The 112,391-nt window shown below is 60.3% G+C and carries 111 protein-coding genes and 2 tRNA genes (2 of these 113 running past the window's edge); 70 read left to right on the forward strand and 43 right to left on the reverse strand.

Annotated elements, in window-relative coordinates; genetic code table 11:
- A protein-coding gene (locus I554_RS0104330; RefSeq protein ID WP_024575116.1) for a universal stress protein crosses the window boundary here: on the forward strand, positions 1–740 show its 3' portion. It extends 139 nt beyond the left edge of the window; only the last 740 of its 879 coding nucleotides appear in the window; its start codon lies beyond the left edge, outside the window; it ends in the stop codon at positions 738–740.
- Between the two features lie 86 nt (positions 741–826).
- On the opposite strand, the gene rpmG is transcribed toward I554_RS0104330, so the two are convergent.
- The 8 genes from rpmG to topA form a co-directional block, all read right to left on the reverse strand.
- A complete protein-coding gene (gene rpmG, locus I554_RS0104335; RefSeq protein ID WP_002712167.1) occupies positions 827–994 on the reverse strand; it encodes a 50S ribosomal protein L33 in 168 nt (55 codons plus the stop codon).
- A gap of 173 nt (positions 995–1,167) precedes the next feature.
- A complete protein-coding gene (locus tag I554_RS0104340; RefSeq protein ID WP_024575117.1) occupies positions 1,168–2,517 on the reverse strand; it encodes an LLM class flavin-dependent oxidoreductase in 1,350 nt (449 codons plus the stop codon).
- A 159-nt stretch (positions 2,518–2,676) separates the two neighbouring features.
- Positions 2,677–3,513, reverse strand: coding sequence for a hypothetical protein (locus tag I554_RS0104345; protein ID WP_024575118.1), 837 nt, complete (start codon positions 3,511–3,513; stop codon positions 2,677–2,679).
- Between the two features lie 110 nt (positions 3,514–3,623).
- Positions 3,624–3,761: a hypothetical protein gene (locus tag I554_RS26225; protein WP_192818027.1), complete on the reverse strand. Its 138-nt coding sequence runs from the start codon at positions 3,759–3,761 to the stop codon at positions 3,624–3,626.
- 64 nt (positions 3,762–3,825) lie between these two features.
- Entirely contained in the window at positions 3,826–4,560 is a 735-nt protein-coding gene (locus I554_RS0104355) for an NUDIX domain-containing protein (RefSeq protein WP_029659811.1), read from the reverse strand.
- A complete protein-coding gene (locus tag I554_RS0104360) occupies positions 4,557–5,024 on the reverse strand; it encodes a DUF983 domain-containing protein (protein WP_024575120.1) in 468 nt (155 codons plus the stop codon). Before I554_RS0104360 ends, I554_RS0104355 begins: the two co-directional genes overlap by 4 nt.
- Before the next feature lie 20 nt (positions 5,025–5,044).
- Positions 5,045–7,375, reverse strand: a complete 2,331-nt coding sequence (gene rnr, locus I554_RS0104365) for a ribonuclease R (protein ID WP_024575121.1) — start codon at positions 7,373–7,375, stop codon at positions 5,045–5,047.
- Positions 7,375–10,146 carry a type I DNA topoisomerase gene (gene topA, locus I554_RS0104370; RefSeq protein WP_024575122.1) on the reverse strand — a complete coding sequence of 924 codons (2,772 nt, stop codon included), beginning with the start codon at positions 10,144–10,146 and terminating at the stop codon, positions 7,375–7,377. Before topA ends, rnr begins: the two co-directional genes overlap by 1 nt.
- Before the next feature lie 247 nt (positions 10,147–10,393).
- Here topA and I554_RS0104375 point away from each other — a divergent pair, with 247 nt between their 5' ends.
- A complete protein-coding gene (locus I554_RS0104375) occupies positions 10,394–10,612 on the forward strand; it encodes a hypothetical protein (protein ID WP_024575123.1) in 219 nt (72 codons plus the stop codon).
- Here the strand turns inward: I554_RS0104375 and I554_RS0104380 are convergent.
- On the reverse strand, positions 10,609–11,058 hold the full coding sequence (locus tag I554_RS0104380; RefSeq protein WP_024575124.1) for a helix-turn-helix domain-containing protein: 450 nt from the start codon (positions 11,056–11,058) through the stop codon (positions 10,609–10,611). The two genes, I554_RS0104375 and I554_RS0104380, sit on opposite strands and share 4 nt — an antisense overlap.
- Before the next feature lie 114 nt (positions 11,059–11,172).
- On the opposite strand from I554_RS0104380, the gene I554_RS0104385 reads away from it, so the two are divergent.
- On the forward strand, positions 11,173–11,946 hold the full coding sequence (locus I554_RS0104385) for an SDR family oxidoreductase (RefSeq protein WP_024575125.1): 774 nt from the start codon (positions 11,173–11,175) through the stop codon (positions 11,944–11,946).
- Between the two features lie 2 nt (positions 11,947–11,948).
- Here the strand turns inward: I554_RS0104385 and dprA are convergent, their stop codons facing one another.
- Positions 11,949–13,073, reverse strand: a complete 1,125-nt coding sequence (gene dprA / locus I554_RS0104390) for a DNA-processing protein DprA (RefSeq protein ID WP_024575126.1) — start codon at positions 13,071–13,073, stop codon at positions 11,949–11,951.
- Positions 13,074–13,285: 212 nt separating this feature from the next.
- On the opposite strand from dprA, the gene I554_RS0104395 reads away from it, so the two are divergent.
- A complete protein-coding gene (locus I554_RS0104395; RefSeq protein ID WP_024575127.1) occupies positions 13,286–14,857 on the forward strand; it encodes a DUF6798 domain-containing protein in 1,572 nt (523 codons plus the stop codon).
- A 23-nt stretch (positions 14,858–14,880) separates the two neighbouring features.
- On the opposite strand, the gene plsY is transcribed toward I554_RS0104395, so the two are convergent.
- From plsY to I554_RS0104410, 3 genes are all read right to left on the reverse strand, one after another.
- Positions 14,881–15,489, reverse strand: a complete 609-nt coding sequence (gene plsY / locus I554_RS0104400; protein WP_024575128.1) for a glycerol-3-phosphate 1-O-acyltransferase PlsY — start codon at positions 15,487–15,489, stop codon at positions 14,881–14,883.
- Positions 15,490–15,597: 108 nt separating this feature from the next.
- On the reverse strand, positions 15,598–16,899 hold the full coding sequence (locus I554_RS0104405; RefSeq protein WP_024575129.1) for a dihydroorotase: 1,302 nt from the start codon (positions 16,897–16,899) through the stop codon (positions 15,598–15,600).
- Between the two features lie 5 nt (positions 16,900–16,904).
- Entirely contained in the window at positions 16,905–17,858 is a 954-nt protein-coding gene (locus I554_RS0104410) for an aspartate carbamoyltransferase catalytic subunit (RefSeq protein ID WP_006020914.1), read from the reverse strand.
- Positions 17,859–18,043: 185 nt separating this feature from the next.
- On the opposite strand from I554_RS0104410, the gene I554_RS0104415 reads away from it, so the two are divergent.
- The 4 genes from I554_RS0104415 (at position 18,044) to I554_RS0104430 (ending at position 21,760) form a co-directional block, all read left to right on the forward strand.
- Positions 18,044–18,787 carry a M15 family metallopeptidase gene (locus tag I554_RS0104415; RefSeq protein WP_024575130.1) on the forward strand — a complete coding sequence of 248 codons (744 nt, stop codon included), beginning with the start codon at positions 18,044–18,046 and terminating at the stop codon, positions 18,785–18,787.
- Positions 18,788–18,868: 81 nt separating this feature from the next.
- Positions 18,869–19,138 carry a hypothetical protein gene (locus tag I554_RS25410; RefSeq protein ID WP_029660806.1) on the forward strand — a complete coding sequence of 90 codons (270 nt, stop codon included), beginning with the start codon at positions 18,869–18,871 and terminating at the stop codon, positions 19,136–19,138.
- Positions 19,139–19,202: 64 nt separating this feature from the next.
- The gene (locus tag I554_RS0104425) at positions 19,203–20,852 is read left to right on the forward strand and encodes an acyl-CoA dehydrogenase family protein (protein ID WP_024575132.1); all 1,650 of its coding nucleotides are present in this window, start codon (positions 19,203–19,205) and stop codon (positions 20,850–20,852) included.
- 125 nt (positions 20,853–20,977) lie between these two features.
- Complete coding sequence (locus I554_RS0104430; RefSeq protein ID WP_024575133.1) at positions 20,978–21,760, forward strand: type II CAAX endopeptidase family protein; 783 nt, start codon at positions 20,978–20,980, stop codon at positions 21,758–21,760.
- Between the two features lie 4 nt (positions 21,761–21,764).
- On the opposite strand, the gene I554_RS0104435 is transcribed toward I554_RS0104430, so the two are convergent.
- The 3 genes from I554_RS0104435 to I554_RS0104445 all read right to left on the reverse strand — a co-directional run bounded on the left by I554_RS0104435 (position 21,765) and on the right by I554_RS0104445 (position 24,146).
- A complete protein-coding gene (locus I554_RS0104435; protein ID WP_024575134.1) occupies positions 21,765–22,691 on the reverse strand; it encodes an AEC family transporter in 927 nt (308 codons plus the stop codon).
- 3 nt (positions 22,692–22,694) lie between these two features.
- Positions 22,695–23,186 carry a Holliday junction resolvase RuvX gene (gene ruvX, locus I554_RS0104440; protein ID WP_024575135.1) on the reverse strand — a complete coding sequence of 164 codons (492 nt, stop codon included), beginning with the start codon at positions 23,184–23,186 and terminating at the stop codon, positions 22,695–22,697.
- A 69-nt stretch (positions 23,187–23,255) separates the two neighbouring features.
- Positions 23,256–24,146 (reverse strand): LysR family transcriptional regulator, encoded by an 891-nt coding sequence (locus I554_RS0104445; protein WP_024575136.1) that lies wholly within the window; start codon positions 24,144–24,146, stop codon positions 23,256–23,258.
- A gap of 129 nt (positions 24,147–24,275) precedes the next feature.
- Here I554_RS0104445 and I554_RS0104450 point away from each other — a divergent pair, with 129 nt between their 5' ends.
- The 10 genes from I554_RS0104450 (at position 24,276) to I554_RS0104505 (ending at position 33,902) form a co-directional block, all read left to right on the forward strand.
- Positions 24,276–25,502 carry a YbfB/YjiJ family MFS transporter gene (locus tag I554_RS0104450; RefSeq protein WP_244432710.1) on the forward strand — a complete coding sequence of 409 codons (1,227 nt, stop codon included), beginning with the start codon at positions 24,276–24,278 and terminating at the stop codon, positions 25,500–25,502.
- Positions 25,503–25,584: 82 nt separating this feature from the next.
- A complete protein-coding gene (locus tag I554_RS0104455) occupies positions 25,585–26,661 on the forward strand; it encodes a nitronate monooxygenase family protein (RefSeq protein ID WP_024575138.1) in 1,077 nt (358 codons plus the stop codon).
- A 149-nt stretch (positions 26,662–26,810) separates the two neighbouring features.
- Positions 26,811–27,098 carry an Asp-tRNA(Asn)/Glu-tRNA(Gln) amidotransferase subunit GatC gene (gatC, locus tag I554_RS0104460; protein WP_024575139.1) on the forward strand — a complete coding sequence of 96 codons (288 nt, stop codon included), beginning with the start codon at positions 26,811–26,813 and terminating at the stop codon, positions 27,096–27,098.
- Positions 27,099–27,115: 17 nt separating this feature from the next.
- The gene (locus I554_RS0104465) at positions 27,116–27,304 is read left to right on the forward strand and encodes a hypothetical protein (RefSeq protein ID WP_002712143.1); all 189 of its coding nucleotides are present in this window, start codon (positions 27,116–27,118) and stop codon (positions 27,302–27,304) included.
- Positions 27,305–28,783, forward strand: a complete 1,479-nt coding sequence (gene gatA, locus I554_RS0104470; RefSeq protein WP_024575140.1) for an Asp-tRNA(Asn)/Glu-tRNA(Gln) amidotransferase subunit GatA — start codon at positions 27,305–27,307, stop codon at positions 28,781–28,783.
- Positions 28,783–29,097 (forward strand): chorismate mutase, encoded by a 315-nt coding sequence (locus I554_RS0104475; RefSeq protein WP_024575141.1) that lies wholly within the window; start codon positions 28,783–28,785, stop codon positions 29,095–29,097. The genes gatA and I554_RS0104475 overlap by 1 nt, the downstream gene beginning before the upstream one ends.
- A gap of 130 nt (positions 29,098–29,227) precedes the next feature.
- Entirely contained in the window at positions 29,228–30,613 is a 1,386-nt protein-coding gene (locus I554_RS0104480) for a patatin-like phospholipase family protein (RefSeq protein ID WP_024575142.1), read from the forward strand.
- 48 nt (positions 30,614–30,661) lie between these two features.
- On the forward strand, positions 30,662–32,146 hold the full coding sequence (gene gatB, locus I554_RS0104485) for an Asp-tRNA(Asn)/Glu-tRNA(Gln) amidotransferase subunit GatB (protein ID WP_024575143.1): 1,485 nt from the start codon (positions 30,662–30,664) through the stop codon (positions 32,144–32,146).
- 193 nt (positions 32,147–32,339) lie between these two features.
- Positions 32,340–32,513, forward strand: a complete 174-nt coding sequence (locus I554_RS27180; protein WP_155848254.1) for a hypothetical protein — start codon at positions 32,340–32,342, stop codon at positions 32,511–32,513.
- Positions 32,514–33,635: 1,122 nt separating this feature from the next.
- The gene (locus I554_RS0104505; protein ID WP_024575144.1) at positions 33,636–33,902 is read left to right on the forward strand and encodes a sel1 repeat family protein; all 267 of its coding nucleotides are present in this window, start codon (positions 33,636–33,638) and stop codon (positions 33,900–33,902) included.
- A gap of 206 nt (positions 33,903–34,108) precedes the next feature.
- Here I554_RS0104505 and I554_RS0104510 read toward each other — a convergent pair.
- A tRNA-Ser gene (locus I554_RS0104510) sits at positions 34,109–34,200 on the reverse strand.
- A gap of 689 nt (positions 34,201–34,889) precedes the next feature.
- On the opposite strand from I554_RS0104510, the gene I554_RS0104520 reads away from it, so the two are divergent.
- Entirely contained in the window at positions 34,890–36,404 is a 1,515-nt protein-coding gene (locus I554_RS0104520) for a porin (RefSeq protein WP_024575145.1), read from the forward strand.
- A gap of 328 nt (positions 36,405–36,732) precedes the next feature.
- Here I554_RS0104520 and I554_RS0104525 read toward each other — a convergent pair whose 3' ends face one another.
- Both I554_RS0104525 and I554_RS0104530 read right to left on the reverse strand, forming a co-directional pair.
- Positions 36,733–37,617 carry an alpha/beta hydrolase gene (locus tag I554_RS0104525; protein WP_024575146.1) on the reverse strand — a complete coding sequence of 295 codons (885 nt, stop codon included), beginning with the start codon at positions 37,615–37,617 and terminating at the stop codon, positions 36,733–36,735.
- 142 nt (positions 37,618–37,759) lie between these two features.
- The gene (locus I554_RS0104530) at positions 37,760–39,958 is read right to left on the reverse strand and encodes a lytic transglycosylase domain-containing protein (RefSeq protein ID WP_024575147.1); all 2,199 of its coding nucleotides are present in this window, start codon (positions 39,956–39,958) and stop codon (positions 37,760–37,762) included.
- Between the two features lie 241 nt (positions 39,959–40,199).
- Here I554_RS0104530 and dapA point away from each other — a divergent pair, with 241 nt between their 5' ends.
- The 4 genes from dapA to I554_RS0104550 all read left to right on the forward strand — a co-directional run bounded on the left by dapA (position 40,200) and on the right by I554_RS0104550 (position 42,757).
- A complete protein-coding gene (gene dapA / locus I554_RS0104535; RefSeq protein WP_024575148.1) occupies positions 40,200–41,090 on the forward strand; it encodes a 4-hydroxy-tetrahydrodipicolinate synthase in 891 nt (296 codons plus the stop codon).
- 24 nt (positions 41,091–41,114) lie between these two features.
- The gene (mscL, locus tag I554_RS0104540; RefSeq protein WP_024575149.1) at positions 41,115–41,528 is read left to right on the forward strand and encodes a large conductance mechanosensitive channel protein MscL; all 414 of its coding nucleotides are present in this window, start codon (positions 41,115–41,117) and stop codon (positions 41,526–41,528) included.
- Positions 41,529–41,649: 121 nt separating this feature from the next.
- Positions 41,650–42,123 (forward strand): SsrA-binding protein SmpB, encoded by a 474-nt coding sequence (gene smpB / locus I554_RS0104545; protein WP_024575150.1) that lies wholly within the window; start codon positions 41,650–41,652, stop codon positions 42,121–42,123.
- Between the two features lie 58 nt (positions 42,124–42,181).
- The gene (locus tag I554_RS0104550) at positions 42,182–42,757 is read left to right on the forward strand and encodes a peroxiredoxin (protein ID WP_024575151.1); all 576 of its coding nucleotides are present in this window, start codon (positions 42,182–42,184) and stop codon (positions 42,755–42,757) included.
- Here I554_RS0104550 and I554_RS0104555 read toward each other — a convergent pair.
- Positions 42,754–43,461, reverse strand: a complete 708-nt coding sequence (locus I554_RS0104555) for a uracil-DNA glycosylase (protein WP_024575152.1) — start codon at positions 43,459–43,461, stop codon at positions 42,754–42,756. The genes I554_RS0104550 and I554_RS0104555 overlap by 4 nt on opposite strands.
- Positions 43,442–44,083 (reverse strand): NYN domain-containing protein, encoded by a 642-nt coding sequence (locus I554_RS0104560; protein WP_006020887.1) that lies wholly within the window; start codon positions 44,081–44,083, stop codon positions 43,442–43,444. Before I554_RS0104560 ends, I554_RS0104555 begins: the two co-directional genes overlap by 20 nt.
- A 347-nt stretch (positions 44,084–44,430) precedes the next feature.
- On the opposite strand from I554_RS0104560, the gene rpoZ reads away from it, so the two are divergent.
- The 9 genes from rpoZ to recO all read left to right on the forward strand — a co-directional run bounded on the left by rpoZ (position 44,431) and on the right by recO (position 52,387).
- Positions 44,431–44,823, forward strand: coding sequence for a DNA-directed RNA polymerase subunit omega (gene rpoZ / locus I554_RS0104565; RefSeq protein WP_006020886.1), 393 nt, complete (start codon positions 44,431–44,433; stop codon positions 44,821–44,823).
- Positions 44,824–45,001: 178 nt separating this feature from the next.
- On the forward strand, positions 45,002–47,281 hold the full coding sequence (locus I554_RS0104570) for a bifunctional (p)ppGpp synthetase/guanosine-3',5'-bis(diphosphate) 3'-pyrophosphohydrolase (RefSeq protein ID WP_024575154.1): 2,280 nt from the start codon (positions 45,002–45,004) through the stop codon (positions 47,279–47,281).
- 20 nt (positions 47,282–47,301) lie between these two features.
- Positions 47,302–48,075, forward strand: a complete 774-nt coding sequence (locus I554_RS0104575) for a pyridoxine 5'-phosphate synthase (protein ID WP_024575155.1) — start codon at positions 47,302–47,304, stop codon at positions 48,073–48,075.
- Positions 48,072–48,491 (forward strand): holo-ACP synthase, encoded by a 420-nt coding sequence (gene acpS, locus I554_RS0104580; protein ID WP_024575156.1) that lies wholly within the window; start codon positions 48,072–48,074, stop codon positions 48,489–48,491. The genes I554_RS0104575 and acpS overlap by 4 nt, the downstream gene beginning before the upstream one ends.
- 207 nt (positions 48,492–48,698) lie before the next feature.
- Positions 48,699–49,457, forward strand: a complete 759-nt coding sequence (gene lepB / locus I554_RS0104585) for a signal peptidase I (RefSeq protein ID WP_024575157.1) — start codon at positions 48,699–48,701, stop codon at positions 49,455–49,457.
- Positions 49,458–49,480: 23 nt separating this feature from the next.
- The gene (gene rnc, locus I554_RS0104590) at positions 49,481–50,260 is read left to right on the forward strand and encodes a ribonuclease III (RefSeq protein ID WP_244432711.1); all 780 of its coding nucleotides are present in this window, start codon (positions 49,481–49,483) and stop codon (positions 50,258–50,260) included.
- Positions 50,253–51,179: a GTPase Era gene (gene era / locus I554_RS0104595; RefSeq protein WP_024575159.1), complete on the forward strand. Its 927-nt coding sequence runs from the start codon at positions 50,253–50,255 to the stop codon at positions 51,177–51,179. The genes rnc and era overlap by 8 nt, the downstream gene beginning before the upstream one ends.
- Positions 51,176–51,577 carry a hypothetical protein gene (locus I554_RS0104600; RefSeq protein ID WP_024575160.1) on the forward strand — a complete coding sequence of 134 codons (402 nt, stop codon included), beginning with the start codon at positions 51,176–51,178 and terminating at the stop codon, positions 51,575–51,577. Before era ends, I554_RS0104600 begins: the two co-directional genes overlap by 4 nt.
- 60 nt (positions 51,578–51,637) lie before the next feature.
- The gene (gene recO / locus I554_RS0104605) at positions 51,638–52,387 is read left to right on the forward strand and encodes a DNA repair protein RecO (protein ID WP_024575161.1); all 750 of its coding nucleotides are present in this window, start codon (positions 51,638–51,640) and stop codon (positions 52,385–52,387) included.
- Between the two features lie 54 nt (positions 52,388–52,441).
- Here the strand turns inward: recO and I554_RS0104610 are convergent, their stop codons facing one another.
- Entirely contained in the window at positions 52,442–52,726 is a 285-nt protein-coding gene (locus I554_RS0104610) for a hypothetical protein (protein WP_024575162.1), read from the reverse strand.
- 193 nt (positions 52,727–52,919) lie between these two features.
- Between I554_RS0104610 and parC the strand changes: the two genes are divergently transcribed.
- The 3 genes from parC to I554_RS0104625 all read left to right on the forward strand — a co-directional run bounded on the left by parC (position 52,920) and on the right by I554_RS0104625 (position 56,535).
- Positions 52,920–55,172 carry a DNA topoisomerase IV subunit A gene (gene parC, locus I554_RS0104615; protein ID WP_024575163.1) on the forward strand — a complete coding sequence of 751 codons (2,253 nt, stop codon included), beginning with the start codon at positions 52,920–52,922 and terminating at the stop codon, positions 55,170–55,172.
- Between the two features lie 103 nt (positions 55,173–55,275).
- Entirely contained in the window at positions 55,276–55,770 is a 495-nt protein-coding gene (gene tsaA / locus I554_RS0104620) for a tRNA (N6-threonylcarbamoyladenosine(37)-N6)-methyltransferase TrmO (RefSeq protein WP_024575164.1), read from the forward strand.
- 237 nt (positions 55,771–56,007) lie between these two features.
- The gene (locus I554_RS0104625) at positions 56,008–56,535 is read left to right on the forward strand and encodes a hypothetical protein (RefSeq protein ID WP_024578219.1); all 528 of its coding nucleotides are present in this window, start codon (positions 56,008–56,010) and stop codon (positions 56,533–56,535) included.
- Between the two features lie 56 nt (positions 56,536–56,591).
- Here I554_RS0104625 and I554_RS0104630 read toward each other — a convergent pair whose 3' ends face one another.
- The gene (locus tag I554_RS0104630; protein ID WP_024575166.1) at positions 56,592–56,993 is read right to left on the reverse strand and encodes a RidA family protein; all 402 of its coding nucleotides are present in this window, start codon (positions 56,991–56,993) and stop codon (positions 56,592–56,594) included.
- A 154-nt stretch (positions 56,994–57,147) separates the two neighbouring features.
- Between I554_RS0104630 and I554_RS0104635 the strand changes: the two genes are divergently transcribed.
- Complete coding sequence (locus I554_RS0104635) at positions 57,148–58,497, forward strand: Nramp family divalent metal transporter (protein ID WP_024575167.1); 1,350 nt, start codon at positions 57,148–57,150, stop codon at positions 58,495–58,497.
- 5 nt (positions 58,498–58,502) lie between these two features.
- Here the strand turns inward: I554_RS0104635 and I554_RS0104640 are convergent, their stop codons facing one another.
- Entirely contained in the window at positions 58,503–58,901 is a 399-nt protein-coding gene (locus I554_RS0104640) for a helix-turn-helix domain-containing protein (protein WP_024575168.1), read from the reverse strand.
- A 101-nt stretch (positions 58,902–59,002) separates the two neighbouring features.
- Between I554_RS0104640 and I554_RS0104645 the strand changes: the two genes are divergently transcribed.
- The gene (locus tag I554_RS0104645; protein ID WP_024575169.1) at positions 59,003–59,632 is read left to right on the forward strand and encodes an NAD(P)H-dependent oxidoreductase; all 630 of its coding nucleotides are present in this window, start codon (positions 59,003–59,005) and stop codon (positions 59,630–59,632) included.
- A 44-nt stretch (positions 59,633–59,676) separates the two neighbouring features.
- Here I554_RS0104645 and I554_RS0104650 read toward each other — a convergent pair whose 3' ends face one another.
- From I554_RS0104650 to hemB, 3 genes are all read right to left on the reverse strand, one after another.
- The gene (locus I554_RS0104650; RefSeq protein ID WP_024575170.1) at positions 59,677–60,453 is read right to left on the reverse strand and encodes an arginyltransferase; all 777 of its coding nucleotides are present in this window, start codon (positions 60,451–60,453) and stop codon (positions 59,677–59,679) included.
- Positions 60,454–60,625: 172 nt separating this feature from the next.
- Complete coding sequence (locus tag I554_RS0104655) at positions 60,626–61,186, reverse strand: RDD family protein (protein ID WP_024575171.1); 561 nt, start codon at positions 61,184–61,186, stop codon at positions 60,626–60,628.
- Between the two features lie 122 nt (positions 61,187–61,308).
- A complete protein-coding gene (gene hemB, locus I554_RS0104660) occupies positions 61,309–62,367 on the reverse strand; it encodes a porphobilinogen synthase (protein ID WP_024575172.1) in 1,059 nt (352 codons plus the stop codon).
- A gap of 121 nt (positions 62,368–62,488) precedes the next feature.
- Here hemB and I554_RS0104665 point away from each other — a divergent pair, with 121 nt between their 5' ends.
- The 13 genes from I554_RS0104665 to I554_RS27185 all read left to right on the forward strand — a co-directional run bounded on the left by I554_RS0104665 (position 62,489) and on the right by I554_RS27185 (position 75,689).
- On the forward strand, positions 62,489–62,986 hold the full coding sequence (locus I554_RS0104665) for a DUF6163 family protein (RefSeq protein ID WP_024575173.1): 498 nt from the start codon (positions 62,489–62,491) through the stop codon (positions 62,984–62,986).
- A 300-nt stretch (positions 62,987–63,286) separates the two neighbouring features.
- Positions 63,287–63,799, forward strand: a complete 513-nt coding sequence (locus I554_RS0104670; protein ID WP_024575174.1) for a MarR family winged helix-turn-helix transcriptional regulator — start codon at positions 63,287–63,289, stop codon at positions 63,797–63,799.
- Positions 63,800–64,611: 812 nt separating this feature from the next.
- Entirely contained in the window at positions 64,612–65,913 is a 1,302-nt protein-coding gene (gene glyA / locus I554_RS0104680; protein WP_024575175.1) for a serine hydroxymethyltransferase, read from the forward strand.
- 12 nt (positions 65,914–65,925) lie between these two features.
- Entirely contained in the window at positions 65,926–66,411 is a 486-nt protein-coding gene (nrdR, locus tag I554_RS0104685; protein ID WP_024575176.1) for a transcriptional regulator NrdR, read from the forward strand.
- A gap of 65 nt (positions 66,412–66,476) precedes the next feature.
- Entirely contained in the window at positions 66,477–67,580 is a 1,104-nt protein-coding gene (gene ribD, locus I554_RS0104690; protein WP_024575177.1) for a bifunctional diaminohydroxyphosphoribosylaminopyrimidine deaminase/5-amino-6-(5-phosphoribosylamino)uracil reductase RibD, read from the forward strand.
- A gap of 59 nt (positions 67,581–67,639) precedes the next feature.
- A complete protein-coding gene (locus I554_RS0104695) occupies positions 67,640–68,248 on the forward strand; it encodes a riboflavin synthase (protein WP_024575178.1) in 609 nt (202 codons plus the stop codon).
- Positions 68,249–68,273: 25 nt separating this feature from the next.
- Positions 68,274–68,945 carry a TetR/AcrR family transcriptional regulator gene (locus I554_RS0104700; protein ID WP_024575179.1) on the forward strand — a complete coding sequence of 224 codons (672 nt, stop codon included), beginning with the start codon at positions 68,274–68,276 and terminating at the stop codon, positions 68,943–68,945.
- 81 nt (positions 68,946–69,026) lie between these two features.
- The gene (locus I554_RS0104705) at positions 69,027–70,889 is read left to right on the forward strand and encodes an acyl-CoA synthetase (protein WP_024575180.1); all 1,863 of its coding nucleotides are present in this window, start codon (positions 69,027–69,029) and stop codon (positions 70,887–70,889) included.
- Positions 70,890–71,000: 111 nt separating this feature from the next.
- Entirely contained in the window at positions 71,001–71,495 is a 495-nt protein-coding gene (ribH, locus tag I554_RS0104710; protein WP_024575181.1) for a 6,7-dimethyl-8-ribityllumazine synthase, read from the forward strand.
- Positions 71,492–71,998 (forward strand): transcription antitermination factor NusB, encoded by a 507-nt coding sequence (gene nusB / locus I554_RS0104715; protein ID WP_024575182.1) that lies wholly within the window; start codon positions 71,492–71,494, stop codon positions 71,996–71,998. Before ribH ends, nusB begins: the two co-directional genes overlap by 4 nt.
- 2 nt (positions 71,999–72,000) lie before the next feature.
- Positions 72,001–72,993: a thiamine-phosphate kinase gene (thiL, locus tag I554_RS0104720; protein WP_024575183.1), complete on the forward strand. Its 993-nt coding sequence runs from the start codon at positions 72,001–72,003 to the stop codon at positions 72,991–72,993.
- 232 nt (positions 72,994–73,225) lie between these two features.
- Entirely contained in the window at positions 73,226–75,346 is a 2,121-nt protein-coding gene (locus I554_RS0104725; protein ID WP_024575184.1) for a sodium-translocating pyrophosphatase, read from the forward strand.
- Between the two features lie 190 nt (positions 75,347–75,536).
- Complete coding sequence (locus I554_RS27185; RefSeq protein WP_192817764.1) at positions 75,537–75,689, forward strand: hypothetical protein; 153 nt, start codon at positions 75,537–75,539, stop codon at positions 75,687–75,689.
- A gap of 68 nt (positions 75,690–75,757) precedes the next feature.
- Here I554_RS27185 and I554_RS0104735 read toward each other — a convergent pair whose 3' ends face one another.
- Positions 75,758–76,759, reverse strand: coding sequence for a tripartite tricarboxylate transporter substrate binding protein (locus I554_RS0104735; protein ID WP_024575185.1), 1,002 nt, complete (start codon positions 76,757–76,759; stop codon positions 75,758–75,760).
- A gap of 151 nt (positions 76,760–76,910) precedes the next feature.
- A complete protein-coding gene (locus I554_RS0104745) occupies positions 76,911–77,387 on the reverse strand; it encodes an outer membrane protein assembly factor BamE (RefSeq protein ID WP_024575186.1) in 477 nt (158 codons plus the stop codon).
- A gap of 134 nt (positions 77,388–77,521) precedes the next feature.
- Here I554_RS0104745 and I554_RS0104750 point away from each other — a divergent pair, with 134 nt between their 5' ends.
- The 8 genes from I554_RS0104750 (at position 77,522) to I554_RS0104785 (ending at position 83,647) form a co-directional block, all read left to right on the forward strand.
- On the forward strand, positions 77,522–78,076 hold the full coding sequence (locus I554_RS0104750) for a ubiquinol-cytochrome C chaperone family protein (protein WP_024575187.1): 555 nt from the start codon (positions 77,522–77,524) through the stop codon (positions 78,074–78,076).
- On the forward strand, positions 78,073–78,654 hold the full coding sequence (locus I554_RS0104755) for a DUF177 domain-containing protein (RefSeq protein WP_024575188.1): 582 nt from the start codon (positions 78,073–78,075) through the stop codon (positions 78,652–78,654). The genes I554_RS0104750 and I554_RS0104755 overlap by 4 nt, the downstream gene beginning before the upstream one ends.
- A 198-nt stretch (positions 78,655–78,852) precedes the next feature.
- Positions 78,853–79,914 carry a phosphate acyltransferase PlsX gene (gene plsX, locus I554_RS0104760; protein WP_024575189.1) on the forward strand — a complete coding sequence of 354 codons (1,062 nt, stop codon included), beginning with the start codon at positions 78,853–78,855 and terminating at the stop codon, positions 79,912–79,914.
- Positions 79,911–80,888 carry a beta-ketoacyl-ACP synthase III gene (locus I554_RS0104765; RefSeq protein ID WP_024575190.1) on the forward strand — a complete coding sequence of 326 codons (978 nt, stop codon included), beginning with the start codon at positions 79,911–79,913 and terminating at the stop codon, positions 80,886–80,888. The genes plsX and I554_RS0104765 overlap by 4 nt, the downstream gene beginning before the upstream one ends.
- 129 nt (positions 80,889–81,017) lie before the next feature.
- The gene (locus tag I554_RS0104770; protein ID WP_024575191.1) at positions 81,018–81,353 is read left to right on the forward strand and encodes an integration host factor subunit alpha; all 336 of its coding nucleotides are present in this window, start codon (positions 81,018–81,020) and stop codon (positions 81,351–81,353) included.
- Between the two features lie 56 nt (positions 81,354–81,409).
- The gene (locus I554_RS0104775; protein ID WP_024575192.1) at positions 81,410–82,072 is read left to right on the forward strand and encodes a MerR family transcriptional regulator; all 663 of its coding nucleotides are present in this window, start codon (positions 81,410–81,412) and stop codon (positions 82,070–82,072) included.
- A gap of 153 nt (positions 82,073–82,225) precedes the next feature.
- Positions 82,226–82,303: transfer RNA gene (locus I554_RS0104780), tRNA-Pro, on the forward strand.
- 174 nt (positions 82,304–82,477) lie between these two features.
- The gene (locus tag I554_RS0104785) at positions 82,478–83,647 is read left to right on the forward strand and encodes an acyltransferase family protein (RefSeq protein WP_024575193.1); all 1,170 of its coding nucleotides are present in this window, start codon (positions 82,478–82,480) and stop codon (positions 83,645–83,647) included.
- 42 nt (positions 83,648–83,689) lie between these two features.
- Here I554_RS0104785 and I554_RS0104790 read toward each other — a convergent pair whose 3' ends face one another.
- Both I554_RS0104790 and I554_RS0104795 read right to left on the reverse strand, forming a co-directional pair.
- Positions 83,690–84,853, reverse strand: coding sequence for a glycosyltransferase family 4 protein (locus tag I554_RS0104790; RefSeq protein ID WP_051358597.1), 1,164 nt, complete (start codon positions 84,851–84,853; stop codon positions 83,690–83,692).
- Between the two features lie 44 nt (positions 84,854–84,897).
- A complete protein-coding gene (locus I554_RS0104795; protein WP_152527636.1) occupies positions 84,898–85,629 on the reverse strand; it encodes a hypothetical protein in 732 nt (243 codons plus the stop codon).
- Positions 85,630–85,829: 200 nt separating this feature from the next.
- Between I554_RS0104795 and I554_RS0104800 the strand changes: the two genes are divergently transcribed.
- On the forward strand, positions 85,830–86,549 hold the full coding sequence (locus tag I554_RS0104800) for a Stf0 family sulfotransferase (protein ID WP_024575196.1): 720 nt from the start codon (positions 85,830–85,832) through the stop codon (positions 86,547–86,549).
- Between the two features lie 111 nt (positions 86,550–86,660).
- Positions 86,661–86,945, forward strand: a complete 285-nt coding sequence (locus I554_RS0104805) for a hypothetical protein (protein WP_024575197.1) — start codon at positions 86,661–86,663, stop codon at positions 86,943–86,945.
- A 7-nt stretch (positions 86,946–86,952) separates the two neighbouring features.
- Here the strand turns inward: I554_RS0104805 and I554_RS0104810 are convergent, their stop codons facing one another.
- The gene (locus I554_RS0104810) at positions 86,953–88,116 is read right to left on the reverse strand and encodes a glycosyltransferase family 61 protein (RefSeq protein WP_081710736.1); all 1,164 of its coding nucleotides are present in this window, start codon (positions 88,114–88,116) and stop codon (positions 86,953–86,955) included.
- The gene (locus I554_RS25930) at positions 88,113–90,065 is read right to left on the reverse strand and encodes a glycoside hydrolase family 99-like domain-containing protein (protein WP_024575199.1); all 1,953 of its coding nucleotides are present in this window, start codon (positions 90,063–90,065) and stop codon (positions 88,113–88,115) included. Before I554_RS25930 ends, I554_RS0104810 begins: the two co-directional genes overlap by 4 nt.
- A gap of 416 nt (positions 90,066–90,481) precedes the next feature.
- On the opposite strand from I554_RS25930, the gene I554_RS0104820 reads away from it, so the two are divergent.
- The 5 genes from I554_RS0104820 to rfbC are packed head-to-tail and all read left to right on the forward strand — an operon-like array spanning position 90,482 to position 94,828.
- The gene (locus I554_RS0104820) at positions 90,482–91,408 is read left to right on the forward strand and encodes a glycosyltransferase family 2 protein (RefSeq protein WP_029659673.1); all 927 of its coding nucleotides are present in this window, start codon (positions 90,482–90,484) and stop codon (positions 91,406–91,408) included.
- Positions 91,409–92,509, forward strand: coding sequence for a dTDP-glucose 4,6-dehydratase (rfbB, locus tag I554_RS0104825; RefSeq protein ID WP_051358598.1), 1,101 nt, complete (start codon positions 91,409–91,411; stop codon positions 92,507–92,509).
- Positions 92,506–93,402, forward strand: coding sequence for a dTDP-4-dehydrorhamnose reductase (rfbD, locus tag I554_RS0104830; protein WP_024575202.1), 897 nt, complete (start codon positions 92,506–92,508; stop codon positions 93,400–93,402). The genes rfbB and rfbD overlap by 4 nt, the downstream gene beginning before the upstream one ends.
- Positions 93,399–94,289 (forward strand): glucose-1-phosphate thymidylyltransferase RfbA, encoded by an 891-nt coding sequence (gene rfbA / locus I554_RS0104835; RefSeq protein WP_024575203.1) that lies wholly within the window; start codon positions 93,399–93,401, stop codon positions 94,287–94,289. The genes rfbD and rfbA overlap by 4 nt, the downstream gene beginning before the upstream one ends.
- Positions 94,286–94,828: a dTDP-4-dehydrorhamnose 3,5-epimerase gene (gene rfbC / locus I554_RS0104840; protein WP_024575204.1), complete on the forward strand. Its 543-nt coding sequence runs from the start codon at positions 94,286–94,288 to the stop codon at positions 94,826–94,828. Before rfbA ends, rfbC begins: the two co-directional genes overlap by 4 nt.
- Here rfbC and I554_RS0104845 read toward each other — a convergent pair.
- The 3 genes from I554_RS0104845 to I554_RS0104855 form a co-directional block, all read right to left on the reverse strand.
- Positions 94,825–95,742 carry a glycosyltransferase gene (locus I554_RS0104845; protein WP_152527637.1) on the reverse strand — a complete coding sequence of 306 codons (918 nt, stop codon included), beginning with the start codon at positions 95,740–95,742 and terminating at the stop codon, positions 94,825–94,827. The two genes, rfbC and I554_RS0104845, sit on opposite strands and share 4 nt — an antisense overlap.
- 283 nt (positions 95,743–96,025) lie before the next feature.
- Positions 96,026–97,279, reverse strand: coding sequence for a nucleotide sugar dehydrogenase (locus tag I554_RS0104850; protein WP_024575206.1), 1,254 nt, complete (start codon positions 97,277–97,279; stop codon positions 96,026–96,028).
- A gap of 522 nt (positions 97,280–97,801) precedes the next feature.
- Complete coding sequence (locus tag I554_RS0104855) at positions 97,802–98,881, reverse strand: D-TA family PLP-dependent enzyme (protein ID WP_024575207.1); 1,080 nt, start codon at positions 98,879–98,881, stop codon at positions 97,802–97,804.
- A gap of 247 nt (positions 98,882–99,128) precedes the next feature.
- Between I554_RS0104855 and I554_RS0104860 the strand changes: the two genes are divergently transcribed.
- Entirely contained in the window at positions 99,129–99,626 is a 498-nt protein-coding gene (locus I554_RS0104860) for a hypothetical protein (protein ID WP_024575208.1), read from the forward strand.
- A gap of 30 nt (positions 99,627–99,656) precedes the next feature.
- Here the strand turns inward: I554_RS0104860 and I554_RS0104865 are convergent, their stop codons facing one another.
- Both I554_RS0104865 and I554_RS0104870 read right to left on the reverse strand, forming a co-directional pair.
- Positions 99,657–100,262: a class I SAM-dependent methyltransferase gene (locus I554_RS0104865; RefSeq protein ID WP_024575209.1), complete on the reverse strand. Its 606-nt coding sequence runs from the start codon at positions 100,260–100,262 to the stop codon at positions 99,657–99,659.
- A gap of 60 nt (positions 100,263–100,322) precedes the next feature.
- Positions 100,323–101,333: an O-antigen ligase family protein gene (locus I554_RS0104870; RefSeq protein ID WP_244432712.1), complete on the reverse strand. Its 1,011-nt coding sequence runs from the start codon at positions 101,331–101,333 to the stop codon at positions 100,323–100,325.
- Positions 101,334–101,728: 395 nt separating this feature from the next.
- On the opposite strand from I554_RS0104870, the gene lptF reads away from it, so the two are divergent.
- Both lptF and galE read left to right on the forward strand, forming a co-directional pair.
- Complete coding sequence (gene lptF / locus I554_RS0104875) at positions 101,729–102,883, forward strand: LPS export ABC transporter permease LptF (RefSeq protein WP_024575211.1); 1,155 nt, start codon at positions 101,729–101,731, stop codon at positions 102,881–102,883.
- Between the two features lie 38 nt (positions 102,884–102,921).
- The gene (gene galE / locus I554_RS0104880) at positions 102,922–103,902 is read left to right on the forward strand and encodes a UDP-glucose 4-epimerase GalE (protein ID WP_024575212.1); all 981 of its coding nucleotides are present in this window, start codon (positions 102,922–102,924) and stop codon (positions 103,900–103,902) included.
- A gap of 29 nt (positions 103,903–103,931) precedes the next feature.
- Here the strand turns inward: galE and I554_RS26230 are convergent, their stop codons facing one another.
- The 5 genes from I554_RS26230 to I554_RS0104900 form a co-directional block, all read right to left on the reverse strand.
- On the reverse strand, positions 103,932–104,297 hold the full coding sequence (locus I554_RS26230; RefSeq protein WP_192817763.1) for a DUF2304 domain-containing protein: 366 nt from the start codon (positions 104,295–104,297) through the stop codon (positions 103,932–103,934).
- Positions 104,294–104,860, reverse strand: a complete 567-nt coding sequence (locus I554_RS25420; protein WP_204366234.1) for a glycosyltransferase family 2 protein — start codon at positions 104,858–104,860, stop codon at positions 104,294–104,296. Before I554_RS25420 ends, I554_RS26230 begins: the two co-directional genes overlap by 4 nt.
- The gene (locus I554_RS27770) at positions 104,794–104,973 is read right to left on the reverse strand and encodes a glycosyltransferase (RefSeq protein WP_204367059.1); all 180 of its coding nucleotides are present in this window, start codon (positions 104,971–104,973) and stop codon (positions 104,794–104,796) included. Before I554_RS27770 ends, I554_RS25420 begins: the two co-directional genes overlap by 67 nt.
- A 127-nt stretch (positions 104,974–105,100) precedes the next feature.
- Positions 105,101–107,485, reverse strand: coding sequence for a glycosyltransferase (locus I554_RS25935; protein ID WP_024575214.1), 2,385 nt, complete (start codon positions 107,483–107,485; stop codon positions 105,101–105,103).
- 123 nt (positions 107,486–107,608) lie between these two features.
- On the reverse strand, positions 107,609–110,146 hold the full coding sequence (locus tag I554_RS0104900) for a glycosyltransferase (protein ID WP_024575215.1): 2,538 nt from the start codon (positions 110,144–110,146) through the stop codon (positions 107,609–107,611).
- Between the two features lie 420 nt (positions 110,147–110,566).
- On the opposite strand from I554_RS0104900, the gene gmd reads away from it, so the two are divergent.
- Positions 110,567–111,655 (forward strand): GDP-mannose 4,6-dehydratase, encoded by a 1,089-nt coding sequence (gmd, locus tag I554_RS0104905; protein ID WP_029659681.1) that lies wholly within the window; start codon positions 110,567–110,569, stop codon positions 111,653–111,655.
- A gap of 101 nt (positions 111,656–111,756) precedes the next feature.
- Positions 111,757–112,391, forward strand: partial view of a GDP-mannose 4,6-dehydratase gene (locus tag I554_RS0104910; RefSeq protein WP_244432713.1) — the 5' portion only. 436 nt of this gene lie beyond the right edge of the window; only the first 635 of its 1,071 coding nucleotides appear in the window; the start codon lies at positions 111,757–111,759; its stop codon lies beyond the right edge, outside the window.

Here is a 112,391-nt window from a genome sequence, read left to right on the forward strand (position 1 = left end):
AACGCGTCTCGGCGGTGGTGTACGAGATCGAAATCGAGACGGGCCTTTACTTCGAAGGCGCCCATATGGGGGAGTTTCTCGAACGGGAGGCACGAAAGAGCGCAGCGAATGCACAGCAGCTCGTCCATAGTTTCGAGGAGGTCGCTGCGCATCACAATGTGATGCACCGCTGTCGCCTCGAGCGCCGGGTGCCCTATGACATGACACGGAATCTGGTGGAGTCGGCGCGGCTGCACCACGTGACTGTTCTGCCCCTCAGGAAGGACACCGAAGACCAGTTTGATCTCGCCGAGCAGCTCATCTTCGAATCAGGCCGTCCGGTTCTGATCTTTCCGGAAGAGCCGCTAAGGCCGCTGGCGACGGCTATCCAGACTGTTGCCGTGGCGTGGGACGGCAGCCGTCAGGCGGCACGAGCCGTCGACGATGCGTTGCCGTTTCTCCGGCGCGCGCGGACGGTGAGGGCGTTCACGGCGACAGACGACAAACCGTTGTCGTCCGCCCAGGCGCAGCAATTCGTCGAGTATCTGGCGGGCTTTGGAATTGAAGCGATCCATGAAGATGTCAGAAAAACCGATCAGCATTCGATCGGCAGTTTCATGGAGGCCTACATTGCGTCCCGTGGAATCGATCTTCTGGTGATGGGGGCTTACGGCCACTCCAGACTGCGCGAATTCATTCTGGGCGGGGCGACGCGGTCGATTCTGGCCAATCCGCCGTGCTGGGTCCTGCTGTCGCACTGACCGCTGGCCGGGCAGGCGCGAAGCTCGCCATCAAATGAAAAACGGGGCCGAAAGGCCCCGTTTCCGCATGTAAGCAATTGAAATGCTTACTTGATCTTGGCTTCGCGGAATTCGACGTGCTTCTTCGCGACCGGATCGTACTTCTTCTTCACGAGCTTGTCGGTCATCGTGCGCGAGTTCTTCTTGGCAACGTAATAGAAGCCGGTATCCGCACTGGAAACGAGCTTGACCTTGATGGTGACCGCTTTGGCCATGTTCAGAACCTCGGATGTCAGGAATCGGTAGCAGTCCCGACAGGCCGGGCCGCGTTTGGGCCGCAACCTAGCTTCGAACGCCCTAAAGTCAAGTTTTTAGGGCGCTTTATTCCAAAATCCGGGATATCCCGGATTTTGCCCGCCAAGGGTCCCGGTTGGATGGGTCTGAGGGGCTATTCCGCCGCGTCCGCAGCCCCGGCAGGCTCGAAAAACCGGTTTTTGGGCCGTGGCAGGCCAAGATTTTCGCGCAGCGTGCGGCCCTCGTAGTCCTTCCGGAAGATGCCCCGCCGCTGCAGTTCCGGAACCACCTTGTCGACGAAGTCGTCCAGCCCCTGTGGCAGGAACGGGAACATGATGTTGAAGCCGTCGGACGCGTTCGTCACCAGCCATTCCTCCATCTGATCGGCGATGGTGGCAGGTGTGCCGACGAACGAGAGGCCGCCGTAGCCGCCGACGCGCTGGGCAAGCTGCCGAACGGTCACATTGTTCTTGGCTGCGTATTCGACCAGTCGGTCGCGGCCGCTCTTGCTGGCATTGGTGTCCGGTATCGGCGGAAGGGGACCATCCGGATCGAATTTCGATGCATCGGTGCCGAGGATGACGGAAAGCCCTGCAATCGCGCTGTCATAGTGGACGAGGCTGTCGAGCAGATCGCGTTTCTTTCGCGCTTCCTCGATCGTGTCGCCGACCACCACGAATGCGCCCGGCAGAATCTTCAGGTGATCGCGATCGCGCCCCAGCTTGTCCATGCGGCTTTTGATGTCTTCATAGAGAGCTTGCGCCTGGGAGAGGGTACCGCCGCCGGTAAACACTGCTTCGGCGGTCTCCGCTGCGAGCTGTTTGCCGGGTTCGGACGCGCCAGCCTGCACGATCACCGGCCAGCCCTGCACGGGTCGCGCAATGTTGAGCGGTCCTTTCACCGAAAGAAATTCGCCCCTGTGATCCAGTGTGTGCATTTTCGCGGGATCGAAATAGAGCCCGCTTTCCACGTCACGGGCGAAAGCATCGTCGGCGAATGAATCCCACAGGCCGGTGACGACTTCGAAGAATTCACGCGCACGCCGGTAGCGTTCGCCGTGCTCCATGTGATCGTCCTTGCCGAAATTCAGCGCCGTTTCCGGATTGCCGGTGGTGACGACATTCCAGCCCGCGCGCCCGCCGCTGATATGGTCGAGCGACGCAAAGCGCCGCGCGACATGATAGGGCTCATCGTAGGTTGTCGAGCTTGTTGCGATCAGGCCGATGCGCTCCGTCGCGCCGGCCAGTGCGGCCAGCAGGGTGAACGGCTCGAACGATGTGACCGTATGACTGCGCTTGAGCGCGCTGATCGGCATGTTCATCACCGCGAGGTGATCCGCCATGAAGAAGGCGTCGAATTTGCCGTGTTCAAGTTTTTGAATGAAACGCTTCAGATGCGAGAGATTGAAATTGGCGTCGGGAAAACTGCCGGGATAGCGCCATGCGGCGGTATGAATGCTGACCGGGCGCATGAACGCGCCGAGGCGCAACTGGCGTGGGCTCATCGGACTCTTCCCCTGACGATTTTGAGGCGGCACTTGAAGTGGCGCTTGGCGATGCAAAAGGATCAGGGATTGTATGGGGTGGCGCGATGCATCTCGCCACGGAAGATTATTGTTTTTTAAGTTGACGCCGGGGGTGTTTCTTCTCGGCCGATCAGATCATCAGCCCCTGAAATCCTTCGGCGCAAAACTGAGGTCGAGCATGCGCCACTGGTCGTAGCGATCGGCCGGCAGCATGGCGTAGGGTTGGCACTTCTCCAGCGCATCCATCGCACTGCGCATCAGGGCCGGACCTTTTGCCGACGCGCTGGCTTCGATCAGAAGCGGTTCCGCCGCGAGCTTGCCGTCACGCTGAAATGCCACGCGCAACACGATCCGGACATTGTCGGAAGGCGACACCGACTTCGGCAGGATCGAACAGGTCTTGAGATGGGTGCGCAGCGCGGCAGCGTCTTCGTTTGAAATATTCGCTTTCGCGGTCGCCTTGGCGTCGAAGTCACCGGCCGCTCCTGCATCGGGGAGGGTGAACATCATGCCGAACTTGCTGGTGATGTCGGGAGCCGCGGTGGGGACTTCCTGCTGGGGCTGCGCCGAAGGTGTCGCCTGAGGCTGTGCCTGCTGCGGCGGCTGCTCGGCGGGTTTAGGCGGCTCCGGCTGCTGCTTGAGCGCGGCCTGCCGCGTCTCCTGCTTTGGCTTCGTCGGCGGAGCAGGGGCAGGTTTCGGAGGCTTCAGCGCGGCCTGTTGTGATTCTTCCTGGGCCGCCTGCTTTTCCGCGGAAGCCTGCTGCCGGGACATGTCGGAATCCTGGGATTTGTCCGAAAGCGTCGGGAAATCGTAGTCAGGCTCCTTGGGAAGCGGCGGAGCTTCTTCCGGCGTGACGATATCGATGGTGATGGCTTCCGCGGTTGTCGGCTCGAACGGATGCACGCCTGCCAGCAAGAGCCAGGCTGTCAGGGCCGCAACATGTGCGGCAACCGATATGGCGGCGCCGGTACGCATGAAACTGTCGTTCGCTCATCCCCCGGGGCGGACGTCTCGCCGCCGTCGGGGCAGCATATCAGTCCGCGCGGGAGCAAGAAACCACAACCCTTGAAACGACAGCTTTTGGGTCAGCTTTCGCTTAGCACCGAGGCGATCATTGCGCCGACCGCCATGTCGTCCTGCTGACCGAAGCCGTGATGGTACACCGTGCCGTTGCGGCGGATCAGGATCATGGTCGGGGTTCCGCGCATGCCGTAGCTAGCCATGGTGACGGGGATCGGCGTGTCTTGACCCGCGATATCCACTCCGATCGGGAAGGTGAGCTTGTTCTTAAATGACGTCCCGCTGCATCGCGCCGCCGTAGAAGTGGAAAAACGGCACCTCGGCGGCATGCGATAGCGGTCCCAGCGCAAGGCGTTTGTCCAGCTCGCGCAGCACCATCTTTGTCATCTGGTGAAGATCCGCGAGCGACAGCGAACCGAGTTCGACCCACACCAGTTCGACAAGCTCGGCATCCGCATGGACGACGCCCTCAACCCGGTGGGCGATGGCCGATGCATCGGCGGTGAAAAATCGCGTATCGAATCGCCGGACGCGGCCGGGCGGGGTGATGGCGCGGGCGATCAGGAACAGTCCGGATGGATCGGGCAGCAAGCCGGCGTCGGCGAACGGTTTCCATTCGCCGGTCAGCTTCGCCGCTGCGCCATTCATGCGCGCGACTTTCCGTCCGAGACAAAGGCCGGTTTCCTCGCAGGCTTCGCGAATGGCCGCAACCGCCAGTGCGCGGGCGCGGGCAGGCGCGATCTTCGGGCTGCCGCCGACGAGTTTCTTCTCAAGCCCCTTGGGGATTTCCGCGGCTACCGGAATCTTGTTGTCGGTGGCATCGACCCGACCGCCGGGAAACACGAACTTCCCCGGCATGAAGATGACCTTGTCATGCCGCTTGCCGACGAGGACTTTGGGCACGCTTCCGCTGCGATCCACAAGGATCAGTGTCGCGGCATCTTTCGGGCGGCGGTAAGGATGACTGTCGTCTTCCTTCTCTTCTTTCTCGGGCTCGCTCATTTCACCACGGTTAGCTTGGCAATCGTACCTTCTTCGACGTCCGCGGGGCGGCTTTCATCGAAGCCGTGCATGCGGAACGCCCACTGCAATCCAACCACTGCGCCCTTGACCGGCTGAAGTAGCAGCAGCGACGAGGCCAGCGTGAAGGGGAGGTAGAACGCCAACTGCAGCAGCATCGATGGCGCATAGTTGGTTTCGATCCAGAGCGCGATCGGCACGATGATGTGGCCGACGATAACGATCACGAGATAGGCCGGCAGATCGTCGGCGCGGTGATGGCTCAGATTTTCTCCGCAGACCGAGCAGTTGTCCGCGACCTTCAGAAACGCGCGGAAGATCTTGCCTTCGCCGCAGTTCGGGCAGCGGCAGCGCAACCCGCGCGCCATGGCCTGCCAGACATCGCGTTTCGGCAAGGCCTGGGTCGCTGGCGTCCATGTCGCGGCAGGCATAGTGCGGCTTTCCATGATGGCTCCTCTGAAAGGCGCTAGCCTTTCTTTTTCGATTTGCGCGCCTTGCGGGAAGGCTTGCGCGGTTTCTTCCTGTCCTTGCTATCGCGTCCCGGCCGTGCCTTGCCGCCTGCATTCGGCGGTCTGGCGCGGCTGTCGCGCATACGGCCGCCACGGGGAGCGGTTCGCCCTTCGGACAACAGTTCGAACCGCAGCGCCCCGGCCACAGGTGCAGCTTCTACCAGACGAACCTGCACCACGTCACCCAATCGATGCATGGCACCGCTGCGCGATCCGATCAGGGCGTGGCGGGTTTCATCGTAGTTGTAATACTCGCTTCCCAGGGTGCGCACGGGAATCAGGCCGTCCGCGCCCGTGTCGGCCAATTTTACGAACAATCCCGCGCGGGTGACGCCCGAGATTCGCCCCTCGAATGTCGCGCCGATGCGGTCGGCGAGGAAATGCGCGATCAGCCGGTCGGCTGTTTCGCGTTCGGCCTTCATCGCGCGGCGTTCGGTGAGCGAAATTGCCGCAGCGACTTCGTTCAGTGTTTCAAACGTCTCGGTTTCGGGGAGGGCGCCTTCGCCGAGCCCAAGCGCGCGGATCAGCGCGCGATGCACGATAAGATCGGCGTATCGGCGGATTGGCGACGTGAAATGAGCGTAACGCCGGAGATTCAGGCCGAAGTGGCCGTAATTGTCCGCCGAGTACTCTGCCTGCGCCTGCGAGCGCAGGACGACTTCGTTCACCAGCGATTCCGCGTCGCGTCCCTTCACCTGGGCAAGAATGCGGTTGAACACGGCAGGACGCAGCGCGCCCGTGGCGGAGAACGGCATTTCCAGCGTCTTGAGAAATTCGCGGAGGTTGTGGACCTTCTCCACCGTCGGCTCGTCGTGCACGCGATAGATCAGCGGCAGGGTTTTCTTCTCAAGCGTTTCCGCCGCCGCGACGTTGGCGAGGATCATGAACTCCTCGATCAGCCGGTGCGCGTCGAGCCGTTCCGGCGTTGTCACGCGGTCGACCGTGCCGTCGGCTTTCAGAAGAATCTTGCGCTCGGGGAGATCGAGATCGAGCGGATCGCGCTCGTCACGGCCGCGTTTCACCAGCGCATAGGCATCCCAAAGCGGCTTCAGGATCGGATCGAGCAGGGGGCCGGTGGTGTCGTCAGGACGTCCGTCGATGGCAGCCTGGGCCCGCGCATAGTTCAGTTTCGCCGCCGAACGCATCAGCACGCGATGAAACGTATGCGAGCGTTTGCGGCCGTCCTTGTCGATCACCATGCGCACGGCGAGCGCACCGCGCGGCTCGCTTGGCTTCAGCGAGCACAGATCGTTGGAGATGCGCTCGGGAAGCATCGGGACCACGCGGTCCGGGAAATAGACCGAGTTGCCGCGCTTGAGCGCCTCGCGATCGAGCGGCGACTGTGGCCGCACATAGAATGCGACATCGGCGATGGCGACGTTGACGATGTAGCCGCCCTTGTTGTTCGGATCGCTGTCCGGTTCGGCATGGACAGCGTCGTCGTGGTCCTTGGCATCCGGCGGATCGATGGTCACGAGCGGGACGTCGCGCCAGTCCTCGCGGCCTGCAAGCGTCGCGGGCTTGGCGGCTTCGGATTCGCGGATCACGTCGGCAGGGAATTCCTGCGGGATCTCGTGCGCGTGGATCGCGATCAGGCTCACGGCCTTTTCGGTCTTGAGCGAACCGAGGCGTTCCTTCACCCGGCCGGACGGCAGTCCGTAGCCGCGCGAGCGCATCAGTTCCACGCTGACCAGATCGCCATCCTGCGCGCCGCCGGAATCCTTCGCGGCGATGGCGAGGTCGCGTCCCGCCTGTTTCTTGTCGACAGGGATCATCCGGCCGTCGCCGTTTGGCATCACGCGATAGATTCCGAGGGCGCGGTGCTGTGTCTTGTCGAGCACCTTGATGACGCGGCCGCGATAAGCCTTCTCGTGTTTGCTGTCGGGCTTTTCGACACGCAGCAGTGCGCGGTCGCCGACGCCAGCGGCGGTGCCGGGAGCGGCCTTGCGCGGGACATGAATGCGGATGACCGGGGCAGGGCCGTCGGTTTCCTCCAGCCATTCGGCGGGTGAGGCGAGGAGCTCGCCGTCGCTGTCACGGCCGGTGATGTCCGCAACGATGGTTGGCGGCAGCGATTTCGGTTCGGCGACTTTCTTGCCGCGCCTGGCGATCAAGCCTTCGTCGGTGAGCTCGCGCAGGATGCGCCGGAGCGCCGCGCGGGATTCGTTCTTCAATCCGAAATGCCGCGCCAGTTCGCGTGTGCCGGCTTCACCGGGATGCGCCTTGACGAACGCGACGATGCTCTCTCGGTCGGGAAAGGCTGTCGTCGCGTCGCTTTTCTTTTTCATTATCCGCGTGCTTTACCGGCGCTCTTCTTTTCAGCGACCTTCGTGACCTTGGCTGCGGCGACCTTCGATGCCTTCGCTTTGGCTGCCTCCGTCAGCGACACAGGTTCTGCTGCTTCCTTTTTCGGTGCGGCCTTTTTCGCCACAGCTTTCTTCTTTGCCGCCGGTTTCTTCGCGGTTTTTTCCGATGCGGCAGCGTCGTCGGCCTTTGCCGCTGGCGCAGCCTTCTTCGTCGCCTTCTTGGCGGCGCGCTTCGGCTTGCCGCCGGTCTTGGCCGCGCGCTCCTCGATCAGGGCAATGGCTTCCTCGATCGTCAGCTTTTCCGGCTCGATGCTGTCGGGAATGGTCGCGTTGATGCCGTCGATAGTGACGTAAGCTCCGTAGCGGCCTTTCTTGAGCATGATCTTGCCGCCGCGCGCGGGGTAGTCGCCGACCTCCTTGCCGGGATCAGCGCCGAACCGGCGGCTCGGACCTTTCGCGACCTTCTCGGCGATCAGCGTGATCGCGCGGTTGAGGCCGACATGGTAGACATCGTCACCCGCTTCGAGGCTCGCGTAAGTCTTGCCGTGGCGCACGAACGGACCGAAACGGCCGATGCCGGCGGTAATGACTTCGCCGTCCTCCGGATGGGGGCCGATATCGCGCGGCAGCGACAGGAGCTTCAGCGCGAGTTCGAGTTCAACGTCGGCGGGCGACATGTTCTTCGGAATGCCCGCGCGCTTCGGCTTCTCGTCCTCGCCGTAGTCCTTGGGCTCGCCGAGCTGGATATAGGGACCGAAACGACCCGCCTTGACCGCGACTTCGAGGCCCGACACCGGGTCCTTGCCGAGTGGACGATCGCTCGATCCGCTCGATGCGGCCAGCGGCCGGGTGTAGCGGCACTCGGGATAGTTCGAACAGCCGACAAAGGCGCCGAACTTGCCGGCCTTCAGATTGAGCTTGCCGGTGCCGCAGCTCGGGCACTGGCGCGGGTCGCCGCCATCGGCGCGCGGCTCGTAGATGTGCTCGCCGAGCATCGCGTCGAGCACGTCGAGCACTTCGGTAACGCGAACGTCCTTGATTTCGTTGACTGCGCCGATGAAGTCCTTCCAGAAATCCGTCAGCACCTGTTTCCAGGAAATCTCGTTGTTCGAGATCAGGTCGAGTTTTTCTTCGAGGTCGGCGGTGAAATCGAACTCGACGTAACGCGCGAAATAATTCTCAAGGAACGCCACCACGACGCGGCCCTTGTCCTCGCCGTGCAGACGCTTTTTCTCGAGCTTCACATAGCCACGGTCTTTCAGCACCTGAATGATCGAGGCATAGGTCGATGGGCGGCCGATGCCGAGTTCTTCCATGCGCTTGACCAGCGAGGCTTCCGAAAAGCGCGGTGGCGGTTCGGTGAAGTGCTGGGTGACGCTGAGGCTTTCGCGCTTGAGTGCTTCGCCCTCGCTCATGGCGGGGAGGCGGCGGCTGTCTTCATCCTCGGGATCGTCGTCGCGGCCTTCCTGATACACCGCGAGGAAGCCGTCGAACTTGATGACCTGACCAGTGGCGCGCAATTCGAGCACGCGCGCACCCACCTTGCCGGTGATGTCCACCGTGGTGCGTTCCATTTCGGCTGATTCCATCTGGCTGGCGACCGTACGCATCCAGATCAGCTCATAGAGCCGGGCCTGATCGTTATCGAGCCTGGACCTCAGTGAAGCCGGGCGGCGCGACAGGTCGGTCGGCCGGATCGCTTCGTGGGCTTCCTGCGCGTTCTTGGCTTTCGAACTGTACTGGCGCGGCGAGTCCGGCACATAGGCCTTACCGTAGTCCTCGCCGATCACCTTGCGCGCCTGTGTGATGGCGGACGGATCGATCTGCACACCGTCGGTACGCATATAAGTAATGAGGCCGGTGGTCTCGCCGCCGATATCGATGCCTTCATAGAGGCGTTGCGCAATGCGCATGGTGTGCGCAGGCGCGAAACCGAGCTTGCGGCTGGCTTCCTGCTGCAAGGTCGATGTTGTGAACGGGGCCTGCGGATTGCGCCGCGCCGGTTTGGCTTCGACCGTGGTGACGGCGAAGTTGGCGGCTGCAAGAGCCTTCTTGAAATCCTCGGCTTCCGCGCCACTGCCGATGTCGAGGCGTTGGATTTTCTTGCCGTCGGCGCCGACGAGGCGCGCCTCGAAGGATTCACCGCGCGGCGTCGCCAATGTGGCGAGCAGCGACCAGTATTCGCGCGGGACGAACTTCTCGATTTCGAGTTCGCGGTCGCAGACCAGCCGCAGGGCAACCGATTGCACGCGGCCGGCCGAGCGGGCGCCAGGCAGCTTGCGCCAGAGCACGGGGGAGAGGGTAAAGCCGACGAGGTAGTCCAGCGCGCGGCGCGCCAGATAGGCATCGACCAGTGCGCCATCGATCTGGCGCGGATTCTTCATGGCGTCGGTGACGGCCTGTTTGGTGATCGCGTTGAAGACGACGCGCTCGATCTTCTGATCCTTCAGTGCGCGCTTCTGCTTCATGATCTCCAGGACATGCCAGGAGATCGCTTCGCCCTCGCGATCAGGGTCGGTTGCCAGGATCAGCTTGTCGGCACCCTTGAGCGCCTTGGCGATGTCGTTGAGACGGCCGGCTGCCTTGGGGTCGGTTTCCCAGATCATCTGGAAATCGGCCTCCGGATCGACCGATCCATTCTTGGCCGGAAGGTCTCGGACGTGACCGTACGAGGCCAAAACCTCGTAGGAGGAGCCCAAATACTTGTTGATCGTCTTGGCCTTGGCAGGCGACTCGACAATGACGAGATTCATTTGATTCCAATAACTTACTGGGGATACGCGGGCCGGAATCGCAAGATTCCATCAGGCTGGCTTGGCCGATACATGGGTAAAAGGGGGTCCGCTGTCAAATGGGGATAAGGTGATGAGGCCGGACGTTGGGCCAAAATTCGCGCAAAAGTTGTGATTTATGGGTACTTATGATTGTGCATCTTATGCGTGTATTGTAAAAATATACCCTTAAATTGATCGATTCTCACGTTGGAAGGGGTGGTACGCGATGACCGCTCGCGATAGCCGCAGCGACTTCGTACCAGCCGATTCCGTCGCCAGAGATGGTGGCCCGGCGGAGGCCGCGAGTTTCATTTCAGGGGCGGTCGCGGAGCTGGCGCAGCTCTCTCGACGTCATCGCCTCGACATGCTGGCGCATCTGCTCGACATGGCACAGCTCGAAGCCGACGACATCGTCCGGCGGCAACTGACCGGTAGCAAATTCTAGGTAGCTGCGGGCGCAATCACCTTGGTGTCCGTCTGATCGAGCAGGCGGCCGTCATGAGCCAGGATCTGCAACTTGCTGAGCGGCAATCCGTCCTGCTTGTCGACCAGTGAGCTGCAACTTTCGCCCGGTTTAAAGGCATATTCCTCACCCCACTGACGCATCGCGACCAGCACAGGAAACAGCGCACGCGCCTTCGCGGTCGGCACATAGTCCTGATAGGCGCTGCCGTCAGACGCAGGCTTCACCTCAAGAATGCCCTGCGTCACCAGCGAGCGTAGCCGCACGGTCAGAATGTTCTTCGCCACCCCGAGATTTTTCTGGAACTGGCTGAAGCGCCGTGCGCCGACGAGCGCGTCGCGGATGATTAACAGCGACCACCAGTCGCCGATGGCGTCCAGCGTCCGCGCGACGGGGCACACATCGCCCTCAAGACTCTTGCGTTTCACGGCTTGACCTCCGGTCACGAAATTGTGGTTGCATCATAGAACTAAACCCGCTACTCAGCAAGAGTAGTTTTATTATGAAACCAGAAACCAAACTGATCAAAACAGGAGCGTTCCATGAGGCTAAAGGGAAAAACGGCGTTCATCACGGGTGGCAACAGCGGAATCGGGCTGGCCACCGCGAAGCTGTTCGTGACGGAAGGCGCACGCGTCGTGATTACCGGCCGCGATCAGGCCAAACTCGATGCTGCGGTGAAGGAACTGGGGCCGAACGGGTTCGGCGTGAAAGCCGACGCCACCGATGTGGGAGCGCTGGAGAAAGCATTTGCGCAGGCCGAGGCGAAGTTCGGCAAGCTCGATATAGTTTTCGCGAACGCGGGCATCCCAGGCAACACGCCGCTGGGCGGCACCACGCTTGAAGCGTTTGAGACTGTCATCAAGACCAATCTCACCGGCGTGTTCTTCACCGTGCAGGCTGCCGTGCCGCATCTCAACGACAACGCATCCGTCATTCTCAACGGCTCGGTGATCTCGGTACTCGGCAATCCAGGTTATTCGGCTTATGCCGCGACCAAGGCCGGCGTGCGTGCAATGGCGCGCGTGATGGCGTCCGAACTCTCGCCGCGCGGTATCCGCGTCAATCTGGTTTCGCCGGGCGCTACGCGCACGCCGATCTGGGGCGATCGTTTCGCGTCGCCGGAGGCTTTCAAGCAACTCGAGCAACGCATGTCGCTCTCCACGCCGCTTGGACGGATGGGCGAGGTCGATCATATCTCGAAGACAGTGCTCTTCCTTGCGTCGGACGACGCCGCGCATGTGCAGGGCCAGGAGATCTTCATCGACGGCGGTTCGACGGCGTCTCCCGCCGGCGCGCCGATCTATCGCGGCTAACGCTACAGCAACGACACCATCCCGCCGCCGTGGCGTTCCAGCCGTCCTGCCAGTTCAAGTTCGAGCAGGACGGTTCGCACCACGGCGGGGGACACATTGGTCAAGCGGATGAGGTCGTCGATCCCGATCGGCGAGGGGCCGAGCAGGTTGATAATGCGCGGGCGGTCACTGGCGGCGGGTTCATCGTCCATTGGCTGGCCGTCGTCGGGCTCGCTCATCGGCAGTTCGGCCGGGCGCCCCATGATCGGCTGAACCGCGTTGATCACGTCGGCAGCCTCCGTCACCAGCGTCGCGCCCTGTTTGATTAGATCGTTTGTTCCTGCCGCGCGCGGATCAAGCGGCGAGCCCGGCACGGCGAACACCTCGCGGCCCTGTTCATTGGCGAAGCGCGCGGTGATCAGCGAGCCCGAGCGATGCGCAGCCTCCACAATAATGACTCCAAGCGAGACGCCGGAGATCAGCCGGTTGCGGCGGGGGAAGTCCCGCGCGCGCGGGCCGTGGCCGAGCGGCATTTCGGAAATCGCGCTGCTGCCTGAGGCGATAATCGCTGCCAGCAGGTCTTCATGCTCCGCCGGATAGATCTTGTCATGTCCGCCGGCCAGCACCGCGACGGTGCCGGTATCGAGCGTGACGCGATGCGCGGCCTGATCGATGCCGCGTGCCAGACCGGAGGCGATCGCAAAGCCCGCGCTGCCGAGATCGCGCGCAATGGTCTGCGCGAATTTCAGTCCCGCGCCGGATGCGTTGCGGGAGCCGACGATGCCGATCATCGGCTGCGTCTGGACATTCAGGACGCCGCGCACTCCGAGCAGCGGCGGAGAGTCGTCGATCAGGGCGAGGCGCGGCGGGTACCCATATTCCCCCGGAGCAAGCAGGGCGACGCCGATCCGTTTGCTGTTTTCGATCTCGCGTTCGGCTTCGGCCTGCGTGCAGATGCGGCCAACCTTGGAAGCTCCGCCGCGCTGGGCGAGATCGGGCAGGCGGTCGAGTGCGGCGCGTGCACTGCCGAAATGATTGACGAGGGAGCGAAAGGTGCGCGGTCCGACATTGTCGGAACGGATCAGCCGCAGCCAGTCGATGCGCTGCGCGTCGGTCAGTCTGGTCGTGGCTGAAGTCCTGATGTCCACGCGGCCCCCGTGGACGGGAGTGTTGCGCAACTTGGCTGGCCGGACAATCCCGACTTGTGCGCGTTCGAGCGAATCAACCGCGACAAACGGGCAGCCTTTTGAGGATTGCGGCCAGATCGCATAAGCCTTACCGATGCTTTGTGAACGGTTGTCCTGGCTGCCTTTTATTTCGGTGAATCCGAATTATTCGGTTGGAATGCTGAGAATTGCTTATGAGCGTATCCAATACTGCGCCCGAGTATTTTCCTGATCCCAATCACCCAACTCGCAATCTATCAGGCATCGGCCAGATTTCTGCCGGTCTCGTCAAGGTATGGATCTGCGTGATCGGCAGTGTTCTGTTCTGTCTGGCGACAGCGACGTATCTTCTTTATGAATCAAACCAGAACACAAAGTTTCTGCATGGCATGGCCAGGGCCTTTCCAGAACGGCTTGGCGCAGACTGGACCGCGGGGACTGTCGACGGGCTTCCCGTCTTTTCAGGTCTTGTTTTCTTAGTCGCTCGTTTTGGTCACCCGATCCTGTTCTATGTCGTTGAGCTTGGATTGCTGACCTGCCTCTTTTGGTCATGCTTTTCTCTTGCGCTCCGCCTCGCGGGACAAGCTGGTCAGTCCGCTTCCTTCCAGCTGTTGCTCACTGGAGCACTTGTTCTCCTCGCGCACGCCGGCGCGCCAGTTCTTTTTGGATATGGCGTCGCTGATCAGTATCTCATCGGAGGATATCTTCAGCCCTCGGAATTCGGCGTGCTTTTTCTTGCGTCATTCGCCCTTGCGCTTGCCGGATTTAGAAACTTTGCGCTTGTTGCAGCCGCTGTCCCTGCCGCGATCCACGGAGGGTATGCGATGCTTTCGCTCATCGTCGCCGGAAGCATGATGCTGTGGGATGGTGCGTCGCGACTCAACCTGAGTACGAAACTCGTGGCCATCGCGTTAATCATCGTCCCGCAGATTGATCTGGCATTACGGTTTGCGCCCACCGATTACGCGACCTTCCGGGAGGCTGCGGGCATTCTCGCGTTCGAGCGTATACCCCAGCATTCCGATCCTGCCCGCTGGTTGAGAGGCGAGGCTTACGCGAAGCTTGGTCTGGTGATCGTCGGCATATGGCTGGCACCGCGCGGTTTGCTCCGAAACGCCCTTGCTGCACTTCTTGTCTGGGCAGTAGCTGGAACTCTCGTTGTCATCTCAACCGGCGCGGCTGGTCTCGCGCTTGTCGCGCCTTGGCGCGCGTCGATCATTCTTGTCCCTGTCTCGACGCTTGTCATATTGGCGCGGCTTGGAGAGCTGTCATTTGGATCGTCACCATTTCGGCGAGGCATGGCAGTGGCAGGTGCCGTGGTTATCCTGCTCGCGCTATTTGTTGCAGGAAAGGAAGCGGTGGCGAAGTTTAAAAGCTACCGCGATCAAGGAGTGCCTGAATACGTTGAGTTCCTGCAGGACAACCATAGGCCGGGTGATGTCTATCTGACCGATCCTTTCAATCAAGAATTTCGGCTCGATGCGCTGAGCGCGCAATTCGTGTCGTGGAAAACCCACCCGTATCTTGATCGCGAGGTGCTGGAGTGGCGTCGGCGCGTCCTGCTGGCGCGCGAAGTCTTCGGTGATCAGGGCGGAAAAGAGCCGTTGAATTGTGCTGCGCTTGGAAGATTGGTGCGGTTGTATCCCGTCACGCACGTGCTGGTGGAAAACAGAGACATTCCGGCCGGTGAAATATGCCCGCCGCTTGAAATGGTGTTCTCCGCCGGGCGGGCCAAAATCTTCAGGCTTGATCGGACGTCGCTGTAGTGTGGCGGGGTTGAAAGGCTCCGTTATTTGCTGCCGATCTTACCCTCGGTGCCGTTCATCAGCCGCTGGATATTGGCGCGGTGCATGATCCAGAGTGCCGCGGTCATGAGCGCAAACACGGCAGCGAGCGCCGTGTGTTGTGACCAGAACAGCATCACCGGCACGATGAGGCTTGCGACCAGCGCAGCCAGCGATGAGTAGCGGAAGATCAGTGCGACCGCGATCCAGATCGCGCAGAACGCCAGGGCGGCAGGCCAGAACAGTCCGAGCAGCACGCCGATATAGGTCGCGACGCCTTTGCCGCCCTTGAATTTAAGCCACACCGGGAAAAGATGGCCCACGAAAGCGCCGACGCCTGCGGCGATTGCGGCGTTAGGCCCGCCGAAATGTCCGGCCACGATAACCGCAATCGTACCCTTGAGCATGTCGCCAATTAATGTCGCGGCGGCGAGGCCCTTGTTGCCGGTGCGCAGCACATTCGTTGCGCCAATATTGCCTGAGCCGATCGAACGGAGATCCTGCGTGCCGGCGATCCTGGTCAAGATCAACCCGAACGGGATCGAGCCGCACAGATAGCCGAACAGAAAGGCCAGCACGAAACTGAGCACGAAGGCCGTCAGAAAGCTGGTCATGTTACCTCACTGGCGCATGGCCCGCTGAAGCGACTCGGCGAGGGGAGCATGCGTCTTCGATAATAAATCAACACGCTATGGGCGCAAAGCAGAGTCGGTTATTGCCATTCACACGTGCTCATAGACGGTGCGTCCGTCAACGATGGTGCGCGCGACACGGCCGGTGAAGCGAGCTTCGTCGAACGGAGTATTCTTGCACTGCGATTTCAGGTCTGCCGGATCGAGCACCCAGGGCGTGTCGAGATCGATCACGATCACGTCGGCGGGCGCGCCGGGCCGCAGCGAGCCGCCGGGCAGGCCAAGCAGTTCGGCGGGGCGGGTGGACATGGCGCGGATGAGCGTCTTGAGCTCGATGTCGCCGGAGTGAACGAGGCGCAGTCCAGCAGACAGCATGGTTTCGAGACCGATCGCGCCGGCGGCAGCTTCGGCGAACGGCAGACGCTTGACCTCGACGTCCTGCGGATTGTGGTCCGACATGATGACGTCAATCAGCCCGGATGCGAGGGCCGCCACCAGTGCCATGCGATCCTGTTCGGTGCGCAGCGGCGGCGACAGCTTCAGGAAGGTGCGGTAGGGACCGATGTCGTTCTCGTTTAGCGTCAGGTGATTGATCGAGGCCGATGCGCTGACGTTCAGGCCAGCATCCTTGGCGCGTTTGAGGATATCCAGGGAGTCGGTGCAGGTCAGCGAAGCGGCGTGATAGCGCCCGCCGGTCAGCGCGACGAGGCGCATGTCGCGCTCCAGCACGACGGCCTCGGACGCATTCGGGATTCCGAACAGGCCGAGCCGTGACGCGAGTTCGCCTTCGTTCATGACGCCTTCGCCGACGAGGTCCGGGTCTTCGGTGTGCTGCACGATCAGCGCATCGAAATCGCGGGCGTAGGTCAGCGCGCGGCGCATCACCAGCGCATTCATCACGCTCTTGTCGCCATCGGTGAAAGCGACCGCGCCTGCCGCCTTGAGCAGGCCTATCTCGGTCATCTCATGGCCCTTCATGCCCTTGGTCAGTGCGGCCATGGGATGAATGTTGACAATGGCGGTGTCGCGAGCGCGGCGGAGAATGAAATCCACGGTCGCGGAGTTGTCGATCACCGGATTGGTGTCGGGCTGGCAGACAATGGTGGTAATGCCGCCTGCGGCAGCCGCGAGGCTCGCCGAGGCAAAGGTCTCGCGATGGCCGGCGCCGGGTTCCCCGACGAAGGCGCGCATGTCGACCAGGCCGGGGGCGACCACCTTGCCGGCGCAATTAATAATGTCTGTGCCTTCGGGAACGCCCGCTGCGCCTATGCCGCGGCGCGCGTCGCGGATCATGCCGTCGGCAATCAGCACGTCACCGGGACCGTCGAGATCGCGGGAAGGATCGATCATGCGGGCGTTGGCGAGCAGGATGGGGCGTCGATCTGTGCGCATGTGCTTCACGCGTTAGGCAGGTTGCGAGCCAGTGCTTCGAGCACTGCCATGCGCACCGCCACACCCATTTCGACCTGTTCGCGGATCAGCGACTGCGCACCGTCCGCCACAATGGAGTCGATCTCGACTCCGCGGTTCATCGGCCCCGGATGCATCACCAGCGCGTCCGGCTTGGCATAGGCGAGCTTCTTCTGGTCGAGGCCGTAATAATGGAAGTATTCCTGACTCGAGGGAATGAACGAGCCGTTCATGCGCTCGCGTTGCAGCCGCAGCATCATCACGATGTCCGCGCCTTCGAGGCCTTCGCGCATATCGCGCGCGACCTCGACACCCATGCGCTCGATGCCGGGCGGCAGCAGCGTGGAGGGCGCAACCACGCGGACGCGCGCGCCCATGGCGTTGAGCAGGATGATGTTGGAGCGGGCAACCCGCGAATGCAGGACGTCGCCGCAGATGGCGACCAGCAGACCTTCGAGCCGGCCCTTGTTGCGGCGGATGGTCAGCGCGTCGAGCAGCGCCTGAGTGGGGTGTTCGTGCGCGCCGTCGCCGGCATTGATGACCGAGCCGTCGACTTTCTGGGCGAGCAGTTCCACTGCGCCTGACGCATGATGGCGCACCACCAGAATGTCCGGATGCATGGCGTTGAGTGTCACCGCCGTGTCCATCAGCGTCTCGCCCTTGCGGATCGAGGACGACGAGACCGACATGTTCATGACGTCCGCGCCGAGCCGTTTGCCCGCGATTTCGAACGAGGACTGGGTGCGGGTGGAGGCTTCGAAGAACAGGTTGACCTGGGTGCGGCCGCGCAGATTGGTGCGCTTTTTATCGACCTGCCGGTTCAGTTCGACGAATTCTTCGGAAAGGTCCAGAAGGCCGCTGATGTCGGCCGCGGAAAGGCCCTCGATGCCCAGCAAATGCCGGTGTCCGAGGACGAAAGTCGATTTTGATGCAGTTGTCATTAAAGCAAGAGCTATAGGCAGAGTTGCCCGGCGGAGCAAGGCGGATTCGGCCTCTGAGAAGTTTTCCCCCGCTGATGTCCGGGCAGGGTAAACGGCTCGAAAGCATGCTGCGGAGCATTGCTTCTATCGTATTTTCGCCGTCGTGGCCGGGCTCGACCCGGCGGCATAATAACGGACGCCGGGTCATGAGACTTACAACTGCAATCCTGCTGGGCGGCCTTGGGGTGTCTGCGGCGGCGGCTCAGCCGTTGCCTGCGGATTTTGTCTATCTGCGCGATGTCGATCCGACCATTGTTCAGGACATGCGCTATGCGACGGCCAACAATTTTGTCGGGCGCGTGCTGAACGGCTACGAGGCGGGCGAGTGCATTGTCACCCGCAGCGTCGGCGCCGCGCTGAAGCGTGTGCAGCAGGATCTGAAGCCGCTCGGGCTGTCGCTCAAGGTGTACGACTGCTATCGCCCGCAGCGCGCGGTGGACGACATGTATGCGTGGGCGCAGGACGGCCAGGAGACACCGGCGCAGCGCCGTTACAATCCGAAAATGCGCAAGGCCGATCTGTTCGAGCTTGGCTACATCGCCAGACATTCAGGACATTCGACCGGCAAGGCGGTGGATCTCACGCTGGTGCAATTGCCTGCGACAAGGGTCGCGCCGTTCGATCCGAAGGGCGATTATGCCGATTGCACCGGACCGCAAAATCTTCGCGCGCCTGACAGCAGCGTCGACATGGGCACCGGGTACGATTGTTCTGACGAGAAGGCGCATACCGGCTCGAAGGCGATCACGGCGCAGCAGCGCAGGTGGCGTGAAACGCTGGTCAGCGCGATGGCGAAGCAGGGATTTGCGAATTTCCGGCTGGAGTGGTGGCACTTTTCGCTGCCGGGTCCGGGAAATACCGCGTTCGATTTTCCAGTGGCGAAACGATAGTCGCCTTGAATTTCAGTCCGCCGAGCATAGCTTCGTCACATGAGCGCACGACCCGGCGCGCCAATGCAGAAAGGCCTCGTCATGAGCAGGGGCGCTATTGCAGTCACGACCGTTCTTCTGGCCATTCTCGCAGCCACGATATGGTGGGCGTGGCAGGGCTGGGTTGCACATTCCGATGTGCAGATGTCGATCCATGGCTACATCGCCATGGGACTGGGGATTTTCTTCTCGCTTCTGATCGGTTTTGGCCTGATGGCTTTGACGTTCTATTCAAGCCGTCGCGGTTATGACGATCTTCCGCAGGCGAAAGAGCCCTCCAGCAAAGAACCGGCCCCGCACAATATTCCGTAACAGGATGGCGTGAAACGCGCCGCGTTCCGGTGTAACCTGTTGTTCTCAACTGCGAGAACGACACATGACGCAATCGATCCTGTCCGCCACAACCGAAGTCTTCAACCAGTCGCCGCCGTTCGAGGACGTCGATCTGTATTCGCTTGATCGCCCGCTTGCGGAAGCGGTTGCGGCGAACGGCGGTGAGGGTGTCGCGGCGGAGCTTGCCGATTTCGGCAAGCACTGGGGCTCGGCGGCGATGGCGCAGCGTGGCCGCATCGCCAACGAAAACACACCGAAGCTCAAAACCTTCGATGCGCGCGGCTTCCGCCGAGACGAGGTCGAGTTTCATCCGGCCTATCATGAACTGATGGCGCACAGCGCCCACGCCGGCATTCACAACTCGACCTGGAACGCGAATGGCGAGACCGCGGGCGGAGCGTCCGAGGTCGTACGCGGCGCAAAGTTCTTCATCGCCTCGCAGGTCGAGACCGGGCATTTATGCCCGATCACCATGACCCGCGCGGCAGTCGGCGCGCTGGCGGTCGATCCGGCGCTACGCGCAAAGGTGATGCCGGTGCTCGGCACCCGCAGCTACGATCCCTCATTCGCCCCGTGGTGGACCAAGCGCGGCATGACCATGGGTATGGGCATGACCGAAAAGCAGGGCGGCACAGATGTGCGCGCGAACATCACGCGGGCGGTGCGTGACGGCGACGCCTATCGCATCACCGGGCACAAGTGGTTCATGTCGGCGCCGATGTGTGATGCATTCCTCGTGCTGGCGCAGACGAAAGGCGGGCTGACCTGTTTCTTCATGCCGCGCTTCGCGCCGGACGGTTCGGTCAACGGCATTCACTTCCAGCGCCTGAAGGACAAACTCGGCAACCGCTCCAATGCCTCGTCAGAGGTGGTGTTCGAGAACGCCTACGCGTTGCGCCTTGGTGAAGAGGGGCGCGGCGTGCCGACGATCATCCAGATGGTGTCGCTGACGAGGCAGGATTGTTCGCTGGCCTCCGCAGGCCTGATGCGCTCGGGCTTGGCGCATGCGCTTCACCACGCCCGCCATCGCAGCGTGTTCCAGAAGCATCTTGCGGATCAGCCACTGATGCGCAGCGTGCTCGCCGACATGGCGTTGCATGTGGAAGCGTCGACCGCGCTGGTGATGCGGCTGTGCCGGTCGTTCGACCGCGCGCCGTCGGACAAGGCGGAAGCGGCTTACATGCGTCTGCTGACGCCGGTGGTGAAATACTGGACCTGCAAGAGCGCGCCGGGCTTTCTCTACGAGGCGATGGAATGCCTTGGCGGCAACGGCTACGTCGAGGAGGGCATTCTGGCGCGGCACTACCGCGAGTCGCCGGTCAACGCGATCTGGGAAGGCTCCGGCAATGTGATGTGCCTCGATGTGCTGCGTGCACTGTCGCGCGAGGCTGACGCCGCGGCGGACGTGCTGCGCGGTCTCGTCGACCAGACCAAGGGACTGCCGGGTGTGGTCGGAGCGGTCGGCTTCATCGCGAAGTCGTTTCGTCAGCCCGACGCAGAGCGTGTTGCGCGGCTCGCCGTGGAAACGCTTGCCCTCGTCGCCGCAACCGCCGCGCTCAACGAGATATCGCCGAAGCATGCCGAACTGTTCGCGAGAACGCGGCTCGATGCAAATCACGGCAATCTCTATGGTGCGGTCGATCTTGCCGCGGATGATATTCGCGGGCTGCTGGATCGCGCATTGCCGGCGTGACGATGGGCGATCAAAATTCCGCTCACCGGATTCCAGGCTGATTGCCCTCGTTTCGCGCGCAATGGCGGAATGGATCATTAATGACTGGCCGTCAAAATCCGCCCAAATAGGCTGGAGACCGGACCATGACTGCTGCTGAAAGCCCTGCTGACGCTGCCCCTGTGTCGCCGCCGGGCAAAAGCCGCGAGCCGCGAGTCTGGAAGTTCATCGGCACCAGCCTTTGGGGCGTCGCCCTGTTTGGCGCGATGTTCGCCGGGCAGGTTGCTGTGGTCGCCTATTTCCTCGTTATGAGCGGCGAGCTCATGGACACCGGCGCCATGACGGCCCTGCTCACGAACGGGCGGATCATTTCGCTCTCGGTGATTATGGGGTTGCCGGCCATCCTTGCGATGCTGTGGCTCGCGACGCGACTGTCGCGGACACCGTTCGCCGACTATCTGGCGCTGCGCTGGCCATCGTGGCGCATGCTCGCGGCAGGCGTCGCGAGCATGGTGCTGCTGATGGTCGCGTGGGAAGTCATCAGCCGCGTGGCGGGACGCGAATCTTCACCGGGCTTCATGATCGATGTCCTGAAAACAGCACGGGCCGATGGTGCGCTGTGGCTGCTGGTTTTCGCGTTCTGCGTGGCGGCGCCGATTGTCGAGGAGTTCTTCGCGCGCGGATTTCTCTATCGCGGCTGGTCGGAATCGGTTCTGCGTCCCGCAGGTGCGATCCTGCTGTCATCGGCGGTTTGGACGATGATGCACCTGCAATACAACTGGTTCTTTCTGGCGCAGGTGTTCTCTATCGGGTTGCTGCTCGGATATCTGCGCTATCGCAGCAACTCGACGTGGCTCACCGTGATCCTACACGGTCTCAACAATCTTGCCGCGACCATCCAGACCATCTGGCTGGCGAACAATCCCTGAAGCTTTAAGTCACCAGCGCGATGGCAATTGGCATGGTGACGATGGCTAGGGTTGTCTGCAGTGTCAGGATTTCCGCAACCAGCGCGGCATCGCCACCCATCTGTCGTGCGAGCACGTAGGCACTCGACGCTGTCGGAACCGACGAGCAGCAGGCGACAATCGCAAGGCTTGTACCAGACAGCCCGAAAGCCAGACCGAGCGATATTGCGAAGATCGGCATCAGGACAAGTTTCAACACGCACGACAGCAGCGCCGGCGGACCGGGCCGCAGGACGCCCCTGAGTTGAAGTCCCGCGCCGACAACGAGCAGCCCGAGGGCGAGGGAAGAGCGGCCGAGTGCATCGATGAATTCATCAATCCATGTTGGAAGCTTGAGGCCGATCGGGTTGGCGGCCAGACCAAGCGCGCAGGCCCAGATGAAGGGGTTTTGCGCGATTGTCAGCAGGATACGCGGCCATGACAGCCGCGTCGGCGCAGCGTAATGCGCCAGCACCCAGACCGACAGGACGTTCAGGATGGGAATCATCGCCACCATCGCCACGGAGGCGAGGGTGAGTCCGATATCGCCATACAGATTTCCGGCGACCGCCAGCGCGACGTAGGTCTGCCACCGGCAGGAACACTGAAAGATCGAGGTGAATGAAGGGCCGCTGACGCTCAGCCGCTTCATGAGGATCGGCCGCAAGGCGAGGCACAACGTTGCCATCAGCAAAACAGCGATCAGCAGCGCGCCGCCGACACCGAACAGCGGCACTTCTGACAGTTTTGCACGCGCAAGTGTCCGAAAGAGGAGGGCGGGGAACAGCACATAATAGACAAGCTGCTCGGTTCCGACCCAATGGGATTCCTCTTTCAGAAGGAGACGGCGCAGCGCAAAGCCCATCACGATCAGCAGAAAGATCGGCACGATGGCCGCAACGATCGTCAGCATTGGTCAGTGGTCTCCGGACGCCTTGCGCAATGTCGCGAGCCGGTCCAGCGCGCCTTGCAGAATGAAAATCGCCGCGTGTTCGTCGATCACCTTCGCGCGTTTCGCGCGGCTCATGTCCATGTCGATCAGTTCGCGCTCGACCGCGACGGTGGACAGCCGCTCGTCCCACAGGCCGATGGCAAGCTCGGTGAGTTTCGCGAAATTGCGGGCGAAGGCACGTGTCGATTGCGCGCGCGGGCCTTCGCTGCCGTCCATGTTGATCGGCAGGCCCAGAACAAAACCAGCAACGTTGCGCTCGGCGGACAGCTTGAGCAGCCGCGCGGCGTCGGCCGTGAAAGTCTTGCGCTGAATGGTTTCGATGCCGGTCGCGAGTTTACGATCCGGGTCGGACACGGCGACGCCGATGGTCTTGGTGCCGAGATCGAGCCCGATCAGGGCTCCTCGTGCGGGCCAGAGCGCGGCGGCTTCGATCAGCGGCAGGATGGGTGCGGGCATTGCTTCGCTTATCACGCGAGGAGCTTGCGTTGCAAAGCCTCAGGCAGGAAGTGTCCGGGATCAGCCGGCTCAGGCGTTCTGCTTCACGCGCCGCTTCGGCGCCGTGCCGACCGAGGCCATGAGCGTACGCAGCGCCAGCACCGGAGGAGAAATTTCACCCTTCCGCCAGATCAGCGGCGTGACGATCTCGCTTTGGGAGCGGGGGATAGGGTTGCGGCGCACGTGCGTCAGCGGCATGGCATCCAGCACGGCCTCCGGCATCAGGGCAATCCCTGTGCCAGCCGCGACGCAGGCAACGATCGCATGGTACGAACTCAGATCCAGCACCCGCGAAGTGGTCAGGCTGTCGCGCCTGAGCCAGCGCTGAAGGACGCGGCGATAGGCGCAGCCGTCCGGGAAGGCGATCAGGCTCTGTCCCTCGGCATCGCGCGCGTTTCTGATCGGCTCGTGGTCGAGACTTGAGATCACCATCAATCGCTCGCGAAACACGGGCAGATGGGCAAGCGTCCGCGAAGACGGAGGTTCTGCGATAAACGCGGCATCAAGCCGCCGTTCGGTCACCGCATTGACCAGGGCATCGTTGGTGCCGGTGATCAGTTCGAGGCGCACATCGGGATAGCGGCGGTGAAACTCCGCGAGCACGGCGGGCAAGCGGCTGGCGGTGGTGCTCTCCAGTGAGCCCAGTTTCAGCAAGCCTTGCGGCGCGGTGCCGGAGACAACATGGCGCGCCTCTTCGGAAAGATCGATCAGCCGCGCGGCATAACCCAGCAACAATTCACCGCTCGGCGACAGGTGCAGGCGCTGCCGGCTGCGATGAAAAAGCGGAGTGCCTACTGCGGTCTCAAGCTGTTTGATGCGCGTGGTGATGTTGGAAGGAACGCGGTGCAGTTTCCGAGCCGCCTTGACGATCCCGCCTTCCTCGACAACCGTCTTGAAGATCTGCAGATCGGCGAAGTTCATCGTTCTGTTCTCCGGTGCGACTGACAATATTTCCAAATCGAGAACAAAGCGTTCTCAATTATTCATTATTCAGGAATTTAAAACCAGCGTACTCTTCTGGGAAACGGATTCAAGCTGCGGCGTGCGGGAATGTTTCTCTCTTGCCGCCTGCTGCAGACAGCTTCGATCAAGTCCGCCATGTCGTCCACCACTGCGCCCGCTGTTTTTTCTGCGCCGCCCACAGCCGTCACCGCTGTATGGACCGGGCTGATCGGTCTGGCCGTGGCGATGGGAATTGGCCGCTTCGCGTTCACGCCGCTGTTGCCGCTGATGCAGCAGGATGCGGGTCTGACTCTCGTGCAGGGAGGCTGGCTCGCGACTGCGAATTACGTCGGCTATCTGGTCGGAGCGGTGATCTGCATTTCCGCATCGCCCGCGCCGGCGCGGGCAATCCAGTGGGGCCTGACGTCAATTGCCGTGTTCACCCTCGGCATGGCGGCGACGGACCAATTCTGGCTGTGGCTGGCGTTGCGGTTTCTTGCCGGTGCGGCGAGCGCGTTGGTTTTGGTCGGCGTATCCGCCTGGGCCATGCCCATCCTCGCACATCTTGGCAAGACGTCATGGTCGGGGCGGGTGTTCTCCGGCGTCGGTGTGGGAATTTGCTTTGCTGGTTTGATAAGCCTCGTCGCGGGCGTGACCGGATTGGGATCGCGTGCGACGTGGATCGTTCTTGGTGCGACCGCCGCGGCTTTTGCATTTACGTTGTGGCGCCGTCTCGCGAATGATGCCGCGCAGGCTCCCCCGGCGGTCGGAAGGGGGCACGCACCACTGTCCGCTCACGCATGGCTCGCGGCGCTCTGTTATGGCGCTTTCGGTTTCGGCTACATCATTCCCGCGACTTTTCTGCCCGCGCTGGCACGCGATGTGATCACGAATCCTGCGGTGTTCAGTTGGGTCTGGCCGGTGTTCGGGGCTGCGGCTGCGATATCGACCGCGCTTGCCGCGCGCTTCTTGCCGGGACATTCGCCCCGGCGGCTTTGGGCTTACGGGCAATGGGTCTTGGCCATCGGCGTGATCGCGCCGGTGCTGGCGGTCAATCTTTACGTCCTGCTGTTTTCGGCGTTGTGCGTCGGCGGTACGTTCATGGTCATCACCATGGCCGGCGTTCAGGAGGCGCGGCGTCTGGGCGGCACGCAGGCACCGCGGCTGATCGCCGTCTACACCGCCGCGTTCGCCCTCGGGCAAATCATTGGACCTCTCACCGTGAATCTGTTCCACGGTGGTTTGACGTGGCCCAGCGCGATCGCAGCGTTTGCGCTGGCGGCAAGCAGTTTTACACTTGGCCTGAGCGCACGCGCGTCCGGCGACACCGGTTGATGCGCAAAGGCGAGCCGAACAATGTGATAGTTAGAATTCCAGCCGAAAGAGCCTCGACCACCCCAACATAGATGAGAAACCGATGTGGCCCGACCGTAGAATTATCGAACTGTTCAAGATTCATGTTCCAATCGTTCAGGCACCAATGGCTGGTGTCCAGGACGTCGATGTCATGATTGGCGCTGCGGAGGGCGGGGGACTTGGATCGCTGCCGTGCGCGATGCTGTCGGTTGAGAAGGCGCGTGAGCAGGTTCAGATCTTCCGTCAGCGCGTCAGTGCGCCGCTCAACATGAATTTCTTCTGTCACACACCGGTTGAAGCTGATGCAGACCGCGAATCCGGGTGGCGCAAGCGGCTCACGCCTTACTTTCAGGAGCTTGGGCTCGATCCCGGTATGAGCGTGAACGCCGCCAATCGGGCACCGTTCGACGCGCAGATGTGCGAACTGGTTGAAGAATTGAAGCCTGAAGTTGTGAGCTTCCATTTCGGCTTCCCGGACAACGCGCTGCTGAAGCGCGTGAAGGCGGCGGGAGCCATCGTCATCGGCTCCGCGACCATCGTAAAGGAAGCTGTGTGGCTCGAGCAGAACGGTGCTGATGCGATTATCGCGCAAGGCGCGGAAGCTGGCGGACATCGCGGAATGTTTTTGACGCAGAACATCGCGTCGCAGCCGGGGACGATGTCGCTGGTGCCGCAAGTCGTGGACGCGGTGCGGGTGCCGGTGATCGCCGCGGGTGGCATTGCCGATGGGCGAGGGATTGCGGCAGCCTTTGCGCTTGGGGCTGCGGGCGTCCAGATCGGAACAGCCTATTTGCATACGCCAGATTCAAAAATCAGCGTACTTGGGCGAGCGGCGCTGACCGGGGCGACTGACGAGTCGACCGTCATCACCAATGTGATGACTGGCCGTCCTGCGCGTGGCGTCGCCAATCGGCTGATGCGGGAGGTCGGGCCGGTGTCGTCGGAGGCACCTGCGTTTCCGCACGCTGCGACGGCACTCGGGCCGCTTAAAGTTGCGGCGGAGAAGTTGGGACGGGTGGATTTTACGAATCTGTGGGCGGGCCAGTCTGTGGCTCTGGGACATCAGATGGGTGCTGCTGACCTGACTCGCGCATTGGCGGCCGAAGCGCTCGATCGGATGCGCAGTCTGGCGGGATAGTGTCATACGCAATGTTTGACACAAGCATTTGAGATCGTTCTACTAATTCCGGTTGCGACGGTATATGCGCGACTTATTTGGCGTTGGCGATCCACGCTGAATGCTCTATGAGGGCGGCTAAATACAGCCGTCCCTGGAGTCTCCGGAATATGTCAGTCGATGCCGCCACCGTCCGCCGGATCGCGCATCTTGCGCGCATCGCCGTGAAGGATGAGGAAGTTTCCCATTTGCAAGGGGAACTCAACGCGATGCTGGCCTTCGTCGAACAGTTGTCCGAGGTGAACATCGATGGCGTCGAGCCGATGACCTCGGTCATGCCGATGGAGATGAAGAAGCGCGCGGACGTCGTCAGCGACGGCGAGATACCGGACAAGGTCCTCGCCAATGCGCCCGCCACCGAAGATCACTTCTTTCTGGTGCCCAAAGTCGTCGAATAGAACCCGAGGCAAACGCCATGTGCCTGTTGTGCAGCGACGAGAAGGCTTATGCGGCCTACATGACCTATCTCGACGAGATGGAGCGGCAGGGAAAGAATGTCGATCCGGACAAGGCTATCGACGCGGTGATCGACATGCTCGAAGCCGAGGCGGCGCAAGCCAAGAAAAACAAGTCTCCCTTTATTTGCGATCCGATTGAAGAATAAATGACCGACCTGACTTCACTGACGCTCGCCGACGCCCGCGAGGGGCTGACGCAGAAATCCTTCACGGCACTGGAACTGACCGACGCGCATCTCGCCGCGATGGAAAAGGCGCGTGTGCTCAACGCCTATGTGCTGGAGACACCGGAGCAGGCGCGTGAACAGGCGCGCGCGGCGGATGCGACGATCGCGAAAGGCGAGGCGGGCCCGCTCGCGGGCATTCCACTCGGGATCAAGGATCTGTTTGCCACCACCGGGGTGCGGGCCACGGCGTGCTCGAAGATTCTCGGCAATTTCATTCCCCAGTACGAATCCACTGTCACCTCTCAGCTCTGGCGTGACGGTGCGGTGATGCTGGGCAAGCTGAACTGCGACGAGTTCGCGATGGGATCGTCCAACGAGACCTCGGCGTTCGGGCCGGTGGTCAATCCGTGGCGGCGCGAAGGTTCGGATGCCAGCCTCGTTCCCGGCGGTTCATCGGGCGGCTCCGCGTCGGCGGTGGCTGCAAACCTCTGCCTCGGTGCAACGGGCACCGACACCGGCGGTTCGATCCGCCAGCCGGCGGCGTTCACCGGCATCGTCGGCATCAAGCCGACCTACGGCCGTTGCTCGCGTTGGGGTATCGTGGCGTTCGCTTCGTCGCTCGATCAGGCCGGCCCGTTCGCGCGCACCGTGCGTGACACCGCGATCCTGATGCGCTCGATGGCCGGTCACGATCCGAAGGACACGACGTCGGTCGATCGTCCCGTGCCGGACTATGAGGCCGCCATCGGCAAGTCGGTGAAGGGCATGAGAATCGGGATCCCAAAGGAATACCGGCTCGACGGGATGTCCGGCGAAATCGACAGGCTGTGGGCGCAGGGCGCCGAGTGGCTGAAGGCTGCGGGCGCTGAGCTGGTCGAGGTCTCGCTACCTCACACCAAGTACGCATTGCCGGCTTATTACGTTGTCGCGCCCGCGGAAGCTTCAAGCAACTTGGCGCGGTACGATGGTGTTCGCTATGGCGCGCGCGTCAATGGCAAGAACATCGTTGAAATGTACGAGAACACCCGCGCCGAAGGGTTCGGCGCCGAAGTCCGCCGCCGTGTCATGATCGGGACTTACGTGCTCTCGGCCGGGTATTACGACGCGTACTATCTGCGCGCGCAGAAGGTCCGCACGCTGATCAAGAAGGACTTCGAGGACGTGTTCGCAAAGGGCGTTCACGCCATCCTGACTCCGGCGACGCCATCCGCTGCATTCGGCATCGGTGAAAAGGGCAAGGCCGATCCAATCGAGATGTATCTCAATGACATCTTCACGGTGACTGTGAACATGGCCGGACTACCCGGCATCGCAGTACCTGCGGGTACCGACGGGCAGGGGCTGCCGCTCGGCCTGCAACTGATCGGCCGGCCGTTCGATGAAGAGACGCTGTTCTCGCTCGGCGAGGTGATCGAGCAGGCGGCGGGACACTTCACCGCGAACAAGTGGTGGGCCTGATGCAGGCGGGGCAGGAAGGCCTTGCTGATCTGCGCGCTGTCATCGACCGGATCGACCGCGATATCGTGGCCCTGCTTGCCGAACGAGTTAAAGTTCTGGATCAGGTGATCGCCGTCAAGGCACGTGACAATCTTCCTGCCGCCATTCCCGACCGGATCGAAGGTGTTGTCGCCAATGTGCGCGGGGAAGCAAAGGCTGCCGGCATGCCTCCCGATCTCGCCGAGGAGATTTGGCGCAGGCTGATCGACTGGTCGATCGCCTATGAGGACCGGTATCTGGGTGGCGCAGAGAATCCGTTGTCGGTGAAATCCTGACGCGAAGGACCTGCGGCGCAGGTCATGCCCACCCGCCTTGTATTCACCACTTTGTCCGCCGAATGCCTGATAGAGGCGGTATGTGTTCATTAACTGCCAGCGGCGATAACGGCCGGTGGGATCGGTGATTATGCGTTGGGTGCGTCCTCTCGCCAGTGTTGCGTTCGTGTCCGGCATTCTGCTGGGCTGCGCCTCGATTCAGAACGCACCGGTTAATCTGCCTGGCGCAGACAATCTTGCTGACAGAGGCAATATCGGCTTCGGCGAGACGACGAGTTACGACGACACGGTCGTCGGGCTGTCCTTCTCAGGCGGCGGGACCCGCGCCGCTGCGTTTTCCTTCGGCGTGTTGCAGGAGATGGAACGCATTCCGGTTCGCGGCGCGCAAGGCGCGATGATCGATCGGGTCGAATTCATCTCCGGTGTGTCGGGCGGTTCGGTCACGGCGGCCTATTTCGGTTTGCGAAAGCGGGCCGCTCTTGCCGATTTTCGCGAAAGGTTTCTTCTGCGCAACGCGGAGGAGGGGCTGCAGACAAACCTTACTCTGGCAACTCTCTCACGCGCGGTCGCGGGTGGTATCAACGACTCGACGGGGTTTCCGCGCTGGCTCGACGCCAATCTGTTTCAGGGCGCAACGTTTCGCGATCTGGGCCTGACCAGCCGGCCGCAGGTCTGGATCAATGCCTCCGACATTTATAACAGGACGCCGTTCGTGTTCGGCGCGGTGGCATTCGGCGCCATGTGCAGCAACCTGTCCGAATACCCGCTGGCAAATGCGGTTGCGGCTTCGGCAGCGGTCCCCGTGGCGTTCGCGCCGGTTGTGATCCAGACGTTCCCCGGAAAGTGCAATGACCGGCTGCCGCCCTGGATCGTGCGTGCGCGGGACAATGCCAATTCGCCTCCGATGCTGAACTCGTTCGCCAAGGCGATCAGCCGGTACCACGATGGCTCGATGCCTTACATCAAGCTGCTCGATGGTGGCCTCGTCGATAATTATGGCCTGGCCGGCATGACCATCGCGCGGCTGTCGTCGGATACGCCGTATGGACCGCTTAACCCAAGGCAGGCGGTGAAACTGCGGCGTGCTCTGATCCTGGTCGTCGATGCGAAGACCGGCTTGTCCGGCAGCTGGATCAATACCGTGGAGGGGCCGACCGGGGCGGAACTCGTCAAGGCTGCGGCAGACACCGCCATCGATGCCAGTGTCGCAGGCAGCTTCACTGCATTCAACGCGACCATGACAGACTGGCAGGGTTCGCTCGTCAGATGGCGCTGCGGATTATCCGCGGCGGACAGGGCGCGCTATGGCGCGGGCCCAAACTGGAATTGCCGCGATCTGAAATTCTATGTCGGCCGGATCGGTTTCGATCAGCTCGATCAGGCCCGCGCGGCGGACCTCGAACGGGTGCCGACGCGCTTCCACCTGCCACCCGAGCAGGTCGACAGCGTTATCGAGGCCGGGCGCGATGCGCTGCGGGCGAGCCCGGTTTTCCGCAGTTTCGCAGCGAACCTGTGATCTGATTCGGGGTTTTCTCACCCGCGCCATCAAGGTAAAAGGCGCCCCATGAACGCACCCGTCAAATCGTCAAAACTCATCAAGGGCGCCACCGGTGACTGGGAAATGGTCATCGGTCTGGAAGTCCATGCCCAGGTGACTTCCAACTCGAAGTTGTTCTCCGGCGCTTCAACCGAATTCGGCGGCGCGCCGAACGATCACGTCTCGCTGGTGGACGCGGCGATGCCCGGCATGCTGCCCGTTATCAACGAGGAGTGCGTGGCGCAGGCGGTGCGCACCGGGCTTGGCCTCAAGGCACAGATCAACCTGAAATCGACCTTCGACCGGAAGAACTATTTCTACCCGGACCTGCCGCAGGGCTACCAGATCAGCCAGTACAAATCGCCGATCGTTGGCGAGGGCGCCGTGGTCGTCGATCTTCCTGGCGGCGAGAGCGTGACGGTCGGTATCGAGCGGCTGCATCTGGAGCAGGACGCCGGCAAATTGCTGCACGATCAGCATCCCACCATGTCCTTTGTCGATCTCAACCGTTCGGGCGTTGCCCTGATGGAGATCGTCTCGAAGCCGGATATCCGCTCCGCCGAGGAAGCGCAGGGCTACGTCGCCAAGCTTCGCTCGATCCTGCGCTATCTCGGCACCTGCGACGGCGACATGGAGAAGGGCAACCTGCGCGCGGACGTCAACGTCTCGGTGCGGCGGCCCGGCGAAGCGCTCGGGACCCGCTGCGAGATCAAGAACATGAACTCGATCCGCTTTATCGGGCAGGCGATCCATTACGAAGCCCGCCGCCAGATCGGAATTCTGGAGGACGGCGGCACCATCGATCAGGAAACCCGGCTGTACGATCCGAACAAGGGCGAGACCCGCTCGATGCGTTCGAAGGAAGAGGCGCACGACTATCGCTACTTCCCGGACCCCGATCTGCTGCCGCTGGAGTTCACCGCCGACTACGTAGAGGATTTGAAATCGAAGCTGCCGGAGCTGCCGGACGAAAAGCGTGAGCGCTTCATCGCCGAAGTCGGCCTGACGCCGTACGACGCTGGTGTTCTGGTCGCCGAACGTGAAAGCGCGGGCTTCTTCGAGGCGGTGCTGGGCAAGCTCGCGGACAAGGCGCGTGACGGCAAGCTCGCAGCGAACTGGGTCATCAACGAACTGTTCGGCCGCCTCAACAAGGAAGGGCAGGATATTGCCTGGTCGCCGGTATCGGCGGAGCAAATGGCCGCGATCATCGACCTGATCGGAGAAGGAACCATCTCCGGCAAGATCGCGAAGGACCTGTTTGAGATCGTCTGGACCAAAGGCGGCGATCCAAAAGCGCTGGTCGACAGCCTCGGCATGAAGCAGGTGACGGATCTTGGCGCCATCGAGAAGGTGGTGGACGACATCATCGCCGCCAATCCCGACAAGGCTGAGCAGGCGCGCGCCAAACCTCAGCTCATGGGCTGGTTCGTCGGTCAGGTGATGAAGTCATCGGGCGGCAAGGTGAACCCGCAGGCGGTGAACGACCTGCTGAAGGCCAAGCTCGGCATCTGAACATCGTTAACGAGAGGATGCAGAGGGCGTGCGGCGTCGCTTCCGCGCGTCCTCCGGCCGTCTCGTTTTTTGTTTTCGATGCGATGATGAGCGTGCGACGCCATCGCGCGGACAACGAAAACGTCTCGTGAGGTGGAATCGATTTGCGAATCAGATTCGCAAAAAGGGCGGGAAAAGTTCGCGGGCGCGAGCGATGATCGCGCCAAAACCAAATTTTCCAGAAAATATTTTTGTTGCCAAAAAAAGCGACTCAGAGTCCGCGAAACGCGTTTTTCGACGGGTGCAGAGTTATGTGCGGTTTTACAGGCGTTACGATGCGCGTTGTGTTGCGATGAAAGAAATCGCTGCGGCACAGCCGTTTCTTTGATGCGCGATGTTGCTTCTCTCTCGGGTTTTCTGCGCGCGATGGAGTGTCGTGTCGATGCGTTGCGGCGCTTCCGTTTTGTGTTTGCAGCGTGCGGCGCGCCTTGTGCGTAAACACTTCCTTAAGCGGGACACTGTTTTTTTGAACGCGTTGGTGTAATCCAGATGAAGTGCATTTCGATTCCCGAGTGCACACAGCGATTAAGCCATCTCACTAACTTAGGAGGGCAACATGGCCAAGAAAGCGAAGAAGGCGAAGAAGGCGAAGTCGGCAGTGAAGAAGACTGCCAAGAAGACCCGCAAGGTCGCCAAGAAGAAGAAGTAAGGCTACGCCTTATGGAATTGCCGGCACGTGATGCCGGCACCGTCACAAGAGCCGTCAGACTATTCTGTTCGCAAGCGCAGATTTGAACCGGCGGCTCCGGTCGACGAAAGAGGGTGTCGGCGAGACATCAGGCGAGACGGCCCGGCCAACCGGTCAGGCAGAAGAGTTCAAGAGCTCTTCGTTCGTTGCGGGGGATGACCTCGCAGTTTCCCGGCAGGGTTACGCCGGTGAAATCTCAGTCCTGACGTGTTCACCGACGCCCTCGTTTTTTTGACTCGCGCGATCTCGCCGTTCCGGCGCATGCAGCGGCAGTCATCCGAAATCCAGACCCATCTCCTGACGTTGAGGCCGCGGCCGACGTATGATGTCTGCTGCCCGATACTCCCGCCGCGACCGGCCGCGTGGGATCGTTGAGGCATGGTCGAATATTGCCGCTTGCGTGAAGCCGCCTCATGCCGTGGTTATTGCTTTGCCAAATACGATGGTGAATCGATTTTCACGACCATCGGGAAAGCCCTGCAAACAGCGGGTTTCTCAAGATTCGACGCGCGCCGGGCCGATGTGGTCTTCACGTTCGATTCATAGCGATGCTTAAACAGCGATTCAAATTTTAGGGGTCATGATGATCCCAACAAGCCGGCAAAACGGCGAACGCGTATTCCGCAGGATTGGCAAGCCGGTTTTGCGGAATACGCGCCAACAAAAGCAACGGTCGCGTCAAACAGAACAACGACAGGAGCCGCGCTCGCCGCGGCAGGGGATTGCCAGCCGCCACCGCGCGGCGAGAATCGGAGAGCCAGGATGTTTCAGGGAACGATTGATACCGGCAGCGCAATGCCGATCGAGGCCGCGGCGAACGGCGATGTGCTGTTTGACCTCGGAATGATCTATTCGACTGGCCGCGGCGGCCTGATCGATCTGGTCGCTGCGCACAAGTGGTTCAACCTTGCCGCGCTCAAGGGCCGGGGCGACGCCATTCCGCTGCGCCGGGAAATCGCGGGCCTGATGTCGGACGTCGAGATCGCAACCGCCCAGCGTGAAGCCCGTGCATGGATGGCGACGCACTAAGGCGACTCGCGCGGAAGTAGGCCATTCATCGATACTTTCGATGCGGTCGGGCGGTCGCGCTGCGCTTCGGTTTTCTGTCGTTCGCAAAATGGCCCTTGTTTCCGGCGGCCGAATATTTGCGCTCTGAACCGTCGTGCTGCGTGATCTCGCGGCGATGCGACGTCCGCCGGCGTTTCGTCCAGTTACATCGATGACTTGAATGCGGGTGGCGGAGACGGAGGGATTCGAACCCTCGATACCCTTTTCAAGGTATGCTCATTTAGCAAACGAGTGCCTTCAGCCGCTCGGCCACGTCTCCACAGGCTCGATATGCCTTACGCGGTCACGCGCCGCAAGTCGCTGCAGACTTTTCCTGAACTTAGCCTTTGATATGAGGTCCGGGCGGCAGTTCTTTGTCTCACGTTATAATGTCTTCGGCAGCCGCAACGCCGCTCAGAGGCCGGTTCGGGGTTCCAAGACCGTCGTGACAGCCTCTAATACGAGGGAATACGGGCATCACAACGGCCTGTTGTCCCCGAATCCCGTGAGCTTAAGGGCAGGCAACGCAGGCTTTTTCCGTGTCTGCGATTCGACAATTCACAGGTGAGGGGAGTGTTGCGGCCGTGTGCGTTGCCACATAGGCGTTTCAGCGGAACATTTTGGGGCAACTAGAATACAGTAATATTATCAGTCACTTGAACAGGTTCCGCTCGGATTTTTGCGTGCTATTTGTGCAACACCTCCCCAAAAACGGCCGGAACAGCACCGTTTCAAGGCGGTCCTTTGTTGCTTGATCACGACTGTTGGGCAATGGTCATCGAAGCGACGGAGGGGGGCATCCCGAGGTCGTCCCGTTTGGGAGTTTCGCTTAAGTCGCTCGCGTTCAGCGGGAGTGTCCGAAAGCGCGAGGCGACCGGGCGGTTAGCGGGGATCAAGGGAACCTACCACGTGGTGTGACTTACACCACCGGCCTGGAACCTTCCCTAGAGAGCAAAACTTGGAGGTTTTATGAGCACCATTAAGAGCCTTATCCTGGGTTCGGCTGCGGTTATCGCAGCGTCCGCCGGGGCACAGGCAGCCGATCTTCCCGTCAAGGCGAAAGCCGTTCAGTACGTGAAGATCTGCTCCCTTTACGGCGCGGGTTTCTACTACATCCCGGGCACCGACACCTGCATCAAGCTGGGCGGCTACGTCCAGGCTGACGCGAACATCAACGCCGGCAACTACGGCAAGCCAGCCTGGGATGAAGGCGGGTTCCGCGCCAACGGTACCGGCAGCCGCGACAGCGACTACTTCACCACCCGCGCTCGCGTTCAGCTGAACATCGACACCCGTACCGCCACCGAATACGGCGTTGTTCGTACCTACTGGTCGAGCAACTTCGAGCATTCGACCGGCTTCGGCCCGTCGTCGGGCAACCTGACGATGGACTACGGTTTCGTTCAGTTCGCCGGCTTCACCTTCGGTAAGGCGGTCTCGGGCTTCCAGACCCCCTGGGGTGCTTACGGCGCCAACAACAACACCTCGTTCCTGCTCGGCGGCTACGACAACGCAACCGGCATCACCCAGGCTGCTTACACCTGGCAGTTCGGCAACGGCGTGTCGGCTCAGATCGGTGTTGAAGACAACCGCGTCATCAACCGCGCTCAGCTCCTGAACGCAAACCTGACCCAGCCTGCTACGGCAGCTCTGACCGGTGTGTACACCAACTCGTACGGCGGCAACGTTTCGCCTGACATCGTTGGTAACGTGCGTATCGACCAGGCCGCCTTCACCGCTCAGGTGTCGGGCGCTCTGCACAACGTGCACGCCAACTACTACGCTGCAACCACGGCGCTTAACGGCGGCGCAGCTGCAACGATCGTTGAGCCGAATGGCCATCCTTCGGATGAATGGGGCGGCGCAGTGTCCGTCGGCATTCAGCTGAAGAACCTGCCGACCGGCCCTGGCGACAAGCTGTCGTTGGATGGTACCTGGGCGACTGGCTCGACCAAGTATCTGATCAGCGGCGTGACCGGCAACAACTTCGACAAGTTCGGCAGCGCAGACTTCGCTGGCAGCTACCAGAGCCTCGCGGTTCTTCCGCTGTTCGACGGTGTGTACACCACCGGTGGCAGCATCCAGAAGACCAACGGCTGGGGCTTCCGCGGCGCTTACGTCCACAACTGGACCCCGAATTGGGAAACCAGCGTGTTCGGCAGCTACACCCAGATCGACTACAACGGCACTGCTTCTGCAGCGATCTGCGGCGTTCAGGCTCTCAACACCGGCGCGAAGCTCAACGGTTACTCCTGTAACCCTGACTTCAAGATCTGGCAGGTTGGTTCGCGTACCGCCTGGACCCCGGTTCGTAACCTGACGTTCTCGGGCGAAGTCATGTACTCCTACCTCGACCAGTCGAACACTGGCTCGGCCACCCTCGCTGCCGCCAACGTTGCTGGTACGTTCAAGCCGGCTGGCGTGTACGACTACAAGGATCAGGGCATCTGGTCCGGCAACCTCCGCGTTCGCCGCACCTGGTAATCGCAATCGCCTGACGGCGATTACGACCTGAACTAAAAGAACCTCCGGCAGGAAACTGCCGGGGGTTTTTCTTTATGCGGTCTTCTTTCCCGAATGAGAGAGGATGACGGAGTTCTTGCCAAGCATACGTGTGTCGTCCCCGCCAAAGCGGGGATCCCATAACCACCGAACGTCGTGATGGCAGCAAGAAGATCGCCCCGGTATTCCTCACAACCGGAAACTCAGGGCTATGGATCCCGACCGTAGCCTGTCATCGGACCGGCGAAGCCGGACCCGTTGGCCGGGGCGACGTGAGGGGAATGGCTTCTGGTGTTCCCGGCGCGGGCCGTTATGCCCCGTCACACCGCGCGCAGAACGCGACGATACGATCCATCGTTGGCTTATCTGCCAGCAGGGGCGCGTGGCCCTGATCGGCCACCTTGACCAGATCGATGTCCGGCCGCCGGGCGATCATGTCCTGCACGCCCTGAGGCGAGAGCAGGTCTGACAATTCGCCATGGATCAGCATCAACGGAATGCCGGCGAGTTTGTCGAACAGCTCCCAAACCTGCGGCAACGGACTTGCCGGGTCGAGACCATCCAGCGTGCGCGCGATGTTGAGATCGTAGGTGCGCTCCAGTCCGCCGCCGGCTTTCTCCCGGAACGCGCGGCGCGCCCACGCCATCCAGTCGGCGTCGGTGAGCGAGGGAAACACGCCGCCGAACAGGTCTCTCATGCCGCGCGCGCCTTCATCCCAGGTCGTTACGGGAGGTGGAGAGGCGAGGTAGCCCTTGATCTTCATCAGACCGCGGATATCGAGCTCCGGGCCGATATCGTTCAGAATCACGCCGGCCAGCAATTGGGGCTGTGCCGCCGCCAGCGCCATCGAGATGAGGCCGCCACGCGATGTGCCGAGCAGAATGGCGCGCGTGATCCCAAGCGACGCGGCGATTGTCATCACATCGCCAAGCTCGACCGGGACCGCGTATTTGGCGGGATCAGGATCGTAGTCCGACAGCCCGCGCCCGCGATAATCTATGGCGACGACTTTGCGCGGCTTGGCGGGATCGGTCGCGATCGCACGGGCGATCTCGTTGAAATCTTCAGTCGTCCGCGTCAGGCCCGGCAGGCACAGCACCGGCAGCAAAGCGCTGTTGTCGGGGCCGATGACCTTGGCATGGAGTTTCAGCCCGTCGGCTGACTGGCAGAAGACGTCGCGGAATTGTGCGGACATTAACTTTCCTTGCGAACGGGCGTGATGCAGCCGGGACACCGGAGGCTGGCGATCTGTTGAGGCTAAAAGTTTTCTTGAGATGGGTCGCCGGGTCAAGCCCGGTGATGACGGCATGTAAATCTGCGTGGCGGCGAAGTCTGAATCACTCGGCACCCGCGCCCCGGCGCAAATCGGCTTCGATCAGCAGCTTGCTGCCGCCGCCAAACCGAGAGCGGTAGACCTGCAGGTTCTCCATGATGCGCTGGACGTAGTTGCGGGTCTCGGAGAACGGAATCTGCTCGACCCAATCCACTGCGTCCACCTTGGGATCGCGGGGATCGCCGTAGCGCTCGATCCATTTGCGCACGCTGCCACGCCCGGCATTGTAGCCGGCGAAGGTCATGATGTAGGAGCCGCGATAATCTTCGATCAGGCCGCCGAGTTCAGCCGCGCCAAAGGCTGCATTGTAGGCCGGGTCGGACTTCAGCCGGTTCAGGTCGAACGTTGCGCCGTGCCGCTTGGCGACGTATTTGCCGGCGGCGGGCGTCACCTGCATCAGGCCATATGCCTGTGCGGGTGACACCACGGAGGGATTGAAGGCGCTTTCCTGCCGGGCGATGGCGAACACGATTGCCTTCTCGACCTCAGGCCCGAAATCCTTGTACGGCGGAATGCCGATCACAGGGTAGGCATAGTGATCGAACGGCATGCCGCGGTTCAGCGCGGCCTTGCCAACCAGCAGCATGCCCCGCGCATCGTTGTGACGCTGCGTCAGCTCGCAAAGCGCGAGCAAGCCATCCATGTCGGCGCGCTCACCCATGTCAGCGAGAATGGGAATGGCGATCTCGCGCTCGTCCAGTGCGTAAAGAAGCTCGACGGCGCGGACAATCTCCAGCCGCTCGCCACCGCGCGAGCGTCCGGGCACGCCATTCAGCGCGATCTGTGGCAGCCCAAGCTTCGCCCGTGCGAGTTGTCCGTAATAGCTGGTCGACTGCGCCGCAGCCGATTCATACGCTGCGCGGGCCTCCTGCGAGCGCCCGGCAGCCTCGGCGGCGCGGCCCTGCCAGTAACCGGCGCGGGCGAGCGCCGTCGGATTGACGCTGCCGACACCGATGCGCGCAAAGTGCTGGGCCGCAAGATTCGGATCGTTCAGGAACCGCAGCGCAATCCAGCCCGCGGTGAATTCCGACTCTGTCTTGTAGATGTCGCGGGCCGGCAGCGATGCATCGCGTGCGATGGCATAAGCGAGCCGAGGCTCGTTGGTGTCGAGCAGTTTGCGCGCCAGCAGACGCCGCTCGATCCACCACTCGTCTGCATTGACCAGCCGTGCCGGATCACGGGGCGCCGCCTGCATGGCGCGCGCAGCTTCCTGGAATTTGTCCTCGCGCCGGAGCCATTGCGCCTTGCTGAAAAGATACAGCGGGTCGTTGTGCAGGTCGCTTGGTATCGCATCGAGCAGGGCCTTCGCATTCGAGGCCTTTTTGTTGAGGGCGATACGCGCCTTTGCCAGCGCGATATGGCCGCTGCCGAGCCGCCTGGCGGAGCGCAACGCGGCTTCTGCGTTGTCGCCGCTATACAGAAGCATATCCATCCGGATCTTGATGTCGCCGGGCGTCAGCAGCGTGCCGAACCGCTCAAACGCGGTGTCTTCAGTGTCAGACGAGAATGGATCGCCGCGCCACGCTTCACGCACTAGCCGCTCTGCGCTTGCCCGGTCGCCGCGGGCCAGCAGCGCGCGAGCAAGCATGAAGCGGCCCTTGGCGGAGATCGGCTGCTCGCCGTTGAAGAATGCGAGGACGGTGGAATCGTCGCGTTTGTCGTCCCACAGAGCGGCTTCGCCGCGCCGCCGCAGGAACGTGACGCTTGGCCAGGTCGGATTTTCGGCAATGAAATCACGGTAACGTTCGACAGGTGCGCCGTTATCGTCGCTGCGCAGGATCATCCATTCGGAAAGCTTGCGCGCAACGGGATCGGAGAGCGACGCCTGAAGCTGCGTGGCGTCGGCCGGCTTCCGCTTGCGAACCAGTTCGATGATCTGTTCGAGCGTGTCCATGTCGGCCTTCGACGTGGACGATGTCGTGGATAGCGCCAACGCCACGGACGGCTTTCGGGGCGGAGCAGGGCGCGCGGCGAGAGCCTTCGGTGCAGGCGCGGCCGGCGTGGCTTTTGCGGAAGCCGGGGCCTTTTGCTGATCCGGTTTTGCCGGTGCGGTTTGCGGCGCCTGGCGGGAGATCGGCCGGGGCTTGGGCAGCGGAACGGCGGACGCGGCATATGAAACCAGCGCAATCGCGCCAGCGCCGAAGAGTGCAGCACTCCAGCGTAACAGCCGGGCTGATCCCGCAGATGAAGGAGCAAATGGCATCACGGGCGGCCTATGCGGCGAATCATTCAAGACCTTCGCCTTCAGGTGTAGTTCATTGAATATGTGGACAAAACACCAAATGTGTTAGAACAGGCACAATGCCGCCACACCGCGGCAAAATAGCGGCTGATACGGGGCGTTCCTGGCTCCGGGCGGTCGATATTGTCCGGGACTTTCATCGCGTTCCGGGACCCGGTATCAATCATTAATCGCAGCGTGCGAAGCGTTCGGAGACAGAGCAATGGCAACCAAGACGAATTTCAGGGGGTCCCTTACCGCCTTGGTTACGCCGTTCAAAAATGGGGCGCTGGACGAGGGCGGCCTGCGTGAGCTTGTGAACTGGCAGATCGAGCAGGGTTCACACGGTTTGGTTCCGGTGGGAACCACCGGTGAAAGCCCGACCCTCAGCCACGAAGAGCACAATCAGGTCACCGAGTGGTGTGTCGCGGAGGCGAAGGGCCGCGTGCCTGTTATCGCCGGCGCTGGCTCGAACTCGACACGGGAAGCCGTCGCTCTGGCGAAGCACGCCGAGAAGGCGGGCGCCGATGCCGTGCTGGTGGTGACCCCTTACTACAACAAGCCGACGCAGGAAGGGATGTATCATCACTTCAAGGCGGTGAACGATGCGATCGGTATTCCGATCATCATCTACAACATCCCGCCGCGTTCGGTCGTCGATCTGTCGGTCGAGACGATGACAAGACTGTTCGAGCTGAAGAACATCGCCGGCGTGAAGGACGCCACCGCCAATCTCGCGCGCGTGTCGCAGCAGCGCCACGCGATGGGCCCGGATTTCATCCAGCTCTCGGGTGAGGACATGACCGCGCTAGCCTATATGGCGGCGGGTGGTCACGGCTGCATTTCGGTTGTTGCCAACGTGGCGCCAAAGCAGTGCGCGGATTTAATGGTTGCCGTGTTGAAGGGAGACTATGCGGCCGCGCTCAAGATCCAGGACCGGCTGACACCGCTGCACGACGCGATCTTCAAGGAGCCAGGTCTTGCGGGCGCCAAGCATGGCCTCAAGCTGCTCGGCCGTGTGCAGGAAGAAGTTCGCCTGCCGCTCGTGCCGGTGACGCCGCCGACCGGCAAAGTCATCCACGACGCGATGGTCTATGCTGGATTGCTCAACTGATAATCTTGGAAAGGGAATGAGCCGATGCTCGAGGAGTTCAAGAAATTTGCCCTGAAAGGCAATGTTGTCGATCTCGCGGTCGGCGTCATCATCGGCGCGGCGTTCGGAGCCATCGTGAACTCCATGGTGGCGGACATCATCATGCCGATCATCGGCGCGGTGACCGGCGGGCTCGATTTCTCGAACTACTTCACCGGCCTGTCCAAGACGGTCACGGCAACCAACCTGGCCGACGCCAAGAAACAGGGCGCGGTGCTGGCATGGGGCAGTTTCCTCACGTTGACGCTGAACTTCATTATCGTCGCATTCGTCCTGTTTCTGGTCATCCGTCTGATGAACCAGTTGAAGGCGAAGCAGGAAGCGGCGCCCGAACCTGCGGCCATGAGCAAGGACCAGCAACTGCTGACCGAAATCCGCGATCTTCTGAAAGCGAAATAAATTACTATCTGTCACCAGCGGACATTTTGACGGGGCAAGCTCTAAGCGCCGTCAGCCGTACTGAAGGATTGCGTGTTCACGCGAGCCATATTTTTCGCGTGTATGCGCACCGAGGCACCTGATGGCCGAGAAGAAAGAACCCACGATCAAGGTCATCGCCGAGAACCGCAAGGCGCGGTTCAATTACGCCATCGAGGACACCGTCGAGGCGGGCATCGTGCTGACCGGCACCGAGGTCAAGTCGACGCGTAACGGCAAGACCACGATTGCGGAGTCCTATGCGGATTCCAAGGACGGCGAAATCTGGCTCGTCAACGCCAACATCCCGGAGTATCTGCAAGCCAACCGCTTCAATCATGAGCCGAAGCGCGACCGCAAGCTCCTGCTGCATAAGAAGCAGATCAACAAGCTGATCGGCGCGATCGAGCGCGAGGGGATGACGCTCATTCCGCTGAAGATGTATTTCAACGAGCACGGCAAGGTGAAGCTTCAACTGGCTCTCGCGAAGGGCAAGAAGCTGCACGACAAACGCGATACCGAGAAGAAGCGGGACTGGGCGCGCGAGAAGGGCCGCTTGCTGAGGGCGCGAGGTTAACGCCGAAAGGGCTAATGTTCTCGGATAACTCAGCCTCCAGGATGCAAAGGATACTGCGATGAACCAGCCGAATCTGATGGACGTGGACTGGAGCAAAATTCCGGCGCCGGTCGACGACGGCGCGGCGAAACATCTGGTCGGCATGAAAATGCCACCCGTTGTGCTGCGGGCCACCGACGGATCGCCGGTCAAGCTGGCGTCGTTGCCGGGGCGGGTGGTGCTGTTCGCCTATCCGCGCACGGGAGAACCCGGCAAGATCAGCCTCGTCGATGACTGGGACATGATCCCCGGGGCACGTGGCTGTACGCCGCAAACCTGCGCATTTCGGGATCTGTTCAAGGATCTGAGGGATGCTGGCGCGCAGCATGTATTCGGCATTTCCACCCAAGACAGCGCCTATCAGCGCGACATGGTCGAACGGCTGCACGTGCCGTTTCAGGTTCTGTCGGACAGCGATCTGGCGTTGACCCGCGCACTCAAGCTGCCGTCGATGGATGTCGCAGGACTGACGCTGATCAAGCGGCTGGCGCTGATTATCGACGACGCGACGATCACCCATGTGTTCTATCCGGTGTTTCCGCCGGACCGGAATGCGGGCGATGTGCTCGCATGGCTGCAGGCCAATCCGCGCTAACCCAGATAGTTCTGCACGCTGGCAAACACCGCCCTGAACATCTCGGGCGTTAGAACGCGGGTGTTCGTGTTGTAGCGGGAGCAATGATAGCTGTCGAACAGCCGGAGGGAGCCCACCTGATGCTGCGCGCCGTGTGCAAACGGAGCATCCGCTGCGCGAACGCCGAGCGTCCTCAGCGTTGTATCGTGCGCCACCCGACCAAGCATGACGATCGCGCGCAGGCGCGGCATCTCGTCAATGGTTGCATGGAAGAATGTACGGCAGGTCTTGATTTCAGCGGGCAGGGGTTTGTTCTGTGGCGGCACACAGCGCACGGCATTGGTGATGCGGCAATCGATCAGCGTGAGCCCGTCGTCAGGGCGAGCTTCGTACGAGCCTGTCGCAAAGCCGATGTCGATCAGTGTGCCGTAAAGCAGATCACCGGCAAAATCTCCGGTGAAAGGCCGCCCTGTGCGGTTTGCGCCCTGAAGCCCAGGCGCGAGCCCCACAATCAGAAGCTGCGCGTCGATCGGGCCGAAAGAGTAGACTGGTGCGTTGAACCAATGCGGATGCTGCGCGCGGTTCGCGTCACGATAGTCTTTCAGGCGGGGGCAGAGAGGGCAATCCGGGCCGGGTTCGTTCGATTGCCCGGAAACAGAAGAAGAAGGGCCGGCACTATTGCGCCGGCTCTCCTTGGTCTTTTCTTCAATCGTCGAATTCGTCATCGCCCCTTGGCGCCATTGAGCTGGTCGTCGCCCGCTGCAGGAATTGCGGCGTGTGCTGACGAGGTTCGCGCGGTTCGCGAGGAGCAGGGCGCTCGCTCGGATCGCGGCCAAGCTTTGCTTGTAGCTGGACCAAATCAGTAAAGACATCCGCCTGGCGGCGCAATTCGTCGGCGATCATCGGCGGTTGGCTGGCGATGGTGGAAACCACTGTTACCCGCACGCCGCGGCGCTGCACGGCCTCGACCAGCGAGCGGAAATCGCCGTCGCCCGAGAACAGCACCATCTGGTCGATGTTCTCCGCGAGCTCCATGGCGTCGACGGCGAGTTCGATGTCCATGTTGCCCTTGACCTTGCGGCGTCCGGAAGCATCGATGAATTCCTTCGTCGCCTTGGTGACGACGGTATAGCCGTTGTAATCGAGCCAATCGATCAGCGGTCGGATCGACGAGTATTCCTGATCCTCGATAATGGCAGTGTAGTAGAAGGCCCGAACGAGAGTGCCACGACTCTGAAACTCAAGGAGCAGCCGCTTATAATCTATGTCGAAACCAAGGGTCTTCGCTGTTGCGTATAGGTTTGCACCGTCAATAAACAGCGCGATCTTGTTCGTGGCAGAAGGCATCAGTTTTTACTCGCATCGTTGTTATCGCATGTATTCTTGGCGCGTATCCATCACCGCGCATTCCCATTCAATTCAGTTGTTATTCGCTAGAAGGTTTAGAGAGGATAAAGGACGCAAATATTCCGCGCGGCTGAGGCAGCTGCGCAGATTGCCGCACACCGTGATGAAGCAATGAAGCGATTTCTTGTCCATGGGACTAATTGACCCTCAGCTATGCTCTGGCGGGGCCCTTCCGGCAGCGGCGATTTACGGACCAATCCGAAAAACATGCTTGCGGAAAGGCTCTGGTCGCTATACCTAGCGCGCATAGCGACATATTCTCAGATCCAGACCCGGAGCGGCAGCCGATGGCGCGCGTCACTGTTGAAGATTGTATCGATAAGGTCGACAACCGGTTCGACCTCGTCCTGCTCGCCGCACACCGTGCGCGGATGATTTCCTCAGGGTCGCCCCTGACCATCGACCGGGATAATGACAAGAATCCAGTGGTTTCGCTACGTGAAATCGCTGATACGACCATTTCTCCCGAGGATTTGCGGGAAGAACTGGTCCATTCCCTGCAGAAGTTCGTCGAAGTGGACGAGCCGGAACCCGATACTGTGCCGCTGATCGGCTCCGCCGGCGCCTCTGTGGACGCCGACGACACCGAAGTGGCGGTCGAGCGCATGACGGAAGAAGAGCTTTTGAAGGGTCTGGAAGGCCTTGCTCCGCCTGAGGAGCAGCCCGAGGAAGACGAGTAAGTCCGTTTCGGACCGATTTTCCGGCACTATACGCTGGTTTTCTCAAAGGCCCGGGCGGATCGCTCGGGCCTTTGCATTTATTGACATTTTTAGCGTCTTCCTTGCGATTATCGGAGAACCGGCGATATTGTGAATGACGGTTCCTTTTTCAGGAATCGAAGGCGAGGCGAGCAGGCGGATGGCGATCTGGCGGCGAAATCAGCCCCAAATGCAGGCGGCGAGCGAAGCGGCCGCAGAGGCTCCGGCTGGCCCGCCGCCACTGCCGGCGAAGAAGCCCGTCCGGACCAAGATGATGCGCCAGTACGATCTGGTGGACAAGGTCCGCGCCTATAACCCGAATACCGACGAAGACCTGCTTAACCGGGCCTATGTCTACGCCATGATGGCCCATGGCGAGCAGAAGCGCGCCTCGGGCGATCCGTACTTTTCCCATCCCCTCGAGGTCGCCGCGATCCTCACCAACCTGAAGCTGGACGACGCCACAATCGTCGCGGCCCTGCTTCACGACACCATCGAAGACACCGAATCGACCCGAGCCGAGATCGACCAGATGTTCGGTTCTGAGATCGGCGCGCTGGTGGATGGGCTGACCAAGCTGAAACGGCTCGAACTGGTGTCGCGCGAGGCAAAGCAGGCCGAGAACCTGCGCAAACTGCTGCTGGCGATCGCCGACGACGTGCGCGTGTTGCTCATCAAGCTCGCCGATCGGCTGCACAACATGCGGACGCTGGAATTTGTGCCGCCGGCGTCACGTCACCGGATCGCGGAAGAGACCCTCGACATCTATGCGCCGCTCGCCGGCCGCATGGGTATGCAGGAAATGCGCGAAGAGCTGGAAGACCTGTCGTTCAAGGTGATCGATCCGGAGGCGCACGCCGTCGTGGTTCAGCGCCTCGATGCGCTTGAAGCCCGCGATCGCAACCTGATCGGCGAAATTGAAGCCCAGCTTTCCGCGAAGCTCTCGAAGAACGGCATCAACGCGTACGTCAAAGGACGGCGCAAGCAGCCGTTCTCGATCTGGGTGAAGATGGAGCGCAAGTCCGTCGGCTTCGAGCAGTTGTCCGACATCTTTGGGTTCCGCATCATCGTCAACAGCATCGCCGAGGTCTATCGCACGGTCGGGATCGTGCATACGACTTGGCCGGTGGTGCCCGGACGGTTCAAGGATTACATCTCGACGCCCAAGCAGAACGATTATCGCTCGATCCACACCACGGTGATCGGCCCCGGCAAGCAGCGCGTCGAGCTGCAAATCCGCACCGAGGAGATGGACCGGGTCAACGAGTACGGCATCGCGGCGCATGCCATCTACAAGGATGGCGTCGGCTCGCCCACAGAGCGGCTCAAGCTGGAATCGAACGCATTTGCGTGGCTGCGCCACACCGTCGAGGTGCTGTCGGAAAGCGCCAATCCGGAGGAATTCCTCGAACATACCAAGATGGAGCTGTTCCACGATCAGGTGTTCTGCTTCACGCCGAAGGGAAAGCTGATCGCGCTGCCGCGCCATGCCAACGTGATCGACTTCGCTTACGCGGTGCATACTGACGTCGGCAACAGCGCAGTCGGGTGCAAGATCAACGGCAAGTTCGCGCCGTTGTCGTCGGAATTGCAGAATGGTGACGAGGTGGAAGTCCTCACGTCGCAGGCACAGTCGGCGCCGCCGACTGCATGGGAGTCACTTGCGGTCACCGGCAAGGCCAAGGCCGCGATCCGCCGCGCCACCCGCACTGCGGTGCGCGATCAGTATGCCGGTCTCGGTCGGCGCATCGTCGAGCGCCTGTTCATGCGCGCCAAGATCGTCTACGCCGACGACAAACTGAAGGGCGCGCTTCCGCGCCTCGCGCGGGCATCCATCGACGATGTGATGGCGGCGGTGGGACGCGGCGAAATGAAGGCGTCGGATGTCGCGCGCGCGATGTATCCCGATTACAAGGAAGAGGCGCGTCTCAGCGGCAAGAAAGCCGCTGGCGCCAAGCCCAAACCATCAGGCGACGCCAAGGCGTCGAACGCGATCCCGATCCGCGGTATCAACAGCGATCTGCCGGTGAAATTCGCGCCGAACGGCGGCGCGGTGCCGGGCGACCGCATCGTCGGCATTGTGACGCCGGGTGAGGGCATCACGATTTATCCGATCCAGTCGCCGGCGTTGAAGGATTTCGAGGAAGAGCCGGAACGCTGGCTCGACGTGCGATGGGACACCGATGAAGCCGTGCCGCGGCGTTTTCCGGCGCGGCTGCACGTGCAGAACGTGAACGAGCCGGGCAGCCTTGCCCAGGTCGCATCGGTGATCGCGGAACACGATGGCAACATCGACAATATCAGCATGAGCCGCCGCTCTCCGGATTTCACAGAGCTCACCATCGATCTTGAGGTCTATGACCTGAAGCATTTGAACGGTATCATTGCTCAGCTTCGTGCCAAGGCGGTCGTCGCCAGCGTCGATCGCATCAACGGCTAATCGCATCACTCAGGTTTTCCATGCCCGCCATTCCGCCGCTGCGTCTCGGGGTCAATGTCGATCACGTTGCAACCCTGCGCAATGCGCGTGGCGGACGCGTGCCGGATCCAGTCCGTGCTGCGCTGCTTGCGATCGAAGCGGGGGCTGACGGCATCACCGCGCATTTGCGCGAGGATCGCCGTCATATCCGCGACGAGGACATGGCGCGGCTGAAAGCCGAAATCTCCAAGCCGCTGAATTTCGAGATGGCGGCGACGGCTGAGATGCTGCAGATCGCGCTGGCGACGCAGCCGCATGCGGCCTGCCTTGTGCCGGAGCGGCGCACCGAGGTCACGACAGAGGGCGGGCTGGATGTGATCGGACAGCGGGACGCGCTGGGTCCTTTCATTGCGCGATTGAACGACGCCGGCATTCGCGTCTCCTTGTTTATCGCCGCCGACCCGGCCCAGATCGAGATGGCGGCCAAACTGAAATCGCCCGTGATCGAGATTCATGTCGGTGCGTGGTGCGACGCTGTGGTCGAGGGACAGAAACAAAAAGCCGAAGCCGAATGGCAGCGCATTGTCGCTGGCGCCAAACTTGCGCAGTCCGCGGGACTCGAAGTTCACGCCGGGCATGGTCTCGATTACGTAACGGCGGAAGCCATCTCGGCACTGCCTGAGATCGTCGAACTGAACATCGGACACTTCATGATGGGTGAGGCGATCTTTGTCGGTTTGCCCCAGACCATTCGAGACATGCGGGCGGCGATGGATCGTGGCCGGAAGTCGCTCCGGGGCCATGTGAGATCATGATCATCGGCATCGGGTCGGACATCATCGACATCACGCGCATCGAGAAGGTGATCGGGCGTCACGGCGACCGGTTTATCGACCGGATTTTCACAGAGGCTGAGCGGGCCAAGGCGGAGCGGCGCTCCAAGATGCCTAAACTGATCTGGGCGACCTATGCCAAGCGGTTCGCCGCCAAGGAGGCCTGCTCGAAGGCGCTGGGCACCGGCATCCGACGCGGGGTGTGGTGGCGGGACATGGGGGTGGTCAACCTGCCCGGCGGCCGTCCGACCATGAAACTGACCGGCGGCGCACTGGCGCGGCTCGAATCCCTGCTTCCCCCGGGGCATGAGGCGCGGATTGACCTCACAATTACGGATGACTGGCCCCTGGCGCAGGCGTTCGTCATCATTTCGGCGGTCCCGGCGGCGAAAACCTGAGCCCTTTTGGACCAATGGTCGGAATCACTCAAAAATCTAAAATTCACTGAACTGTCAGACAATTAGCAAGTTTTCATGAGCCCGTTGATTGCACCCCTTGCGACAACGGTCTAAAACCCGCGCGGGTGATTTGGGCGGCGTCTTCGCCTCCGATGGGCATAAAAGGTCCAGTTCCGAGGCATGAAAAACCAGGATTCGAAAGAACAGATGAGCGTGACAACACCGGCCAAATCCGAAGGCGGCGTCGGCGAGACCGTCCGCGTCGTCATTCACGCGCTCATTATCGCGCTGGTGATCCGCACCTTCTTGTTTCAGCCCTTCAACATTCCGTCGGGATCGATGAAGGCGACACTGCTTGTCGGCGACTACCTGTTCGTCTCGAAGTATTCATACGGTTACAGCCACTATTCGATCCCGCTGTCGCCACGGCTGTTCACCGGCCGCATCTTTGGCTCCGATCCCGCGCGTGGCGATATCGTCGTGTTCCGCCTGCCGAAGGACGACACCACCGATTACATCAAGCGCGTCATCGGACTGCCGGGCGACCGCATCCAGATGAAGGAAGGGCTGCTCTACATCAACGACAAGCCGGTTGAGCGTGAACGCCTGCCGGATTTCGTCGGTGAGGATCCGTGCGGCTCGGACGCTACGGCACGCGTCAAGCAGTGGAAGGAAACGCTGCCCAACGGCGTTATCTACAAGACGCTCGATTGCGTCGATAACGGCTTCTACGACAACACCAATGTCTACACGGTGCCGCCCGGTCATTTCTTCATGATGGGCGATAACCGTGACAACTCCACCGACAGCCGAGTCCTGTCGGCTGTGGGTTATGTGCCGTCCGAGAATCTGATCGGCCGCGCGCAGATGATCTTCTTCTCCATTGCCGAAGGCGAGCAGGCCTGGCAGTTCTGGCGCTGGCCGGTCTCGGTTCGCTGGAATCGCATTTTCTCCATCGTGCGATGAGCGGCGACCCCGCAATCGTCAAAATGCCTCCGAGTACGGACGACGCCGCGAGTGCCGGTGCCGTAGAGACCAAGCCTGCGAAGAAAAAGGCGCGCAGGCCGAGCGCGAAGGCTGCCGCAAAAATTATCGAGGAGCGCATCGGGCACACGTTCGCCGATCCTGCGCTGCTGGCGACCGCTTTTACTCATGTCTCGGCACTGAAGTCCGTTCGCCGCGGCGACAGCTATCAGCGGCTGGAGTTCCTCGGCGATCACGTCCTGGGTCTGATCGTCTCGGACATGCTCTATCGGGCGTTCCCGAAAGCGGACGAAGGCGAGTTGTCGAAGCGTCTCGCCGACCTGGTTCGCCGCGAAGCCTGCGCCGATGTTGCCAAGTCGCTCGGGCTGGATGAAGCCATCAAGCTCGGATCGGTGGGCGCTGGCGCCGGGGCACGGTTGCGGAATTCGGTACTGGGGGATATCTGCGAAGCTGTGATCGGCGCCGTGTTCCTCGATGGCGGCTATGCGGCGGCGGCTCAATTCGTCGAGCGCAACTGGACCGAACGGATGCGTAAACCGGTTCGCCCGCTGCGCGATCCGAAAACGATTTTGCAGGAATGGGCGCAGGGCAAGGGATTGCCGACGCCGGTTTATCGCGAGGTCGAACGGACCGGACCGCACCACGATCCGCAGTTTCGCGTGGCGGTGGAATTGCCGGGACTGATCCCGGCAGAAGGTATTGGCGGCAGCAAGCGCGCGGCCGAGAAGCTGGCGGCGACGGCGTTGCTGAAGCGGGAAGGCGTAACGGGCGGCAACGATGCCTGACGAGTTGCAAGAGAATTCATCGCAAGAGACGCGCTGCGGCTTTGTCGCGCTGATCGGCGCGCCGAACGTCGGCAAGTCGACGCTGGTCAATGCGCTGGTCGGATCGAAGGTCACCATCGTCTCGAAGAAGGTGCAGACGACGCGTGCGCTCATCCGCGGCATCGTGATCGAAGACAACGCGCAGATCATTCTCGTCGATACGCCGGGCATCTTCGCGCCGAAGCGCCGGCTTGACCGCGCCATGGTGTCGACGGCATGGAGCGGCGCGCATGATGCCGATCTGGTGTGCGTACTGCTGGACGCCCGCGCCGGTATTGACGACGAGGCTGACGTGATCCTGACCAAACTGTCGGCGGTCAATCACCCGAAAATTCTGGTGCTGAACAAGATTGATCTGGTGCCGCGAGAAAAACTTCTTGCGCTGGCGCAGCAGGCCAACGAACGCCTCCAGTTCACGCAGACCTTCATGGTCTCCGCTTTGTCGGGCGATGGCGTTGACGATTTGCGCCGCGCTCTGGCCCGGGACGTGCCGCCGGGTCCGTTCCACTATCCTGAAGACCAGATGTCGGACGCGCCGCTCCGGCACCTCGCGGCGGAAATCACCCGCGAGAAAATCTACCGTCATCTGCATCAGGAACTGCCGTATCAGTCGACCGTGGAGACGGATTCCTGGCAGGATCGCAAGGACAAGTCGGTGCGGATCGAGCAGACGATCTATGTGGAGCGCGACAGCCAGCGCAAGATCGTGCTCGGCAAGGGCGGAGCGACGATCAAGGCGATCGGTGCGGATTCGCGCAAGGAGATCGCGGAAATCGTCGGTCAGCCGGTGCATTTGTTTCTGTTCGTGAAGGTGCGCGACGGATGGGGTGATGATCCGGAGCGTTATCGCGAGATGGGGCTGGAGTTTCCCAAGGAATGATGACCGGACCCGACGTCAAGGTGCCGACGAACATCTTTTACTTCGAAGTGCTGCTGTATCTGTCGCTGCTCATCGATGTGCTGTCGGCCGCCCTTCTGGACCGGATGCCTGACGATGTCACCGAGTCGACGAAGCTGGCCGTCAATTTCATTGCGGTCATGATGACGCTCGGATTTGTCCAGCTCGTCTGGCTCACAGCGCACCGGCGCAAGCGTTGGGCACGGACAATTCTGGTCGTGGCGCTGATGCTGTCGGTTGCGTCCATTGTCACGACGATGGGCGAAACCGGACTGCAATTCGGCACGTTCGTGGACATCATTTCGACAGCGCTGACGGCGCTGGGATTGTCGTTTTCATTCACCGGCGATGCGAAGGACTGGTTCCAGCAGCCGGAATAAGCGCGTGCGGTCTGCCGCCATGTTGCTGCGGATGAGGCCAGAATCCTGTAAGCTTCAGCTATGGAATGGACTGACGAAGGCATCGTTCTGGGCGTGCGGCGACATGGTGAATCCAGCGCCATCGTCGAACTGCTGACGCGCAGCCATGGCCGTCATCTGGGGCTGGTGCGCGGCGGCGCCGGCTCGCGAATGCGCCCGCTGCTTCAGCCCGGCAATACGGTGAGCGCGGTCTGGCGTGCGCGGCTCGACGAGCATCTCGGATATTACGCGATCGAAGGCACGCGGCTGCGCGCGGCGACGATGTTCGGATCGCCGCATGCGGTCTACGGGGTGACGCATATGGCGTCGCTGGTGCGGCTGCTGCCCGAGCGGGACCCGCACGAAGATATCTACGAGATGCTGGAAGCCATCCTCAACGATTTCGACGATGCGGGCATGGCGGGCGTTCAACTGGTGAAGTTCGAACTGGCGATGCTGACCGAGCTTGGCTTCGGCCTTGACCTGTCGTCCTGCGCCGCGAGCGGCACGGTGAACGATCTGGTTTATGTCTCGCCGAAGTCGGGCGCGGCGGTTTCCCGGCAGGCGGGCGAGCCGTGGCGCGACAGGCTGTTGCGGTTGCCGCCGTTCCTGCGCGAGAGCGATGACGGGGCCAACGGCTGGTCGGGTCAGGACATCGAGGACGGCTTCCGGCTGACCGGACTGTTCCTGCTGCGCAATGTGCTGGAGCCGCGCGGGCAGGGCCATTCGGACGCGCGGGACGGCTTTATCGCCGCGGTGATACGGCCGCGCGCGAGGGCCGTTGCAGAATAGACAAACGGGCCGGATTGCTCCTGGCCCGTTTGCTGCTCATCGACAAATCGAAAATCAATAATAGCGATAGTAACGCGCACGCGGACGATAATATCCGCCGTAGCCGTAACCGTAGTAGGGGCGCGGGGCGTAATAGCGCGGGGCGGTCCGATAGCAGGTGCGCACCCAGGCATAGCCATTCCAGACCGGGTTGCAGACCACCGCGACGGTTTCAGCCTGCCCGGTAGCAATCCCGGCCAGACCGCCGGCAAGCGGCATGGCCTCGGCCCGGCTTCCGGCCAACAAACCGGCGCCGATGAGCGCCAACGCGGCCACTGCCGCCAAAACAAAACGACGCATTCCAGTTCCCTCCGGGGTCTGTTCCCGGCTCGCCTGTTCGGTTGACCGGTTGATCAGGACGGCCCGGGCAGACCCATACCCAGACCTATCCGCATGATGTAGCAGGGCAAATTATGGCGGAACAATTACGAACAGGTGATGTCCGCCTAATTCATTTGTTGTTCAATTTGCCCGGGGACGTTAACCCCTTGCCATGGGCAAAAGACTGATTCCACCGGAGCCAATGGATGTTCAGGAGGTCGCACTCCGCGAGGCGCTCGAAGAGCGCTATCTCGCCTATGCGCTTTCGACCATCATGCATCGTGCGCTGCCGGACGCACGCGACGGCCTGAAGCCGGTTCATCGCCGCATCCTGTACGGCATGCGGCTGCTGAGGCTCGACCCCGGCACGCCGTTCAAGAAATCCGCCAAGATCGTCGGCGACGTGATGGGCTCGTTCCATCCGCACGGCGACCAGTCGATCTACGACGCGCTGGTGCGCCTCGCGCAGGATTTCTCGTCGCGTTATCCGCTGGTCGACGGGCAGGGCAACTTCGGCAACATCGACGGCGATAATCCGGCCGCCTATCGCTACACCGAAGCGCGCATGACGGAAGTCGCGCGGCTGCTGCTCGAAGGCATCGATGAGGACGCGGTCGAATTCCGCCCCAACTACGACGGCCAGTCGAAAGAGCCGTTCGTGCTGCCGGGCGCGTTTCCAAATCTTCTCGCCAATGGCGCGCAGGGCATCGCGGTCGGCATGGCGACCTCGATCCCGCCGCACAACGCAGCGGAACTCTGTGACGCTGCGCTGCATCTGATTGACAAGCCGAACACCAAATCGCGCGGCCTTCTGAAATATGTGAAGGGCCCGGATTTCCCGACTGGCGGCATCGTGGTCGATTCCCACGAAAGCATCGCCGAAGCCTATACGACCGGGCGCGGTTCGTTCCGCGTGCGCGCGAAGTGGGCCCAGGAAGAGGGCGCGCGCGGCACCTGGAACATCGTCGTTACCGAAATTCCGTGGCTGGTGCAGAAGTCGCGGCTGATCGAACGTATCGCCGAACTGCTGAACGAAAAGAAACTGCTGCTGGTCGGCGACATTCGCGACGAGTCGGCGGAAGACGTGCGCATCGTCATCGAGCCGAAGTCGCGTAACGTCGATCCTGAAGTGCTGATGGAAACGCTGTTCAAGCAGACCGAGCTTGAAAGCAAGATTCCGCTGAACCTCAACGTGCTGGTGAAGGGCCGTATTCCGAAGGTGCTCGGCCTCGCTGAATGCCTGCGCGAATGGCTCGACCATCTGCGCGATGTTCTGATCCGTCGTTCGAATTACCGCAAGAACCAGATCGAGCATCGCCTCGAGGTGCTGGGCGGTTACCTGATCGCCTATCTGAACCTCGACAAGGTGATCAAGATCATCCGCACCGAGGACGAACCGAAGCCGGTGCTGATCAAGACCTTCAAGCTCACCGATCTTCAGGCCGACTCCATTCTCAACATGCGTCTGCGCAACTTGCGCAAGCTTGAGGAAATGGAAATCCGAGGCGAGGACAAGGATCTTCGCAACGAGTTGAAGGGCATCAAGGGCGTTCTGGCTTCCGAGGAAGAGCAGTGGAAGAAGGTCGCCGAAGGCGTCAAGAAGGTGCGCGACACCTTCGGACCCAAGACGCCGCTCGGCAAGCGCCGCACACAGTTTGCTGATGCGCCGGAGCATGATCTCGCCGCTATCGAGGAAGCGCTGATTGAGCGCGAGCCGATCACGGTGGTCGTGTCCGACAAGGGCTGGGTCCGAACGCTGAAGGGCCATGTCGAGGACCTGTCGAACCTCGCATTCAAGACCGACGACAGTCTGGGCTTTGCGTTCTTCGCGGAAAGCACGTCGAAGCTGACGCTGTTTGCCAGCAATGGCCGCTTCTACACGCTCGACGCGCAGAAGTTGCCGGGCGGGCGTGGCCACGGCGATCCGATCCGCATGACCATCGACATGGAAGGCGATGCCGACATCATTTCGATGTTCGTGCAGAAGAGCGGCCGGAAGTTCCTCGTGGCAAGCAGCGACGGGCAGGGCTTTGTCGTCAACGAGGACGATTGCGTCGCCAACACCCGCAAGGGCAAGCAGATTCTCAATGTCTCCGCGCCGAACCGGGCTGCCGCCATCGCCACGGTAGCGGGGGATACGGTTGCCGTGATCGGACAGAACCACAAGATGGTGGTCTTCCCGCTGGAGCAGGTGCCGGAAATGGCGCGTGGCCGCGGCGTGCGTCTGCAGCGCTACAAGGAGAAAGGGCTTTCCGACATCATGACGTTCACTGCGAAGGACGGCATGACGTGGAAGGATACCGCCGGCCGCGAGCAGGGCATGTCCTGGAAGGATCTCACGGACTGGCGCGGCAACCGTGCGGACGCGGGTCGCCTCGCCAATGGTTTCCCGAAGTCGAACAAGTTCGGCAAGGTGATCGACTGAGGTTAAAGCGCCGGCCAGTCACGCCGGCGCTTTAGTGATCGCGGCTTGCTCCCTTTGACGGCGAAGCTACATTACCGGCCACGTCCAATGAGCCGGTGAGCAAATGGTCCGCTACAATGAAATCCGCGATGGCGAAGTTGCCGTCGATCCACCGCCGCCGACCGACGCCGGTCTTGTTTTTATTGGCCGCATTCACACGCCCTGGATCGATAGGTTGAAGACGCCGCGTCAGGGCCGTCACGATGGACCGGTGTGCAGAATCGAGATTTTCGAGCCGTGGGTGCCTGCGCTCAAAGGGCTCGACCGGTTCACTCAGGTGGAAGTGATCTACTGGCTGCATCAGTCGCGCCGCGATCTGATCCTGCAGAGTCCAGCAGGCGATACCAACACACACGGCACGTTCTCGCTGCGGTCGCCGGTGCGTCCCAATCCGCTCGGCACGTCCGTCGCCAGGCTCGTCGGGATCGAAGGCAACATGGTTTTGGTGCGCGGACTTGACTGTCTCGACGGCACGCCGCTGGTCGATCTCAAGCCGGATCGCTGCCAGTTCACGCCCATCGCTCCGCCGCAGCCGGGCGATTTTGAGGCCGGCGGTTGAGGCGACAGCGGACGTGAGGCAACCGTCCGAACGGCAAAAGCCATCGAGACGCTCGGTGGATATCGATAAATTTATAACGATCGTTTGTGAGTCTTTTCACCATCGCGCCGCGATGCGCATGCGCTCAAATCGCGCCTACACCCGGTCTTAATTCTTCGAGGCTTTCCGTTACGGGAGGCGCGGCAAATGCGGCCTGCGAGAAGACGCGCCATCGATACTTATCAAAGGATTTTGACCATGAAGTACAGACACTTCATTGCCATTGCATTTGTCACCCTGTTAACCGCGTGTACGAACGGCGGCACCGTGTATCAAGTCCCGGTTGAAGAAGCGCGTCGCATCCTCGTCGCGACTAAATTCCCGCCCTATCTTTTCGGCAACATGACTCCGGATTGGTACATCAACGGTGCGGTCAATTCGGAGGTCGTCTTGATTGCCCGTAAGGATGGCAAGGAAGTCGTCCGGTATGTTGCGTCCTTGAAGCAGGAGAGTCAGGGATCGACCCGCGTGAGCGGGGAACTAAAGGAGACGAGCGCTCCTGCCGGCAAGACAGAGAAGAAGCCGACTGACAACCCTGCGCTCAAAAATCTGTACCTCGTTGCGATAAACGAGCGGATTGCCTCGGCGCTCGAGCGCCGTCCGTTTGATATGGGGCGGGTTCGTCCTGCTCTGACTGCTGCAGCTATCGGCAACATGGGCGCCATCAGAGCATCCGCGGATGAAGCCGCAGCAGCGTCCGAGCGTCTTGAGCGCGGCAGACGATAAGGTGCAAGTGCGCGGACGGGACTGTCTCGACCGCGCGCTGTGGATGTTCTGGTGTCCTAGCCGGTGACGGCGATGGCCTCGATCTCGATCAGCCATTCCGGCGCGGCAAGAGCCGACACGCCGACAAGTGTGCTGGCCGGCGGCGGCATGTTCGCGAAAAACGGCGTTCGCGCCTTTGCGATGATTGCGCGGTGTTCGGGCCGGTAGTTGACGACATAGGTCGTGATTTTCACCACATCCGAGAACGCCGCATTGGCCGCGGCGAGGGCGAGGCCGATGTTCTTCATCACCTGCGTTGTCTGCGCGGAAAGATCTCCGGCACCGACAAGCGCGCCGTGTTCATCCAGCGCGACCTGACCGGAGATGTAGATCGTGCGCGCCCCTGACGCCACGACGACTTGAGAATAGGCCGGGTTCTGGAAAAGTCCTGTCGGGTGCGGGTGTTCGAGTTTTGCCATGGGTCGTTGCCTCCATTTTCTTGCGCATCTTCTTACAGGACAGGATTGATGCCCGGATGTCATTTCGTGCTGGGTCAAGATTTGCTGTTGCAAATCACTTGCAACTGGGGGTGCCGCTGTGCATATTGGCGGTATGGACGCACGATCTCCGTCAATGCCGCCTGACCAGGCCGCCAACCCGCCTGTGCCGGGGGGGTGGCGTACGGCGCGTGGCGAGCCGTCGCTTGCGGACATGTTCGGTTCCATCCGCGTCGTCAAAGGCAGCTCGTTTTGGCGCAAACTCGCGGCTTTCCTTGGGCCTGGCTATCTCGTTGCCGTCGGCTATATGGACCCCGGCAACTGGGCGACTTCGCTCGCGGGCGGTTCCAAGTTTGGTTACGCACTGCTCGCCGTCGCGCTGATTTCCAACATCATGGCCATCGTACTGCAGGCGCTGTGCGCGCGGCTCGGCGTCGGCTCGGGTCGTGACCTCGCGCAGGCTTGCCGCGACGCCTATCCAAAGTGGGTGTCCTGGCCCCTGTGGTTGCTTGCGGAGATCGCCATCAGCGCGACCGATCTTGCGGAGATCATCGGCACCGCCATCGGTCTCAATCTGCTGTTCGGCATTCCGCTCGAGATCGGCGTGTTGATTACGGCGGCCGACGTGTTCCTCATTCTGGCGTTGCAGGCGATCGGCTTCCGCTGGATTGAAGCGTTCGTGGTGGCGCTGCTCGGCGTTATCGCGGCATGCTTCGCGGTGCAGATTGCGATGGCCGATCCCGACTGGGGCCAGGTGATCCGTGGCTTCGCGCCGACGGTCGACATCGTCGCCAATCGCGACATGCTTTATCTCGCACTCGGCATCCTCGGTGCGACGGTGATGCCGCACAATCTCTACCTGCATTCCGGTCTGGTGCAGACGCGTGGCTATGGGGACACCGTGCCGGAAAAGAAGGAAGCGATTACGCTCGCGACCATCGATTCCACCATCGCGCTTTGTCTTGCGCTGCTGATCAACGCGTCGATCCTCATTCTCGCGGCGGCAACCTTCCACAAGGCTGGCAAGACGGATGTCGCCGAACTCGATCAGGCTCATGCGTTCCTGTCGCCGCTGCTGGGCTCAACGCTGGCGCCGACGCTGTTCGGCATCGCGCTGCTCTGTTGCGGATTGAATTCGACGGTAACGGCGACGTTGTCCGGCCAGATCGTGATGGAAGGATTTATCAACATCAAGATTGCGCCGTGGATGCGGCGTCTGGTGACACGCGCGATTGCCATCGTGCCGGCGGCGATCGTGACGATCTGGTACGGCGAAAAGGGCACCGCACAGCTGCTTATTCTCAGTCAGGTCGTGCTGAGCCTGCAATTGCCGTTCGCCATTGTACCGCTGGTGATGTTCACGGCGAGCAAGGCGAAGATGGGGACGTTCGTCGCTCCGCGATGGCTGTCGTTCATCGCGGCGATCATTGCGGCGGTCGTGATCACGCTCAATGTGAAGCTGCTGATCGATTTCGTGATCGGCTAACGCGCTTACTTGTCTTTTGAATTCTGGTCGAAGCGTTCGCGCGCGGATTGGATCTGCGGCAGGTGATCGAACGCCCATGAGCCCAGGTGCTGCACGGGCGCCTTGAGCGAATGACCAAGTTCGGTCAGTTCGTAGTCGACCCGCGGCGGGATGGTCGGGTAGATCGTTCGCGTGACGAGGCCGTCGCGTTCGAGGCCCCGAAGCGTCAGCGTCAGCATCCGCTGCGAGATGCCGCCTACCATGCGCTTGATCTCGTTGAACCGGCGCGGGCCGTCGCCGAGCAGCATGATGACCAGTACGCTCCATTTGTCCCCGATGCGCGAGAGAATAGACCCGACGGCCTGGCAGTCGCCGGGCAGATGCCGTGCGGGCGGGGCGGTTACATCGGTGTGTGCGGGTTGCATGGATGTGCTCAAGTTCAAAAAATGTGCCGTCTTGCGGTGTTTAGCAGGGGTCACCATTAGTGTCCAGGTATCAATCTGATACTAGAGCTAAAGGGGAACCTATGAAACTGCTCCATATCGACGCCAGCATCCTTGGCGGCAACTCAGTCTCGCGGCAGCTCTCGGCAGCGGCCGTCGAGCGTCTGCGCAAGACCACTCCGGACCTCGACATGACGTATCGCGATATCAGCGCGACCCCGCTGTCCCACCTGACTGGCGAGCATCTCGCAGCGGCTCACGGCGCGACACCGGAAACACCTGCGGTGCGTGAGGACATCGCGGCAAGCGCTGCTGCGCTCGACGAATTTCTCGCCGCCGACATCGTTGTGGTCGGAGCACCGATGTACAACTTCACCATTCCGAGCCAGCTCAAGGCCTGGATCGATCGCATCCTCGTTGCCGGAAAGACCTTCAAGTATTCGGAGAAGGGTGTTGAGGGGCTTGCGGGCAACAAGCGCGTGATCGTGACCATCTCGCGTGGCGGCTTCTATGGTGCCGATACGCCGGCTGCGGCGGGCGAACACCTCGAAACTTACCTGCGCTGGGTATTCGGCTTCATCGGCGTCAAGGACCTTGAAATCATCGCTGCGGACGGCGTTCAGGTCGGTCCCGATCAGCGCGAGAAGGCGCTTGTGGGCGCGCTTGCGGCGGCCGGTGCGTTGCCTGCTGTATCGGGGCAGCGGGCTGCTTGAGCGGTCTCCCGTCATGCTCGGCATCATGCCGGGCATGACAATGACTAGTCCTGTGGCTCGAGTGCCTGCGAGCCGATGGCATCGACGCGAAGCCAGCCGCTGGGGGCCAACCGCTGCTGCGGCAGGAAGCGGGCCTTGTAGTCCATCTTCCGCGACCCTTCGATCCAGTAGCCGAGATAGACATAAGGAAGACCGAGCCGCCGGGCGCGGGCGATGTGGTCGAGGATCATGTACGTGCCCATCGAGCGGCTTTCCTCACCGGGCTCGAAGAACGAATAGACCATCGACAATCCGTCGCTGAGGATATCGGTCAGCGCTACGGCAATCAGGTCGCCGCCCTTGCCGGTAATGCCGCTGTCGGCGGTGCGACGGCGGTATTCGATGATGCGGGTGGAGACATGACTGTCTTCCACCATCATTGCGTAGTCGAGCACGGTCATGTCCGCCATGCCGCCGTCGCGATGGCGGGCGTCGAGATATGCGCGGAACACGGAATACTGTTCGGAGGTCGGCACCGCCGTGCGCAGTTCGCTGATGATGTCGGCATTGCGCGCCTGAATTTTACGAAAATTGCGCGACGGGCGGAATTCGTTGGCGATGACCCGCACCGACACACAGGCGCGGCACTGGTCGCATGCCGGACGGTAGGCGATGGACTGGCTGCGGCGGAACCCGCCGTGAGTGAGGAGATCGTTCAACTCGCCAGCCTTGTCGCCGACGAGATGCGTGAACACTTTGCGTTCCTGCTTGCCCTCCAGGTAGGGGCAGGGTGAGGGCGCCGTCAGATAAAACTGCGGCGTATTGCGCGAGTGTTGTGTCACGTGTGGCCGTGTGTCTCCGGTCTGCGCGATTCCCTCCATAGCATCGCGCCGTGGAGGCCCGGGGGTCAACTAATTTGAACGCGCTAAGGCTAGTATGACGCGGCTTTCAGACCGCATTATGCACAGTTCGGGGCAGACCACATGGATGTGATCTTCCCGGGACAGTTGTTGCTCAGACCTGAGTCGTCGGCACGACAGGCGCACGGACGTTGCTGTTGATGAAGACCGTGCCGAGCACGATGTCATGCAGCAGCCGGCGGCGGCCGTTGAACAGTCCCACCAGCAGGACCAGCGGGCTCAGGAACGAGACCGATACCCAATAAAGGACGGCGTGAACCGCACCGAGGATGAAGTAGGGTTTCTCGCCGGTCCAGGTCCGCATCTCGATGTCCATCATGCGCATGCCCACGGTGGCGCCATTCGGGCCGCCGAGTGACATGCCGTAATAGAGCAGCGCCCAGATCACCGAGAACGGCGAGATCAGCCAGAACAGAAACCAGCCAAGGCCCAGTGTCACGATGCCGAACAGAGTCACGAAGATGACTGCGAGGATGATCGGTATCGACAGGATCACGAGGTCGATCAGAAATGCAAAGGAACGCTTGGTCAGCACGCCGCGAAACAATTCGGGCTGCAACCACGGATCGTAGGCCTGCTGTGCACTTGCGCTGGCGGATGGATTATTACGCCAGGTCGCACCCGATGTGCCGCCAGTGTTTCTCGTGTCAGACATGGAAACCCTCCTCAGCGGCCATTGCCCGGGCCGCCCGCTGCGCACATGGCCCCGGCCTGTGGCTGGCGCAAGGCGGCTTAGGCTCACATGGAGAAAAAGTTATCCGGCGGGTTGCGGAGCGGTCAGCGCCCGGCCTTCAGCTTTTCCGCCGCCTGCGGCGCAAAGTAGGTTAGAACGCCATCGGCACCGGCACGCTTGAACGCGACCAGACTTTCCATGATCGTCCGGTCGCGGTCGAGCCAGCCGTTGTTAATTGCGCCGGCGATCATCGCGTATTCGCCCGACACCTGATAGGCGAAGGTCGGCATGGCGAAGGTGTCCTTCACGCGCCGGACGATGTCGAGATAGGGCAGGCCGGGCTTGACCATCACCATGTCGGCGCCTTCGGCGATATCGAGTTCGACTTCGCGTAGCGCTTCGTCGGAATTCGCCGAGTCCATCTGATACGTGCGCTTGTCGCCGGTCAGTGTTTTCGCCGAGCCGATGGCGTCGCGGAACGGGCCGTAGAATGCGGACGCGTATTTCGCTGCATAGGCCATGATCTGTACATCGCCGAAACCGGCGCGGTCGAGACCGGCGCGAATTGCAGCCACTCGGCCGTCCATCATGTCCGATGGCGCGATGATGTCACAGCCGGCTTCCGCCTGGACCAGTGCCTGTTGCACCAGGATGGCGACGGTCTCGTCGTTCAGAATCCGGCCGTCCTGCAACAGCCCGTCGTGGCCGTGGCTGGTGAATGGGTCGAGCGCCACGTCGCAGAGGATGCCGAGATCGGGAAACTCCCGCTTGATCGCGCGCACCGACTGGCAGACCAGATTGTTGGCGTTCAGCGCTTCGGAGCCGGTCTCGTCGCGCAGCGACGGCTCGGTGTAGGGAAACAGCGCAATGCAGGGAATGTCGAGTTTCATCGCGCGCTCGGCGTCCCTGACGCACTGGTCCACGCTCAGGCGATCGACGCCCGGCATCGAAGCGATCGGCGCGCGCAGGTTGCTACCGTCGACCACGAACAGCGGCCAGATCAGATCGTCGGTGGTGAGTACATTTTCACGCACCAGCCGCCGCGCCCATTCCGACTTGCGGTTGCGGCGCATGCGTGTGGTCAGTTCGAGGGAAGGGGCGGCAGCCGTGTCCCGATGCGGCGTATCCCGCAATTCGATCGGACGCCCGAATTTGATCGCCATCTTGATGCCACTCCCGCGCAGAAAAGATATTTTACATGTAGCATCTGCCGGGCGGCCCGTCACCGCACGGGAGCGTCATCGGCGGATTGATTTTACCGGCATAAAGCGCCAAACACGCGTCATGAACAAGGACCCCCGGCAATCGATGGCTGCGCGCATGACCCGAAGCGCCAACGACGACGTTCCGCGCGATCAGGTCAACCTGGTTACTGCGATGACGTCGCCGGACGCTGAGACCGGCGAAAGCACATGGACCACCCGGCTCGTACTGTTCCTGCGCGTCATGGCCGTGCTGTCGATGATCAAGGGACTTTATCACTGGGCGCAGATCACCGGCTTCATCGGAGGCGAGGAGAGTGCGTTCGAGGCGCAGACCACGCAGTGGCAGACCGCCACGGTTTATTTCGCGGTGATTGAACTCGTCGCGGCGGTGGGGCTGTGGCTCGCGACGCCATGGGGCGCCGTGGTGTGGCTCACGACCATTGTTTCGACGGCGGTGATCGAGCTGATGTTTCCAACGATCTATGGTGGCAACCTGTTCGCGGTTCTCGTCTCCCTGATCCTGCTCGCGGCCTATCTCGTCCTGGCGTGGTTTTCGGCGCGGGAACGGCCGCCATAGTGCGGCGCGGCAGGGCACCCGCGCCTTGATGCTTGACGGAATCTTTCAAATTCGAACGAACGGTGTTCCGGAACGCGACAGGATGCGTGACGAAGCGTGAACATCGGCCGTTTTGGGTGAATCAAAACTAACAAAAAGCCCTTGTTTTATCGATGTAACATACGATTCACCGTTTCAAATAAACCATCTCTTTATGCTGTTATTTAAGCTGATCTTCAAACGCCTCCCTTAGTTTGCACCTATCAGGCGAGACAAAAGTTTCGTCGAATAAGTCGTAAAAACGACAACAGGGGAAGTGTCATGATCAAATCCGCCGCTACGGCCATTGAGCCCGCACGCGACAACGCCGCTGCACCCGTGCAGCCGCTTTATCTCGAAGCCCTCACGCTTGTTGAACGCCTGCATCGCCGTTTGCTCGACGTCATCAAGGACGAATTCGACCGCCGCGGCCGCAACGACATCAATTCGGTGCAGGCTTTGCTGCTCTATAACATCGGCGACAAGGAACTGACCGCAGGCGAGCTGCGCACGCGCGGCTATTACCTCGGCTCCAACGTCTCGTACAATCTGAAGAAGCTTGTCGAGATGGGTTTCCTCGATCATCAGCGTTCGCGCGTCGATCGCCGCTCGGTACGCATCCGTCTGACCGCGCAGGGCCAGGAAATCCGCCACATCGTCGACGCGCTGTATCAGAAGCACGTCAAGACAGTGGAGCAGGTGGGCGGCATCTCGAACGCCGAGTTCGCGACGCTGAACAAGTCGCTGCATCGCCTCGAGCGCTTCTGGACCGACCAGATCCTGTATCGGCTCTGAGCCTTTCATAAATTCGGGTCAGCCGGCTGATTCAAAAAGATCGGCGGCCCATCGTTCTTCCTTGCAGTTTTACGCCGGTGCCCTCCGGCTGTTACCGAAGTGCGCGAAAGATGCACGCGGAAGAATTCCGCACGAGTTTCCCCTGGTGTGGGATATGCGACTAGGCGCCTTCGGGCGCCTTTTCGCGTTTGGCTTTCAGAGAATCGACTCGTAAACGAGTCCTGAATCCTCGCCCGCCAAATCCAAAAATATGATTCGAGACTCTTGCGCGGAGTCTTTCCATCATCCTCCCATCATGAGGCCGATTCTCAAATTCGCCGGCGACCGGCTGCAGGTCGCGTTGATGCTCGTTCTGCTAGCCGCGTGCTCGCTGAACGTGATGTTCCTCTGTGCGCGGCTGTAAGCCGCGTCCCCCAGAGGGGCGGGTTTCTCCAAAATACCGGCCCTTCCGGCGGAAATTAAGTTGCCCAACCCGGAGGGTTCCAGACTGGAAATGTGGGCAAAATGGCCCCTCGTTGGGCCCAGCGCGGGGCAGATGGCACCGAAATCGCGCTCTGGAGCGATTTGGCGTGGTAACTGCTGGCACGGCGGCCCACGGGGCTGACGCAGAACAGGGCTGTCCCGCATAAATAGCGGCCCACGGGCTTGGAACTTGGCCACCCCCGCCAGATATGGTATCTCGCGCCTGCCGCCCTTAGATGACACCGGAGCAGTTTCAGGAAAGCCCGAGATCCGGGTTTTCGTCAGAAAATGCTCCCAATCAGGCCGCCCGTAGCCGACCTTGAAAGCTGCGGCGGTGGAGACATTATGCAATGAGCTCATCTGCCAAGACTGCATCCGCTCCCGATTCGTTTTTCACGGCCTCGCTTGCGCAGGCCGATCCGGAGATTGCCAACGCGATCAAGGGTGAACTCGGTCGTCAGCAGCATGAGATCGAGTTGATCGCTTCCGAGAACATCGTCAGCCGTGCCGTTCTCGAGGCGCAGGGCTCGGTGATGACCAACAAGTACGCCGAAGGCTATCCGGGCGCGCGCTATTACGGCGGCTGCGAGTTCGTCGACGTTGCCGAAAACCTCGCCATCGATCGCGCCAAGAAGCTGTTCGGCGCGAACTTCGCCAACGTGCAGCCGAACTCCGGCAGCCAGATGAACCAGGCTGTGTTTCTCGCGCTCCTGCAGCCGGGCGACACCTTTATGGGTCTAGACCTTGCCGCTGGCGGACATCTGACCCACGGCGCGCCGGTCAACATGTCCGGCAAGTGGTTCAAGCCGATGCACTACACCGTGCGCCGCGAAGACCAGATCATCGACATGGATGCCGTTGCGAAGCAGGCCGAGGAGATCAAGCCGAAGCTGATTATCGCTGGCGGCTCGGCCTATTCGCGCGCCTGGGACTTCAAGCGTTTCCGCGAGATCGCCGATAGCGTCGGCGCATATCTCCTGGTCGACATGGCGCACTTCGCCGGTCTCGTCGCTGGCGGTGTCCATGCGTCGCCGGTGCCGTATGCGCACGTCACCACGACCACGACGCACAAGTCGCTGCGTGGCCCGCGTGGTGGTCTGATCCTGAGCAACGATGAAGTCATCGCCAAGAAGATCAACTCGGCGATCTTCCCCGGATTGCAGGGCGGCCCGCTGATGCATGTCATCGCGGCGAAAGCCGTGGCCTTCAAGGAAGCTTTGCAGCCGGATTTCAAGATCTACGCCAAGAATGTGGTCGAGAACGCCAAGGCGCTCGCGGAAACGCTGCGCTCCAATGGTTTCGAGATCGTGTCCGGCGGCACCGACAACCACCTGATGCTGGTCGACCTGCGGCCGAAGGGCCTCAAAGGCAACGTCTCGGAGAAGGCGCTGGTTCGCGCCGGTCTGACCTGCAACAAGAACGGCATTCCATTCGACCCCGAAAAGCCGTTCGTCACGTCGGGCCTGCGTCTCGGCACCCCGGCTGCGACCACGCGCGGCTTCGGCGTCGCGGAGTTCAAGCAGGTCGGTGCGCTGATCTCGGAAGTGCTCAATGCCGTCGCCCAGTCGGGCGAAGGTTCGGCACCTCTGGTTGAAGCGTCGGTCAAGGAGAAGGTGAAGGAACTCACCAGCCGCTTCCCGATCTATCAGTAAGGGGTACGCGGAATGCGCTGCCCGAGCTGCAACAGTCTCGATACGCAGGTAAAGGATTCGCGGCCGACGGAAGATTCGGCCGTGATCCGGCGGCGGCGCGTCTGCATGGCGTGCAACTTCCGCTTCACTACGTTCGAGCGCGTGCAGCTTCGCGAACTCACCGTGATCAAGCGCAACAGCCGCCGCGTTCCGTTCGACCGCGACAAGCTGGTGCGCTCGCTCCAGATCAGCCTGCGCAAGCGCCCGGTCGATCCCGAGCGCGTGGAGAAAATGGTCTCTGCCATCGTCCGCGAGCTGGAAAGCGGCGGCGAGTCGGAGATTTCGTCGGAGGTGATCGGCGAGACCGTGATGGAGCATCTGCGCCAGCTCGACGACGTCGCCTATGTCCGCTTCGCGTCCGTCTATCGCAATTTCCGCGAGGCCAAGGATTTCGAGGCCGTGCTCGGCGAACTGTCGGGCGAGGACGAACCGCCGCGGCCGGCGGTCGTGCGCAAGTGATTTTTTCACGGCGCGGCGTTCGCTAATCCGCTAGCTTGATCGCTGTGCCGGATACCTCTGACCCAATGTCTCAAGATTTTCGCTACATGCAGCTTGCGCTGGCGCTTGGCCGGCGCGGGCAGGGCCGCACGTGGCCCAATCCTGCCGTCGGTGCGGTCATCGTCAAGGATGGCGTCATCGTCGGGCGCGGCTGGACCCAGCCCGGCGGGCGGCCTCATGCCGAACCTGAGGCGCTGAAGCGCGCGGGCGATGCGGCGCGCGGCGCGACGCTCTACGTCACGCTGGAGCCGTGCTCGCATTTCGGGAAATCGCCGCCGTGCGCGGACGCGATCATTGCCGCGGGTATCGCGCGGGTCGTTTCCGCCATCGAAGATCCAAATCCTGAAGTCGGCGGGCAGGGCCATGCACGGCTGCGCGCTGCGGGCATCGCGGTGGAGGTCGGCCTTTGCAAGGATGAAGCTGCACGCGATCACGCCGGGCATTTTCTGCGCGTCGGCCAGAAGCGCCCGTTTGTCATTTTGAAGCTTGCCGTGTCCGCCGACGACAAGATCGCGGCGGCGGGCCATCGGCCGGTCGCGATCACCGGCGAAGCGGCCAAGGCGCGCGTGCATCTGTTGCGCGCGCAGAGCGATGCGATCCTTGTCGGCATCGGCACGGTGCTTGCCGACGATCCGTTGCTCACCGTGCGCCTGCCGGGACTGGAAGCGCAATCGCCCGTGCGTGTGGTACTCGATCGTGCGCTGCGATTGCCGGGGGCAAGCAAGCTTGTGCACTCCGCGCGGCAGACGCCGCTGTGGATCATGACGTCCAGTCTGTCCGAGGCTCCGGCAGCGATGAAACTTGGCGCGGCCGGAGCGCAGGTCATCCGCGTGCCCGTGGCAAATGAAACAACGCCCGGCCTCGATCTCAAGGCCGTTTTGAATGCGCTGGCCGAGCGCGGGATCACACGGCTGATGGTGGAAGGCGGCGCGCGGGTGGCGTCGTCATTCCTGAGCGCCGGGTTGATCGATGAGGTTTGGCTGCTGCGCGGGCAGGGGACCATTGGCATGGATGGTATTCCGGCGCTCGATACACAGCCATTGTCTGTCGTCACCCAGTCGCCTCGCTGGCGCGCGCGTGCTACCGAGGGCTTCGATAAAGACACTCTCACGATCTATGAACGATCATGATCCGGAAAAGTGGAAACCGGTTTTCCGATCAGATCATGATCAATTAAGAAGAGACCTAGATGTTCACCGGCATCATCACTGACCTTGGCGAAATCACCAGCATCACGCCGACCGCGCAGGGTCAATTGCATCGGCTGCGCATCGCATGCCGCTATGACCAGACCACCATCGCGGATGGCGCATCGATCGCCTGCAACGGCGTTTGCCTGACGGTGGTGCAGTCCGGTGTCGATCAAGGCAGAACGTGGTTCGATGTCGATGCGGCCGCCGAGACATTGCGCCTGACAACGGCAAAGGGGTGGGCGAAGGGCACGCGCCTCAATCTCGAACGTGCCCTCAAGATCGGCGACGAACTCGGCGGGCACATCGTTGCCGGGCATGTCGACGGCATCGCCAGCATCATCTCCCGCGAAGATCTGCCGGACATGGCAAGGTTCGAACTGCGCGCGCCGCGCGATCTTGCAAAGTTCATTGCGGCGAAGGGGTCGGTGGTGCTCGATGGTGCGTCGCTGACGGTCAATACCGCTGTTGACGACACATTTTCCGTCCTCATCATTCCGCATACGCTGCAGGTGACGACGCTGAGCGACTGGCGGGCGGGGTCGGAAGTCAATCTCGAAATCGATCTGATGGCGCGTTACGCCGCACGGTTGATCGAGATGAAATAGAACTCGTGCCGTAAACGGGATAGGCATGCGTAAGCAACTCACCGAGCAGCAGGTCGAGGTTTTCCGGGAGCGCTTGCTTCGTGTGGCCGAGAAGCTGTTTGCCAGGCACGGTGCCGCCGGCGTTTCGATGCGCCAGATCGCCCAGGCGCTCGGCTACAGTCAGACCGCGGCTTACCGCTACTTCGCCAACAAGGACGAAATCCTCGTGGCGATGCGGGCCGCAGCCCTCGATCGCTTCTGTGGTCACCTAGAAGCGGCGTTCGACCCGGCGAGGGATGCACGCAAGAATGCGCGCGCGGTCGGACAGGCTTTTCTCGATTTTGCGCTGAAACATCCTGACACCTATCGGCTGATCTTCTTCACGGAGAATCTCGAGGAGGCGATTGCACCGCAGTTTCCGACGACGATGACGCGCTTTCGCGCCACCATGACCACCTATGTGCAAGCGCTTGTCGATGCCGGGTATATCCAGGGCGATGTCAGGACACTGGCCGAGTCCTTCTTCTCCGCCGCGCACGGGGTCGTCATGATGCACATGAGCGGCCTGCTGCGGACGGTCAGCGAGCGGGATGAACTGCATCTCGCCTCCATGCGCCTGATTGCCAGGGGCGCCGGCATGTCGGAAGTCACGCGAACCGGCGCGCGGAAGCCTGTCAGGGTTGCCGTCGGCGAACGCGCCGTGGCTCGCAAAACTTGACGCTGTTAAATTAATTAAATAGCTTCCCGGCGAAATGCGCCGGCGGTCGATCGGCCGATAATAATCAACAGGGGAAACGTCATGCCGCTTTTCAGCGATTACCCGGTCGCAACGCTTAAGGATGTCCTTCGGTTCGAAACTGAGAAAACGCTCGAACAGCGCTATGACGCGCGCAGCGTCTACGACGTCTTCGCCAAGAGCGCCTCGCGTCATCCTGACCGCACTGCGCTGACCATGCTGATGTCGGGTGCCGACGATGAGACGCCGCGCATCGTCACATATCGTCAGTTGCTCGAAGGCATCACCCGCGCGGCGAACTTCTTTGCGAGCCTCGGCGGGCCGGGCTCGGGGGTCGCCTACATTCTTCCGAGTTTGGTCGAGACCCATTTCACTCTGTGGGGCGCAGAAGCGCAGGGCTATGCGGTACCGATCAACTTCCTGCTTCAGCCGCAGAACATCGCGGATCTCGTTCGCGCAGCAGACGCGAAAATTCTCGTGGCGCTTGGGCCGCATCCGCAGCTCGACATCTGGCAGAAGGCCGTTGAGGTCAGCAGGCTGCTGCCGGACGTCAAGCTGGTGCAGGTCTCGCTATCAGACGCGCCGTTGCCTGAGGGTGTGTTCGGCTTTGCGCCCGGTCTAAAGGCGCAGGATGGCAACGCGTTGACCTTCGGGAAGGCGCGGAGCGGCGATGACGTTGCCGCCTATTTCCACACCGGTGGCACGACCGGCTCGCCGAAGCTCGTCACCCACACCCATCGCATGCAGATTGCAGCGGGGTTTGGCGGCGCTGTGTTGCAGGATCTGAGCGAGACCGATGCCATCACCAATGGGCTGCCGCTGTTTCACGTGGCCGCGACGATTTCCTGCGGCTTGTCGTTCTTCATTGCGGGGGCGAATGTCATTGTCCTGTCACCGGCGGGGATGCGCAACCCGGTCATCATCAAGAATTTCTGGAAGATCGTTGAGCGCTATCGCGCAACCGTGATCGGGGGCGTGCCGACGGCGCTGGCTGCGTTGCTCAATGTGCCGGTCGATGCCGACATTTCGTCGGCGCGTTACAGTATCTCGGGTGCATCGCTGCTGCCGCGCGCCGTTGCCGTGCAGTACCAGAAGATGACCGGGACGGCGATCCACGAAATTCTCGGCATGACAGAGACTGGTGGGCTGGTGTCCATCGATCCCGCATCGGCGGATCCCGTGCTGGGTTCGGTCGGCATTCGCCTGCCGTACACAAAGGTCGTTGTCCGCAAACTCGCCGCGGACGGTTCGCTCGGGGAGGCCTGCGTACCGCACGAGGTCGGTGTGATGACCGTCTCCGGTCCAAACGTTACGCCGGGTTACAAGGACCAGAGCCAGAACAGCGGCGCACTGCGCGACGGCTATCTCGACAGCGGCGATCTGGCTTACACCGACGAGCAGGGGCGGCTGTTCATCGCGGGGCGCTCGAAGGATCTCATCATCCGCAGTGGCCACAACATCGATCCGGTTCTGATCGAGGATGCGCTGCAATCGCATCCCGCGGTTGCGCTGGCTGCGGCGGTCGGCCAGCCGGACAAATATGCCGGCGAACTGCCGGTGTGCTACGTGGCGCTCAAGCCGGGCGCGCAGGCGACTCCCGATGAACTGAAAGCATTCGCCGAGCCGCTGATTGCCGAACGCCCGGCATGGCCGAAGCAGATCATCGTCATCGACGCCATTCCGGTGACCAGCGTTGGCAAGATATTCAAGCCTCAGTTGCGGACCGATGCCGTGCAGCGGCTGGTTGCTCAGGTGGTTGCAGAAGCCGCGGGAACGGCCGATGCGGTGATCGACGTGGCCGCCGGCGGCAAACGCGGCATCGACGTCAAGGTGGTGCTGCCTCGTGCGACGGCTGGGCAGCAGGCTGCGGTTGAGAAGGCGCTGGAGGGCTATTTGTTCGACTACAAGGTCGCGCAGGCCGTTTGAAACGGTTTCCGAGCTGCATCCCTGCTTTGAAAGGGGCCCGTTGTACTTGGCTTTGTAGCGCCCAGCGACTACAAACGCGCAAACACGGAACCCCTTTGACTGGATGGAATGATGGCTGAACCGCGGCGCGCAGAACTCAAGGACCAAACCGATATCAGCGGCGCGACCGTCGTCATCATCGAAGCCCGCTTTTACGACGATATCCAGGAAGCGCTGCTTCAGGGAGCGATCAAGGAGCTTGAGGCCGCAGGCGTCGGCTACGACGTCATCAGCGTGCCGGGCGCGCTCGAAATCCCGGCGGCGATTGCGATTGCCATGGACGCATCGAAGAAGAATGGCCGGCAGTACGACGGCGCCATTGCGCTCGGCTGCGTGGTGCGCGGCGACACCATTCACTTCGAGATCGTGTCGATGGAATCGTCGCGCGCGCTGATGGACCTCGCCGTGGCGCGCAGCCTGCCGCTCGGCAACGGCATCATCACAGTGAACACCACGGAACAGGCGTGGGAACGTGCCCGCGCCGACAAGCTGAACAAGGGCGGCGACGCGGCCCGAGCGGCGCTCACCATGATGCGCATCAAGAAGCGTTTGGCAAAACCGCTATGAGCGACGCCAAGAAAACCAGCGATAAGGGACCGGGGGACCGAAAGGCCAACCGGCGCGGCGCGGCGCGTCTCGCGGCCGTACAGGCGCTGTACCAGATGGACATCGCTGGCGCGGGCATCGGTGATATCTTTGCCGAATTTGAAAGCCATTGGCTCGGCAACGAGGTCGAAGGCGATACTTATCTGCCGGCCGAAGCGGCATTCTTCAAGGACGTGGTGTCCGGCGTGGTCCGCGATCAGAGCAAGCTCGATCCGCTGATCGACAAGGCGCTCGAAAGCGGCTGGCCGCTCAAGCGCATCGACGCAATCCTGCGTGCGACCCTGCGGGCAGGGGCGTATGAACTCGAACATCGCAAGGATATTCCGGCGCGCGTTGTTGTATCGGAATATGTCGACGTCGCGCATGCTTTCGTCGACAAGGACGAAACCGGCATGGTGAACGCCGTGCTCGACCAGATCGCGCGGCAGTTCCGCGCGGGCGAGTTCACGCGGACGGGGCACTGAGCATGACGGCGCCGGGTGCCAAAGCATCGGGCGAGGACGATCTGATCGCACGCTACTTCCGTCCGCTCGCGACCGATCCCGGGGCGTTCGGCCTGGTCGATGATGCAGCTCTCCTGAAGTCGTCGGGCGATGATCTTGTCGTCACCACCGATGCGATTATCGAAGGCGTTCATTTCCTCCCCGATGACCCACCGGGCACCGTTGCGCGCAAGGCGTTGCGGGTGAACCTGTCGGATCTGGCCGCCAAGGGCGCCGTTCCCGCAGGCTTTGTGCTGACCCTTGCGCTGCGCGAGGCGAGGGACGAATGGCTGGCGCCGTTCGCCCGCGCTCTCGGCGAAGACGCCGCAATGTTCAACTGTCCGGTGCTTGGCGGCGATACGGTCTCGACGCCGGGACCGCTGATGATCTCGGTCACGGCATTTGGCCGCGTTCCGCCAGGCAAGATGGTTCGCCGCACGACTGCGAAGCCGGGCGACCGGATCGCTGTCACCGGCACCATCGGGGATGCAGCGCTGGGCTTGCGCGTTCTCAAGGGCATCGCAAGCGAGGGGCTCGATACTGCCGCGCGGGAATTGCTCGTTCAACGCTACCGCGTTCCGCAGCCGCGCAGCGCGCTTGCTCTTGCTGTCCGTGATCACGCGAGTGCTGCGATGGATGTGTCGGACGGATTGGCGGGCGATCTCGCCAAGCTCTGCGCCGCGTCTGGCGTTTCGGCTGCAGTTGATCTGGGGGCTGTTCCGCTCTCGGCTCCCGCGCGGGCGTTACTTGCGAACAGCAGTGCGGACATCGAAACCATGGTGTCTGGTGGTGATGACTACGAGGTCCTGTGCGCTGTCCCGGAGAATCGGTGGGATTCGTTCGTCGCCGCTGCGGAACAGGCCGGTGTGCAGGTCACTGCCATCGGCAGGATTGAGGCAGGTACGGCAGCGCCCCGGTTCCTAGACACGACAGGCCAGCCGGTAGTGCTGAAACGCTTGTCCTACAGCCACTTCTGACAATTTCGCACTGCAACCAAAAGATCTTCGGTGGATTTGTTGAAACACCCGAAAAACGGTCACACGGCCGTTGGTGGCGTTGCGTCAAGGGTATGATTTTGGCATTGTCCGCGCCGAATTGAGGCAGCTTTTCGCCTTCGAAAACGCATGACTTCTTTTTTGCGCGCCCGGCCACCCTGTATGGCCAGTGGAGCGTTTCTGGGGAAACAGCAGGGGATCTGAGGCAACATCAATGACAGCATTATGGTTGATTGTGCTCGCGGGAGCACTTTCCATCGTCTACGCCGCGTGGGCGACCTCGTCGGTGCTTGGGGCGGATGCGGGCAATGCTCGCATGCAGGAAATCGCGGCGGCGGTGCGCGAAGGCGCGCAGGCCTATCTGAAGCGCCAGTACATGACGATCGGTATCGTCGGCATCGTGATCTTCGCGCTGCTGGCTTACTTCCTCGGCATTCTCGTCGCAGTCGGCTTCCTGATCGGCGCCGTGCTCTCGGGCGCTGCGGGCTTCATCGGCATGAACGTCTCGGTTCGCGCCAACGTGCGCACCGCGCAGGCGGCGACCAAGTCGCTGGCCGGTGGTCTTGAACTCGCCTTCAAGGCGGGCGCGATCACGGGTCTGCTGGTTGCCGGTCTCGCGCTGCTCGGCGTGACGCTGTACTTCATGTACCTCACCAAGGGGGCAGGGCTTCCGGCGAACAGCCGTACCGTTGTCGACGCCCTGGTGGCGCTTGGCTTCGGCGCTTCGCTGATCTCGATCTTCGCCCGTCTCGGCGGCGGCATCTTCACCAAGGGTGCGGACGTCGGCGGCGATCTCGTCGGCAAGGTTGAAGCTGGCATTCCGGAAGACGATCCGCGCAACCCTGCCACCATCGCCGACAACGTCGGTGACAACGTGGGCGACTGCGCCGGCATGGCGGCTGACCTGTTCGAAACGTATGCCGTGACCGCGGTCGCGACCATGGTTCTCGCCGCGATCTTCTTTGCCACGTCGCCGCTGCTGGTGAACATGATGACGCTGCCGCTCGCTATCGGCGGCATCTGCATCATCACCTCGATCGTCGGCACCTTCTTCGTCAAGCTCGGCGCCAGCCAGTCGATCATGGGCGCGCTCTACAAGGGGCTGATCGCCACCGGCGTTCTGTCCCTGTTCGGCGTGGCTTTCGTGATCCATCAGCTGGTCGGCTTCGGTCCGCTCGCGGGCGTGAAGTACACCGGTCTCGCACTGTTCGAGTGCGGCGTTGTTGGTCTGGTGGTGACGGGTCTCATCATCTGGATCACCGAGTACTACACCGGCACAGATTTCCGCCCGGTGAAGTCGATCGCACAGTCGTCGGTGACCGGTCACGGCACCAACGTGATCCAGGGTCTCGCCATCTCGATGGAATCGACCGCTCTTCCGGCGATCGTCATCATCGCGGGCATCCTGATTACATACAGCCTCGCCGGCCTGTTCGGCATCGCGATCGCGACCACCACCATGCTGGCACTGGCCGGCATGATCGTCGCGCTCGACGCTTTCGGTCCGGTGACCGACAACGCGGGCGGCATCGCCGAAATGGCTGGCCTTCCGAAAGAAGTGCGCAAGGCCACCGACGCGCTCGACGCAGTCGGCAACACCACCAAGGCCGTCACCAAGGGCTATGCCATCGGTTCGGCCGGTCTGGGTGCACTGGTGCTGTTCGCTGCGTACAATGAAGATCTCAAGTTCTTCATCGCCAACGCTGCGAAGTATCCGTACTTTCAGGGGGTCATTCCTGACTTCTCGCTGAACAACCCGTACGTTGTGGTCGGTCTGCTGTTCGGCGGCCTGCTGCCGTACCTGTTCGGCGCGATGGGCATGACCGCTGTGGGCCGTGCTGCCGGTGCAATCGTGGAAGAGGTTCGCCGCCAGTTCCGCGAAAAGCCGGGCATCATGAAGGGCACTGACAAGCCGGATTACGGCAAGGCCGTTGACCTTCTGACCAAGGCCGCGATCAAGGAAATGATCATTCCGTCGCTGCTGCCGGTGCTGTCGCCGATCTTCGTCTACTTCGTGATCTATGCGATCGCGGGTGGCGGCGCGGCTGGTAAGTCGGCTGCGTTCTCGGCAGTCGGTGCGATGCTGCTCGGTGTGATCGTGACCGGTCTGTTCGTCGCGATCTCGATGACTTCGGGTGGCGGTGCGTGGGACAACGCCAAGAAGTACATCGAGGACGGCCACTTCGGCGGCAAGGGTTCGGATGCTCACAAGGCAGCCGTGACCGGTGACACCGTCGGCGATCCCTACAAGGATACGGCGGGTCCTGCCGTGAACCCGATGATCAAGATCACCAATATCGTGGCGCTGCTGCTGCTCGCGATCCTGGCTCACTGATTGTCACAGATCACTGAACGGAGAACCCCGCGACTCGCGTCGCGGGGTTCTTCTTTTGTGCGGATGCCACACGCGATTGTTGCGATTTGATGACAGGTTGAACCGTTATCAACGCCAAATATTTCTGGGCTTCGAGGAAACCCGATCAAGATCGTGTGCGTTGCCTCTTGTTGAACAAGGGAGGCTATACATGGCTGCAGACGATGGCGATCCGTTCGAGCAGGGGAAACTCGCGCGCTTCAACAACGAGCCGCACGATAATCCCTATCCCGAAAACACCGAGCAGCATCAGCGCTGGGAGGCTGGCTACAGGTTCGTTGAACAGGGTTTGATGGCCGTGTGACGGATTTTGGTATCAAAGCAAAACGGCCGCCCTTGGGGCGGCCGTTTCTTTTGTGAGGGAGCGTGGCGTCAATTGACGTCCATCTTGAGGCCTTCCTTGTTGATGATGCCGGCGAACTTCTTGATCTCGGCATCGATGAAGGCGGTGAATTGCTCGGGCGTTCCGTAGTCGGGAACGGCACCCATTGCCGCGATGTTCTTCTTGATGTCGTCGCGTTCCAGCATCTTTTTGATTTCAGCGTTGTAGGCATCGATGATGGGCCGTGGCGTTCCAGCTTGCATGAACATGCCGAACCAGGACGAGACATCGAAGTTGGCGAGTTCCGGCGCGCTCTCACGCATGGTCGGGACGTTGGGCGCCTTGAAGCTGCGCTCCGGCGTCGTCACCGCAAGCGCGATGAGCTTGCCATCTTCTGTCTGCGGCAGTGAGGGGTAGAGATTGTCGAACAGGATCGCCACGTCGCCGCCAAGCGCGCCCGTCAGAGCCGGCCCAGCGCCACGGAACGGAATGTGGGTCATCTTCACGCCGGTCAATTGCATGAACCAGACCGCCGTGAGATGCGGGCTTTGTCCAACTCCCGAGGTCCCGTAGTTCAGCTTGTCCGGATTGGCCTTCAGGTAAGCAATCAGTTCCTTGATGGACTTGATGCCGCTCGAAGGATGCGCCGAGACGATATTGGGAATCCGGATTGCGTTGCTGACTGGCTGCAATTGATCGGCCTTGTAAGGCAGGGACCGGAAGATGCTGAACGCGACCGCGTTGGGGCCCGGGTTGCCCACGAGGATCGTGTTGCCGTCGGGCTTTTGCTGCACGTAGTAAGCGGTGCCGATGGTCCCGCCGCCGCCGGATTTGTTTTCGACGACGGCCGATATGCCCCACGCTTGCTGCAAATGCTGTGCGAGATAACGGCCGATCACGTCGGTGCTGCCGCCGGGAGCTGCCGGCACGATAATTCGCACCGTTTCTGTGGGACGCCACTCCGCGGCTTTCGCCGGGCGTGGCCAGAGCGGACTTGTGGTAAGCGCCGCAGCGCCTGACAGCACGGCACGGCGGGACAGTGAATGCGTCATCGGTATCCTCCCAGCTACATCTCTTTGCGAGATTGTTGGGGGCAAGCGTACCGGTGACGTTTTGTGGCGGCAAGTGCGGCCATGAACGCCGCGCTGAAGGGTGTTTCGCGCAGCAAAATACCGGCGGCCGAGCCGCCGGTGAGCGATGCAATCAGCGCGGGCTGAGGAGCTTGAAGAGCGGGGTCAGGTAACTCATTTCCTGTCCGCTGGTCGGTGTGGTGCGGCTGATGAAGTCGAAGATCTTGCCGTCCTGGAGTCCGTAATTGGCAACGCGCTGGACCGTCCGGTTCTTGTCGAAATAGATCGCAATCACGCGCTGGTCGATGACCTGTTGCTGCATGAACGCGACCTTACGCTCCGAGCGCTGGGAGATGTAATAGAACACTTCGCCGCTCAGGGTCGCGACGGTGGAGGGCGTGCCCATCACAATCAGGACCTGGTCCTGGCTGGCGCCGATCGGAATTTGTTCAAGCGCGCCGGGAGGGAGGATGTAGCCCTTCTGGAACTGCTCGCCGGTGCAGGCAGTGAGTGCTGCGCAAACCAGCGCCGTGACGGCGGCCATGCGCAGACGGGTCGAAAAGCGCCGCGCTCCGGCGATCTGGAAACCGGGCTGTCTGGAAACGGTCATGTCTCGCGTGGCCTTCCTTCTTGCCTCTTGCATCAGCCTGAGCGTTGACGTACCGGGCAGGACTTCCGATTTCAACACACCAAAGGCCGTCAGGGCGATCAGGGATCGCCGCCGGCTTCGACGCGGAACCGAAAATGCTTTGGCCGTTCAATCGCTTCAGGAACCCCACCGTCCCGCGCGGCACCATTGAAGCCATCTATGGCATGATCGTGGCGCAAGCGCGAGAACCGGCGTTTTACACGGACCTTGGCGTCCGTGACACGGTTAATGGCCGATTCGACATGCTGATCCTGCACCTGTGGCTGGTGTTGCGCCGGTTGCAGCCGGTTGAAGGGGGAAGCGCCCTGTCGCAGGCACTCTTCGACCGCTTCTGCGCGGACATGGACGACAATCTGCGCGAAATGGGGGTCGGAGACCTGACCGTTCCAAAGCGAATGCAGGCGTTTGGTGAGGCGTTCTACGGGCGCTCGGCGGCTTACGATATGGCCCTCGAGGCGGGCGAGGCGGAATTGGCGCTCTCGCTGTCCAAGAATGTCTTCAATGGCGAGGGGCTGGAGAATGCGAAGGTGCTGGCGGGTTACGTCCGTGATGTCAGCGCCCGTCTGGCGGCCCTGGACGATACGGCGGCCCGCACGGGGGCTTGGGCGTTTCCGAAGGTTGAAGTTGAACTGTTGCGAGCCAGGCCATGAGCAAGGGTCATATGACTGACAGCGATCTTCCCTGGAGCTTTCCGGTGATGGTCGCCCAGCTGCCCGAGACAGGACTGCATCAGGTTCTGGAAGCTAGTGCGGCCCAGCGCGAACTGATCGCCGCGGCTGCCGGGGTGAATGCGGTGCTGCGCGCTACGGCGTCATTCGACGTGAGGCCCGAGCCAGAAGGCCACGTGAGCGTTACCGGGCGGGTCAAGGCGCGTGTTGAACAGACTTGCGTGGTTTCGCTCGAGCCTGTCGAGAACGACATTGACGAAGATATTGCGGCTGTTTTCGCGCCGCCCTCGCAAATCCCTGCTAAAATGGCTCAGAAGGAAGAGGGGGACGACGCCGAGATTCCCGATCCCCCCGAACCGATCATCCATGGCGCCATTGACCTTGGCCAACTGGCGACGGAATTTCTTGTTTTGGGAATAGATCCCTATCCGCGCAAGCCGGGGGTGACCTTCGTGCCGCCAGAAACCCCTGAAGACCCTGACGAACACCCGTTTGCGGCCCTTAAGGCGCTCAAGGAGAAGCAGGGCGTGCCTCAAGGCAAAAAACCCAAGGGAAAATGACAACGCTGCCGGGAGCGCTTGACCGAACCAGCCGCCTGGGTCAAGCCGTTGTATCGCACCACAAAAACGCTATTGTCGCTGCCCGGCTGGGGCTGCGCTGTTTTTGGCGAAGACCTCCGCCTACCGCTGTCGCAACGATGGCTTTCAGCTCGCGGCCAGTTGCTTCGAGGCCGCAACGATCAGGTTTCCGGGACGCTTATGCCGCAAAAGGTTCGAATCGCGCTTGACGCCATGGGCGGCGATTTCGGTGCATCGGTGGTAGTCCCAGGGGCGGCGCTCGCCTTGATGCGGCACACTGACGTCGAATTTCTGCTGTTCGGCAACAGCGCGTTGATTGACGAGCAGCTTGAGTCTCATCCAGCACTGAAAGCCGTCTCAAAGGTCTTTCATGCCGATATCGCCATCAGCATGGATGAGAAGCCCAGTCAGGCCCTGCGCCGCGGCCGCAAGTCATCCTCGATGTGGCTGGCGATCGATGCCGTCAAAAAGGGGGAGGCGGACGTCGCCGTCTCTGCCGGCAACACCGGCGCGCTGATGGCGATGTCGCGGCTGAATCTGCACATGATGCCCGGTATCGACCGTCCGGCCATTGCGGCGGTGTGGCCGACAGTACGCGGAGAGTCTGTTGTGCTCGACGTCGGCGCTTCGATCGGCGGCGATGCCCGCCATCTCGCATCGCTGGCGATCATGGGAAGCGCCATGGCGCGCGTCCTGTTCGATCTCGAACGGCCAACGGTGGGTCTGCTCAACATTGGCGTCGAGGAAGTGAAGGGCGTCGAGGCTGTTCGCGGAGCCGCCGAACTGCTCCGTGCCATGAACCTGCCGCAGCTCGACTTCATCGGCTTCGTCGAAGGGGACGGCATCGGCAAAGGTGCTGCCGACGTCATCGTCACCGAAGGCTTTAGCGGCAACATTGCCCTGAAGACCGCCGAGGGAACGGCACGGCAGATCGCGGAGTATCTCCGCAGCGCGATGAGCCGGACCTGGCGCTCCAAGCTTGGCTACATTTTTGCGCGGGGCGCCTTCAATGCGCTGCGCGACAAGATGGACCCTCGCAAGGTCAATGGCGGCGTCTTCCTTGGGTTGAACGGCGTGGTCATCAAGAGCCATGGCGGCACGGACGCGGAGGGCTTTGCGTCGGCTGTCGATGTTGGTTATGACATGGTCCGCTACGATCTCCTGCCCAAGATCAATCAAACACTCAACCGCGACGGCCACGCTCTTTCGATCGTGCCGAACGCGCAGGAGGCTGTCTCGTGACTGTGATGCGTTCGGTTGTGCTCGGCTACGGCGCTTATTTGCCGGAGCGCATTTTGACCAACGCCGAACTGGCGAAGATGGTCGACACCTCGGATGAGTGGATCATCCAGCGCACCGGCATCAAGCAGCGTCATATTGCGGCGGAGGGTGAGTTCACCTCGCATCTCGGTCTCAAGGCCGCACAGGCAGCGATCGCCAATGCCGGGATCGACACGCAGTCGATCGATCTGATCGTGCTGGCGACCTCGACACCCGACAACACATTCCCGGCGACGGCGGTTGCGATCCAGAACGGTCTGGGAATCAACCACGGCGCCGCGTTCGATTTGCAGGCGGTCTGCTCCGGCTTCATTTTCGCGCTGGCGACCGCGGACAATTTTCTGAAGACCGGTGCGTTCAAGCGTGCGCTGGTGATCGGGGCGGAAACCTTCTCGCGCATCCTGGACTGGAACGACCGTGGAACCTGCGTGCTTTTCGGGGACGGTGCCGGCGCGGTGGTGCTTGAGGCTCAATCGCAGGCCGGAACTTCTGCGGATCGCGGCATCCTGACCACACATCTGCGTTCTGACGGCCGTCACAAGGACAAGCTGTTTGTCGATGGCGGCCCCTCGAGCACCCAGACCGTCGGCCACCTGCGGATGGAAGGCCGTGAAGTGTTCAAGCACGCCGTCGGCATGATCACCGACGTTATCGTCGACGCATTTGATGCGACGGGGACCACGGCCGACGACATCGACTGGCTGGTTCCGCATCAAGCCAACAAGCGCATCATCGATGCATCTGCGAAGAAGCTGCATATTGCGCCGCAGAAAGTGGTGCTCACTGTCGACCGTCACGGAAACACCTCGGCGGCATCGATTCCCCTCGCGCTTGCGGCTGCGGCCGACGACGGGCGCATCAAGAAAAACGATCTTTTGATGCTGGAAGCGATGGGCGGCGGTTTCACCTGGGGATCGGCGCTATTGCGCTGGTGAGTCTTTTGCTAAAGTCTGTCGATAATTGAAAACAATTTCATGCTGTTGCATCGATGAGCAAGGTTGACCCTCGGTCGCTAAGCTCATAATTTCAGAACATAAATTTTTTCGCCGTGAGCGGGGCAGGCGATGACCGGAACCGGGAAGACAGTCACACGCGTTGATCTGTGCGAAGCCGTCTACCAAAAGGTAGGGCTGTCGCGCACGGAGTCGTCTGCGTTCGTTGAACTGGTGTTGAAAGAGATTACCGACTGCCTCGAGAAGGGCGAGACGGTGAAACTGTCGTCATTCGGTTCCTTCATGGTGCGCAAAAAGGGCCAGCGTATCGGCCGCAATCCAAAGACCGGAACGGAAGTGCCGATTTCTCCGCGACGGGTTATGGTGTTCAAGCCGTCAGCGATTCTCAAGCAGCGTATCAACGGCAATGGCAGTGGTGGCGGTAGCGCCGATAGCGCCGACGACTGACTGACTTAGGACAAAGACGGACCTAGGACGGCGGCTTTCAACGGGGAGCCAGCATTTTGGACAAAGCGCCGGATGCGTTTCGGACAATCAGCGAGGTCGCTGATGACCTTGATGTGCCGCAGCACGTCCTGAGGTTCTGGGAAACGCGCTTCAACCAGATCAAGCCGATGAAGCGGAGCGGGGGACGCCGCTACTATCGCCCCGATGATGTCAGCCTGTTGCGTGGCATCCGCCGGCTGCTTTACGGCGAGGGCTACACCATCCGCGGTGTCCAGCGCATTCTGCGCGAGCATGGCGTGAAATCGGTCCAGAGCCTCACCGACGGGTCCGCCGATCATGCTACCGCGCTGTTCGATGGACCCTCGTTCGGGCCGGAAAAGGGCGAACACGCCCCACACCTGGCAGCCGACGAAGTGGAGATCGACACCGAGGACGAACTCGCCGCCGCCGACGAACCTGATGCCCACGAAGAGGAGTATCCCTCCACGCTGTCGCTGCGCGATCTCGGACCGCCGCTTACGGAGATCTCAGCGCCCAAAGCGGTGGTGCAGAAGCCGGTGCAGCCGGCTCCGCTGAACGGCCCATCCGGCGCCGAGGCCTATGCCCCGCCGAATATCCGGAAAGGCGCGCGGCCGATGGATCGCGGCAAGCTTCAGGCGGCGCTGGACGATCTGATCGGCGCGAGAGCGCTGATCGATCAGGTCCTGAAGGAAGGCTAACCCGTTGCTGTTTTGGCCGCAGGGCGCTGGTCCTGCGGGGTTTGCCAGGCTAGTCGACCTAAAGCTTGGAATCAGGGCATTCCCCCGGGGGGCAGCCCCTTCTTGCACCATGGCGCGAACGGGGCTACAGGATCGGTGCCTCATGGCACGGTTCGGAGCGTAGCGCAGCCCGGTTAGCGCACTAGTCTGGGGGACTAGGGGTCGGAGGTTCGAATCCTCTCGCTCCGACCAAACTCTCTCCTTCGGGGGTATCTCCACTCCGCAGCGGCCTCAAACCAACTCGCCGCGAGATCACAGGCGGCCGGTTGTGCAGGACTGGCCTGATTTTCAGCGCGTCCGCAGATTGGGATATCCGCTCCACGCCGGCTTTGATACCTTGAGAGATCGATTGTGGTCGGGGGGTGTATGCGGCGTCCTGATATTGATCTGCTCCGAATTCTGCTCTGTGGCACAATTATTCTCGTTCATGCGCTTGCGATTTTCTCTTCCGAGCCTCACTACCACCTCAAGAGCGCAACATCGTCGGCGGCAGCTACCCTTTTGTTCGACTTCCTGCGCGCTGCGGCGATCTCATCATGGTTCGTCGTGGCTGGCTGGTCAGCGGTCACATCGCTGAGGGCACGAAGCCCCGGCCGCTTCGTAAAAGAGAGAGTGACGCGGCTGCTGGTGCCGCTGGCTTTCGGCATCGTGATATTCGGATCCATCATCAAATATATCGAGCTTAACGACGGGCGCGACATGGGCTTCCACGGCTTGCGCGAGGCCGAATGGATGCAAGGGATTTTGCAGATCGATCCGCCGATCCATTACTTCAATTTCTTCCCTTACAATCTCACGCGCCTCCCCTTGATGTCGTGGTCGCACCTCTGGTTTCTGGCTTACCTGTTTCTCATATCGATCGCGCTTCTGCCGCTGCTGGTGCGTCTCGCGCGTCGCGTGCCGCGTGCCGAGATGCCTTCAGCTTTCTGGGTCTATCTCCCGATACTGCCCATGGCCGCGCTGCTCACGGTGTTTCACGGATATTGGCCATACTTCCCGAACCTCATCGCGGACTGGACCAACTTTTCCTACTTTGCGCTCTGCTTTGTGCTGGGTGCGGGGGGTGCTGCTTGGCCGGGCTTCGAGGCCAGGATTCGGACCGAGGCTCCGCGGTTGCTGACGCTGATGCTGATGGGTTTTGTCGGTCTTGTGCTGTTTGGTGAATCGACACCGGGCCGCGCCTGCATTGCCCTGGTTGCGTGGGGCGGCGTGGGGGCAGGTTTTGGTTTCATGTCCCGTTTGAAGCCAGCCCACACGCGGACAACTGCATATCTCAGCGAAGCAACGCTACCCGTGTATATTGTCCACCACGTGCCGCTATTGATGATTGGCATAATGCTGCTGCCGCTTGCGATACCGGTCTGGCTCAAGATCTTGACGATATGGCTGGCGACAATGGCGGTTTCGCTTGCAGCCTATCACTTTCTCATCAGGCCATGGGCACCGGCTCGCTGGATCATGGGGATGGCTGCAATCTCGCCGCGAGCAGGTCCGACGACGCAAGCAGAGCCTGATGCCGTTCCGGAGACGACCTAAGGAAGGTATCCTTTCCCGGAAAGTCCGAGTTCCGGCTGTTTTCTATCGCAAGTGCCCGAGCCAGCGGCGAATAAGTTTTGCCAGCCGCACCGCGCCTGAGCGCTCCGCTCGGGCGATGTCCGCCACAAGCCCTTCGATCGTGGCCTTGTTGCGCTCCATCTCGTGAGCAAAGCGCACATGAAGTGCCGCCAGTTCATTCCTGAGTTGCGTTTGGTCGAGAAGCCGTGGTCCGGCTGGTTTCATGTGCATGAGCCAGGAACTGTAGAATTCTATCTGCGCTCGCCGGAATGCTTCGGAATCGATCGCCGGATTCTGGACCATCTCGTCGATCACCGACTGGTAGATGCCTTCAAGGCGCGTGACCGTAAGATCGAGATCGGCTTCCCGTCTCACGCGCTGGCTTACGGACGCGGCATCCCGTGCATCGTATAAGCCGATCGCCTCGATCAATCCGCTCAGGGTTGTTTCCCGCGTGAGCATTCCGACGCCGAAGTTGAGGCTCCGGCCCTGTTCGTAGGCTGCCGAGGTCACGAGACCGCCGAACCCGCGAGCATCAACGAGAACAACAGCCGCGCCGGCAGCCATGGCCTCCAGCGCCGTTCGCGCCGTGGCAAATACGATATCGGCGCTTGCCGCGAGGCGCTCGATATCATCGACCGGCCGGCCAACCCCGTGACCGTAGGCTTGAAACGTCAGCCCGCAGCGATCGCACGCCTCCTGGAGAAGGGTGGTGAGGCCGGCATGTTTTACAAGGGAAACAGCGCCGCCGGGTTTAGCCGGAAGCATGTCTCCGCGCTCAACGAAACGGCACAGATCGACGGCATTCGGCAGAATGCCAACCTGTTCGGGGGGCACGCCATGTGACGCGACAAGGTTCGCGCGGCAGGTTTCATCCACGGCGAACAGCCGTCGGACCTGCGGAAAACGCGGAGGCTGATCGAACCAGGGATTTGTGCCGTGGCAAAGCGATACCACGGGGGCGCGTGGAAAGGCGAGTATTGCTTCAGCCGTGACCGGCATGTGTTGGCCATGGATGACGTCGGGCGGACGATCAATCTTCAGAAGGTTATCGACAACAGGAATTCCCCGGTCCGTCAGTTCCTTGGCGCGTTCTCCGATGGAGGGAGAATACACGGCGACTTCGTGCCCCCGTTCCGACAAGCGCAGTGCGAAGTCCCTGACAACGATCTCCGTACCGGTGCGCATCCCTAACTGAATGTTTGTGAAGAGAATGCGCAACAGGAGGCCTCTTACGGGAGCGCGCGCTGTGAGGCGACGAGGTGGTGGATGATCTTTTCAACGTGATGCCAGCGGATAACGTCCTGATAAATTCCGTCCGCCAGCCGAGCCTCTCCGTAGGATTCGTATTTTGGCTTCGTTGAGGGAGGCCGGATAACATCCGCGATTGGAGGGGGCACAAAAAAGCGCTCCGTTCGCGCGTGACCTTCTTCCTCGATCTGCCTGATCTCGATCAATTCGAATTCGATGCCGGGATAGCTGTCGATCGCGGCAAGCTTTGCTTTCAGTTCGTCGTCAGAAAGGTTGAGCTCAAATGCAGGTTTGCCGCTGTCGCTGCATTCGGCTAACAGCGCCGGAACGACTTCATACTGCAGAACTTCAACCTTGTATCCCAGTGCACGGGACGCCCGTTCGGCAGCGAGCCGGCCAATGATATGGGTCAGATCATGGCTCACCGAATAGAGCTGCCATCCATCGACAACCAGTTGCTCGGTCCGGCTGGTGACCAGTATGTCGGCAAGCTTCTCCGTCCACCTTCGGAATGGCGTCGCGTCTCCCGCAAGAATCATTCCGTAGAGGTCGCGGTCAAGGACAGCCCCGAATAGCCTGGAGCATTGTCCGCCGGCACTTTCGACGATCCGTGCGGAAGCCTGCAGCCGGTCACGGTCGGTGCCGGATCTGGATCCGGTGGTCAGGATCGTGCAAACCGGTTTTGCGCGAGATAACCAGCCATGCAGCCGCAACTCATGACCCGGATGCGCGACAAAAGCCGCGGAGCGGCGGTCGGGATTGTAGTTCTCAATCATAGGACCCTGTATAACCATCGCACCGAAGGATCAAGTAACGCGTAAGGCAAAATGACGGAACAGAACGAAGCTCGAAGCGAGGCCGCAAACTGAATGTCGCGGATTGTTCAAATCGTCCGGCAATTGCGAGGGCAGGAATGAAGGCCGCCGGTACATCTGATGCGCTGGCTCATACGGGCTACGCGATCTGCACGATCCCGCGCTCGGGTAGCAATTTCCTGGGGCAACTGCTTGCGAGCACCGGATGCCTGGGGCGGCCGCTGGAATATTTCAATGGACCTGCAAGGCGGGTCCTTGATGATCCGACCTTTCCCGATGATCCATCTGAGCAGATGCTCAGGATCCGGACTTTGGGTGCGACGCCGAATGGCGTTTACGCGCTCAAGTTGTTTCCAAGCCAGCACGACCTTGTTCGTCCGCATGTGTCATGGACCGAGGCATTGCCAGATCTCCATTTCATTTATCTCGAAAGGCGTGACGTGCTCGGTCAGGCGATTTCCTGGGCGCGCGCTCAGCAAACCGGTCAGTACCGATCGACGCAGCCGCTACAGGCCGCTGCAACGTACGATTTGCAGCTGATACATGCCCGGCTACGGGATATCGCTCGGGAACAAGCGCGATGGACGGCGTTTTTTGCCAGGACGGGAATCAAACCGACGACATTGATCTATGAAAAGTTGATGGAGGACCCGCAAGAGGGTGTTCGCCGGATCGCGGATCTCTTTGGATACGCTGAAACAGCGGTAATTGATCCTTCCAAGATCAATCTCAAAATCCAGCGTGATGAGGTGGTCGAGGATTGGCGCAAGCGGTTTGTGTCCGAAGCCGGAGATTCATCCTACATCGACTCATTCTGATCTCGTTGCGATGCGATCGTCGTTCCGGGGCAGGTGCGTTTGTTATTTCGCGGACTCGCGGCCTGACAAGCGAATGAGCTAGAATCCCGGGACGATTCGCCGGGAGCTTTCATGAACGAGAACTTGATTTCCGTCTGCCAGATGTTCCTTATCCCGGCGACAATTCTGTTCGCAGCTGTTGGCGTAGCCAACAGTTCAGGTCTGAAACTGCTTGCCTGTTTCCTTGGTGTCGCCACAGCCGGACTGTGGATTTATCGCGTCTGGTACTGGGCGGGCTTGTCGCTGATGGATCGGAGAACAGCGTTGGGACTGGCCGGTCTCTATACGCTCGCGTGGGTGTTTACATTTCTGGTTCAACTCAAGAACATGTTCTCACGCGGATATGGCGGACGCTGATCCGCCGTTACGCGGGATACTGAAAAGCCATTGCAGCATCGACGGCGCGTGTCAGCAGATCGAGGTCGACTGTTGAGACGATCGGTTTTCCCGCGCGTTTGGTCGGCGCCTCCGGTGTATGAGACTGGCAAAAAACCAGAAAGTAGTTGAGCTGGAAAAGGGTGCTCAGATTGAGCGCCCAGCGCTCTGATCCGGGATAATAGTTGATGTACTTGGTAGCCATGAGATCGATCAGGGTCGATCCGGGTCTGGCAAAGGGCAGGTTTCCATACGCGGAGCCGTGCGCCGCGACAATAATATCCGCGCCATGGAGCAGGCTTACCTGATCCTCGAACGCGAGGTTGCCGGGTTCGACGATCGCGAATCCGATTCGCGTAAGTGCGCGAACCACCTCGTCTTCGTTGGCGATTGTCCGGTCCGAATAGGTGACCTGGTTCCGCCGCGTCAGATAAATCATCTTCTCAGACGAGGGGCGGATGGCCTGCAGAGGGCGGGCCAGCAACGGGCGAACTTCCGGAACAGGGCGAAAGCAATTTCGCGAGTCGATGGCCGTTGACAAAATCACCTCGCGGCAGACTGCGACGTCCTTCTTTATGATCTCCACATGCGATTTGATGTCGAATCCCGCAGCCGCGAGAATGCGCGGCCCCCAGGCCGGGAAAAACGATGGAAGCAATATCTTCGCCCGTCCCGACAGGATAACATCCCGCCATATCAACAGGGGGGCGAGGCAGTCGAAGATGAAATGACCATATGCGGGACTAGCGCGATGGAAGCAGTGAATGACGGGTTCCTCGACGATCTGCCTCGACGCCTGCAACGATAGTACGCGCGCAGTTTGAAGGCCCGGGTCGATGGCTTCGGCGATCGAGGCGGTTTCTTTCAGGACTCGCCCGGCCTTGTCGACGCAGACGCTCAGCTGGTCGTCGATGGACAAGTTGCTTATGCGGGCGAACTTCACGTCAGCGGATAGGTAGTTTCTGTCACCGAATATCCTCAGAACCTCGGAAGGGGAGGGCTCGTCGGTGCTTTGGAAAGTATCGAATGGGGTTGATCGCTGAACCTGACGGGGCACAAAAGAATAATGTCCGAGCTTCGAGGTCCAAAAGACTTCATCCCGGGTTAGCGGCTGCCCCGCCCATTCATCGACCGAGATGCTCGAGTAGCTCATCGAAATGGTTTCATGAGGGTGCGATAGACGGATCGTGCAACGGCGAATGCCACGGGATGTCCGCGCAAGCTCCGGTGCCCCCACAGCCTCAGACTTTCCATGCGGTCGTTTCGCTTCTTGCGTTTCTTGAGCCGGGTGTTGCTTGTGAATCCATCACTCGGATTAGGTCGTCCGCGCTTGGCGCGATAGGTCGCATCCAGAAAGCCATAGCCGTACTTGATGTCTGGTTCGAGGTGGCAGCCTTCGGCCCATTCGTTCCATGCATTGATGAAAACGAGGCGGTCGTCGGGATCTCGCTCCGCCACTGTCTTCTCGCTGGCCTCGTTCAACCAGCGCTCGTAATTGTCGGGGGTGCCGTCCAGAACGATCAGTGGATTTTTTTTCCTGCGCGCAGTGTTGTCCCATGACGGGAAGAGGCCGCGGTAAACGCGCCGCTTGCGGTAGTCGTGGCTGAGATATTGCGTGGCGATGTCGTTGAACTTGAGTGCGATGGCTTCCGTCGTGCTTTCGATGCCGGGCAGGTCGCCGGCGTAGTTCTTCACCAGACAGTTGTGGGGCGGAAACTCGACGCCGGCATCGAAGCCGAAATGCTCAAAGCTGGTGTTGCCATGGGTGAGGGCCGCGACCAGATGAATCTCGCCGATCCCGTGTGCCCGGCAGAATTCCCGCCAGCGCCGGACCGTTGCGGCGGGATCTGGAATTTGCTGCGGCCGATAGACCACCAGCAGAGGTTTTCCATCGACCCGCAGATAACGCCGATCCCGGAAGAACGGCAACAAGCTCTCGATAAAGTCGATATCGTTCTTGGGCGAATAGGTTTGCTCGATCAAAATCTGATGTTCGGATGCGTCCCACGCCCGCGTCCAGTTTTCATTCGCCCAGCAAAGGCAGAATTCGATATCGGCTTTCTTGTCGGCGAGAAACTCGTCGACCGGCCGCTCCAGCAGGCGGCGTCCGCCAAACCAGTAGTAGTGAAAACAGAACGCGTCGACGCCGTGGGCTTTGGCCTCGCGGATCTGCTGATGTTGAACGCTCCGGTCCCGCAGATCGTAAAATCCGTTACTGGGCTGGTGAGGCTGGTAATGTCCCTCAAACAGCGGCCGGGCCTTGGTGGCGTTGGTCCATTCGGTAAACCCCTTACCCCACCACGCGTCGTTTTCAGGGATTGGATGGAATTGCGGAAGATAGAACGCGATGTACTTCAGCTTGTTTGCCTGACCGGCTACTTGTTCGGTCAGGACGATTCCTTTTCTCTCCGGATTTCGATCAATCGGTTCTGCGCGCACAACAACCTGATACACGTGCGCGTACTCGGTTGATTCGAATGCGTCCCGTTTCGATTGCGGTGTCCGTTCCCATCGCTCGGCGAACTCCGATTCCTCTGGGCGAACGACGACGAAGGCGACTTCCGTTATCTTGAACCGCGCCTGCTCGAAGAGGCTCTGTATGTTCTTGATGCCGAAGAAACGAATGTGAGTCCGATCAAGCAGCCCCCAGTCCTGATACGCGAAATCGTTGTCGGCCAGGCAGGCTATTATGGCCGCATGGCCCACATGAGGTATTGATACAATCAGGCTGCCGGTGTCGTTGAGAAAATCGGCGGCCGATTTGAGTGTTGTCCAAGGATCGTAAAGATGTTCGAGGACATCCGCGATCACGATGGCATCGAATTTCGTGGCGCCGAGGGCAGCAGACCAGTTGGATTCATCAAGATTTGCGTGGATCACTTCCTTGCAGAAGCCTCGAAGTATTTCCACGCACTGGGAATCGCGTTCGATCGCTGTGACCTCGCAGCCGTTGCTCTCGGTCATCACACGCGAAATCGAGCCAGGCCCCGCGCCGATTTCAAGTACCTTTTTGTTGCTGCCAACAAAGCGCAGCACGTTCGCGGGTGCGGTGTTGCTGCCTTTGTCGATTTCGTAGCTATAAATATCGGCCGCCGAACTCATGCAGTTTCTCTTTCGAAGAGACTTCTAAAATCGCGCAGTTGTCGGGTCTGCACAAATAGGGGGCTGTTCGCCGCGTTTGCGCAAATTGAGACGTCTCTGAATTCGGCTGTTCGCCAAATACTGCCCGAAAAATCCCCTGCCTTCAAAAAACACAACATCGCTTTTTTGGTTCTCAAAAAACAAATAAAGCGCCTATCTACGTAATTTGGGCAGAATAGCAAAAGAATTTCATGAAAACGATACTGATGTGGGGCGCCCCGGAAGCTGATGGGTGAACTAACCTTAATGAGATGCGTCTCGCCCATGGCTTTGCCCCTGCGCGAGATATACATGACCGGCGTGGTCTGTTAGTTTGGCGTCCATAATCCGGGTTCTACTGTTTACGTTTCAGCGTATTTTTTAAGAATAGCCGCGCTATGCCGATCGCGTCGAAACATGTTTGTATTCTGATGGGAGTGAAAAACGGGGAGAGGTTTCTCGGCGAGCAACTCCGGTCGATTCAGGAGCAAACCCATCGGGATTGGTCCATGGTCGCGTCTGACGACGGCTCATCGGATCGGTCCATCGAAGTCTTGCAAACGTTCGCCCGTGGCTGCACATCGTCGGTCGTTGTATTTTCGGGGCCGAGGGAAGGGTTCGCAGAGAACTTTATGTCGCTTGCGCGAAACAAGGAGTTGCGCGCAGACTATTTTGCATTCAGCGATCAGGACGACATCTGGTCCGCGGACAAGCTCGAGCGTTCCCTTCGCTGGCTTGAATCGATATCTCCGGAGATTCCCGCGATATACTGCTCGCGAGCGGAATTGGTGGATCGGGAGGGACGCCATATTGGATTTTCGCCGTTGTTCAAAAGGCCCCCGTCCTTTCGGCATGCTTTGGTGCAGAACATCGCGAGCGGCAACACGATGGTGTTTAACAGGAGCGCAAAGCATCTGCTGGAGACAACGCCGAGCCTCAAGGTCAATTCTCATGACTGGTGGGGGTATCAGATCGTGACCGGTGCGGGAGGCGTTGTGTTCTATGATCCGGTGCCGACGATAAAGTACCGCCAGCATGGCGACAACGCCGTCGGACTGGAAACGACGCTGCGGTCCCGGTGGGGGCGCATCAGGGCAATTTTCTCGGGAGGTCTCAGCGCATTGACCGATTCAAACATTCAGGCGCTGCAGGCGTCGAGATCGCATCTGACGAATGCAAGTCAGAAGGTCCTTGACGATTTTTCTGCGGCCCGGAACGCGTGGTTCGCTTCCCGCCTTTATGGTCTTTGGAAGTCCGGTGTGTACCGTCAGACACTGCCTGCGACGTGCACGCTTTGGTTCGCAGCAATTGCGCGAAAACTTTAGATGACGGTGTCGTCGATCATTTCCCAGGACAAAGTGCGCCCGATCCTGGTGACCGGGGGCGCCGGATTTATCGGGACCAATTTTATTCTCGATTGGCTGAAGGCCGAGAAGGCGCCGATCATCAATCTGGACAAGCTCACCTATGCCGGGAACCTCGATAATTTCAAAACGATCTCTTCGGATTCGAATCTTGAATTCGTTCATGGCGATATCGGTGACGCTGAACTGGTCAAAGCAATCCTGGAGCGCAACAAGCCGCAGGCGATCCTGAATTTCGCAGCGGAGTCCCATGTCGATCGTTCGATACATGGCCCGGGCGATTTCATCGATACGAATGTTGTTGGTACATTCAGGCTGCTGGAATGTGCGAGAGATTACTGGGAGCGGTTAAGGGGCGAAGAGGGACGGGAGTTCCGCTTCCTTCAGATATCGACGGACGAGGTATATGGATCGCTGCAGCCGTCACAGGACGCGTTCACGGAAGGAAATGCGTTCGTGCCGAACAGTCCCTACGCGGCTTCCAAGGCGGCTGCCGATCATCTCGTGCGGGCCTGGCATCGAACCTATGGACTTCCGGTCCTGACCACTAACTGCTCGAACAATTACGGACCGTATCAATTCCCGGAAAAGCTCATTCCGCTGATGATCAGCCACGCTTTGGGCGGTAAGCAGCTGCCGATCTATGGTGACGGACTGCACAGCCGCGACTGGCTTTACGTTGCCGATCACTGCTCTGCGGTGAAGACGGTATTGCGGGGGGGCCGTGTCGGAGAAGTCTACAACATTGGAGGCCGGAACGAGAAAACCAACAAGGAAGTGGTTCTGGCGATTTGCGGCGTGCTCGATGCCGAGATCCCGCGCGCAGACGGGAAATCGTACGGCGAGCAGATCGCTTCGGTTCCGGACCGCCCGGGGCATGATCGCCGGTATGCGATGGATGCATCAAAGATCGTCAGCGAGTTGGGATGGGCGCCACAGGAGACCTTTGAAACGGGTCTGCGCAAGACTGTGCGCTGGTATCTTTCCAATCATGACTGGCTGGCGGGGATCATGTCAGGCTCGTACCGCGACTGGATACAAAAGAACTACGGGGTTCGATGAAGACGATCCTGCTGTTCGGGAAAAATGGCCAGATCGGATCGGCGCTCCAAACGGTGTTGAGGACGCGCGGGGCTGTTGTCGCTCTTGATCGAACCACCTGTGATTTGTCCGACGTCGATCAGCTTCGGTCGGTTATCGGTTCAGTCAAGCCCGACATCATTGTCAATGCGGCGGCATATACTGCGGTTGACCGCGCTGAAAGTGACAAGGATCTCTGCTTTCGCGTGAACTCGCTTGCGCCCGCGGTGATGGCGGAGGCGGCAAGCAGGCTCAACGCAGTTCTTGTGCATTACTCGACGGACTATGTCTTCAGCGGCGATAAGCCCTCGGCGTATCTGGAAGACGACCGGCCCGACCCGCTAAATGCATACGGCCGATCCAAGCTTGATGGTGATCAGGCAGTCCTGGCGTCGGGCTGCCGTAGTATCATTTTGCGCGTCGGCTGGGTTTACAGCGCGGCGGGGCAAAACTTCGCCAATACGATTTTGCAGCTCGCACGCAAGCAGGACAGGATCACCGTGGTCGCGGACCAATTTGGCGCACCGACTTCGGCTAGATTCATCGCGGATACGACCGCGAACCTGATTGATCAGATCAATCTAGACAAGCCCCAGCGTTTCGGTGTGTTTCACCTGGCCGCGGCTGGCCGTGCGTCCTGGCACGGCTATGCGACGGAGCTGCTGCGCGAAGCCCGTCGGCTGAACTTCGGACTGGGAGCTGGTCCGGATGACGTCGTTCCGATTTCGTCTACCGAATACGCGACGGTCGCGCCCCGGCCGAGAAACAGTATGCTGGATACCGGAAAGATCCAGAGAGTTTTTTCTGTCCGGATGCCGGACTGGCAAGTGGGTGTACGGCAACTGGTTCAAGAGTTGAGTAAAGAGCTGACATGACCAAGACACGAAAGGGCATCATCCTGGCAGGGGGGACAGGCACGCGATTGCACCCTGCCACGATCGCTGTCAGCAAGCAGCTGTTGCCTGTTTTCGACAAGCCGATGATCTATCATCCGCTGTCCGTTCTGATGCTGTCGAATATCCGTGAGGTGCTGATCATTTCGACGCCTCAGGACCTGCCGCGGTTCGTGCAACTGCTCGATACCGGCGAGCAGTGGGGGATGAATTTCCAGTATGCTGTTCAGGAGAATCCAGACGGCCTGGCTCAGGCGATAACGATCGGCGCGTCGTTCATCGGAGAGGACGATGTTACCCTTATTCTTGGCGATAACATCTTCCATGGTCATGGTTTGCCCGAACTACTTACTCAGGCGTGCGCCCGGCAGAACTGCGCCACGGTGTTCGCATGTCACGTACCGGATCCGCAGCGTTACGGCGTTGTTGAATTCGATGCCGGCCGCCGTGCGGTTTCCCTGGAGGAAAAGCCGCTGTCGTCCCGGTCGAATTTTGCCGTAACAGGTCTCTACTTTTACGACAACGAGGTGATCAAGTTCGCGCGATCACTCACGCCGTCAGCGCGGGGCGAACTGGAAATTACCGATCTCAACCGGCTTTATCTTGAGCGAGGACGCTTGCATGTCGAGATCATCGGCCGGGGATTTGCGTGGTTCGATGCGGGGACTCATGAAACGCTCCTTCAGGCGGGGCAGTTTGTGGCGACTCTCGAGCAGCGTCAGGGTATGAAGATCGCCTGTCCCGAGGAGATCGCCTTCTCGAAGGGCTGGATCAACGCCGAAAAACTTGATCAGTTAGCGGATGCACTAGGAAAGACAGGATACGGTCAGTATCTCAAGGGGCTTCTCGCCGACAGGTTCAGATTGTGAAGATTACGCCGACGCAAATTCCCGACGTGTTTGTTCTCGAGCCACAGATATACGAGGACGACCGGGGGTTTCTGTTTGAAAGCTTCAACAGCCAGCATTTTGCGAAATTGTTCGGGGCCGGAATATCGTTCGTTCAGGATAATCAGTCGTCGTCACGGCAGGGTGTTGTGCGCGGATTGCATTATCAGATAGCGCCGAAGGCCCAGGGCAAGCTCGTGCGGGTCGTGCAGGGGGAGATTTTCGACGTGGCCGTCGATATGCGGAAGGATTCCCCCTCTTTCGGACAATGGGTTGGGGATGTCCTGAGCGCCGCAAACCGGAAGCAGATATGGATCCCCGAGGGTTTTGCGCACGGATTCCAGGTCCTGAGCGCGACAGCCGATGTGCTTTACAAGATCACCAACTACTGGTCTCCCGACTGCGAACGAAGCGTCAGATGGGACGACCCTGTTCTCAACGTGAACTGGCCCGCGGCCATCACTGCTGTTTCGGAAAGAGACCGGACGGCGCGCAGCTTCGCTGACGCTGACTATTTTTAGGCCGGAGAGGAAATGAGGCCGTCGAAAACGGCCAGTACCTTGTCTTTTCCAGCATCGTGAGAGAACTGCCGGATGAATGCGTCCTGTCCATTCGACGAGAGCTTTTGCCATAGAACCGGATCGCTGCAGGCAGCAATAATCTGGTCGGCCATATCATTTGGAGAGTCGGCGATGAGGATGGTTTCGTTGTGTACGAGCTGCATTCCCTCCGCCGCAATCGTGGTTGCAACCACAGGAACGCCATAGCTCAGACTCGTCACGATCTTCCCCTTGATCCCGCCTCCGAAGCGGAGCGGGGCGATGCTCAACCGGCATTCCGCAAACAGCGGCTGGAGATCCTCGACATAGCCACGCACATCGATATTGTCGCCAGCCAGATCCGATATCTCGCCGGGGATTTTTGAGCCGACGATCACGAAGCGCTCCTTGAAACCTTTCGCGAGCAGGTGTGGCCAGACTTCGCGCACGAACCAAAGTACGGCATCAGCATTCGGGGTGTGCCCGAAGCCTCCAATAAAAAGGATGTCTTTTCGATCATTGAAACCACTGGACGGACGGAGCGTCGATTGCTGTTTGCCGCTCCGCCGCTTCGTCCATTTATCCTTGATCCATTCCATGATGTTGTTTGCCGCTGGCGCAGCGGGAATCTCGCGAAGGATCGGAATTTGATGGAGGGGAGCGTCTGGCAAGAGCGATTTTAGCAAGTCTTTCTCGTAGGTGCTCACAACGATCGTGGCGTCTGCCCGCTGGATGAGGCTGAGTTCGGTGGTGCGCATTTCGTCGGCCGAACGGATCTGGGAAGGATCGCCGCTCAACGCGGCTTCGCGCTGCATTCGTAAGAAATGCAGATCGACGGGATGGAACACGATTCGGGTTTTTGGCGCGGTCTTGCGGGCGAGGTCGAACAGATGCATCGCGACATGGGCGCGATAAAACAGGATGATGTCGTGACGGGGACCAAGAGTCTCGATGACGTTGAAGATCGACGGCCACTTGCGGGACGAAAGCGTATCAATTCCAAGCCGGCGGAGCGCTTTTGTATAGCGTCCGGCTTTCCGGAGATCGAATGGAGCGAAGGTGACCTTGTACCCCGATCGGGCCAGAATCTGGAGATAGGAGAAGGTGCTCGCCGATCCGCTGTCCTGATCGGGCGTTGGTGTTGAATGATCGACGATCAGAATTCTTCCGCGCACGTTGCTAAAGCCGGTCAATATTGAACAGCGGAATGGAGCTGTTCAGCACCTTGATTGCGTCGGGTTGATTTTTTCCGATCACCGCGAGATCCCATGTATCGTCCGAGTGAATTTTCTGGACGGCGATCTTCGCCAGCCAGGGCGCAAGCCGGGACTTTCCGTCTCCTGTTGCAACAAGATCTGAATCATAGACAGCCAGATCGTATCCGTCAGTCAGTAACTGTTGAGCGAGGTCAGCCAGCGGACTTTGCCGGATATCGTCTGTATTGGCCTTGAAACTCAAGCCAACAAGCAGAATGCGCGAGCGGGGCGGCGGGGCGCGTCTCTTGATCTCGGCGATCAGGAAGTCAGTGTGAGCTTGATTGCTCGCAACAATATGATCGATAACAGGCGCGCTAATTCCCGACACCTTCATATGGTGAGCAAGCGCCTGAATGTCCTTCGACAGGCAGGGGCCGCCGAATGCGCCGCCGGGCCGCAGATACGCGGCTGAAAGATTCAGCTTTGTGTCCATGCAGAAAAGCTGGAACAGCTCCGATGGGCTGATGCCGGAGCTGGCGGCGAGGCGGCCCACTTCATTGGCGAAGCAGACCTTCAAGGCATGAAAACTGTTGTCGGCGAATTTAATCAGTTCCGCGGTCTCAAGAGACGTTGCGACGATGGGAGCATCAATGCCCGCGTACAACTCCTTGAGCTTGTCGGCAGTTCCGGGGCTCTGTTCGCCGATGACAATTCTCGCCGGCGCGAAATAATCCGCCAGAGCGCACCCCTCGCGCATGAATTCGGGATGGTAGGCAACGTGGTAACGCCGGCCCGGTGGCTCGCCGATAGCTGCAAGGAGCGCAGGCATGAGCGTCGTCGTCATTGTGCCCGGCAGCATTGTGCTTCGGAACACCAGCAAAATTGGCTGTAAATCTGGCGCCCTCAGCCGAATGGCTTCACCCAGGGTCTGGGACGCGGTGCGCAGGTCCGCAAGATCCAGACTGCCGTCGGGCAATCCGCCGGTGCCGACACAGATGAAGGCAACGTCGGCTTCTGCGATATCGTTCAAACCTGCTGCTATGGACAGCCGGCCTTCTGCGTGGCCCACGGCAATAATCTCACCAATGTCCGGCTCCCGAAATGGGGCGAGGCCGCGCCCGAGAACATCGCAGACGGCGGCATTGTTATCCACTCCAATCACGGTGTGGCCTTCCCGTAAAAGGGCCGCCGCAGTCACAACGCCGACATGCCCAAGACCGCAAACCACAATACGCATCAGTTGCCTTCGTACGAATTATTCATTGGGAATCTTTTCAAGTGCCGACGATGTTGTCGGGTCGGGAAAATTGTGTTCGTATTTTTTAGTGATTTGAGCTCTGCCCAATAAGCGTTCTCCTGATCGGATCAGCGCCGCGCAGATGCAGATTGACTATTAAATCGAAGCCGATTGGCTTCTTTGGAGCACCTGCAATTATCGCTGCGAATATTGCTTTTCTCACCGGAAATTCATGGCGATAAATTGAGAACATTCGTCACCGTACAGGAGCGGCAGCAGGCTTCGATTCAACAGGATATCGGTGGCTTCTCCATATGACGGGTGGCGAGCCCGGTATCTATCCACAGTTCGTAGAGCTTTGCGAGGCCCTGACCGAGCGTCATTTTTACTTCGGTCAATTGCGATGAGGATTTTTCCGGACGCGCAACCCTCGCGCACCGGCAGTTATTTGAAGCCGGGCGCTCGTTCTTTGCTCTGAGGGCGGATTTCAGCCGGCTTGCGGTTCGGAGGGCGACGGGATCGCTATCGCAACTTGCCCCGCGCGGCGACGGGAAGAATACCCACGATCTCGTCGCCCCGAACCATCACGACCTCATCCGCCATATTGACCACCACACAGACGTGATTCGGGACAATGCGAACGACGTCGCCCACAGCCGGACGCGTATTGCTCTTTGTCAGGTCGAGAAAGCCGTGCTCCTCCGCGAAGCGGGCGATCCTGGCTTCCGGGTGCTCCAGGATCAGGCCATAGCCATCGAGGCCGCCTGTGTCGGCGGTCAGGGTTTTCGAACCAGCATCGAAAATGCCGCGATCCGGCCCTGCGCGGCTGACAACGGTGGAATAGACGTGCAGGGCACAGTCGTCCCACGTGGCAACGCCTGCCGCGACCTGCATGCGGTCATTGTAGATGTACGTTCCCGGCCGGTGCTCGGTGGCGCCCCTTAACTGCCCGACGTTCTTGAGATTAGGTGATCCGCCGGTCGACACAATGGCCGGATCGAGGCCCAGTTGGCGCAGGCCGCTCAGGGCTTCGTCGTAGAATCGCTGCGCCTCGCTCCAACCTGTCTCGGTTGGATACATCAGGAGGCCCGCAAACGACACACCCGGGGTATTCTGGATCTGGTCAGCGAGAACGATGGCTTCTGCCGGTGTCTCGACACCGGCGCGCTTGCGGCCGGTGTCGCACTCGATCACGACTGGCAGGGCGCGTCCCGCGGCCGCCGCAGCAGCCGGTAAACCGGCGATGACGACCGGGTTGTCTGCCGCGACGGTGACACTGGTCTTCGCCAGGAGGGCGCCAAGGCGCGCCATCTTTTCATCGCCGATCAGGTTGTAGCTGATGAGGATGTCGTCGATCCCGCCCTCGGCCATCACTTCGGCTTCGCCTAGCTTCTGGCAGGTAATGCCTTTTGCGCCGGCCTTGATCTGAAGGTGGGCGAGCATTGGACTTTTATGAGTCTTGATGTGCGGCCTGTTAGCGACGCCTGCATCGTCGCAGATTTTCTGAATACGCGCGATGTTGCGCTCCACGCGATCCATATCGATGACAAGTGCTGGCGTTCCGTATTCGCGGGCGATTTTTGCGGCAAGCGGGCTGGTCAACGGGCTTTCCTTCCTGGCGGTGCGTGAAATCCGGTGGTCTCATCGAAATCACGCTGATTTCAACTTTGCCCGTATAAGAGGCCGTTTCACAAGAGATTGATCCGGTCAGGAAACCTTGCTTGTCCAAATTCACCCTTATTCCGGTCCGATGATATGGAACCGTTGTTGCTCCTGCGAAGTTAGGCAGGCGTTCCGGATTTTCGCTCCCGTTCACTTCCGGGACGGATCTGTCCAAATGTGAGGTGCAATGTTTTTGTTTGAATCAATCAGCCGGCGACTGGCCGTGGCCGCTGTTTTGGGACTGTCATTTGTCTCCGTGGAAACGATGGCGCAATCGGCGCAACCATTCGCCGGCATGTCCGGTGTGTGGTCGGGGAAGGGCTCCATATCCCTCGAAGGCGGGGCGAAGGAGGCTATCCGATGCCGGGCGACCTATGCCGTGAGAAGCGACGGCAATGCCCTCCAGCAGACGCTGCGTTGTGCCAGCGACAGCTACAAGATCGAACTCACCAGCAATGTCGTGTCCGATGGCGGCAGGCTGACCGGCACCTGGAGTGAATCAACCCGCAATGTCAGCGGTGACGTCCAGGGCACGACGTCCGGCGGGCGATTTCAGGTCGTGGTGAGCGCGGGCACGTTTTCGGCAGACCTCGTGCTGACCACCCGCGGAAACTCCCAATCGGTTGTCATCCGTTCGGCGGGCGGGGAATTCAAGGGCGCCAACATCACGCTCACACGTACCTAAGCGGGCGTGTTGGCATAGGCGAAGGTGGCGTCAGAACCAGATCGGCCTGCCTCTGAAGAAGACGTGGCGTTTGACTAATGCCGCCATTCGAATATCGCCCGTCGCCGGAAATCGATCTGCATTCGGCAGGATGGTCGCAGACTTCGATTTGTCGATGATCGAATTGCACCCATAGATGTTGGTGTCGATCTTTTCGCAGTCGGGTGCTTCCGAATAATAGTCGTCGAAGACGACGACCTTTGAGTGCTTCACGGCATTGTAGTCGAGCGCAATGGTCTGGACGCGGTGGTCGCCATCGATAAAGACGAATTCTGCGCGGACGTCGTGGGAGTGGAGTGTTTCAGCGGTCGTTCCCTGAAGGAGCCGGTATTGAAAACCGGGGTATTGTGAATTGATTTCGTCGAAGCGCGCGGCAACGCGTTCTTTTGCGAATGCTCCCTTCCCATTGAATACTTGCTTGTGAAATTCGGCATCCTTGGTGTCAAACACGTCATAACCCGTATAGGCAACAACGGGGTTATGGCGAAGCGCTTCTCTGCACAGCAGCACGCCCCGATCACCCTGATTTGTTCCGATCTCTACAATTGAGCGGGGCTTGTAGAGGGCAACGAGACTTAGAAGCTGGTCGTAGCGCATTGTAACTTACTTCTTCAGCATTCGAGTTCTGTGTCCGGGATAGGAAAGATGGCTGGCAATCTACTGATGCTTCATATCCGGTCTCGGCGGCAGGATCATACCCGCGGCGATGCCCACAGCCAGTACATAGAGCCAACCCTGATAAAAATCGGTGAGATGCGAGTTGAACACTGAACTCAGCACATTTTGCACGACTGCGGTGAGACCGGTCCATGCGATGGCGCCGCTGCCGCGAAATGTCAGCAGATGCAGGATCCACATGGCGTAAAGCGCGATGGCTCCCAGAAGGCCCCACTGAATCGCAAACAGAAGTGTTTGATTGTGCGGGTTGCCAATTGCAGGCGCGCCGGCCTGCTTTGGAGCATCGCGGGTCAGCAGGACTTTGGCTGATCCTGTCCCGTGACCGATTATCGGTGCGGTTTTGAAGAGTTCGATTGACTTGCTCCACAACTCCAACCGCTGTCCAACTGATGTCGTTCCTTGTTCCTTCTGAGCAACGCGATACTCGCTGAATGCGGCAGATACCTTGTGCTGGAGGTTTGGAGAGATCGACCAAAGTCCGGCGATGGCAACGAGCAGAGCAGGGCATGCGATCCAGAAGTGGCTTGGCTTCAGGTAGCGATATGCAAACAGGACAGCGAGGATGGGAGAATAGACCAGCGCGGTTCGCGATACGTTGACAAAGGCAAGATTGGTCAAGAGTGCGATAGCGATGATTGCTGCCAAAGCGGCGATCACCCGCTGTCCGCGGCGAAACGATTCAATTGCAATGGCGGCGAGTGCGAATGCGCAAAATGCGAAGCCTTGGCTCTGGTCGATGTAATTCTTGACCGGAACGCCAGGCTGGTCCGACTTGTAGTGAATAGACAGTCCCGGCCAGTACAGCGCTATCCACGAGTACAGCATGAGAACGGTGCACGATGCGACAAAGGCGTAGAAGACATATCTGCCGCGATCGGACTGGCTGAAGCAGTAGATCAGTATCGGTATGCCCAGGAGTTTCGCCATGGGGGTCAGCCCGCGAAACCTGTCGGGCCAGGAAAGATCATCTGCCCAAAAGACGCCAAGCACCGCAATAAGGCACAGAGCCAGCGCGGCCGCGCTCGCGGGGTGCTTCAGGGACTGAAGGAATGCCGCCGGTCTTACCGTGCTGAGAAAACCCAGCAGAAAGATCAGCCCACAGATCGACGCGAGAGATGTTGACCAGGGCAATCCGGCGGCCGCAATAATTGCGAAATTTTCCGTACCTTTCCGCCGAGCAGCCTGTGCGGCTGGCCGATTGGGTCCGATCCAAATGAAGAAGCCGTTCCAGACATCGGCCAATTCTCGCTTTATTGCGGCGTACATTACCCCTCGACGGCGCTGTTTTTTGGTGCGGACGGCGGAAAATATGCGATATAGCTCAAGATGATAACCCCATCAGGCGGCAGCTGCCGCTTTCGAATCGGACTGTACCCGGAAGTTGGATGAGCGCAATCGACGGCTATATCGTGCGAACGACGTTGCTGGCGTTCCTGTTGATTCTCGTCTCCCTGACGGGCGTCATCTGGATCACCCAGGCGTTGCGCGGCATCGATTTGATGACCGGGCAGGGCCAGTCGATACTGGTCTTTCTCGGCGTGACAGGCTTGGCTATTCCGCTCCTGGCGATGATCATCGCGCCCATCGCCCTGCTGATTGCGGTGATGCATACGCTCAACAGGCTCGCGACCGACTCGGAAATCATCGTGATGAACGCAGCCGGTCTTTCGCCCGGAAGGCTGCTGCGGCCGTTCCTGTACGCGACGTGTGTGGTCAGTCTGCTGGTCGCCTTTCTGTCGATTTATTTTGCGCCGGAATGCTTGCGAGCCTTGCGGCGATGGCAGACCGAGATCGGCGCCGACGTCCTCACCAATATTCTGCGGCCTGGTGAATTTCAGAGGCTCGGCCCGCTGACGATCCGCATTCAGGGGCGGCAGCCGGGAGGACTTCTGGTCGGGATTTTCATCGACGACCAGCGCAATCCGGCAGAACGCATCGATATTCTTGCGGACCGGGGCACGGTTCAGAAGAACGAGCGAGGCTCCTTCCTGATCCTTCAGGACGGCAACCTGCAACGATTTGAGACAGGCAAGAAGGATCCGGCGCTCGTTGCGTTCAACAGCTATGCCTTCGACCTGTCGCAGTTTTCCAATGTCGTTCAGAACGTGACTTATGGTCCGCGCGAGAGGTCGATCGGAGACCTGATATCGCCACCGCCTGACGATCCGATCTTCAAGCGGGTCCCCGGCGAATTCCGGGCCGAACTGCATGACCGGATTTTCGCGCCAATCTATCCGTTTGTCTTCATCCTGATGGCGTTCGCCATCCTTGGCGCCCCGCGCACCACGCGGCAAAATCGCAACTTCGCCATAGCAGTTCTTGTGGTCGGAATTCTGGTGCTGCGTATCGCGGGGTTCGGGCTCTCGACGGTGTCCACATCGAAGCCGCTCGCTATTCCAGCTCAGTACCTCTTGCTGGCAATCGTCAGTGCGGGAAGTCTCTGGATGATTTTGCGGGGCGTGATCATTGATGCGCCGGCAAACCTGCTGGGTGTGGTTAACAATCTTTTCAACCGGGTCGCGGCATTGCGGACGAGATGACTCCGGCGCTTCGGCGGGCGATTGAACTTGGGTGAGGCATGGCAATTCTGGTTACCGGTGGCGCTGGTTACATCGGAAGTCACATGGTGCGTGAGCTTTGCGACAACGGCGAAAATGTTGTCGTGCTCGATAATCTCTCGACGGGTTTTCGAAACGCTATTCCTGAAGCCGTTCCTTTTGTTTTAGGGGATGTCGCGGACAGTGCGCTCGTCAACCGGATACTGACGGACCACTCTGTTTCGACAGTTATTCATTTTGCCGGGTCGGCGGTTGTCACGGACTCGGTGACCGATCCCCTGGGTTATTACGCCAACAACACCTGCGCCTCTCGTTCGCTGATCGAGGCGGCTGTCAGGAACAACGTCCGTCATTTTATCTTTTCATCCACTGCAGCCATCTACGGAGGAGCCGGCGGTTACAGCATTTCGGAAGATGTTCCGACATCGCCAATTACGCCATACGGCTGGTCAAAGCTGATGACGGAAATCATGCTTCAGGATGCTGGCGCCGCACATGGACTGAAGTACGCGATCCTCAGGTATTTCAACGTGGCCGGGGCAGATCCGCTTATGCGGACCGGTCAGTCGACCCCCGGCGCAACCCACCTCATTAAGGTCGCGGTTCAGGCTGCTCTCGGCATCAGACCTCGGTTGGAGGTTTTTGGAACGCAGTTTCCGACGAGCGACGGCTCGTGCATTCGCGATTATATCCACGTCACCGATCTGGTCCGGGCTCATTCCGATGCGGTCGCTTATCTGCGCGGCGGCGGGGAGTCAGCAATCCTGAATTGCGGATATGGGCGAGGATTTTCCGTGTTTGATGTGGTTCGCACAGTCCAGGCCGTCTCGAAGTCGACATTTCCCGTTGTTCACGCGGCCCCACGCAAGGGTGACCCGATCGTGGTGGTGGCTGCGTCCGAAAAGATAAGGAATGTTCTGGGATGGTCGCCGCGATTTGATGATCTGGAGACGATCGTCGCCCATTCGTACGCCTGGGAACGAAAGCTGACGGGGCGATGAATCGTGAGGGTGCCATGCGCCCTGCGGCGCTAGTCGCGTAACGTGGCTGGGCGATTTGTCTCGGTATGGGCCGGGGCGTTGTCCTGAACCGAAGAGAGAGCGATCAAGCGCACGATCTCGGTGTTCTGTTCAGACATCGCGCGAATTCGCAGATGAAGATTTAGCACAGCTACCAGCGTCACGACGATAAAGCAGTACAGGATGAGGTCGGCACCGCGTCCGACGCCGACGGCATGCGCCGCGATGTTCGTGAGGTCCGGAAGAAGCACCATCACAATTCCGGCGACTGCAATTGTCGTAATAACGCCCCCAACCAAGCGGGAGCGCCGCCACTGTGAAAGCGAATACGCGAATATTCCCAAAAAGCAGAGAACCAGAATTCCCTGAAAAATCACCTGTACATCCTCCGAACGAGTAAATCTTTCAGGATGCTGACGGCTCCGACCATGCGCTGGCCTTTGGCCATGGAATAGTCGGTGTAGATGATGGTGCAGGGCGCTTCGGTGTAGCGGAGGCCCAACTTGCTGATCAATTCCAGAATTTCCGAAGCGTGCGCCATACGGTTCTGGCGGATGCGGATTTTTCTGGCGGCATTCGCACTAAAGACGCGCAGGCCGTTATGGGTGTCGCTGATTTCGAGGCCGGTTGTTACCCGCGTGTAAAGCGTTGCCAGTTTTAGAAGCAGCCGCTTGCTCAATTGCATTCCGACCGTATGCCCAAGGAACCGGGACGCCAGGACGACGTCGAAGCGTCCGCTATCAAGGATCTTGACCATGTCGGCCGCATCGATCGGCCGGTGTTGACCGTCGGCATCGAACGTTACGATATGATCGGCTCCCCGAGACAGCGCGTAGTCGATGCCGGTCTGAAGAGCCGCGCCTTGTCCGAGATTCACCGGATGCCGGCAGACGGTCGCACCGGCATTTCTGGCGTTGATTGAGTCTTGTCCGATGAACAATCGTCGACAACGATGATGTTCGAAAAATACTGACGCGCCGCCGCAACGGTATCGCCGACAACAGCTTCCTCGTTGAATGCGGGAACGACGAGCCACGTGGTGTCGAAGGTCACCGTGAGTAATCCGCTGGCTGAAATTTCGGTCGAGGTCGAGGCGAGAATACAAACCCTGCAACTGCAAATACGTTTCCGCCGGACCGATGTCAAATGAGACCGTGAGGAGCGGGCCCCTGCGGGACTATCAGGAACCGAGCAGCCGTCGGCAACGCTGAACGATGGTGTTCAATCCTCGAAGTGGGGCGGTTATGCGCCACGAAAAGCTGGCGAGGATTTTCCCGTTCAGGTCGGCCAGACGCCCGATTTCCGACCGCAGCACGGTTCTTTCGGAACTGTGTTCTGCGTTCAGGATGGCGATTTGCTCCTCCATCGTGGCGTTCTGCCGTCCAAGGAGTTCATTATGTGCGACTGCGTCCGAGATATCCTGCTTCAGCCCGGCAATGGTGGCCTCCTGCTCCTGCGTTTGTAAGGCCAGAACGCCGGCATGTTGATCGATTTGCCAGGCTTGCAGTTCAGCGGCTTCGCGCTTCAGGCGCTCATCGAGCAACAGTGAGTCGACCAGTGCCGCATCGATCGGGAAGCGCCCGCTCATGCTCCTGGGCTTTGTGATGCAGTCAGAGTAGGCGTGCAGGGTATCGCGGACATGGTCTGACCAGGCTGGAATGCCGGCAGCTTCCCGGGACGATTGCCTGTGCCGGCCAAATGCATTGGCTATCTTCTGGCCGATGTCATTGATGTCGTGAGGATCACAGTAGTCGACCGCGTCGCCAAAGTGCTCCCTGACGTTCGGCTGGTTGCTCAGAATGACATTTTTTCCCGCCGCAAGAGCTTCCAGCCCCGAGAGTGGCGTTCCTTCGGCCCAGCTCGGTAACGCAACGACAGATGCCGCAGAGAGTGCTGATGAGAGGAGGCCGGACTCGTTCGAGACCCGGCCGAGGAAGTGAACGTCCGGTCCGCCGAATTTTCTGATGAGGTCTGCGTATTTTTCATCAGTGATATCCCCGGCAAGCACGAGGGATAGTCCGTGTTTGCGTGCTGCGACCGCCAGCATCAGTTGATTTTTCCGGGTTTCGATACGTCCGATGCAGAGAACGAACTGTTCCGGAACTGCCGGGAAGGTGCTTCGGAACAGTGAGGAGTCAACCTGACCGGCTGCCGAAGGTATGGCTGCGTTCCGAACGAGCGACCCGTTTACGGGCTTTCCCGCAATGACTTCCAGGTTCGCCTTTTCTTCTTCGCTCAGGAAGGCGATGTGATCGGCGAGGCCGAGCATAACGCGCACCTGATCATAAAAACCTGAAACAGGCTCGGGCCGCTCCGAGAATGGAATTTTCAGGAAAGAATCGTACTCGTCTTTGAATGAGAGCAACTCTGCATCCGGTGGAACTGGGTCCATCGCGTTTTCAAAAATCGCGATCAGCTTCTGATTCCATAAGTGGCGGGCGGACAGATCAATGAAGATGGGAGAAAACAGAATACGTGCTCCGCGCGTTCGGAGCGATCGGAGTGTTGCGATCGCTTCGGTCGGCTCCCAGACGTTGAAAACGTGAGCGATCTCCGATCTGCCGACGTCGTCAGGCGTTGCCATGCGGGCGTCAAGGCCTTGCTCGCGCAGCGTCTTCGCCAGCTCCGGAACACGCGTTGAGGGGCCGCCGGCGAAATAGCTCTCGGCTTGATGAAGAATGAGGGCGACCTTGCCAAGGTCGTAAGGTTGCGATGCTGGTTTTGCGCGCGCCTTTTTAGGCGTGACGATCTTGCCCGGAAATTTATCGGCAATCAGTTTTCGGAAGGCGGTGTCATGCTCGTTGGCAAAGCGGTCCCAGGTCTGACCCAGAACCGGGAGGCGCGCCGCTACCTTCGCTGCAACAAGGTCGGTGAGAACGCGTCGGAGGTCAGTTGAACTGCCTGTGGCAAAGGGGATGTGAGGATAGTCGGGTATCCAGCCGACATCCGGTGCGATAATCGGCGTGCCGCACGCAAGCGCCTCGATCGCGCTCATCGGTCCGCCTTCATAAAGCGAGGGGACCAGAATGTAATCCATGTTGCGGTAGAACTCCGGCATCTCGCCTGGCGCAAGCTCGAGGCCGGGGCGGGGCCATCCGGAGCTGGTGAAGTACCACTCGATTTCAGGGATATCGAGCACGTCGGCTACGATATGCTCGCCTTTTCTCTGCGTATGATACGTCCTTCCAACGACACCGATCCGAAGTTTTGGTGAAAACTCGGCGAGATCGACGCCGGGTTTGATGACGACCGAGTTGGTGAAACCTTTTGCCTCCAGCAGCGCATGATATCGCTTCGACATGCAGACGTTCAGGTCGACGGAGTGCGCAGTGTGAAAGAACAGCTCCCGGGCGTCGGCGTGCTCTTCGAGGTGAGTGAGAAACGCAACCTCCAGTTTTGAAACTCGATCCTTCCGGGCGCCATATGTCATGTAGTACTGGATGGTGGCGAGGGGATTTTCGTCAAGATCGTAGGTAACGTAATCAAGCCGCTCGGCGAGCTGCCGTGCGCACTGTTCCAGTATCCAGCCCTTGTCCGAAAGTTTGATGTGAACCGAGAGCATCATATCCGTTATTCTTGCTAGCCACCGTTAGCCGTAGGAATTTTCTGGCAGCATGGCGGGGATATATGGAGGATCCGGCGGCCCAGCCGAATGCCTGGCAATCAGACCAGCGGCGCGAGTCGCCTGTCAGTGACGTTCGTTATTGAGCAGGCCAACCATCATTCCGTGCATTCTTCGCGCAAGCGTCGACCATGAATGATCCCGCAGCCACGTATCGGACGCGTTGATCACTTTCATTCGCGATGCCGGATTTTGAAGGAAATCGATCACCCCGTCAGCGATGCTTGCTGCATCGTTGCCGCGAAGCCGATGGACTGCGTTACCCAGATCTTCGAAAATCCGCACAGGCGTCACTACAACGGGGCGTCTGCTCGAAAGGGCGGTGCGAGCGGCTGCGCTCGATGCTTCTGTTGTCTCCTGGTACGGCAGCACGACGATATCGCAGTCGGCCAGGAGCCGGACCGATGTTTCCTGAGGCTGAAACTCCGTATGCCATTCGATCGATGCCGCGATTCCAAGATTCTTCGCAATTTTTCGGCACCGCTCGATTTCCTGGGCCGAGACCGGGTCCGGATACTCCGCCATGACAAGGCGAAGAATTGCGTCTGGCCAGACGTTTAGAATCTCCGGCATTGCCTCGATAAGCAGGCTCGTTCCCTTGTGAGGAAAGAAAAATCCATAGCTCCCGATCAGTGGCTTCTCGAGCTTGCTTCGCATGGCCCTGGGCTCGATGCCCTCCAGGAGTTCCACGCCTTGAGGAAACAGCGTGACATTCTCGGTCAGGCCCGCGGCCTTCAGCAGGTTCAGATCGTATATAGTATGAACCAGAACGCGATCGGCCGACTTCAGGATGCTTGAGGCGTCCTGAAGATAAGTCCCCCCGGAATGCGCGATGTGCTTCACGTTATGCAGCGTCACGACCCGCCGCAGGTTTTTCAGCGCCGGATCTGCAAAGATTTTCTCGACTACGGCCATCGGAACGAAGGCTGGATGCCACTGGAATACGACGGTATTGGCGCCGGACACCGCGATCTGATCGATGATCCCTTTCGCCGCTCCGAGGTCGCCCAGCTTCCAGGCTGGAATGACAGGCTCGCCGTTCCTGGTTTTGCCAGGGGCCGACCGTTCATCGCAGATAATCGTGATCTTGTCGGTATGCTCGCCAAGCGCCTTGACGAGATGCCGGGAATATTCGGCAATGCCGCATTGAACATCAAAGGTTGAAATCCACGCGATCCTTGTTTCAGAATGAGCTTCGTAACCAAGAAGCTGGCTTGCTATGGTCTCCAGTCGGCTTGAAAATGATGAGGGATCGAACCAGGGCGAAACCGTTGCCCATTTGTCGGCCTCGTGGCCGTTGCCAGTTTTCCGTCGATTCCTGATTTCGTTGAACGCTTCACGCAGTTTTCGCCGCAAGTCTGCTGTATTTGGTTCGATCCATGTTGATCCGTTGGTTGCCAGGTGGCTTTCCGATTGGGAAAAACGATAGTCGATCAGGCTGGCGTTGGCTTCGTTGATGAAATCCATGTGGCCGCCGTGTCCCGTTACGATGAGCCGCAGCCCCCCAGCCAGAGCTTCCGCAGCCGGCAGGTTCAAGCCTTCTCCGCGGGTAGGAAGCACGACCACGTCGGCTTGCCCGTAAAGCGCGAGCAGTTCGTCTTCGCTGAGATCGGTGTTGATGAACGTGATTGGTGCGTCCCGCACCGGTGTCTGGGCTCGCTCCGACAGGATGTTTTCCACCTCGTTGTGAGGATTTGGAAACCCCTTGATCACCAGCCGAACCGGATCGGTTGAATCAAATTCCTTTGTGTAGGCGTCAATAAGAATATCGACACCTTTACGCGGGAAGCATGAAGAGACGTGGAGAAAGACAACTTCCAGTTTGAAATTGTCGACGGATCCAGCGGCCTTTCGTTCGGCAATTTTCCGGAAACGGTCAAATTTTGAAGGATGCTGTACGACGCGGACTGGCAACCTGACGCCCGAATCGATCAAGGCCTTTTCAACCGTTTTCGTCGGCGCGAGAACGGCGTCATATCCTGCGTTAATCGCCTGAACCATCTCATCCGGAAACAGGCCTTCTTCCCAAAAGATCAACAGTGCCTTGAGGTCGTATTCTTCTTTCGGGACGAACAGAGGGTAGTGCTGCACGATGGCGACGCGCTGTGTACCCTGTGGAATTTTCTGTTCGGATGGTTGTGCGGAAAATACCCCGTTGAATTGTCCAACGGTGATCAAGCGAGCGGCGGCACGGCTATGGTCGCTCAAGCTGCGATAGATCGCCCGGTTGACCTCTGAAAGGCTGTAATTGCCTATTGTATGGCCAATTACATCAAACGTGATGTTCAGCTCCGGGGTAGGGAGGACAGCTGCAACCGGAGCTGCTTGCGACGGACGGAGTTGAATGCGGACGTTCGACGCCTTTCGTTTGATCCGGCGCAGGGTGGTGTTCAGGAAGCGCAGGGGGCTCGTGATCTTCCAGGACAGGCTGCTTTTGAGACGCAGGTTCTCTGCGTAGTACGTATGAGCGAGTTGCTCCCAGAGTCTTGCTACGGTGGCGCGATCTTCAGCTTCTTCGATCTTGATGCGAAGCTGGCGCGAAGCAGCTTCCATTTCCTCGATCTGGCGCCGCAGACGCTCCGCTTCAGAACCGCGAATGGACATTTTTCCCCAAAACGTAATCGTCTTTACGAAGCTTCCTTGAACTCTTGAATAGGCGAAAGCGGGGTTGAATTAAACCTCCCTCCGTCCGGGAAATTCTTCATATTGTGACGGTTTGAAACCCATGAATTTAATGAGCTGGCCCGCGCAGCCGGACCGCAAGGTGCTCTTTCAGCGCGATTTGCGGAATGCCGTTTGATTCGAGAAGAATTCTCTATTTTCTGGCTATGAGCGGTGCCGGACGGACGCATTGCCCACTCAACCGTAAACGCGCAAAAGTACTGATCTTCGCGGGGAGATTGTTTATACAGGGGGAGTCGTTTGGGGTAGCCTTAGGGGCTTCTAAAATTGTTAGCGTTTTCAATGGGTTTTACCCATTTGGAAGTGTGATGAACGTGTTGAACTGAGTGAAAGTCGAACTTGATGAAAAAGACGGCACTAATAACCGGCGTTACCGGCCAGGACGGGGCCTACCTTGCGGAGCTGCTGTTATCCAAGGGTTATTCGGTGCACGGTATCAAGCGGCGCACGTCGCTCTTCAACACTGATCGTATTGATCATCTATACCATGATCCGCACGACAAGGGTTACGACCTGACCCTCCATCATGGTGACCTGACCGACTCATCAAGCCTCATTCGTATCGTTCAGGAGGTTCAGCCCGACGAGATCTACAATCTCGCAGCGCAGAGCCACGTTGCGGTATCTTTCGAGGAGCCGGAATACACAGCGAATTCCGATGCTCTAGGCCCGCTTCGCATTCTGGAGGCGATCCGCATTCTCGGGCTTGAGAAGAAGACGCGGTTTTATCAGGCGTCGACCTCAGAACTGTATGGGCTTGTTCAGGAAATCCCGCAGAAAGAAAGCACACCCTTCTATCCACGGTCGCCCTATGCGGTCGCAAAGTTGTATGCTTACTGGATTACGGTGAATTATCGCGAGGCCTACGGGTTGTTTGCGTGCAACGGCATTCTGTTCAATCACGAATCGCCAATCCGCGGCGAAACATTCGTTACGCGGAAAATCACGCGCGCGCTGGCGCGTATCAAACTCGGTCTTCAGGAGAAGGTTTATCTAGGAAACCTGAACGCCCTTCGAGATTGGGGGCATGCGCGTGATTATGTGGAGATGCAGTGGCTGATGTTGCAACAAGACGTGCCGGAGGATTACGTCATAGCAACGGGCGAGCAGCATTCAGTTCGTGAGTTCCTCGAAATCGCGGCGAAGGAGGTTGGCATCACGGTCCGCTGGGAAGGAGAGGGCGTCGACGAAAAAGGATACGATACGTCCACCGGACGATGTATCGTTGAAGTCGATCCGCGTTACTTTCGGCCCGCTGAGGTGGAGACGTTGTTGGGAGATCCTGCAAAGGCGTACCGCCAACTCGGATGGTCACCAAAGACATCCTTCGTCGAATTAGTGACGGAGATGATGAGAGAAGATTTGAAGGTTGCTCAGCGAGATGAGCTCGTGAAGCAGCATGGCTTTAAACATTTTAATTATAACGAATAGGAAATGCATCGCCAGCCGCTGCTCCATGCGCAGATCTCTCAAAGAAGAACTTCTTGGGTCGGAAGATTTTCTTATGTTTTGATTGAGGTTGCTGCCGCTATATGTCGGTCTGGAATATGGGGATGCCGTTGAGAAGAAAAGTACTAGTGACCGGGGCATCCGGTCAGGACGGTTATTACCTCATCGATTTGCTCCAGAAGCAGGGGTGCATCGTTCATGCCCAGTCGCGCCGTCAGACACATCCGAACAGCCATCTGAGTGGAACGTACTGGCACGTCGGCGATCCTACGGACGGCGACTTTCTCGACTCGCTGATTGCAGGCGTTATGCCTGACGAGATCTACAATCTCGCGGCGATCTCCCGGCCGGTCTTGAGTTGGGGATTGCCGCGGGAGACGGCCGAGGTGAATGCATTTTTGCCTCAGCAGATTTGCGAACTGCTGCTCAAGCACAAACCTGGCTGTCGGTTCTTCCAGGCTTCGTCATCCGAGATTTTTGGAGACAGTGCCGATCGTGTTCAAAACGAGCAGACGCCGTGCGTTCCGAAATCTCCATACGGCGCTGCAAAGCTCTATGCCCATCGCATCATTGGGGCCTATCGGACGCAGTACGGTCTTCACGCGTCGACGGGAATCCTGTTCAACCACGAAAGCCCGCAGCGTCCTCTTTCGTTCGTGTCGCAGAAGATTGCCTATGCGGCGGCTGCGATCTCTCTCGGTTTGTCCCATACACCCGA

Source organism: Afipia sp. OHSU_II-C1 (assembly GCF_000497575.1).
Taxonomy (GTDB): Bacteria; Pseudomonadota; Alphaproteobacteria; order Rhizobiales; family Xanthobacteraceae; genus Afipia.

What these genes read in the sequence shown, in the direction of transcription:
- tsaA (WP_024575164.1), top strand. Translation starts at nt 55,276, where the DNA reads ATGGTCCGCTACAATGAAATCCGCGATGGCGAAGTTGCCGTCGATCCA.
- rfbB (WP_051358598.1), top strand. Translation starts at nt 91,409, where the DNA reads ATGACGGTGTCGTCGATCATTTCCCAGGACAAAGTGCGCCCGATCCTG.
- I554_RS0104475 (WP_024575141.1), top strand. Translation starts at nt 28,783, where the DNA reads ATGCAGGCGGGGCAGGAAGGCCTTGCTGATCTGCGCGCTGTCATCGAC.
- I554_RS0104755 (WP_024575188.1), top strand. Translation starts at nt 78,073, where the DNA reads ATGAGCAAGGGTCATATGACTGACAGCGATCTTCCCTGGAGCTTTCCG.
- I554_RS0104450 (WP_244432710.1), top strand. Translation starts at nt 24,276, where the DNA reads ATGTTTCTCTCTTGCCGCCTGCTGCAGACAGCTTCGATCAAGTCCGCC.
- I554_RS0104575 (WP_024575155.1), top strand. Translation starts at nt 47,302, where the DNA reads ATGCCCGCCATTCCGCCGCTGCGTCTCGGGGTCAATGTCGATCACGTT.
- mscL (WP_024575149.1), top strand. Translation starts at nt 41,115, where the DNA reads ATGCTCGAGGAGTTCAAGAAATTTGCCCTGAAAGGCAATGTTGTCGAT.
- smpB (WP_024575150.1), top strand. Translation starts at nt 41,650, where the DNA reads ATGGCCGAGAAGAAAGAACCCACGATCAAGGTCATCGCCGAGAACCGC.
- I554_RS0104435 (WP_024575134.1), bottom strand. Translation starts at nt 22,691, where the DNA reads ATGCTGACGATCGTTGCGGCCATCGTGCCGATCTTTCTGCTGATCGTG.
- I554_RS0104555 (WP_024575152.1), bottom strand. Translation starts at nt 43,461, where the DNA reads ATGACGAATTCGACGATTGAAGAAAAGACCAAGGAGAGCCGGCGCAAT.
- I554_RS0104570 (WP_024575154.1), top strand. Translation starts at nt 45,002, where the DNA reads ATGGCGATCTGGCGGCGAAATCAGCCCCAAATGCAGGCGGCGAGCGAA.
- I554_RS0104415 (WP_024575130.1), top strand. Translation starts at nt 18,044, where the DNA reads ATGAGACTTACAACTGCAATCCTGCTGGGCGGCCTTGGGGTGTCTGCG.
- ruvX (WP_024575135.1), bottom strand. Translation starts at nt 23,186, where the DNA reads ATGCCCGCACCCATCCTGCCGCTGATCGAAGCCGCCGCGCTCTGGCCC.
- I554_RS25935 (WP_024575214.1), bottom strand. Translation starts at nt 107,485, where the DNA reads ATGATGCTCTCGGTTCACATCAAACTTTCGGACAAGGGCTGGATACTG.
- lptF (WP_024575211.1), top strand. Translation starts at nt 101,729, where the DNA reads ATGAGCGCAATCGACGGCTATATCGTGCGAACGACGTTGCTGGCGTTC.
- acpS (WP_024575156.1), top strand. Translation starts at nt 48,072, where the DNA reads ATGATCATCGGCATCGGGTCGGACATCATCGACATCACGCGCATCGAG.
- I554_RS0104735 (WP_024575185.1), bottom strand. Translation starts at nt 76,759, where the DNA reads ATGACGCATTCACTGTCCCGCCGTGCCGTGCTGTCAGGCGCTGCGGCG.
- hemB (WP_024575172.1), bottom strand. Translation starts at nt 62,367, where the DNA reads ATGGCGATCAAATTCGGGCGTCCGATCGAATTGCGGGATACGCCGCAT.
- I554_RS0104385 (WP_024575125.1), top strand. Translation starts at nt 11,173, where the DNA reads ATGAGGCTAAAGGGAAAAACGGCGTTCATCACGGGTGGCAACAGCGGA.
- I554_RS0104750 (WP_024575187.1), top strand. Translation starts at nt 77,522, where the DNA reads ATGCTTTGGCCGTTCAATCGCTTCAGGAACCCCACCGTCCCGCGCGGC.
- gmd (WP_029659681.1), top strand. Translation starts at nt 110,567, where the DNA reads ATGAAAAAGACGGCACTAATAACCGGCGTTACCGGCCAGGACGGGGCC.
- rfbD (WP_024575202.1), top strand. Translation starts at nt 92,506, where the DNA reads ATGAAGACGATCCTGCTGTTCGGGAAAAATGGCCAGATCGGATCGGCG.
- topA (WP_024575122.1), bottom strand. Translation starts at nt 10,146, where the DNA reads ATGAATCTCGTCATTGTCGAGTCGCCTGCCAAGGCCAAGACGATCAAC.
- lepB (WP_024575157.1), top strand. Translation starts at nt 48,699, where the DNA reads ATGAGCGTGACAACACCGGCCAAATCCGAAGGCGGCGTCGGCGAGACC.
- rpoZ (WP_006020886.1), top strand. Translation starts at nt 44,431, where the DNA reads ATGGCGCGCGTCACTGTTGAAGATTGTATCGATAAGGTCGACAACCGG.
- galE (WP_024575212.1), top strand. Translation starts at nt 102,922, where the DNA reads ATGGCAATTCTGGTTACCGGTGGCGCTGGTTACATCGGAAGTCACATG.
- I554_RS0104745 (WP_024575186.1), bottom strand. Translation starts at nt 77,387, where the DNA reads ATGACCGTTTCCAGACAGCCCGGTTTCCAGATCGCCGGAGCGCGGCGC.
- I554_RS0104725 (WP_024575184.1), top strand. Translation starts at nt 73,226, where the DNA reads ATGACAGCATTATGGTTGATTGTGCTCGCGGGAGCACTTTCCATCGTC.
- I554_RS0104810 (WP_081710736.1), bottom strand. Translation starts at nt 88,116, where the DNA reads ATGAGCTACTCGAGCATCTCGGTCGATGAATGGGCGGGGCAGCCGCTA.
- rnc (WP_244432711.1), top strand. Translation starts at nt 49,481, where the DNA reads ATGCCTCCGAGTACGGACGACGCCGCGAGTGCCGGTGCCGTAGAGACC.
- I554_RS0104785 (WP_024575193.1), top strand. Translation starts at nt 82,478, where the DNA reads ATGCGGCGTCCTGATATTGATCTGCTCCGAATTCTGCTCTGTGGCACA.
- I554_RS0104665 (WP_024575173.1), top strand. Translation starts at nt 62,489, where the DNA reads ATGAACAAGGACCCCCGGCAATCGATGGCTGCGCGCATGACCCGAAGC.
- I554_RS0104560 (WP_006020887.1), bottom strand. Translation starts at nt 44,083, where the DNA reads ATGCCTTCTGCCACGAACAAGATCGCGCTGTTTATTGACGGTGCAAAC.
- I554_RS0104455 (WP_024575138.1), top strand. Translation starts at nt 25,585, where the DNA reads ATGTGGCCCGACCGTAGAATTATCGAACTGTTCAAGATTCATGTTCCA.
- I554_RS0104705 (WP_024575180.1), top strand. Translation starts at nt 69,027, where the DNA reads ATGCCGCTTTTCAGCGATTACCCGGTCGCAACGCTTAAGGATGTCCTT.
- I554_RS0104640 (WP_024575168.1), bottom strand. Translation starts at nt 58,901, where the DNA reads ATGCAACCCGCACACACCGATGTAACCGCCCCGCCCGCACGGCATCTG.
- ribD (WP_024575177.1), top strand. Translation starts at nt 66,477, where the DNA reads ATGTCTCAAGATTTTCGCTACATGCAGCTTGCGCTGGCGCTTGGCCGG.
- I554_RS0104610 (WP_024575162.1), bottom strand. Translation starts at nt 52,726, where the DNA reads ATGCGTCGTTTTGTTTTGGCGGCAGTGGCCGCGTTGGCGCTCATCGGC.
- I554_RS0104600 (WP_024575160.1), top strand. Translation starts at nt 51,176, where the DNA reads ATGATGACCGGACCCGACGTCAAGGTGCCGACGAACATCTTTTACTTC.
- I554_RS0104550 (WP_024575151.1), top strand. Translation starts at nt 42,182, where the DNA reads ATGAACCAGCCGAATCTGATGGACGTGGACTGGAGCAAAATTCCGGCG.
- I554_RS0104465 (WP_002712143.1), top strand. Translation starts at nt 27,116, where the DNA reads ATGTGCCTGTTGTGCAGCGACGAGAAGGCTTATGCGGCCTACATGACC.
- I554_RS0104630 (WP_024575166.1), bottom strand. Translation starts at nt 56,993, where the DNA reads ATGGCAAAACTCGAACACCCGCACCCGACAGGACTTTTCCAGAACCCG.
- I554_RS0104505 (WP_024575144.1), top strand. Translation starts at nt 33,636, where the DNA reads ATGTTTCAGGGAACGATTGATACCGGCAGCGCAATGCCGATCGAGGCC.
- I554_RS27180 (WP_155848254.1), top strand. Translation starts at nt 32,340, where the DNA reads ATGATCGCGCCAAAACCAAATTTTCCAGAAAATATTTTTGTTGCCAAA.
- I554_RS0104405 (WP_024575129.1), bottom strand. Translation starts at nt 16,899, where the DNA reads ATGCGCACAGATCGACGCCCCATCCTGCTCGCCAACGCCCGCATGATC.
- I554_RS0104900 (WP_024575215.1), bottom strand. Translation starts at nt 110,146, where the DNA reads ATGTCCATTCGCGGTTCTGAAGCGGAGCGTCTGCGGCGCCAGATCGAG.
- I554_RS0104770 (WP_024575191.1), top strand. Translation starts at nt 81,018, where the DNA reads ATGACCGGAACCGGGAAGACAGTCACACGCGTTGATCTGTGCGAAGCC.
- parC (WP_024575163.1), top strand. Translation starts at nt 52,920, where the DNA reads ATGGGCAAAAGACTGATTCCACCGGAGCCAATGGATGTTCAGGAGGTC.
- I554_RS25930 (WP_024575199.1), bottom strand. Translation starts at nt 90,065, where the DNA reads ATGAGTTCGGCGGCCGATATTTATAGCTACGAAATCGACAAAGGCAGC.
- era (WP_024575159.1), top strand. Translation starts at nt 50,253, where the DNA reads ATGCCTGACGAGTTGCAAGAGAATTCATCGCAAGAGACGCGCTGCGGC.
- I554_RS0104520 (WP_024575145.1), top strand. Translation starts at nt 34,890, where the DNA reads ATGAGCACCATTAAGAGCCTTATCCTGGGTTCGGCTGCGGTTATCGCA.
- I554_RS0104360 (WP_024575120.1), bottom strand. Translation starts at nt 5,024, where the DNA reads ATGGAAAGCCGCACTATGCCTGCCGCGACATGGACGCCAGCGACCCAG.
- rfbA (WP_024575203.1), top strand. Translation starts at nt 93,399, where the DNA reads ATGACCAAGACACGAAAGGGCATCATCCTGGCAGGGGGGACAGGCACG.
- plsY (WP_024575128.1), bottom strand. Translation starts at nt 15,489, where the DNA reads ATGACCAGCTTTCTGACGGCCTTCGTGCTCAGTTTCGTGCTGGCCTTT.
- I554_RS0104430 (WP_024575133.1), top strand. Translation starts at nt 20,978, where the DNA reads ATGACTGCTGCTGAAAGCCCTGCTGACGCTGCCCCTGTGTCGCCGCCG.
- I554_RS25410 (WP_029660806.1), top strand. Translation starts at nt 18,869, where the DNA reads ATGAGCAGGGGCGCTATTGCAGTCACGACCGTTCTTCTGGCCATTCTC.
- I554_RS0104340 (WP_024575117.1), bottom strand. Translation starts at nt 2,517, where the DNA reads ATGAGCCCACGCCAGTTGCGCCTCGGCGCGTTCATGCGCCCGGTCAGC.
- I554_RS0104850 (WP_024575206.1), bottom strand. Translation starts at nt 97,279, where the DNA reads ATGCGTATTGTGGTTTGCGGTCTTGGGCATGTCGGCGTTGTGACTGCG.
- I554_RS0104635 (WP_024575167.1), top strand. Translation starts at nt 57,148, where the DNA reads ATGCCGCCTGACCAGGCCGCCAACCCGCCTGTGCCGGGGGGGTGGCGT.
- I554_RS0104845 (WP_152527637.1), bottom strand. Translation starts at nt 95,742, where the DNA reads ATGCATCTGTTCGACCTCGCCCGCAAGACCGCGCCAAAAACCCGAATC.
- I554_RS0104805 (WP_024575197.1), top strand. Translation starts at nt 86,661, where the DNA reads ATGAACGAGAACTTGATTTCCGTCTGCCAGATGTTCCTTATCCCGGCG.
- rpmG (WP_002712167.1), bottom strand. Translation starts at nt 994, where the DNA reads ATGGCCAAAGCGGTCACCATCAAGGTCAAGCTCGTTTCCAGTGCGGAT.
- nrdR (WP_024575176.1), top strand. Translation starts at nt 65,926, where the DNA reads ATGCGCTGCCCGAGCTGCAACAGTCTCGATACGCAGGTAAAGGATTCG.
- I554_RS0104525 (WP_024575146.1), bottom strand. Translation starts at nt 37,617, where the DNA reads ATGTCCGCACAATTCCGCGACGTCTTCTGCCAGTCAGCCGACGGGCTG.
- plsX (WP_024575189.1), top strand. Translation starts at nt 78,853, where the DNA reads ATGCCGCAAAAGGTTCGAATCGCGCTTGACGCCATGGGCGGCGATTTC.
- I554_RS0104670 (WP_024575174.1), top strand. Translation starts at nt 63,287, where the DNA reads ATGATCAAATCCGCCGCTACGGCCATTGAGCCCGCACGCGACAACGCC.
- I554_RS0104425 (WP_024575132.1), top strand. Translation starts at nt 19,203, where the DNA reads ATGACGCAATCGATCCTGTCCGCCACAACCGAAGTCTTCAACCAGTCG.
- I554_RS0104800 (WP_024575196.1), top strand. Translation starts at nt 85,830, where the DNA reads ATGAAGGCCGCCGGTACATCTGATGCGCTGGCTCATACGGGCTACGCG.
- I554_RS26225 (WP_192818027.1), bottom strand. Translation starts at nt 3,761, where the DNA reads ATGGCTAGCTACGGCATGCGCGGAACCCCGACCATGATCCTGATCCGC.
- I554_RS0104820 (WP_029659673.1), top strand. Translation starts at nt 90,482, where the DNA reads ATGCCGATCGCGTCGAAACATGTTTGTATTCTGATGGGAGTGAAAAAC.
- I554_RS0104695 (WP_024575178.1), top strand. Translation starts at nt 67,640, where the DNA reads ATGTTCACCGGCATCATCACTGACCTTGGCGAAATCACCAGCATCACG.
- I554_RS0104655 (WP_024575171.1), bottom strand. Translation starts at nt 61,186, where the DNA reads ATGTCTGACACGAGAAACACTGGCGGCACATCGGGTGCGACCTGGCGT.
- I554_RS0104645 (WP_024575169.1), top strand. Translation starts at nt 59,003, where the DNA reads ATGAAACTGCTCCATATCGACGCCAGCATCCTTGGCGGCAACTCAGTC.
- I554_RS0104395 (WP_024575127.1), top strand. Translation starts at nt 13,286, where the DNA reads ATGAGCGTATCCAATACTGCGCCCGAGTATTTTCCTGATCCCAATCAC.
- I554_RS0104865 (WP_024575209.1), bottom strand. Translation starts at nt 100,262, where the DNA reads ATGCGCTACGACCAGCTTCTAAGTCTCGTTGCCCTCTACAAGCCCCGC.
- recO (WP_024575161.1), top strand. Translation starts at nt 51,638, where the DNA reads ATGGAATGGACTGACGAAGGCATCGTTCTGGGCGTGCGGCGACATGGT.
- I554_RS0104445 (WP_024575136.1), bottom strand. Translation starts at nt 24,146, where the DNA reads ATGAACTTCGCCGATCTGCAGATCTTCAAGACGGTTGTCGAGGAAGGC.
- gatA (WP_024575140.1), top strand. Translation starts at nt 27,305, where the DNA reads ATGACCGACCTGACTTCACTGACGCTCGCCGACGCCCGCGAGGGGCTG.
- dapA (WP_024575148.1), top strand. Translation starts at nt 40,200, where the DNA reads ATGGCAACCAAGACGAATTTCAGGGGGTCCCTTACCGCCTTGGTTACG.
- I554_RS0104480 (WP_024575142.1), top strand. Translation starts at nt 29,228, where the DNA reads ATGCGTTGGGTGCGTCCTCTCGCCAGTGTTGCGTTCGTGTCCGGCATT.
- I554_RS0104530 (WP_024575147.1), bottom strand. Translation starts at nt 39,958, where the DNA reads ATGCCATTTGCTCCTTCATCTGCGGGATCAGCCCGGCTGTTACGCTGG.
- I554_RS0104375 (WP_024575123.1), top strand. Translation starts at nt 10,394, where the DNA reads ATGACCGCTCGCGATAGCCGCAGCGACTTCGTACCAGCCGATTCCGTC.
- nusB (WP_024575182.1), top strand. Translation starts at nt 71,492, where the DNA reads ATGAGCGACGCCAAGAAAACCAGCGATAAGGGACCGGGGGACCGAAAG.
- glyA (WP_024575175.1), top strand. Translation starts at nt 64,612, where the DNA reads ATGAGCTCATCTGCCAAGACTGCATCCGCTCCCGATTCGTTTTTCACG.
- I554_RS0104700 (WP_024575179.1), top strand. Translation starts at nt 68,274, where the DNA reads ATGCGTAAGCAACTCACCGAGCAGCAGGTCGAGGTTTTCCGGGAGCGC.
- ribH (WP_024575181.1), top strand. Translation starts at nt 71,001, where the DNA reads ATGGCTGAACCGCGGCGCGCAGAACTCAAGGACCAAACCGATATCAGC.
- rnr (WP_024575121.1), bottom strand. Translation starts at nt 7,375, where the DNA reads ATGAAAAAGAAAAGCGACGCGACGACAGCCTTTCCCGACCGAGAGAGC.
- I554_RS0104345 (WP_024575118.1), bottom strand. Translation starts at nt 3,513, where the DNA reads ATGCGTACCGGCGCCGCCATATCGGTTGCCGCACATGTTGCGGCCCTG.
- gatC (WP_024575139.1), top strand. Translation starts at nt 26,811, where the DNA reads ATGTCAGTCGATGCCGCCACCGTCCGCCGGATCGCGCATCTTGCGCGC.
- I554_RS0104860 (WP_024575208.1), top strand. Translation starts at nt 99,129, where the DNA reads ATGTTTTTGTTTGAATCAATCAGCCGGCGACTGGCCGTGGCCGCTGTT.
- I554_RS0104410 (WP_006020914.1), bottom strand. Translation starts at nt 17,858, where the DNA reads ATGACAACTGCATCAAAATCGACTTTCGTCCTCGGACACCGGCATTTG.
- thiL (WP_024575183.1), top strand. Translation starts at nt 72,001, where the DNA reads ATGACGGCGCCGGGTGCCAAAGCATCGGGCGAGGACGATCTGATCGCA.
- I554_RS27185 (WP_192817764.1), top strand. Translation starts at nt 75,537, where the DNA reads ATGGCTGCAGACGATGGCGATCCGTTCGAGCAGGGGAAACTCGCGCGC.
- I554_RS0104355 (WP_029659811.1), bottom strand. Translation starts at nt 4,560, where the DNA reads ATGAGCGAGCCCGAGAAAGAAGAGAAGGAAGACGACAGTCATCCTTAC.
- gatB (WP_024575143.1), top strand. Translation starts at nt 30,662, where the DNA reads ATGAACGCACCCGTCAAATCGTCAAAACTCATCAAGGGCGCCACCGGT.
- I554_RS0104790 (WP_051358597.1), bottom strand. Translation starts at nt 84,853, where the DNA reads ATGCGCACCGGTACGGAGATCGTTGTCAGGGACTTCGCACTGCGCTTG.
- I554_RS0104625 (WP_024578219.1), top strand. Translation starts at nt 56,008, where the DNA reads ATGAAGTACAGACACTTCATTGCCATTGCATTTGTCACCCTGTTAACC.